At 64.2% G+C, this 112908-nt stretch carries 116 protein-coding genes, 1 tRNA gene, 1 other RNA gene and 1 pseudogene (2 of these 119 running past the window's edge); 39 read left to right on the top strand and 80 right to left on the bottom strand.

The window, feature by feature from the left end:
* The 3 genes in view from JY451_00895 to JY451_00885 are tightly spaced (each overlapping or abutting the next) and all read right to left on the bottom strand, a layout consistent with a single transcriptional unit that may run on beyond the window.
* A protein-coding gene (locus JY451_00895) for a hypothetical protein (protein ID QZH75222.1) crosses the window boundary here: on the bottom strand, nt 1–203 show its start. 439 nt of this gene lie to the left of the window's left edge; only the first 203 of its 642 coding nucleotides appear in the window; its start codon is at nt 201–203; its stop codon lies beyond the left edge, outside the window.
* Nucleotides 200–910, bottom strand: a complete 711-nt coding sequence (locus JY451_00890; GenBank protein QZH75221.1) for a HupE/UreJ family protein — start codon at nt 908–910, stop codon at nt 200–202. The genes JY451_00895 and JY451_00890 overlap by 4 nt, the downstream gene beginning before the upstream one ends.
* Nucleotides 891–1388 carry a cytochrome c gene (locus JY451_00885; protein QZH75220.1) on the bottom strand — a complete coding sequence of 166 codons (498 nt, stop codon included), beginning with the start codon at nt 1386–1388 and terminating at the stop codon, nt 891–893. Before JY451_00885 ends, JY451_00890 begins: the two co-directional genes overlap by 20 nt.
* 193 nt (nt 1389–1581) lie before the next feature.
* On the opposite strand from JY451_00885, the gene JY451_00880 reads away from it, so the two are divergent.
* Nucleotides 1582–1983 (top strand): c-type cytochrome, encoded by a 402-nt coding sequence (locus tag JY451_00880; protein QZH75219.1) that lies wholly within the window; start codon nt 1582–1584, stop codon nt 1981–1983.
* 53 nt (nt 1984–2036) lie between these two features.
* Here the strand turns inward: JY451_00880 and JY451_00875 are convergent, their stop codons facing one another.
* From JY451_00875 to JY451_00835, 9 genes are all read right to left on the bottom strand, one after another.
* Complete coding sequence (locus JY451_00875; protein QZH75218.1) at nt 2037–4889, bottom strand: PQQ-binding-like beta-propeller repeat protein; 2853 nt, start codon at nt 4887–4889, stop codon at nt 2037–2039.
* A gap of 77 nt (nt 4890–4966) precedes the next feature.
* The gene (locus tag JY451_00870) at nt 4967–5755 is read right to left on the bottom strand and encodes a kinase (GenBank protein QZH76482.1); all 789 of its coding nucleotides are present in this window, start codon (nt 5753–5755) and stop codon (nt 4967–4969) included.
* 56 nt (nt 5756–5811) lie between these two features.
* Nucleotides 5812–6777 (bottom strand): D-glycerate dehydrogenase, encoded by a 966-nt coding sequence (locus JY451_00865; protein ID QZH75217.1) that lies wholly within the window; start codon nt 6775–6777, stop codon nt 5812–5814.
* Nucleotides 6770–7603, bottom strand: a complete 834-nt coding sequence (locus JY451_00860) for a glutathione S-transferase family protein (GenBank protein QZH75216.1) — start codon at nt 7601–7603, stop codon at nt 6770–6772. The genes JY451_00865 and JY451_00860 overlap by 8 nt, the downstream gene beginning before the upstream one ends.
* A 69-nt stretch (nt 7604–7672) precedes the next feature.
* Nucleotides 7673–8590: a 2-dehydropantoate 2-reductase gene (locus JY451_00855; GenBank protein ID QZH75215.1), complete on the bottom strand. Its 918-nt coding sequence runs from the start codon at nt 8588–8590 to the stop codon at nt 7673–7675.
* Nucleotides 8587–9132, bottom strand: coding sequence for an NUDIX hydrolase (locus tag JY451_00850; GenBank protein ID QZH75214.1), 546 nt, complete (start codon nt 9130–9132; stop codon nt 8587–8589). The genes JY451_00855 and JY451_00850 overlap by 4 nt, the downstream gene beginning before the upstream one ends.
* A 20-nt stretch (nt 9133–9152) precedes the next feature.
* Nucleotides 9153–9827, bottom strand: a complete 675-nt coding sequence (locus JY451_00845) for a hypothetical protein (GenBank protein QZH75213.1) — start codon at nt 9825–9827, stop codon at nt 9153–9155.
* Nucleotides 9827–10687: a TPM domain-containing protein gene (locus JY451_00840; protein QZH75212.1), complete on the bottom strand. Its 861-nt coding sequence runs from the start codon at nt 10685–10687 to the stop codon at nt 9827–9829. The genes JY451_00845 and JY451_00840 overlap by 1 nt, the downstream gene beginning before the upstream one ends.
* 14 nt (nt 10688–10701) lie before the next feature.
* A complete protein-coding gene (locus JY451_00835) occupies nt 10702–11313 on the bottom strand; it encodes a LemA family protein (protein ID QZH75211.1) in 612 nt (203 codons plus the stop codon).
* Between the two features lie 206 nt (nt 11314–11519).
* On the opposite strand from JY451_00835, the gene mscL reads away from it, so the two are divergent.
* Nucleotides 11520–11957 carry a large conductance mechanosensitive channel protein MscL gene (mscL, locus tag JY451_00830; protein QZH76481.1) on the top strand — a complete coding sequence of 146 codons (438 nt, stop codon included), beginning with the start codon at nt 11520–11522 and terminating at the stop codon, nt 11955–11957.
* A gap of 21 nt (nt 11958–11978) precedes the next feature.
* Nucleotides 11979–12323: a transfer-messenger RNA gene (gene ssrA, locus JY451_00825) on the top strand.
* A 49-nt stretch (nt 12324–12372) separates the two neighbouring features.
* Here ssrA and JY451_00820 read toward each other — a convergent pair.
* From JY451_00820 to JY451_00805, 4 genes are all read right to left on the bottom strand, one after another.
* Nucleotides 12373–12615: a hypothetical protein gene (locus JY451_00820; protein ID QZH75210.1), complete on the bottom strand. Its 243-nt coding sequence runs from the start codon at nt 12613–12615 to the stop codon at nt 12373–12375.
* 116 nt (nt 12616–12731) lie between these two features.
* Entirely contained in the window at nt 12732–13985 is a 1254-nt protein-coding gene (locus JY451_00815; GenBank protein QZH75209.1) for an N-succinylarginine dihydrolase, read from the bottom strand.
* Entirely contained in the window at nt 13982–14995 is a 1014-nt protein-coding gene (locus tag JY451_00810; protein ID QZH75208.1) for an arginine N-succinyltransferase, read from the bottom strand. The genes JY451_00815 and JY451_00810 overlap by 4 nt, the downstream gene beginning before the upstream one ends.
* Nucleotides 14992–16203: a hydrolase gene (locus tag JY451_00805; GenBank protein ID QZH75207.1), complete on the bottom strand. Its 1212-nt coding sequence runs from the start codon at nt 16201–16203 to the stop codon at nt 14992–14994. Before JY451_00805 ends, JY451_00810 begins: the two co-directional genes overlap by 4 nt.
* 181 nt (nt 16204–16384) lie before the next feature.
* Here JY451_00805 and JY451_00800 point away from each other — a divergent pair, with 181 nt between their 5' ends.
* The gene (locus JY451_00800; protein QZH75206.1) at nt 16385–16819 is read left to right on the top strand and encodes a PilZ domain-containing protein; all 435 of its coding nucleotides are present in this window, start codon (nt 16385–16387) and stop codon (nt 16817–16819) included.
* Here the strand turns inward: JY451_00800 and rsmA are convergent.
* From rsmA to JY451_00780, 4 genes are all read right to left on the bottom strand, one after another.
* On the bottom strand, nt 16789–17634 hold the full coding sequence (gene rsmA / locus JY451_00795) for a 16S rRNA (adenine(1518)-N(6)/adenine(1519)-N(6))-dimethyltransferase RsmA (GenBank protein QZH75205.1): 846 nt from the start codon (nt 17632–17634) through the stop codon (nt 16789–16791). The two genes, JY451_00800 and rsmA, sit on opposite strands and share 31 nt — an antisense overlap.
* On the bottom strand, nt 17627–18628 hold the full coding sequence (pdxA, locus tag JY451_00790; protein ID QZH75204.1) for a 4-hydroxythreonine-4-phosphate dehydrogenase PdxA: 1002 nt from the start codon (nt 18626–18628) through the stop codon (nt 17627–17629). Before pdxA ends, rsmA begins: the two co-directional genes overlap by 8 nt.
* A gap of 4 nt (nt 18629–18632) precedes the next feature.
* Nucleotides 18633–19928: a peptidylprolyl isomerase gene (locus tag JY451_00785; protein ID QZH76480.1), complete on the bottom strand. Its 1296-nt coding sequence runs from the start codon at nt 19926–19928 to the stop codon at nt 18633–18635.
* A gap of 197 nt (nt 19929–20125) precedes the next feature.
* Nucleotides 20126–22435, bottom strand: a complete 2310-nt coding sequence (locus JY451_00780) for an LPS-assembly protein LptD (GenBank protein ID QZH75203.1) — start codon at nt 22433–22435, stop codon at nt 20126–20128.
* Between the two features lie 111 nt (nt 22436–22546).
* Here JY451_00780 and JY451_00775 point away from each other — a divergent pair, with 111 nt between their 5' ends.
* The 6 genes from JY451_00775 to JY451_00750 all read left to right on the top strand — a co-directional run bounded on the left by JY451_00775 (nt 22547) and on the right by JY451_00750 (nt 26283).
* Complete coding sequence (locus JY451_00775) at nt 22547–24010, top strand: leucyl aminopeptidase (GenBank protein ID QZH75202.1); 1464 nt, start codon at nt 22547–22549, stop codon at nt 24008–24010.
* A gap of 45 nt (nt 24011–24055) precedes the next feature.
* The gene (locus JY451_00770; protein ID QZH75201.1) at nt 24056–24211 is read left to right on the top strand and encodes a DUF2256 domain-containing protein; all 156 of its coding nucleotides are present in this window, start codon (nt 24056–24058) and stop codon (nt 24209–24211) included.
* Nucleotides 24208–24645, top strand: a complete 438-nt coding sequence (locus JY451_00765; GenBank protein QZH75200.1) for a DNA polymerase III subunit chi — start codon at nt 24208–24210, stop codon at nt 24643–24645. Before JY451_00770 ends, JY451_00765 begins: the two co-directional genes overlap by 4 nt.
* 63 nt (nt 24646–24708) lie before the next feature.
* Nucleotides 24709–25200 (top strand): hypothetical protein, encoded by a 492-nt coding sequence (locus JY451_00760; protein ID QZH75199.1) that lies wholly within the window; start codon nt 24709–24711, stop codon nt 25198–25200.
* Between the two features lie 86 nt (nt 25201–25286).
* Nucleotides 25287–25709, top strand: coding sequence for a nucleoside-diphosphate kinase (gene ndk / locus JY451_00755; protein QZH75198.1), 423 nt, complete (start codon nt 25287–25289; stop codon nt 25707–25709).
* A 157-nt stretch (nt 25710–25866) separates the two neighbouring features.
* The gene (locus JY451_00750; GenBank protein QZH75197.1) at nt 25867–26283 is read left to right on the top strand and encodes a nuclear transport factor 2 family protein; all 417 of its coding nucleotides are present in this window, start codon (nt 25867–25869) and stop codon (nt 26281–26283) included.
* Here the strand turns inward: JY451_00750 and JY451_00745 are convergent.
* The 3 genes from JY451_00745 to JY451_00735 all read right to left on the bottom strand — a co-directional run bounded on the left by JY451_00745 (nt 26202) and on the right by JY451_00735 (nt 29660).
* Nucleotides 26202–27455 carry a sulfotransferase gene (locus JY451_00745; GenBank protein ID QZH75196.1) on the bottom strand — a complete coding sequence of 418 codons (1254 nt, stop codon included), beginning with the start codon at nt 27453–27455 and terminating at the stop codon, nt 26202–26204. The two genes, JY451_00750 and JY451_00745, sit on opposite strands and share 82 nt — an antisense overlap.
* Before the next feature lie 3 nt (nt 27456–27458).
* Nucleotides 27459–28475 carry a phosphoribosylglycinamide formyltransferase gene (gene purN, locus JY451_00740; protein ID QZH75195.1) on the bottom strand — a complete coding sequence of 339 codons (1017 nt, stop codon included), beginning with the start codon at nt 28473–28475 and terminating at the stop codon, nt 27459–27461.
* Nucleotides 28476–28562: 87 nt separating this feature from the next.
* On the bottom strand, nt 28563–29660 hold the full coding sequence (locus tag JY451_00735) for a phosphoribosylformylglycinamidine cyclo-ligase (GenBank protein ID QZH75194.1): 1098 nt from the start codon (nt 29658–29660) through the stop codon (nt 28563–28565).
* Between the two features lie 69 nt (nt 29661–29729).
* Between JY451_00735 and JY451_00730 the strand changes: the two genes are divergently transcribed.
* Genes JY451_00730 through JY451_00715 form a run of 4 tightly spaced genes read left to right on the top strand, consistent with a single transcriptional unit; the run spans nt 29730 to nt 32786 of the window.
* Nucleotides 29730–31025 carry a heavy-metal-associated domain-containing protein gene (locus tag JY451_00730; GenBank protein QZH75193.1) on the top strand — a complete coding sequence of 432 codons (1296 nt, stop codon included), beginning with the start codon at nt 29730–29732 and terminating at the stop codon, nt 31023–31025.
* A 17-nt stretch (nt 31026–31042) separates the two neighbouring features.
* Nucleotides 31043–31663 carry an ATPase gene (locus JY451_00725; GenBank protein ID QZH75192.1) on the top strand — a complete coding sequence of 207 codons (621 nt, stop codon included), beginning with the start codon at nt 31043–31045 and terminating at the stop codon, nt 31661–31663.
* Between the two features lie 29 nt (nt 31664–31692).
* A complete protein-coding gene (locus tag JY451_00720; protein QZH75191.1) occupies nt 31693–32415 on the top strand; it encodes a serine acetyltransferase in 723 nt (240 codons plus the stop codon).
* Complete coding sequence (locus tag JY451_00715) at nt 32415–32786, top strand: DUF2794 domain-containing protein (GenBank protein QZH75190.1); 372 nt, start codon at nt 32415–32417, stop codon at nt 32784–32786. The genes JY451_00720 and JY451_00715 overlap by 1 nt, the downstream gene beginning before the upstream one ends.
* A gap of 12 nt (nt 32787–32798) precedes the next feature.
* Here the strand turns inward: JY451_00715 and JY451_00710 are convergent, their stop codons facing one another.
* Together JY451_00710 and JY451_00705 are read right to left on the bottom strand one after the other, a co-directional pair.
* Nucleotides 32799–33455: a DUF4328 domain-containing protein gene (locus JY451_00710; protein ID QZH75189.1), complete on the bottom strand. Its 657-nt coding sequence runs from the start codon at nt 33453–33455 to the stop codon at nt 32799–32801.
* 79 nt (nt 33456–33534) lie between these two features.
* Nucleotides 33535–34206: an HAD-IA family hydrolase gene (locus JY451_00705; GenBank protein QZH75188.1), complete on the bottom strand. Its 672-nt coding sequence runs from the start codon at nt 34204–34206 to the stop codon at nt 33535–33537.
* A gap of 50 nt (nt 34207–34256) precedes the next feature.
* Between JY451_00705 and glmU the strand changes: the two genes are divergently transcribed.
* The 6 genes and pseudogenes from glmU to JY451_00675 all read left to right on the top strand — a co-directional run bounded on the left by glmU (nt 34257) and on the right by JY451_00675 (nt 41075).
* Nucleotides 34257–35627, top strand: a complete 1371-nt coding sequence (gene glmU, locus JY451_00700; GenBank protein ID QZH75187.1) for a bifunctional UDP-N-acetylglucosamine diphosphorylase/glucosamine-1-phosphate N-acetyltransferase GlmU — start codon at nt 34257–34259, stop codon at nt 35625–35627.
* Nucleotides 35624–35936: pseudogene (locus JY451_00695) on the top strand (hypothetical protein). The gene glmU and the pseudogene JY451_00695 overlap by 4 nt, the downstream one beginning before the upstream one ends.
* A 120-nt stretch (nt 35937–36056) precedes the next feature.
* Nucleotides 36057–36434, top strand: a complete 378-nt coding sequence (locus tag JY451_00690; GenBank protein QZH75186.1) for a CopG family transcriptional regulator — start codon at nt 36057–36059, stop codon at nt 36432–36434.
* Nucleotides 36431–36811: a PIN domain-containing protein gene (locus JY451_00685; protein ID QZH75185.1), complete on the top strand. Its 381-nt coding sequence runs from the start codon at nt 36431–36433 to the stop codon at nt 36809–36811. Before JY451_00690 ends, JY451_00685 begins: the two co-directional genes overlap by 4 nt.
* A 16-nt stretch (nt 36812–36827) precedes the next feature.
* Entirely contained in the window at nt 36828–38666 is a 1839-nt protein-coding gene (gene glmS, locus JY451_00680; protein QZH75184.1) for a glutamine--fructose-6-phosphate transaminase (isomerizing), read from the top strand.
* A gap of 111 nt (nt 38667–38777) precedes the next feature.
* Entirely contained in the window at nt 38778–41075 is a 2298-nt protein-coding gene (locus JY451_00675) for an EAL domain-containing protein (GenBank protein QZH76479.1), read from the top strand.
* A 388-nt stretch (nt 41076–41463) separates the two neighbouring features.
* On the opposite strand, the gene purQ is transcribed toward JY451_00675, so the two are convergent.
* The 4 genes from purQ to JY451_00655 form a co-directional block, all read right to left on the bottom strand.
* The gene (gene purQ, locus JY451_00670; protein QZH75183.1) at nt 41464–42135 is read right to left on the bottom strand and encodes a phosphoribosylformylglycinamidine synthase subunit PurQ; all 672 of its coding nucleotides are present in this window, start codon (nt 42133–42135) and stop codon (nt 41464–41466) included.
* A complete protein-coding gene (gene purS, locus JY451_00665) occupies nt 42132–42368 on the bottom strand; it encodes a phosphoribosylformylglycinamidine synthase subunit PurS (protein QZH75182.1) in 237 nt (78 codons plus the stop codon). Before purS ends, purQ begins: the two co-directional genes overlap by 4 nt.
* A gap of 122 nt (nt 42369–42490) precedes the next feature.
* Nucleotides 42491–45343 carry an insulinase family protein gene (locus JY451_00660; protein ID QZH75181.1) on the bottom strand — a complete coding sequence of 951 codons (2853 nt, stop codon included), beginning with the start codon at nt 45341–45343 and terminating at the stop codon, nt 42491–42493.
* A 137-nt stretch (nt 45344–45480) separates the two neighbouring features.
* A complete protein-coding gene (locus JY451_00655) occupies nt 45481–46290 on the bottom strand; it encodes a phosphoribosylaminoimidazolesuccinocarboxamide synthase (GenBank protein QZH76478.1) in 810 nt (269 codons plus the stop codon).
* Between the two features lie 218 nt (nt 46291–46508).
* Here JY451_00655 and JY451_00650 point away from each other — a divergent pair, with 218 nt between their 5' ends.
* Nucleotides 46509–46928, top strand: coding sequence for a hypothetical protein (locus JY451_00650; GenBank protein ID QZH75180.1), 420 nt, complete (start codon nt 46509–46511; stop codon nt 46926–46928).
* Nucleotides 46929–47007: 79 nt separating this feature from the next.
* Here JY451_00650 and JY451_00645 read toward each other — a convergent pair whose 3' ends face one another.
* The 7 genes from JY451_00645 to infA form a co-directional block, all read right to left on the bottom strand.
* Complete coding sequence (locus JY451_00645) at nt 47008–47646, bottom strand: hypothetical protein (protein QZH75179.1); 639 nt, start codon at nt 47644–47646, stop codon at nt 47008–47010.
* 118 nt (nt 47647–47764) lie between these two features.
* A complete protein-coding gene (locus tag JY451_00640; GenBank protein QZH75178.1) occupies nt 47765–48286 on the bottom strand; it encodes a hypothetical protein in 522 nt (173 codons plus the stop codon).
* A 223-nt stretch (nt 48287–48509) separates the two neighbouring features.
* A tRNA-Phe gene (locus JY451_00635) sits at nt 48510–48584 on the bottom strand.
* A gap of 91 nt (nt 48585–48675) precedes the next feature.
* Complete coding sequence (yacG, locus tag JY451_00630) at nt 48676–48858, bottom strand: DNA gyrase inhibitor YacG (protein QZH75177.1); 183 nt, start codon at nt 48856–48858, stop codon at nt 48676–48678.
* Entirely contained in the window at nt 48855–49835 is a 981-nt protein-coding gene (locus JY451_00625; GenBank protein QZH75176.1) for a ribonuclease E/G, read from the bottom strand. Before JY451_00625 ends, yacG begins: the two co-directional genes overlap by 4 nt.
* Entirely contained in the window at nt 49828–50406 is a 579-nt protein-coding gene (gene maf, locus JY451_00620; GenBank protein ID QZH75175.1) for a septum formation protein Maf, read from the bottom strand. The genes JY451_00625 and maf overlap by 8 nt, the downstream gene beginning before the upstream one ends.
* Before the next feature lie 10 nt (nt 50407–50416).
* Complete coding sequence (infA, locus tag JY451_00615; GenBank protein QZH75174.1) at nt 50417–50668, bottom strand: translation initiation factor IF-1; 252 nt, start codon at nt 50666–50668, stop codon at nt 50417–50419.
* A gap of 228 nt (nt 50669–50896) precedes the next feature.
* Between infA and JY451_00610 the strand changes: the two genes are divergently transcribed.
* Nucleotides 50897–53779: a hypothetical protein gene (locus tag JY451_00610; protein QZH75173.1), complete on the top strand. Its 2883-nt coding sequence runs from the start codon at nt 50897–50899 to the stop codon at nt 53777–53779.
* Nucleotides 53780–53797: 18 nt separating this feature from the next.
* Here JY451_00610 and JY451_00605 read toward each other — a convergent pair whose 3' ends face one another.
* From JY451_00605 to JY451_00590, 4 genes are all read right to left on the bottom strand, one after another.
* Entirely contained in the window at nt 53798–54919 is a 1122-nt protein-coding gene (locus JY451_00605; protein ID QZH75172.1) for a GGDEF domain-containing protein, read from the bottom strand.
* Between the two features lie 69 nt (nt 54920–54988).
* Nucleotides 54989–56182 (bottom strand): NAD(P)/FAD-dependent oxidoreductase, encoded by a 1194-nt coding sequence (locus JY451_00600; protein QZH75171.1) that lies wholly within the window; start codon nt 56180–56182, stop codon nt 54989–54991.
* Between the two features lie 80 nt (nt 56183–56262).
* Nucleotides 56263–57660 carry a peroxidase gene (locus tag JY451_00595; GenBank protein ID QZH76477.1) on the bottom strand — a complete coding sequence of 466 codons (1398 nt, stop codon included), beginning with the start codon at nt 57658–57660 and terminating at the stop codon, nt 56263–56265.
* Between the two features lie 154 nt (nt 57661–57814).
* The gene (locus JY451_00590) at nt 57815–59116 is read right to left on the bottom strand and encodes an APC family permease (GenBank protein ID QZH75170.1); all 1302 of its coding nucleotides are present in this window, start codon (nt 59114–59116) and stop codon (nt 57815–57817) included.
* Between the two features lie 76 nt (nt 59117–59192).
* Between JY451_00590 and uvrC the strand changes: the two genes are divergently transcribed.
* Complete coding sequence (uvrC, locus tag JY451_00585; GenBank protein ID QZH75169.1) at nt 59193–61151, top strand: excinuclease ABC subunit UvrC; 1959 nt, start codon at nt 59193–59195, stop codon at nt 61149–61151.
* A gap of 61 nt (nt 61152–61212) precedes the next feature.
* Complete coding sequence (locus tag JY451_00580; GenBank protein QZH75168.1) at nt 61213–62022, top strand: universal stress protein; 810 nt, start codon at nt 61213–61215, stop codon at nt 62020–62022.
* 12 nt (nt 62023–62034) lie between these two features.
* On the opposite strand, the gene JY451_00575 is transcribed toward JY451_00580, so the two are convergent.
* From JY451_00575 to JY451_00535, 9 genes are all read right to left on the bottom strand, one after another.
* Nucleotides 62035–63624 carry a serine hydrolase gene (locus tag JY451_00575; protein QZH75167.1) on the bottom strand — a complete coding sequence of 530 codons (1590 nt, stop codon included), beginning with the start codon at nt 63622–63624 and terminating at the stop codon, nt 62035–62037.
* Nucleotides 63625–63631: 7 nt separating this feature from the next.
* Nucleotides 63632–64531 (bottom strand): acyl-CoA thioesterase II, encoded by a 900-nt coding sequence (locus JY451_00570; GenBank protein ID QZH76476.1) that lies wholly within the window; start codon nt 64529–64531, stop codon nt 63632–63634.
* A gap of 35 nt (nt 64532–64566) precedes the next feature.
* Nucleotides 64567–65415, bottom strand: a complete 849-nt coding sequence (locus JY451_00565) for a cupin-like domain-containing protein (protein ID QZH76475.1) — start codon at nt 65413–65415, stop codon at nt 64567–64569.
* 32 nt (nt 65416–65447) lie between these two features.
* Entirely contained in the window at nt 65448–66503 is a 1056-nt protein-coding gene (locus JY451_00560) for a GNAT family N-acetyltransferase (GenBank protein ID QZH76474.1), read from the bottom strand.
* A 303-nt stretch (nt 66504–66806) separates the two neighbouring features.
* Complete coding sequence (locus JY451_00555; GenBank protein QZH75166.1) at nt 66807–68924, bottom strand: sodium-translocating pyrophosphatase; 2118 nt, start codon at nt 68922–68924, stop codon at nt 66807–66809.
* A 132-nt stretch (nt 68925–69056) separates the two neighbouring features.
* Nucleotides 69057–69941, bottom strand: coding sequence for a thiamine-phosphate kinase (thiL, locus tag JY451_00550; GenBank protein QZH75165.1), 885 nt, complete (start codon nt 69939–69941; stop codon nt 69057–69059).
* 104 nt (nt 69942–70045) lie between these two features.
* On the bottom strand, nt 70046–70510 hold the full coding sequence (gene nusB, locus JY451_00545; protein QZH75164.1) for a transcription antitermination factor NusB: 465 nt from the start codon (nt 70508–70510) through the stop codon (nt 70046–70048).
* Entirely contained in the window at nt 70507–71802 is a 1296-nt protein-coding gene (gene hisD / locus JY451_00540; GenBank protein QZH75163.1) for a histidinol dehydrogenase, read from the bottom strand. Before hisD ends, nusB begins: the two co-directional genes overlap by 4 nt.
* On the bottom strand, nt 71802–72485 hold the full coding sequence (locus JY451_00535) for an ATP phosphoribosyltransferase (protein QZH75162.1): 684 nt from the start codon (nt 72483–72485) through the stop codon (nt 71802–71804). The genes hisD and JY451_00535 overlap by 1 nt, the downstream gene beginning before the upstream one ends.
* A 90-nt stretch (nt 72486–72575) precedes the next feature.
* Between JY451_00535 and JY451_00530 the strand changes: the two genes are divergently transcribed.
* Nucleotides 72576–73640, top strand: coding sequence for a DUF2332 domain-containing protein (locus JY451_00530; protein ID QZH76473.1), 1065 nt, complete (start codon nt 72576–72578; stop codon nt 73638–73640).
* Between the two features lie 70 nt (nt 73641–73710).
* Here JY451_00530 and JY451_00525 read toward each other — a convergent pair whose 3' ends face one another.
* The 5 genes from JY451_00525 to JY451_00505 form a co-directional block, all read right to left on the bottom strand.
* Nucleotides 73711–74613, bottom strand: coding sequence for an alpha/beta hydrolase (locus JY451_00525; GenBank protein ID QZH75161.1), 903 nt, complete (start codon nt 74611–74613; stop codon nt 73711–73713).
* A gap of 1 nt (nt 74614) precedes the next feature.
* The gene (locus JY451_00520; protein ID QZH75160.1) at nt 74615–75112 is read right to left on the bottom strand and encodes an FKBP-type peptidyl-prolyl cis-trans isomerase; all 498 of its coding nucleotides are present in this window, start codon (nt 75110–75112) and stop codon (nt 74615–74617) included.
* Between the two features lie 120 nt (nt 75113–75232).
* Complete coding sequence (locus JY451_00515; GenBank protein ID QZH75159.1) at nt 75233–76120, bottom strand: pirin family protein; 888 nt, start codon at nt 76118–76120, stop codon at nt 75233–75235.
* Complete coding sequence (locus JY451_00510) at nt 76117–76824, bottom strand: glutathione S-transferase (protein ID QZH76472.1); 708 nt, start codon at nt 76822–76824, stop codon at nt 76117–76119. The genes JY451_00515 and JY451_00510 overlap by 4 nt, the downstream gene beginning before the upstream one ends.
* Entirely contained in the window at nt 76821–77099 is a 279-nt protein-coding gene (locus JY451_00505) for a BolA family transcriptional regulator (GenBank protein QZH75158.1), read from the bottom strand. The genes JY451_00510 and JY451_00505 overlap by 4 nt, the downstream gene beginning before the upstream one ends.
* A 55-nt stretch (nt 77100–77154) precedes the next feature.
* On the opposite strand from JY451_00505, the gene JY451_00500 reads away from it, so the two are divergent.
* Nucleotides 77155–77745, top strand: coding sequence for a DnaJ domain-containing protein (locus tag JY451_00500; protein ID QZH75157.1), 591 nt, complete (start codon nt 77155–77157; stop codon nt 77743–77745).
* A 72-nt stretch (nt 77746–77817) separates the two neighbouring features.
* On the opposite strand, the gene JY451_00495 is transcribed toward JY451_00500, so the two are convergent.
* From JY451_00495 to JY451_00460, 8 genes are read right to left on the bottom strand one after another with little or no spacing between them, the layout of a single operon-like run.
* Nucleotides 77818–78681 (bottom strand): DUF2236 domain-containing protein, encoded by an 864-nt coding sequence (locus JY451_00495; GenBank protein QZH75156.1) that lies wholly within the window; start codon nt 78679–78681, stop codon nt 77818–77820.
* Between the two features lie 41 nt (nt 78682–78722).
* Complete coding sequence (locus JY451_00490; protein ID QZH75155.1) at nt 78723–79328, bottom strand: glutathione S-transferase N-terminal domain-containing protein; 606 nt, start codon at nt 79326–79328, stop codon at nt 78723–78725.
* Between the two features lie 22 nt (nt 79329–79350).
* Entirely contained in the window at nt 79351–80004 is a 654-nt protein-coding gene (locus JY451_00485; protein ID QZH75154.1) for a glutathione S-transferase family protein, read from the bottom strand.
* Nucleotides 80001–80678 carry a dihydrofolate reductase gene (locus JY451_00480; protein QZH75153.1) on the bottom strand — a complete coding sequence of 226 codons (678 nt, stop codon included), beginning with the start codon at nt 80676–80678 and terminating at the stop codon, nt 80001–80003. The genes JY451_00485 and JY451_00480 overlap by 4 nt, the downstream gene beginning before the upstream one ends.
* A gap of 3 nt (nt 80679–80681) precedes the next feature.
* Complete coding sequence (locus JY451_00475; GenBank protein QZH75152.1) at nt 80682–81164, bottom strand: VOC family protein; 483 nt, start codon at nt 81162–81164, stop codon at nt 80682–80684.
* Nucleotides 81165–81166: 2 nt separating this feature from the next.
* Nucleotides 81167–81982 carry a VOC family protein gene (locus JY451_00470; protein ID QZH75151.1) on the bottom strand — a complete coding sequence of 272 codons (816 nt, stop codon included), beginning with the start codon at nt 81980–81982 and terminating at the stop codon, nt 81167–81169.
* A 43-nt stretch (nt 81983–82025) separates the two neighbouring features.
* Nucleotides 82026–82379, bottom strand: coding sequence for a DUF1428 domain-containing protein (locus JY451_00465; GenBank protein QZH75150.1), 354 nt, complete (start codon nt 82377–82379; stop codon nt 82026–82028).
* Between the two features lie 2 nt (nt 82380–82381).
* The gene (locus JY451_00460) at nt 82382–83056 is read right to left on the bottom strand and encodes a glutathione S-transferase family protein (protein ID QZH75149.1); all 675 of its coding nucleotides are present in this window, start codon (nt 83054–83056) and stop codon (nt 82382–82384) included.
* A 198-nt stretch (nt 83057–83254) separates the two neighbouring features.
* Here JY451_00460 and JY451_00455 point away from each other — a divergent pair, with 198 nt between their 5' ends.
* Nucleotides 83255–83875: a helix-turn-helix transcriptional regulator gene (locus JY451_00455; GenBank protein ID QZH76471.1), complete on the top strand. Its 621-nt coding sequence runs from the start codon at nt 83255–83257 to the stop codon at nt 83873–83875.
* Here JY451_00455 and JY451_00450 read toward each other — a convergent pair.
* Nucleotides 83872–84531, bottom strand: a complete 660-nt coding sequence (locus tag JY451_00450) for a glutathione S-transferase family protein (GenBank protein QZH75148.1) — start codon at nt 84529–84531, stop codon at nt 83872–83874. The two genes, JY451_00455 and JY451_00450, sit on opposite strands and share 4 nt — an antisense overlap.
* An 80-nt stretch (nt 84532–84611) precedes the next feature.
* Between JY451_00450 and JY451_00445 the strand changes: the two genes are divergently transcribed.
* From JY451_00445 to JY451_00435, 3 genes are all read left to right on the top strand, one after another.
* On the top strand, nt 84612–85595 hold the full coding sequence (locus JY451_00445; GenBank protein QZH75147.1) for an AAA family ATPase: 984 nt from the start codon (nt 84612–84614) through the stop codon (nt 85593–85595).
* 108 nt (nt 85596–85703) lie between these two features.
* A complete protein-coding gene (locus tag JY451_00440; GenBank protein QZH75146.1) occupies nt 85704–87338 on the top strand; it encodes a M28 family peptidase in 1635 nt (544 codons plus the stop codon).
* 142 nt (nt 87339–87480) lie between these two features.
* On the top strand, nt 87481–88422 hold the full coding sequence (locus JY451_00435) for a hypothetical protein (protein QZH75145.1): 942 nt from the start codon (nt 87481–87483) through the stop codon (nt 88420–88422).
* A 59-nt stretch (nt 88423–88481) separates the two neighbouring features.
* On the opposite strand, the gene JY451_00430 is transcribed toward JY451_00435, so the two are convergent.
* Together JY451_00430 and JY451_00425 are read right to left on the bottom strand one after the other, a co-directional pair.
* Nucleotides 88482–90185, bottom strand: coding sequence for an SMP-30/gluconolactonase/LRE family protein (locus JY451_00430; protein QZH75144.1), 1704 nt, complete (start codon nt 90183–90185; stop codon nt 88482–88484).
* The gene (locus JY451_00425; GenBank protein QZH75143.1) at nt 90182–90562 is read right to left on the bottom strand and encodes a hypothetical protein; all 381 of its coding nucleotides are present in this window, start codon (nt 90560–90562) and stop codon (nt 90182–90184) included. The genes JY451_00430 and JY451_00425 overlap by 4 nt, the downstream gene beginning before the upstream one ends.
* A 187-nt stretch (nt 90563–90749) precedes the next feature.
* Between JY451_00425 and JY451_00420 the strand changes: the two genes are divergently transcribed.
* Nucleotides 90750–92942 (top strand): transglycosylase domain-containing protein, encoded by a 2193-nt coding sequence (locus tag JY451_00420; GenBank protein QZH76470.1) that lies wholly within the window; start codon nt 90750–90752, stop codon nt 92940–92942.
* A gap of 128 nt (nt 92943–93070) precedes the next feature.
* Here JY451_00420 and JY451_00415 read toward each other — a convergent pair whose 3' ends face one another.
* The 3 genes from JY451_00415 to JY451_00405 form a co-directional block, all read right to left on the bottom strand.
* Nucleotides 93071–94180: a zinc-binding dehydrogenase gene (locus tag JY451_00415; GenBank protein ID QZH75142.1), complete on the bottom strand. Its 1110-nt coding sequence runs from the start codon at nt 94178–94180 to the stop codon at nt 93071–93073.
* A 120-nt stretch (nt 94181–94300) separates the two neighbouring features.
* Complete coding sequence (truA, locus tag JY451_00410; GenBank protein QZH75141.1) at nt 94301–95050, bottom strand: tRNA pseudouridine(38-40) synthase TruA; 750 nt, start codon at nt 95048–95050, stop codon at nt 94301–94303.
* Between the two features lie 121 nt (nt 95051–95171).
* Nucleotides 95172–96077 carry a methionyl-tRNA formyltransferase gene (locus tag JY451_00405; protein QZH75140.1) on the bottom strand — a complete coding sequence of 302 codons (906 nt, stop codon included), beginning with the start codon at nt 96075–96077 and terminating at the stop codon, nt 95172–95174.
* 44 nt (nt 96078–96121) lie between these two features.
* Here JY451_00405 and recR point away from each other — a divergent pair, with 44 nt between their 5' ends.
* Nucleotides 96122–96718 carry a recombination protein RecR gene (gene recR / locus JY451_00400; GenBank protein QZH75139.1) on the top strand — a complete coding sequence of 199 codons (597 nt, stop codon included), beginning with the start codon at nt 96122–96124 and terminating at the stop codon, nt 96716–96718.
* Nucleotides 96719–96772: 54 nt separating this feature from the next.
* Nucleotides 96773–97339, top strand: coding sequence for a peptide deformylase (locus tag JY451_00395; GenBank protein QZH75138.1), 567 nt, complete (start codon nt 96773–96775; stop codon nt 97337–97339).
* A 9-nt stretch (nt 97340–97348) separates the two neighbouring features.
* Here the strand turns inward: JY451_00395 and JY451_00390 are convergent, their stop codons facing one another.
* Nucleotides 97349–97753 (bottom strand): four-helix bundle copper-binding protein, encoded by a 405-nt coding sequence (locus JY451_00390; protein ID QZH75137.1) that lies wholly within the window; start codon nt 97751–97753, stop codon nt 97349–97351.
* Between the two features lie 105 nt (nt 97754–97858).
* On the opposite strand from JY451_00390, the gene JY451_00385 reads away from it, so the two are divergent.
* The gene (locus tag JY451_00385; GenBank protein QZH76469.1) at nt 97859–98224 is read left to right on the top strand and encodes a DUF1622 domain-containing protein; all 366 of its coding nucleotides are present in this window, start codon (nt 97859–97861) and stop codon (nt 98222–98224) included.
* 94 nt (nt 98225–98318) lie between these two features.
* Here the strand turns inward: JY451_00385 and JY451_00380 are convergent, their stop codons facing one another.
* Nucleotides 98319–99980, bottom strand: a complete 1662-nt coding sequence (locus JY451_00380) for a formate--tetrahydrofolate ligase (protein ID QZH75136.1) — start codon at nt 99978–99980, stop codon at nt 98319–98321.
* Between the two features lie 216 nt (nt 99981–100196).
* Between JY451_00380 and rmuC the strand changes: the two genes are divergently transcribed.
* Together rmuC and JY451_00370 are read left to right on the top strand one after the other, a co-directional pair.
* Nucleotides 100197–101639: a DNA recombination protein RmuC gene (gene rmuC / locus JY451_00375; protein ID QZH75135.1), complete on the top strand. Its 1443-nt coding sequence runs from the start codon at nt 100197–100199 to the stop codon at nt 101637–101639.
* Nucleotides 101636–102370 carry a hypothetical protein gene (locus JY451_00370; protein ID QZH75134.1) on the top strand — a complete coding sequence of 245 codons (735 nt, stop codon included), beginning with the start codon at nt 101636–101638 and terminating at the stop codon, nt 102368–102370. Before rmuC ends, JY451_00370 begins: the two co-directional genes overlap by 4 nt.
* Here the strand turns inward: JY451_00370 and JY451_00365 are convergent.
* From JY451_00365 to JY451_00330, 8 genes are all read right to left on the bottom strand, one after another.
* Nucleotides 102367–102777, bottom strand: coding sequence for an META domain-containing protein (locus JY451_00365; protein ID QZH75133.1), 411 nt, complete (start codon nt 102775–102777; stop codon nt 102367–102369). The two genes, JY451_00370 and JY451_00365, sit on opposite strands and share 4 nt — an antisense overlap.
* A 42-nt stretch (nt 102778–102819) precedes the next feature.
* Nucleotides 102820–103632 (bottom strand): RNA methyltransferase, encoded by an 813-nt coding sequence (locus tag JY451_00360; GenBank protein QZH75132.1) that lies wholly within the window; start codon nt 103630–103632, stop codon nt 102820–102822.
* 36 nt (nt 103633–103668) lie between these two features.
* Entirely contained in the window at nt 103669–103944 is a 276-nt protein-coding gene (locus tag JY451_00355) for an HPr family phosphocarrier protein (protein QZH75131.1), read from the bottom strand.
* 16 nt (nt 103945–103960) lie between these two features.
* Entirely contained in the window at nt 103961–104365 is a 405-nt protein-coding gene (locus JY451_00350; protein ID QZH75130.1) for a PTS sugar transporter subunit IIA, read from the bottom strand.
* Nucleotides 104366–104423: 58 nt separating this feature from the next.
* Nucleotides 104424–105332 (bottom strand): RNase adapter RapZ, encoded by a 909-nt coding sequence (rapZ, locus tag JY451_00345; protein ID QZH75129.1) that lies wholly within the window; start codon nt 105330–105332, stop codon nt 104424–104426.
* Nucleotides 105333–105377: 45 nt separating this feature from the next.
* Nucleotides 105378–105773 carry an HPr kinase/phosphatase C-terminal domain-containing protein gene (locus JY451_00340; GenBank protein ID QZH76468.1) on the bottom strand — a complete coding sequence of 132 codons (396 nt, stop codon included), beginning with the start codon at nt 105771–105773 and terminating at the stop codon, nt 105378–105380.
* Nucleotides 105774–105835: 62 nt separating this feature from the next.
* Nucleotides 105836–107392 carry a sensor N-terminal transmembrane domain-containing protein gene (locus JY451_00335; protein QZH75128.1) on the bottom strand — a complete coding sequence of 519 codons (1557 nt, stop codon included), beginning with the start codon at nt 107390–107392 and terminating at the stop codon, nt 105836–105838.
* Nucleotides 107385–108176: a response regulator transcription factor gene (locus tag JY451_00330; GenBank protein ID QZH75127.1), complete on the bottom strand. Its 792-nt coding sequence runs from the start codon at nt 108174–108176 to the stop codon at nt 107385–107387. The genes JY451_00335 and JY451_00330 overlap by 8 nt, the downstream gene beginning before the upstream one ends.
* A 227-nt stretch (nt 108177–108403) precedes the next feature.
* Between JY451_00330 and JY451_00325 the strand changes: the two genes are divergently transcribed.
* The 3 genes from JY451_00325 (at nt 108404) to JY451_00315 (ending at nt 111002) form a co-directional block, all read left to right on the top strand.
* Nucleotides 108404–110026: a phosphoenolpyruvate carboxykinase gene (locus JY451_00325; protein ID QZH75126.1), complete on the top strand. Its 1623-nt coding sequence runs from the start codon at nt 108404–108406 to the stop codon at nt 110024–110026.
* A 128-nt stretch (nt 110027–110154) separates the two neighbouring features.
* Nucleotides 110155–110475: a hypothetical protein gene (locus JY451_00320; protein ID QZH75125.1), complete on the top strand. Its 321-nt coding sequence runs from the start codon at nt 110155–110157 to the stop codon at nt 110473–110475.
* 2 nt (nt 110476–110477) lie between these two features.
* Nucleotides 110478–111002 carry a DUF937 domain-containing protein gene (locus JY451_00315; GenBank protein ID QZH75124.1) on the top strand — a complete coding sequence of 175 codons (525 nt, stop codon included), beginning with the start codon at nt 110478–110480 and terminating at the stop codon, nt 111000–111002.
* Here the strand turns inward: JY451_00315 and JY451_00310 are convergent.
* Both JY451_00310 and JY451_00305 read right to left on the bottom strand, forming a co-directional pair.
* Nucleotides 110999–111160, bottom strand: a complete 162-nt coding sequence (locus JY451_00310; protein ID QZH75123.1) for a hypothetical protein — start codon at nt 111158–111160, stop codon at nt 110999–111001. The two genes, JY451_00315 and JY451_00310, sit on opposite strands and share 4 nt — an antisense overlap.
* 234 nt (nt 111161–111394) lie before the next feature.
* Nucleotides 111395–112908, bottom strand: the 3' portion of a protein-coding gene (locus JY451_00305; GenBank protein QZH75122.1) for a DUF885 domain-containing protein. It continues 343 nt past the right edge of the window; 1514 of the gene's 1857 nt are visible here — the last part of the coding sequence; its start codon lies beyond the right edge, outside the window; its stop codon occupies nt 111395–111397.

Genomic DNA, 112908 nt, shown 5'->3' with positions numbered 1-112908 from the left:
CTGGAAAGCACCAGCACATCTTGCTGCGCCATTCGCGCCATTCCGCGCTCGAGCTCCTCGCCCACCGGGTCAGCGATTTCGGTCAGGCCAAGCTGTTCGCCCACGCCGGTGGGATCGTAGCCCATCTCGGCGGGCAGGACGACGAAGACGGCCAGCGCTCCGGCAAGGACGACTCCGGCGGCGATAAGAGCGGTTTTGTTCATGACGAGAGATATCCTGCAATTTGATAGGCGGTCAGCGCAAGCCCGACCATGATGAGAGCCACATTGGCGGCGAATGCGTAGCGCTTGAAACTGGCCGAATGCCGCCACGCGCCGAGCAGGAGCACTACCAGCGTCAGCACGATCACTTGCCCCAGTTCGACCCCGACATTGAAGGCGATCAGGTTGGTGAGCAGCCCGTTGGGCGACATCTCCAGGTCCATCACCTTGGTCGCCAGTCCCAGCCCGTGGAACAGCCCGAAGATCAGCACCGCCACGCGGGTATCGAAGCGCCAGCCGATCCGGGCGAAGCCGCCCACGTTTTCGACCCCTTTGTACACCACCGACAGGCCGATGATCGCATCAATGATGAAGGCATTCGCGCCCACGCCGAGCAGGACTCCCCCGAGCAGAGTGAGCGAATGGCCGAGCGTAAACATCGAGACGTAGAGCACCACGTCCTTCAGCCGGGTGAGGAAGAACACCACCCCGACAAGGAAGGCAATGTGATCGTACCCGGTCACCATGTGCTTGGCGCCGAGATAGAGGAACGGGATCACCGCGGGGCCGTCGGTGGACTGGACGAAGGCCTTGTCCCCTTCGGCCACATCGTGCGCAAAGGCAGGGGCGGCGATCAGCAGGACGCAGAGCGCCAGCGCGCAGGCGAGCGGGCGCAGGTTGGGCGCGGGATCAGCTTTCTGCGAGATCATCTACCGTCATGCCTTCGGGCAGGACTTCGGGCGGATACATCTGGTGGCAGGCGCGGCAGACGTTGTAGACCGTCCCGCCCTCGGCAAACACCGCCTCCGGGTCCTTCGCCACGGCAGCGGCTTCGGCGCGGGCAGCGGCATCGACCAGCCCCTGCGCATAGGCGTGCCAGTCGGCTCCTCGCCCATAGGTATAGGCGGGACTCCCCAGCACTTCACCCAGTTCGCCCAGCCGCTCCGCCGAAGCGCGCACAGCTTCCCATTCGGCATCGGTCTGCGGGCGAATATCGCGTTCCTCAACCGTGCCGTCGGGCATCAGCTCGCTTTCGTACTTCACTGATCCCCAGTATATATCGGCAGCGGGCTGGACATGATTGGCCATCAACTGCTGCGGGGTGCCGAGCGGCGTTTCCGGCGCTTCTTCGGCGCAGGCGGCGAGTGCGAGCAGGGCGCAGGCGAGGATGATTGTGTCCGGCTTCATGGCGGTTATCCTTGGGGAAAGGCGGCTTGTCAGGCTGGCCTGCGGCTGATAATGGGCGCGCTTGTTGACAATGTCCAGTTTTTTACATGCCGTGACACCTGCGTAAATGCGCGGTAAACCTTGTCCTTGATAGAATGCAAATTGACTGATGCCAATTTCTGCGGAATTGGCCCTACCGGATCGAAAGGCTTTGATGATGGCGAATGTGGCGAACAACTGGGGCAAGGGTGCGCTGATGGCGCTGGGCGCAGCGGCACTGGCCGTGCCGCTCTACGGTGCGATTGCGCAGGAGCACGATCATTCCGCCCATGCGCATGACGGTGCAGGCGATGTCGAGCCACTGACGGCCGAGCAGATCGCCGCCAGCCGCCAGGTTTTCGCCACCTATAGCTGCGGCGCCTGCCACGTAATGGCCGATGCGGGCGGGAATGGCCATATCGGTCCGGCGCTGGACGGCAACGATGGGCTGAGCGTCGAATATGTCACCCAGATCATCAGCAACGGGCAGGGCGCGATGCCCAGCTTCGGCGGGATGGTGACAGAGGAAGAGATCGATACGCTGGCCCGCTATATCGTAGAAGCCAAGGCCGAATGATCGCCCGAGACATTTAGAAAGCGGAAGGGGGCTTTGCGGCCCCCTTTTTCGTTTCAGTTCTCGCCGCGCGCCGTCCTTGAGTTCGGCCCCACCTGCGCGAAGTAATTGGTCACGCCATCCGGATCGTTGAGCCAGACAGTTGTCAGGTCGAACCCGGTCAGCCGGTTGAGCGGAGTTTCCACCGCCACCCCGCGATAGTCCCCGCGGGCCGCCGCCAGCGCGGCGTCGTTCACCACATACTGAATCCCCGAGCTACCGGTGTCCCCCGGCAGACCGGGGCCGACTTCGTGCAGCCAGAGCGTCGTTTCGGCATGGCGGAAGGGATGGCGGGTCACGCCCAGATGCGTCGCCTCACTCGCCGCGCCTTCGTCCAGCCCGACAAAATCGCGATAGAATACGCGGCTGGTGGCGAGGTCTGAGACGGCGATGCCTACGCCAACGCCATCGTCCGAATGGTCTGACGCGCCGGGCAAGATCGCAATCTCGATGGTCAGTCCGGCAGGATCGGTGAGCGTCGCTACTTGCGAACCATCCGCCAAGGTAACGAACTGCGGGGCGGGAAGCCCGGCCGCGACAAACCGCTCTGCCACCACGCCCGCATCGGGAAAGGTGAAACGCAGGTAGCGGATGCCGGTGCCGCCGGTCACGCCGCCGGAGAGATCGTAACTGCGATCCCCCTGCTGCCCAGCCGAGAGCTTCACCTGCCCGCTGCCCACTCCGGTCAGGATCATCTGCTGGGTGCTGGTCAACTGGATCGGATTGAGCGAACGCAGCGCCAGTGCCTCGGTGTAGAACCGCACCATGTCCGCTGTCACCTCGCGCGGGAAGCGGCGGAACACGTTCATCGAATCCTGCGTGTACAGCGCGCGGTTGCTTTCCTGCAATTGCGCCTCGCTCAGTTCCCCCGGCGCATAGGCAAGATCGCCCGACGTATCGAGCAGCGCGCCTTCCGGCGTGCGGACCTGCGCGCTTTCTTCCGATAAGGCCCAGACGATCAGGCTCTCATTGTTGCGCGGCCCCTGCGGCCCCATCAGCGGCGGGCCGAAGCCCGATCCGGCGGCGACCACGGCCAGATACTGCCGCCCGTCGCTGCCGAGATAGCTCATCGGAATGGTGTTCGCGGCGTATTCGAGCTCCTCCTGCCACACCAGCTCACCACTGGCGGAATCGAAGGCGCGGAACATCCGGTCGTCGGTCGCGCCGATGAACACCAGCCCGCCCGCCGTCACCATCGGTCCGCCGAAGGTATTGTTCGATCCGGTATTGGCCCGCTCCGGACCCAGCTGCGGCGTGGTGCCGAGATTGCTCGCCCAAGCGATTTCCCCGCTGTTCGCGTCCACCGCCAGCAACCGGCCCCATGGCGGGCGGATGCAGGGGAGGGTGACGCGGGTGCCATCCTCGGCGGTGAAGCTGGCGGAAAAGGAGGAGTACGCCCCCGGTCCGCTCAGCGATCCGCGATCGTAGGGCTGGGTCGATCCCTCGGCCCCGCGCCCGTAGTTCCCGTCCGGATCACGCGCCTCGATCCAGCCGATCGAGCCGCTTTCGGTCGTGTTGATGAAGACATAGCCCGTTCGCGGATCGACCGCGCTGCCGCCCCAGTTGGAGCCGCCGTTGTGCGGCAGGTTGATGCTTGCGCGCGGAGGATCGCCCTCTTCGTGCAGGAAGAACGGGGTGAACGGTCCGGCGTTGAAGAAGGTGCCGCCGTAGCTGTCGAGCAAGGCGCGGCAGGCGGCGGCATGTTCGGCAGTGGTGTCGCCCACCGTCACCACATCGGTGGGATTCCACCACATCCGGCTGAGCGGGGCGGGCGCGGTGGGGATCGGCTGGGTGGGGGAATACCATTCGCCGGGAACATCGGCGGCGGCGACCAAGTGTTCCTCCACGCCGTGAACCGGCTCCCCGGTGCGGCGGTCGAGGATGTACATCAGCCCCGGCTTGCCCGTTTGAGAGAGGGCAGGGATCGTCTCGCCGTTTACCGTCACATCCACCAGCACCGGCGGGGCGGGCAGGTCCCAGTCCCACAGGTCGTGGTGGATGGTCTGGAAGTGCCAGCGGTACTCGCCGGATTGCAGATCGACGGCTAGCACCGAGTTGCCGAACAGGTTGTCCCCCGGTCGGTCCCCGCCGTAGTAATTGGGCGCGGGGCTGCCGAGCGTCATGAACAGCAGGCCGGTTTCCTCGTCGAAGGTGGAATACCAGACCCACATGTTGTTGCCGGGGCGGTTCCGCCAGCCGTCGTCGAGCCATGTTTCGTGCCCGACCTCGCCCGGCTGGGGCACGGTGTTGAAGCTCCACAGCATCTCGCCGGTGACAGCGCTGAAGGCGCGGGTGTTGCCCAGTGGCCCGGTCGAGACTTCCGGGGTGGAAGCGCCGATCACCAGCACATCGCGGAAGATCGAGGGCGAGTAGGAATAGCGCACGTCGAATGGCGTGCGACCGTTGTCGCCGAAGCTCGCGACCAGTTCGCCCGTTTCCGCACTGATGGCGACGATCTCGTTGCCGCCGTTGTAGAACAGCCGTGCACCGTGTTCGCCATCGCCCGGCCAGTAAGCGACATGGCGGCGCACCGTGGTGCCCGTCACTTGGTGCCGCCAAAGCTCGCGCCCGGTGTGCGCTTCCAGCGCCACCACCGCATCGCCGAGGGGCAGGTACATCACGCCATCGACCACCACCGGCACCGTGCCCGCCAGCACCAGCCCGCCGCCGTCAGGGCGAAGACGGAATTCCCACGCGCGTTCGAGCTGATCGACATTCGCGCGGTCGATCTGTTCGAGCGGAACATACCGCTGCCCGCCCGCATCGCGCGCATAGAGCGGCCAGTCGCCAGCGGGAACCTCCTGCGCACCGACAGAGGTGGTGAGCAGCAGGGCGAGCACGGCCAAGGACCGTCTGGAGCGGATAATCACTGGCTTTCCTCCTCCGCTGCGCAGCGGGCAGCACGGGAGTGATAGGCAGGGAGAGCCCGCGAGTCTATCGGGCAAAGTCAATCTCTGGGGCGCTGATCCGCTCCGATTTCGATCAACACATCAGCCCGCGCGGGCATTTCGGCCAGCATGTGCCGCGTCAGCCGCTCGTAGTGCGAGATGAAGCGGACCAGCTCTTCCTCGTCGAGCAGGCCGGTGCCCACCGGATTGAGATCGGCCAGCTTCTGTTCCTGCAACCGCCGGTTGGCGAGCACGGCATCGAAGCTGTCCACCTTCAGCATCACCAGCATGTCGAGCAGGCGGAACAGCCTGGCATAGTCCTCGCCCAGCCAGTGGTTGACGAGGGTGCGCCACACTCCGTCGCGGTCTTCCTCTGCCTCCAGCACATTGATCGGGCGCTTGAGCTTTTCCGGCGGCTGCGGCGCGGCGCCGACGCACCAGCCTTCGAACAGCAGCACGTCCACTGGGCCGGTGACGCGAGTGACATCGTTCGCGCGATCGTCAAAGGCCTTTTCGAAGCGCGGAATTTCGAACGCGCGGCCTGCCAGCACGTCCTCGATGATGCTGAAGGCGAGGGCGACGGCGTGGGTTCCCGGCACCCCGCGTGTCGCGAAAAGCGGGTGGACTTCGGCGGCCAGTTGCAGCCGCTCGGCATGGGTGAGGTAGAGATCGTCGAGCGAGAGGGTGACGGCGCGTAAGGATCGTTGCCGGAGTAGCACTTCGAGGAACCGGCAGACGGTTGTCTTGCCGCTCCCCTGCGCGCCATTGATCCCGACAATCAGCGGACTCCGGCTGGTCGCATTGCGGGCGATCTGGGTGGCGAGTGGTTGCCAGTGCTGTTCCACCACCTTGCGGTAATCGGCGGGGAGGCGTTCGGCGGCGATCAGCTCGGCAATAGGGTCACTCATGCGACGCGATCTGGCAAATCCTCGCCGTTCGCGAAAGCCTCCACATTCGCCAGCGCGCGCATTCCCATCGCCTCGCGGGTTTCCGCCGTGGCGCTGCCAAGGTGCGGCAGCAGGACCACGTTTTCGAGCGCGAGCAGGGAAGGGGGAACCTGCGGTTCGTGCGGGTAAACGTCCAGCCCTGCGCCTGCCAGCTGGCCCGATTGCAGCGCCGCCGCCAGCGCATCGTGATCCACCACCCCGCCGCGCGCGGTGTTGATGAGGTAGCTGCCGCGCTTCATTGCCGAGAGGGCTGATGCGTCGATCAGGTTCGCAGTTGCTGCCCCGCCGGGGACGTGCAGCGAAACCACATCCGAGAGGGCTAGGAGGGCGTTGAGATCAGGGCAAAACTGCGCCTCCAGCGCGGCCCCTTCCGCACTTTCCTGCCGCGCATAATAAGCAATTCGCATCCCGAACCCGTGCCTGGCCCGCGCGGCTACCGCCTGCCCGATCCGCCCGAAGCCGACCACGCCCAGAACTTTGTCGCGCAGGCTCGCCCCGACCAGATGTGTCGGTCGCCAGCCGGACCACTTTCCGGCACGCAATTCGCGCTCGCCTTCTCCCGCGCGGCGGGTGGCCATCAGCATCAACGTGAGCGTCAGATCGGCCGTCGCATCGGTCAGCACGCCGGGTGTGTTGGAGACAGCAATCCCCTTTCCCTTCGCCGCCGCCAGGTCGATATGATCGTAGCCCACACCATAGTTCGCGATCAGCCTGCACCGGCTTCCGCCCGCGATCACCCCCGCATCTATCCGGTCCGAGACCGTCGGGCAGAGCACATCGAATGCGCCCATCGCACTAGCCAGCTCCTGCTGGCTCAACGGCTTGTCGAACGGATTGAACACCGCGTCGAAATGCGCGGCAAGCGTCCGCTCGACCTTTTCGGGCCAGCGCCGGGTGACGAGGACACGCAGGCGATCAGCCATTGCGCGCAATCATCGCCGTTTCCGCCTGCGTCGAAGCGGGGCCGGTGTTGCGCTTGTAAATCCCGCCCTTGCCGGGGTCGCGATTGAACAAAGGCGGATCGCCGGGGCGCTCCTCCAGTCCGTAAAGGTTGAACAGGCCCGGATGCTGGCCAAGCCCGCCAAAGAGCGCGCATACCCGCTCGATCCAGCCGCGCAGGGGATCGTCCGCCGCCAGCGCCGGAACCTGCGCCAGTGAGGCGAGCCAGAGGAAGCTGCCGATGATCCGGTAATCGGCGTAGTTGGGCGAAGCGCCGCCGAGGAAATCCGCTTCGCGCAGCGCCACCCGCAGCGGCTCCAGCGCGGCGGAAATCGCGGGCAGGCGATCCGCGCGCCCGGCCTGCAAGTCCTCCAGCCTGCCGCCCAGCATCACTTCGCGCGAACTGGTAACGTAGTCCCTGTCATGCTCGAAGCAGACGTTGCGGTAATCGGCACAGTAACTGCGCATCCACGGGCCTACCGCAGCGGGCCAGAACCACGCATCCAGCGCCCGCGTCATCACCGCCACGCTTTCGTGGGGGATCAGCGCTGGGCGATCGGGATATGTCGCGTCGAGATATTCGACGATACCCCAGCTATCGAGCACCCATTGGCCGTCATCGACAATCGCAGGCAGCCGCTCGGTCTTCCCGCCGGTACGCTCGAGGATTCCGGTGAAGCCGCCACCGACAATGTCCAGATCGAAGCCCTTGTGCGCCACCGCGAACTTGGTCGCCCAGACGAACGGGCTGATCGTCGCCCCGGTTGACACCTGCAAATCGTACAGGGTGATGGTGTTGTTAGCGGCCATTTTGCGGCTCTCCCTTCTCCTGCGCGCTTGCTAGCGGCGGCGCGGACAAAGTCAAAGTCCAAGTCAGGATCAGGCCAACTTGGCTTCTTCCAGCTTGACCAGATGCCACAGCGTTTCGAGGACCGGCGCGACCACGCCCACTTCGCGCCCCGCCTGAACGATGGCCCCGTTGATCGCATCGACTTCGGTGCGGCGGCGGGCGTGGAGGTCTTGCAGCATCGAAGGTTCGTGGTCGGCATGATCGGTCATGCTGACTTCGGTCAGGTCATGGATCGGCTGCGGATCGACCATGATCCCGCAGGCGCGCGCTACCGCCACGCCTTCGTTCACCGCAGCAGTGATGGTGGCGCGCGATTCGGGGTTGGCACCGAGGAAGCCCGGCGTGCGGCGGGTGAGTGCGCAGAGCGGGTTCATCGTGGCGTTGAAAATCGCCTTCGACCAGATCCCGGCGTGAATGTGTGGATCGAGCACGGTTTCAAGCCCGCCCTTAGTGAGCAGGGCGGCAACTTGCCCCGCAAAGGCGGGATCGCCGCTGAACGCCGGGTAAAGCTTGGAATAGCCTTCCCCATGACTGCGGATGCGGCCCGGCCCGACGAGGTCGCTTGGCAACATGCTCGCGCCAACCAGCACGCGCTCGTCAGGAACGAACTCCGCCAGTCGCCGGTCATTGCCGAGCCCGTTCTGGAGGCTGAGCAAGTGCGTGTGCCCGCCGATGGCGGCGGCAATGCCTTCGAGCGCGGCCTGGGTGTGAAAGGTCTTGGTGAACACCATCACCAGATCGACCGGCTCGCTGATATCCGGCGGAATCGCGGCACGGATCGGCAGGCGTTCGACGCCGCTGCGCAGATCGACTTCCAGCCCCTGCACATTGATCGCGCCGACATGCTCGGCGTTCACATCCACGAGCGTCACATCGCAGCCGGCGCGGTGGAAGGCCGCGCCGAACAGGCACCCCATCGCGCCCGATCCCAGCACCAGCACTTTCATGCAACATCACCCAGCAGGTGCGGGCCGAGCGCGAGCAACATCCGCGTATCGATGCCCACCCCGCGCGCGCGGAAGGCCGAAATGACCTGCGGAAAATCCGCCAGGCCCACCCGGTGGACTGTAATATCTTCCTCCTCAACTCCGCCGCCGGGCCCTACCTTGGTCAAGCCGGTCGCCTTGAGCAGGGTGAAGCCTTCGTCGGTCATCCCGGGGGAGGAGTTGAAATCGCCCACAACTTCCCACTGCGCAGCGGCATAGCCGGTTTCTTCCTCCAGTTCGCGCTTGGCAGCGCGCAGCGGATCGTCGTCAGCGCCGCCGGCGTCGTCGCCGACTAGTCCGGCGGGGAGTTCAAGGCTCATGCATCCCAGCGCCACCCGATATTGTTCTACGAGAATGATATGCCCGTCTTCCACCGCGACGATCACTGCCGCGCGGATGTTGCCCTTGCGGCTGACATATTCCCACCGGCCGCGCTTCTTGGCGGTGATCCAGTCTCCTTGCCAGGCAATCTGTTCGGGGGCGTCGGCGTCAGGTGTGCTCATTTCTCCGCGCTATAGAACCGTCACACCTCGATCAAGCGGTCCGGCAATTCGTTCGTATCGTCCACCCGGCGGGGGAAATGCTCTGCCAGCACCTTGCCCACGTCACGCACGCCTGCGGCGATCCCTTCCGCCACGCAACCCTTGCGAATTTCGGCGAGCATGTCCGCCATCGCCTCGCCCCAGACTTCGGCGGGCACGAGCAGGGCGATGGAATCGTCGGCAACGATTTCCGCCCGGTGCTCGCGCATCGAGAGGTAGAGCATCACCCCGGTCCCGCCGTGCGTGCGCCCTTCCGCGCCGACCTTGAACAGCCGCACGGCCTTGTCATGCACGCGCTGGCGCTTCACCGGGGCGGGGACGAACAGGAAAGTCAGCCTGTCCCAGCTCAGCAGCAGCCACACAGCGACGAATTTCAGGAGGCCAAGCGCCAGCACCCAGGCGATCACTTCGCCATAGGTATGCTCGATGCTCCAGCCACCGAGCAGCCAGTCGATCTTGCCGAGCAGGAAATCGGGGAAAAGCGCAAACACGCTCATCGCGGTGAACGATGCCGCCACTGCCCAGACCAGCACCACGTCTGAATATCCGTCCGAACGGTCGGCGATCACAGGAACGATCTCGCCACTGGTGGCCAGTTCGGCCTCGCGCACAGCTGCGGAGACAATCGCGTGCTGTTCTGCATTCAGCCAGGCCATCACCATCCCCCCGAAGCGCCGCCGCCGCCGGACATTCCGCCGCCGAACCCGCCAAAACCGCCGCCTCCGCCGCCGCCAAAGCCGCCTCCGCCGCCCCAGCCACCGCCGCCGCCCCAATCGTCATTATCGGTAACGCCGCGTACGATCGCCTTGCCCGCTTCCCACAGGATGATGTCGCCGACAACACCGCCGACGCCACCGCGGAAGCGCCGCTTGCGCCCCCGGTCCGAAAGCGCGGGGAGGACGAAGAAGAACAGCAGGAAACCGGCCCAGATCAGCGTGCCGATAGGAAATCCTCCTTCGCTGCGTTCCTGTTCGGCAGCGGCCTGCGCGGCTTCCTCAATGGCGACGGCGTCCTCCGGGCTGGTAGCAAGGTGGGCGAGAATGGCATCAACGCCGGCGATCACCCCGCCGTCATAATCCTCGGTCTTGAAGCGTGGGGTGATGACATCCCGGATGACCCGCCCGGCCATAATCCCGCCGAACCACGGATGCAGGCCATAGCCGACCTCGATCCGCATTTGCCGCTCGTTGGGAGCGATCAGCAGCAGCAGGCCCGTATCGCGCTGCGCCCCGCCGATGCCCCATTCGGCAAACAGCGCGGTGGCGTAAGGTTCGATTTCCGAGCCACCGAGACTCGGCACGGTCGCTACGATAATCGCCTGCCCGGTAAGACGGTTATGCTCGCGCAACTGCGCGTCAAGTCGCGCTTCGGTCGCGTCGGACAGGATGTTCGCATTGTCCAGCACCGGGCCTTGCGGAGCTGGGGGGAAATCGTAGGTCTGGGCATGAGCCGGACCTGCCAGCGCGGCGAACAATGTCGCCAGCGCCAGCAGGAATACGCGAAGGGAATGGTTCACCGTGCCCGCCGCCCTCAGGCGCCAGCGCCGGTGATGTTATCGAACTCGACTTCCGGGTTCTCTTCCGCACCCTCGGCTGCTTCGAAGTATTCCAGCGGTTCCGCGCCGTGGATGATGTTCGCGCCGATGGTGGAAGGGAAGGTGCGGATTTCGGTGTTATAATCGCGAGCGGTCTCGTTGTAGCGGCCGATTTCGGTGTTGATCATGTTGTTCGACTGCTCGATCTCCACCATCAGGTCGGCAAAGCGCGCGTTGCTCTGGAGGTCGGGATAGGCTTCCACGATGGTGCGCAACTGCCCGAGCGCCTGGGTCAGTTCGTTTTGCGCCTCGTTGAAGCGCTGGAATTCTTCCGGGTTTGAGAGATCATCGGTGGTGATGTTGATCGACGTAGCGCGCGAACGGGCCTCGATCACCCCGGTGAGGATGTTTTCTTCCGAAACTGCGGCAGCTTCCACCACCGAGACCAGATTGGGGATCACGTCCGAACGGCGCTGCAATGCGGCTTCGACATTGGCCCACTGCGCCTTGGCAGTCTCTTCCTTGGCAGGCACCGAATTGATGCCGCAACCGGCCAGCGCGAAGGTGCCGACGGCGAGAGTAGCCAGCTTGGCCAGACGGGTGAACATATGCGTGGTCCTCCAGATCCCAAAAGGTGTATTGTGCATATAGCACGGCGCGGTGCCGATACAAGAAATGCCGGGCGGATAATTGCAACTCAGGATCGGAAATGAATGTAAAATTTGTGGCGACAGGCAAGCTGCGCCTTCCCAATCCCGCGCTTCTGCGGCAGGCAACGCGCCGATTGGGGTCGCATTACGATTGGGAGGCATCCGTGCTCAACGAATTCAAGGAATTTATTGCCAAGGGCAATGTGCTGGAACTGGCCGTGGCGGTCATCATCGCCGGGGCATTCGGCACCATCGTGACTTCGCTGACGGCGGATATCATCATGCCGATCGTCGGTGCAGTGTTTGGCGGAGCGGATTTCTCCAACTATTTCATCCTGCTGAGCACGCCCGAGGGCTACACGGGTTCGATGACCGACTATGCCGCGCTGAAGGAAGCGGGGGCAGCGATGATCGGTTATGGCGCGCTGGTCACCGCGATCATCAATTTCCTGATCCTGGCGTTCATTATCTTCCTGCTGGTGCGCTATGCCAACAGGGTGAAGGAACGCCTCGACCGCGACAAGAAGTCCGAACCCGAAGTGCCCACCGGCCCGACCGAGATCGAACTCCTGACCGAGATCAGGGATGCGTTGAAGAAGTAGCCGCGCGAAATCCGCCACCATACACTTCACATTAAGCGGGCAGGGCCTATATGGGTCCTGCCCGTTTCGGCGGGCTATGGTGATAAATTGTGCCGTGTAATAGGTACAGCGGACCCGGGGGCAGTACCCGGCGGCTCCACCACAATCTGCGGCTTGCTGCGGGTTCTGACGGGGCCGAACTAGGATCGACGTGTGCTGAAAGACGGTATTTTTGCCCGGGCTGAGTAACCCGTAAAACTGTTCACAACACACAAGTGCCAACGATAACGAAGCACTCGCCATCGCTGCGTAATGTGACGTCCTAACGGACTGAATTTACAAGGCTAAAGCGCGGTTGGACCCACCGGGCAACAGAAGCGGATTCCGGGGCTCCGGGGGTAGCTAGCAACAGAAACCCCCACCTTCTTCCGATCGCTCAGAGATCAATACGCAACGCATCCCGCCGCTCTGCTTCAAACTTCAGACAGTCGAGGATCTTCGCGCCCCCCAGGAACACCGCGCCGCTGCACGCCGCGAACAGCAGCCAGCCGCCCCAGCCGGGGTATGTCGCCAGGTAGTGGCTGCCCCGATCCATCGCCCCAAGCGCCAGGGCATAGATGATCAGATAGGCTTCCCAGCGAGTCTTGATGACAAACAGCCGTGCGAGCTTGCGAAACATCCGGACCCTTTCTTAACGTCTTACACAGCAAATGCCGTGCCAAGGGCGTAGTTCCGCCGTTTGCGATGGTTAAGTCAGGGGGGCGTGTAAAGCAATCCGACAAGCTGAGCACGGACTCAGAGCAGTTCGGAAAGTTCCAGAATTTCAAGCAATTTTATTCGCGCGGTGCGGATTCGGGTGGCGAGGCGCTCGTCACCGATCTGTGCAGGGTCGATCCTTTCCGGCCAGTAGTCTGTGATGACGCTTTCAATCAGGCTCGCCTTGGCATCGTCGAGCATAAAGCGCGGATCGACGGTCGCCGGGTCCGCAACCACGCGCAGCCGCAGGCAGGCGGGGCCGCCGCCATTTGCCATGGACTGGCGGACATCCACCACCTGCACGTGGCGGATCGGGCCATTGCCTGCCAGCATCGACTGAAGCCAGCCCCACACCGGCGCAGAATCGCGGCACTCTTCCGGCACCACCAGCGTCATTTCGCCAGAAGGCGGGGTGACGAGCTGGGCGTTGAACAGGTAGGAAGAGACGGCCTCAGCCAGGCTTACCGCGCTGGCTGCCACTCCCACCACCTGCGCACCGGGGCAGCGCTCGGCAATCGCAGCATAGGTGCCCGCAGGATCGGCGAAAGCCTGTTCGTGGGTGAACAGCACCTGCTCGTTCGCCACGGCCACCACGTCGTTGTGGAAGGCACCTGCTGCAATCGCGTCCGGGTTCTGCTCGACAAACAGCACCCGCTCTGGATCGAGCCCGTGACGGCGTGCGACGATCCGGCTCGCCTGTTCGTGCTGGCGTGCGGGGAAAGCGCCGCCTGTGCGACCATAGACGAACACTTCCAGCCCAGCTTCGCCGTGCGCGGAAGTGAGCCGCATATGGTTCGCTGCGCCTTCATCGCCGAAGCAAGGTGGCACCGGATCGTGGACGGCGAAATGCGCGGTATCTGCAAAGGCCAACCGAAGTTGCGCCAGCGTATCGGGCCATTCGTGGCTGCGGTGCGGCATGGTAACAAGATTGGCGACGGTAAGGTGGCAGCGCCCGTCTGCCGTATCGCTGGCTGGGGAGACGGTGGCGGCATTGGCGGTCCACATCGAACTGGCCGACCACGCGCCTGCCACCAGCGCGGCATCGGTGCTGGGGTCCGCTGCCAATGCTTCCAGCCAACCGTTGTTCGGGCGGGGAAGAGGGAGGAAAAAGCCCTGCGCCAGCCCCTTCGTCATGTTGTGCCGCATCTTGGCGACGCCCTGTAGCGCGGCGGCACGGGGATAGGATGTCGCGCCTGCATTCTTCGTGGCGGCAAGGTTGCCGAGGCTTAGACCCGCGTAATTGTGGCTGGGTCCGACGATCCCGTCGAAGTTGATTTCTGTCACCCGGCTCATCGCGGAATGCTCCACACTTCGTCACGTTCGCCCACCCGGAGCAGTTCCGCCGATTGCGCGTCGATCGAAACGCCATCCTCCCGCAATTCGCGCGCACCGCAGCAGCAGCGGAAATTCGCCATCTTTCCGGCTGCGATCAGCGCCTTTTCGCCCTTGTCCAGCGTGGCGGAAACAACCTTGCCCGAACGCGCCTGCGCAATCGAGTTTACCGAGTCGGTTGCCGCCAGCATCGTCGGCCCGCCGTCGAAAATGTCGACATAGCCCTGATAGGAGAAACCCTCGTTCTCCAGCATCCGCATCGCCGCGCGGCCGGTGGGATGGGGCAGGCCAATCACCCGCCGCGCCTCTTCTTCCAGCATGGCGATATAGACCGGGTGCTTGGGCATCAGGTCGGCGATGAACTGGTTGCCGTGGACGGCGTTGAACTCGTCGGCCTCCTGGAAGCTCATGCCGAAGAACTTGCCGCCGATGGCATCCCAGAACGGCGAACCGCCGCGCTCGTCGATGATCCCGCGCAGCTCCGCCAGAATCCGGTCGCCGAAGCGCGCCCGGTGGCTGGCGATGAACAGGTAGCGGCTGCGCGCCAGCAATAGGCCCAGCCCTCCGGCGCGCTCCCCCGGATGCAGGAACAGTCCGCCCACTTCGCTGCAACCGCCCAGATCGTTGACCAGGCTGAGCAGCTCGGCGCTAACCGTCCGCTCCAGCTCGCGCGAATGTTGGGTGAGGGTGGTGATGCGGTAGGAATAGAACGGCCAGGCCTGCCCGACCGCGGTGAACAGCTGGCAGGTGCCACGCACTTGCCCGGTTTCGGCGTTCTCCAGCACCAGCACGAAGGTTTCGCCTTCGATTGAATCAGTCGTGCGGTCGAATGCGGCCTGCGAACCCGCAAGTTTGGCGGCCAGCGAATTGCGATCGGGCGGCAGGTTGGTGAACCCGCCGCCGGTCAGTTTCGCCATTTCGTACATGGGTTGCAGATCGTCTGCGGTGGCGGCGCGTATGACGAAGCTCATAGGGCTTCTCCGGTGGCAAGGCGGTGGAGGACCACGGCAGACAGTTGCGCCCGCTCGGTAAGTGACGGAACTATCATGTATTCTCGCGGAGAATGGATCGCGCCCCCGCGCACGCCCATCGTATCGACCACCGGCACATGGCAGGCGGCGATATTGTTGCCGTCGCAGACCCCGCCGGAGGGCTGCCAGCCAATTGTCTGGCCCAGCGCCGCGCCGCTGTCGCGCACCAGATCGAACAGCTGTTGCGCCCGCGCATCGACCGGTTTGGGTGGGCGCGAGATCCCGCCGTGGAGGTGGATGGCGACTTCGTGCGCGTGCTCAAGTTCGGCAATCATGGCGTTGAGATCGTGCAGGAACTGCGCCGCTGCGTCGCTCGATTTTGGGCGGATGTTGAAGCGCAGCACGGCATGATCGGGCACCACATTGTTGGCCGCGCCGCCATCGATCTTGGCTGGATTGATCGGCAGTTCGCCATGCTGCATGGCCTTTAGTCGCAACACGCAATCGGCAGCGGCGACAATTGCATTGCGCCCCTCATGCGGATTGCGCCCGGCGTGCGCAGACTTTCCAGTGAAGGTAACAGCAAAATTGCCGCTGCCCCCACGCGCATGGGCCAGCGTGCCATCGGGCAGGGCAGAGGGTTCGTAGGTCAGCGCGGCAATCTTGCCCTGCGCCAGCTCGGCGATCAGTGTGGCGGAGGAGAGCGAGCCGGTTTCCTCGTCCGAATTTATCATCACGTCGTAACCGACTGATTTTGCGGCATCGCTGGTCTCGAAAGCAGTCAGCGCTTCGAGAATGATCGCCAGCCCGGCCTTCATGTCGGCAGTGCCCGGACCGTTCAGCGTCTCGCCGTCCAGCCAGGTCAGGTGCTGGAACGGATGCTCTGCCGGAAACACCGTGTCCATATGCCCAGTCAGCAGGAAGCGCCGCGCTGCATCGGGGCGTACCGAGCATACCAGATGCTGCCCGTGCGCCTTCTCAACCGCGCGTCCCTCGGCATCGATCACGCTCACCGCGGCGGGATCGCGCAGCGTGACCTCGCCAGGCAGCGCCGAAAACGCATTGGCCAAATGCCCCGCGACTGCTGCCAGCCCGGCCAGATTGCCTGTGCCCGAATTGATCGCCGCCCAGTCCATTGTGCGATCCAGCATCCGCTGCTGGCTCACACCCTCGATCAGTGCCTGTTCCTGTTGCGAAAGTTGTTTCATGTGCAACTGTCCTGAAGCTGGCCTGCTCTCCTGTCAAATCGCGCGACCAGCGGGATTAGTCAGCCCCCTGAAAATGCGGCATTTCGCTTTTGCTTACAAGATGGAGGGGAAGGCCTTAACCCGACGCTTACGAATGGGGGGCTAACTCAATGGCAATCATGCATTTTAAAGATTCCCACTGATGCTTGCCAGAGCCGAGCGGTCGCGGGTCGACAGCCGGGTAACGGCTATGCTGCGCGCCAAGATGCGCGACGGCAAGGGCACGCGTGAGGTTCGGGTGGGCGACATATCCCCCACGGGCCTTCTGGTCGCCTGCGACCGGCCCCCAGCCCGAGGGGAGATCGTCGATATCGATGTAGTGGGCCACCACATAATCGGCGAAGTTCGCTGGGTCAGTGGGCGCCGTTGCGGACTGCGTACCCGCGAACGCATCAATGTCAGTGCAATCCTGACCGGCAAACCCGCGCGGAAACGAAGCAAGGGAAGCTCTATCGATATCGAAGCGCAACAGGACATCAGCAAGTGGCCGCTGCGCAATCTGCTGATCGCCTACGGCGTCTTGGGCGTTACTGCTTTCTCCACTGCCTATTTGATCGTGAATTTCCTGATCCTCTGATCGAGTGCGCGGGCTAGCGCAACGAAGTCTTCCACCGCCAGCGTTTCAGCCCGGCGCGTGGCGTCGATGCCGAGCGTTTCGAGAGCTCCGAGCGCTCCCTCTACACCCTTCAGGCTCTGCCGGAGCATCTTGCGGCGTTGGCCGAAGGCGGCCTCGGTCACCCGTTCGAGCGTGCCGATCCGAACTCCTTGGGGCGCGGCAGCGGGAGTAACATGGACGATAGCGCTCATCACCTTGGGCGGCGGGGTAAAGGCGCTGCGATGCACTTTCATCGCCAGTTTCGCCGTGCTGCGCCACTGCGCCAGCACCGCCAGCCTGCCGTAGGCGCCCGATCCGGGCGCGGATATAATCCGCTGGGCGACTTCCTGCTGGAACATCAGCGTCAGGCTGGTCCAGCGCGGCGGCCATTCGGGTTGTGCCAGCCAGCCGGTGAACAGGGCGGTGCCGATGTTGTAGGGCAGGTTGGCGACCACGGCGAAAGGTTCGCCCATCAGCGCGGCGTGATCGACCGCCAGCGCGTCCTCTTCCACCACGCGTAACTGGCCGGGGAAGGCCGCCTGCAATTCGGCGAGTGCGGGGATGCACCTGCTGTCTCGCTCGATGGCGGTCACGCGCGCGCCCGCGCGGAGCAGCGCGCGGGTGAGCCCGCCAGGGCCGGGGCCAATTTCGAGCACCGCCTTGCCATCCAGATTACCGGGCACCGCGGCGATGCGGTCGAGCAGTTGTTCGTCGAACAGGAAATTCTGCCCGAGCGCCTTCGAGGCAGAGAGCCCGTGCGTCTTGATGACTTCGCGCAAAGGGGGAAGGTCAGCCATGCGCGCGCCGCGCGGCGATTGCGCCCGCCATGCGGATCGCGGCGATCATTGCGTTGGGGCGCGCGATACCCTTGCCGGCAATATCGAAGGCGGTGCCGTGATCGGGCGAAGTGCGCACAATCGGCAGGCCGAGGGTTACGTTTACTCCCTCGTCGAAATCGAGCGCCTTCAGCGGCACCAGTGCCTGGTCGTGATACATGGCAATGGCGACATCGTAGCTGCCGCGCTTGTGCGGGGCGAACAGCGTATCGGCGGGGTGGGGGCCGGTGGCGTCGATGCCTTCGGCGCGGAGTTGGGCGATGGCGGGGGCGATGATGTCGATCTCCTCGCGCCCCATCCGCCCGTCTTCCCCCGCGTGCGGATTGAGCCCGGCGATGGCGATGCGCGGTGCGGCGATGCCGTAGTCGGACTGCAACGCGCGGGCGACGACCCGGCTGCGGGTAACGATCAGGTCCTGCGAGAGCCTGCCGGGGACTTCGGCCAGCGCACAATGCACGGTCATCGGGACAGTGCGGAGCGAAGGTCCGGCGAGCATCATCACCGCCTTGTCCCGCGCAACACCGCATTTGTCTGCAAAGAACTCGGTTTGGCCGATAAAGCCCGGTGAAATCGGAGAGAGGCGCGATTTCGAGACCGGAGCGGTTACAATGCCGTTTGCGACGCCGTTACTGAGAGTGCTGTAGGCTTCAATCAGCGATTTATGGGCAAGACTGGCGCCCATTTCGTTTGGCGAGCCGGGAGTATTATCGCAATCTTCAAGACCGTTGACGGGCAGACCCTCAGGAAAAGCGAGATAGGCCTCAGCGGGATGATGAATCGGAATAACCGGGACATCAAGCCCCATCATTTCCGCCGCGGCACGTAGTATACCCGCCCCCTTCTGGACGAAGAAAGGGGGCAATTGCTCCCGATCACGCGCAGCCCAACTAGCAACAATAACCTCCGGACCGACACCTGCGGGGTCGCCAAGAGTTACAGCAAGCGGGACTTGCATCCGATCAGTTATAGTCGATCACCGCGTCGCGGCGAAGATCGCGGATGTAGCGCTGGGCGCGGCGGTTGATGCGTTCTTCTTCCAACTGCGACATCAGCACGTCCACAGACGGGCCGAGCACTTCATCGGGATCGTCCCGACCGCACAGCATCAGCACGCGGATGCCTTCGGACAGGTCACCGAACGGCGGCGAGACCTGCCCGACGTTGAGTTGCAACAGCACGCTTTGCAGGGCTTCGGGCAAGGCCCGCGCGGGGATTTCATCGTTGTCCACCGTGGTTGCGCCGATGGCCGCTGCCTGCGCATCGGCGTCGCCGCAGCCGTTCATCGCCTGCACCGCATCGATGAATTCGGTGCCGCGCCGCTCGGCTTCGGCTTCGGAAGTTCCGGGCGGGAAGGCGATGGAAATCTGCTTCAGGCTGAGCACCGCATCGCGCGGGTCCGCCATGCCGATCTGGCGCTGGTCGATCATCAGCAGGATCGAAAAGCCGCCAGGAATTTCCAGCGGCCCGACCAGCTGGCCGGGCGTCATCTGCGCCGCTGCCGCTTCAAGCTGCGGCTGCTGCAGCTGGGCGAGGCGGATCCAGCCAAGGTCACCGCCGACCACCGCGCTCGAGGCTTCGGAAAACTGCCGCGCATAAGCGACAAAGCTGCCGCCTTCGCGCAACTGGGCAATGATCTGGTTGGCGTTGGCGAGAACCTGCGCGCGGTTGGTGGCGTTGGCGGAGAGGAAAATCTCGCCCAGCCGGTATTCCGTCGTGCCGCGCGATTCCTGCAACCGGGTCCACAGATCAGTCACTTCGCCTTCGGACACGTTGACGAACGGCGCGACGTTTCGACGCAGCAGCCGGTCCCACGCCAATTCGCCCTGGATCTGCCGCTTGATCGAACGCGGGGACGAGCCGATCGAGGCGAGGTAGGCATCCATTTCCGTCACGCTCATCCCCTGCGACTCCACTGCGAAGCGCTCATAGGACTGGTTTACCTCTTCGTCGGTCACGGCCATATCCTGGGCGGCGGCCTCCTGCACCTGAAGCGTCTCGTCGATCAGGTTGCGCAGCACCTGCAACCGCAGGCGAGCCACTTCTTCGGGCGGCAATTCGACTTCCTGGGCCGAGAGGATCAACGCCACCCGGTGATCGACATCGGTGCCGGTGATGATCGCCCCGTTCACCCGCGCGGTGGCGCGGCGTTCGTTCGGATCGTTCGGCTGCACGATGAAGGAAATATCTTCCGGGAAGTTGAAGGCATCGCTTCCCGTCGCTTCCACCTGTGCCTGCGCCGAAGTAGCCATCGCCATCGCGCTGGCACTGGCGAGAGTGAGCCGGAAGATTTTGTTCGCAAAGGAAATCACGTTGGCTATAATCCTGTAAACGGCGTGGCAGGTTGCACGCCCCATAATACGCCTGCCCCTGTCATGCAGCGGCTGAACGGTTGCTGAGCCACGCTCACTAGCCAAATGCTACGCCGCTGCCAACGCCGCAGCTAAGGCTAACCTCAGAAACCGAGATTGCGCAGCGCGAAATGCAGGCGGAAGCTGCTTCCGCTCTGCGCATCCGCCAGCCGGATGTAATCGCGCCGCCAGGTGAGCCCGAATTCCAGGCAATCGTCCGCGTAGGCAATCCCGAGCCGGGTGCGCAAAGGTTCGAAACCGTCGGCAGTAAAGGACGGGTCTTCCTCGCGGTCGGTCAGATTGACCACCGCGCTGCCGAACACCGACCAGTATCGGGCGAAGGCGAAACGCCCGGCGGCGCGCAATTCCTCGCGATCCTGCAAATCCTCGAAGGTCAGGTCGATATCCCGGTCGAGCCGCAGATAGCCGACCTCGAGGTAGGTCCGGTCCGATCCAACCGTCGCATCCACCTCGTTGCGGCGGACGGCGAAATTGTCCTTGTCGAGCCGGAAACGGTGCGTCAGCTTGATGAAATCGTTATAGCGCACCTCGGTGCGGCCGACGAAATCGGAGAACTGCTCGTTCAGCCCGGTGCCATCGGGGAACAGGTTCGGCTCGTCAGTGAGGCGGTAGGACTGGCCGATGGTGGTGCTGATCCGCCAGCCGGGGAAATTGGCCTGCCAGTCGACGCCATAGGTCAGCCGCACACCATCCTCCACCCGGTCGTAGCCGGGGAAGCGGTTCAATGCGAAGAGGTTCGAATCCTCCAGGTCGATGGCGCGCGAATCCTCGTTGGGAATGTCGAGGTTGTTGATCGACGGCGCGGCCACCAGTTGCAGGCGCGGGGTGAGGATCTGCGTGCCCCCGGCAAAGCTGCCGATGAAGGGCCAGGCCACGTCCACCGCCGCAATCGCGATGCCGCGCGCCTGCCAGCCGCCTTCGCCGCGATAGCTGGGGGTAGGCGTGAGCAGGTTGTTGTCCGAATGATAGACATCGCCGCGCACCAGCCCGGTCACGGTGACTTCCTGCCCCCACGGCGTGATCCGCCGCAGGTCCCATTGCGCGCGGGCAAAGGCGCGCTGGCTGTCCTGCCCTTCGGCGCGGGTGATGGCGAGGGTGTTCGCCTGCAATTCCACTTGCCCGCCGAGCAGCGGGTCTTCCAGCCGATAGCGCGCGTCGATCAGCGGCAGGGCCAGCGGCACTTGCCCCTGATCGGTGCTGACCAGCAGCGCCTGCGTCGCCCAGCCGGCTATCGAAACGTAGGAATTGCGGTCGATCCGTTCGAGCTCGATGACCGAGCGGATGCGATCCTCCCGGCTGATATCGTAACGCCGCAGGAATGTGCGGTCGCTGGCAAGGCGGAGCGAGCCGGTGGCGGTCCAGTTCTCGTCCAGCTGGAAGCGCCCGTTGGCGGCGAAATAGCCGCGGAAGTCGTCCTGCGATCCGGGGGTTTCAGCAGTGAGCGGAATGCGTGATCCGTAGGTGGCATAGCCGGTCACCTGAAACGCGCCCCGGTCGGTCAACTGGCGGTAATTGGCGGAGACCATCGGCGCGGCTTCGGTGAACACGTAGCCGGTCAGCGTCAGGTCGCGGTTCTCGGCCAGCCGCAGGTAATAGCTGCCTGAAAGTTCGATCCCGTTCGATGCAGTAATGCCGATATCCGGCACGAAGAAACCGCTGCTCGGGCCGCCATCGGCGCGGATCGAAAATCCCGACAGGGGCAGGATACGGGCGCCGAAAATTTCCAGATAGGCACCGGAGAAGCGGATGCGCGCGGTTTCGTTGTCGTAATAGACCCGGTCTGCGGTAATGCGCCAGCTCGGGCTGCGCGGGCAGCCTTCGCTATCGACCACCGGGCAACCGGAATAGGCGGCGCGGGTCAGTTCGATATCGCCCCCCGCATTGCGGGTGCCCTGTTCCGCAGCCAGCCGCCCGCCCTGCCGGAAGGCGAGCAAAAGGTTGCTCATTGCTCCTGCTTCCAGCTCGTCGGTGAGCGTCAACCGATCCGAGAATAGCTGGTTGCCGTCCTCGTCCACCAGCCGGACCATGCCGGTGGCGACGATTTCCCCGGTGCTGCGGTTCCACGTAACTGCATCGGAGCGGACCGACTGATCCCCCGAACGCAACACCACGTTGCCCGAAGCGGTGATCGTGTCGGTATCCTGGTTGTATTCCAGATTGTCGGCTTCGAAGCCGATCTGCCTTTGGCCAGCCTGATTGAATTCCGGAGTAACCGGCCCGTCGGGCTGCGGCGGAACATCTTGCGCGGCAGGCTCGGCATCGCGCAGGTCGAGATCCTGCGCCAGCGCCGATACGGAGGTGCAGGCAAGCAACAGCGCTGCGGCAGCGATGGCCAGCGGACGTGCAGCGTTGGTCGGCACGGGAAGGGAGCCGGGGGGGCGACCGGGGAGCATGGCTTGCCTATCGCACCGCGCGCCCCTAACTGCAACGCCAGCTTTGCACGGCCTGGATCGGGTCCAACGCCGTGCCGCAATTGCGCCACACAACAGCCTCCGGGAGCTTCCATGAAGATCGAATTCCGCCAGAATCCTGCCGCCGAGACCCCGAGAATCCATGCCCGCGTGGTGGATCAGGACAAGCTCCCCGCCGACCTGCCGCGCGCCATGGCAGAGGGCGCGGCGGCATCGCGGTTCACCGGCAAGCCCGGGCAACTGTTTGATGGCTTCCACGAAGAGAGCGGCAAGGTCGTCCGCCTCGTGTTGGCGGGTGCGGGCAAAAAGGACGATGCCGGGCGGCAGGCAGCGCTTGAAAAGGCTGGCGCCGCACTGACCGCGAAGTATCTCACCAGCGGCGAAACTTCGCTGGCGCTGGATGCCGGTGCCAGCGGGCTCGATGCCGCCGCGACAGCTGCGGTGCTCACCGGAGCGCGGCTGCGGGCGTGGCGCTGGGACACCTACCGCACGAAGTTGCGCGACGAGCAAAAGCGCACCTTGCAGACGGTCGTGGTCATCGGCGCTCCCGAAGGCAGCGAAGCGGCGTGGGAGGACGCACAGGCGGTCGCCACCGGGGTTGAATTCACCCGCGAACTGGTCGCCGAACCGGCGAACATCATCTATCCCGAAAGCTTCGTCGAACGCTGCCGCAAGCGGTTCGAAGGCACCGGAGTAGAACTGGTCGTGCTGGGCGATGAAGAAATGGCAGCGCTCGGCATGGGCGCGCTGCTCGGCGTGGGGCTTGGATCGGAACGGCCCTCGCGCCTGCTGGCGATGAAGTGGATGGGCGGCACTGCGGGCGAAGCGCCGATTGCTCTGGTGGGCAAGGGCGTTACTTTCGACACCGGCGGTATCTCGATCAAGCCGGGACCTGGCATGGAAGACATGAAGTGGGACATGGGCGGCGCGGGTGCAGTGGCGGGCGCGATGCTGGCGCTGGCGCTGCGGAAGGCCAAGGCCAATGTGGTCGGCGTCTGCGGGTTGGTCGAGAATATGCCCGACGGCAAGGCGATGCGGCCCGGCGACGTGGTGAGGACCATGTCCGGCCAGACGGTGGAGGTGCTCAACACCGATGCCGAAGGGCGGTTGGTGCTGTGCGACGCGCTGACCTGGGTGCAGAAGGAATTCAAACCCGCACGCATCGTCGATCTCGCCACGTTGACGGGTGCGATGATGATTGCGCTGGGCAGCGAACACGCGGGCATATTCTCGAACAATGACTCGCTGGCAGACGATCTGCTCAGTGCCGGCAAGCAGGTGGGGGACAAGCTGTGGCGTTTTCCGCTCGCGCCCGAATACGACAAGCTGCTCGACAGCCCGATTGCGGACATGAAAAATATCGGCCCGCGCTTTGCCGGATCGATCACCGCTGCGCAGTTCCTCCAGCGCTTCATCGAGAACGATACGCCGTGGGCGCATTGCGATATCGCGGGGATGGTCTGGGCCGACAAGCCGGGCGCGACCTGGGACAAGGGCGCGACCGGATACGGGGTGCGCCTGCTCGACCGGTTCGTGCGCAACACCGCTGAAAGTTGAGGGGGTAGCCTTGGCCTCAAGTAGCGAAGCAATAGGCCAAGAATAATGGCGAGGATGCGCAAGAAGGCGGACTTGCCGTCCAAGATCTGCGAGTCCTGCCGTCTGCCGTTTACCTGGCGCAAGAAGTGGGAGCGGGACTGGGAGCAGGTCCGCTATTGCTCCGAGCGGTGTCGGCGCTCGAAGGGGGTGTCTGCGGAATGAGAGTCGACTTTTATCTGCTGTCCACCGATCCTGCACCCGCCGCCGTTGCCCTGCTCGCGGGAAAGGTGCGCGAGGCGGGCGAGCGACTGTTGGTGGTGGCCGAGGATCTCGAACTGGTGGAAGCAATCTCGCAGGCGCTGTGGACCGCGTCGCCCGAAGCCTTCCTCGCCCACGGGATTGCCGGGGACGCGTACGATGCGCGCCAGCCGATCCTGCTGTCCGACGATGTCGAGCCGGTGAACGGTGCGAAATTCCTGCTGATCGCGGACGGGCAATGGCGTGAGCCCGGGGAGAGCTTCGCGCGGGTGCTGTTCCTGTTCGACGATACCACGCGGGCAGGCGCGCGGGTGACGTGGAAGGCGCTGGAGGACCGCGAGGGGCTGGAGCGCAAGTTCTGGAAGCAGCAAGGTGGTCGCTGGGTCGAAGGGCCGTGAAGAGGGGTTGACCGCACGCGATTAGCTGCGATTTTCTCTGGGCACATTCTTGGGGAGGCACATATGCGTACAATCGGCACAGGCTTGGCAGCGGCACTTCTGCTCGCAGGCTGCGGCGGTAGCGATAGCGGCACCATCGAAACCGAAGATGGCACCGTGGAATACGACGCCGATCAAAGCGGTGACGAAGCGCAGATCCGTTTTACAGACAAAGATGGCAACGAGACCGTCATTAACTCCGGGACTGATGTTGCCGCCAGTCTGCCCGATGGCTTCACCGTCTATCCAGGTGCGCAGGTCGCTTCGAGCTCTGTGATGAGCGGTGCCGACGGGCAGGGCAGCATGACGGTAATGACCAGCAGCGATTCTCCGGAAGAGATGGTCGCGCATTACCGGCAACAGGCCGAAGCGGCGGGTTTTGTCATCGAAATGGAAATGACCACCAACGATACCATGATGATCGGCGGCGAAGGGCCGGACGGACAGGCGTTCAGCTTCAATGCCAGCCGGTCGGGCGAGGAATCGAGCGGTATGCTGATGGTCGGGCGCAACTAGACGCGCACCAGCAGGCTTGCCGTGTACCGACTGTGCCGCTAGGGGCGCGCGCAATCTCCACGTCCCAAATTCCAAAGGAAATTCCCATGGCGGTTACCCGCACCTTTTCGATCATCAAGCCCGATGCCACCCGCCGCAACCTGACCGGTGCGGTTACCAACATGCTGGAAAAGGCCGGCCTGCGCGTGGTCGCTTCCAAGCGCATCCACATGAGCAAGGACCAGGCCGAGGGCTTCTACGCCGTACACAAGGAACGCCCGTTCTTCGGCGAGCTGGTCGATTTCATGATCTCCGGCCCGGTAGTCGTGCAAGTTCTCGAAGGCGAAGACGCCGTGGTGCGCAACCGCAAGATCATGGGCGCGACCAACCCCGCCGATGCCGAGGAAGGCACGATCCGCAAGGCTTTTGCCGAGAGCATCGAGGCGAACACCGTGCACGGTTCGGACAGCGACGAGAACGCGGCGATCGAAATCGCCTTCTTCTTCGATGACAGCGAAATCGTCGGCTAAGCAATTTCACGCGGCGGATCTGTTGGTTAACGGCATTTCCGCCGCCTGAAGTCTGTGGTATAAACCCCCGTAATCGTTGCGCGTTTCGCCACGGGATCGGCGAAACTGCGCGAGTCGCGCAGATGCAAGCGCGTTCAGGCAAGCGGGGGAAGCGATCGTGCCATGGCAGCGCAAATCGCCGGTGAAGGTCGCGCTCGCGTTCGTCGAGGCGTGCAACACCCGCAATGCCGAGGCGCTTGCTGCCATTCTCTCTCCCGATGTGGTATTTCAGGACAGTCGCGGGGGGCGGATAGAGGGACGCGAAGCGATGCTGGAAGCACTGGCGCGTGTCGACTCGGTAGCGCCCGACCTTCGCGTAGAGATAGACCGCTCCAGCACGCGCGGCGATTCCGCGCTGCTTACGGGACGGTCAATCACCAGCAATCCGGTGCTCGCTTGTGATACGCAGTGGAGAGCCGTGGTGATCGATGGCAAGCTGGTCGAATGGCAGGCCTACGGGCGGCCGTCGGCGAATTCGCTGGTGTTCATGTTGCGCGCGGTCGAGCCTGACGACGGATCGCCGAAATCGTCATAGCTCTGACGATGGTGTTCGTGGCCGTCGGCCTCCATCCGCCCACGTTCGGCCCGCATCGCCTCGCGCGCCTCCGGTGAAAGCGGCTGGCCGAGATCGGCGTAGAGCTGCGCCATCGCCACTTCCCAATCGCTATCCAGCGCGGCGAAATCGACCTTTGCCAGCGGTCCGGTAAATCCCGCCACGGCAACGTCCATCCGTTGCTGTCGCAGCGCAATCTTGCGCGCCACTTCGGCCTGGAGCCACGCCATGTCCACCGCGTCAGACTGGATTGTCATCTGGTTCGCCACCAGCGATGCGGAGCTGCGGGCAATGTCGGCATCGTCACGGCTCGTCAGCACCACGCGGGCATCGGGGAACTGCGCCAACAGCGCGGGCAGGTCTTCGGCGAATTGCGGCACCTTTAGCACGCGCGGGCGATCGGCATTGCCGTGGAAATGCGCGTCGGTGCGCAGGATGCGGGCGAATTCGCGATAGACCGGCGCCGGGTCGCGGTCTTCGCTGAAGGCAGTGAAGGCGGGAATGCGCCACTGCGCTTCGTAGGCGCAATGATCGAGCGCGCAGGCGAGCCAGCCCAGTTCCTCGTCGGCGCGGGTGGTGCCGAACGGGTGGATGCTGTCGAGCCACGGATCGAGCGTGCGTGCGGCGAGCAGCGTCAGCGCCGACCATGCCGGGCGGGTATCGGGACGGCGCGGGACGGGCAGCCAGCTGTCGCAGAAGCGGGTGGCGGCGTGGGCGGGATCGGCGGCGAGCAGGCGATGCACGCGAGTAGTGCCGCTGCGCATTTGCCCGACGACGATGATCGGCGGGGCGAGCTTATGCTCGACCACTTCGGGTTGCGCGCGCCACAGTTCGCCCAGTTCCAGCCGCTGGCGGATCACCCGCACCAGTTGCCCATGCGCCATCGTCAGCCCGAGCGAATTGAGCCGCGCCTCCGCCTCCAGCGATTCAACCAGCACTTCCAGCCGCAGCCGGAAATCGGCCATGTCCTCGTCGCTGCGCGGTCCGCGCTCACCCTCGGCGGGAATGTCGCGCAGGGCCTTGCCCCACAGCACATCGGGATCGAGCGAAGGGCGATTGGCGATCCCCTTGTCCCATGCGCTCTCCAGCCAGCCGCAGACGCGCTGAACGTGCGGCGAACGGCTGAGCGGATGGGGGCGGGGCGGGGGGGCCACGCTTCAGAACAGGTCCGCTACGTCGTGCAGCCGCGTCAGCCGCTTGGGCGCGACCATGCGCCAGCTGCGCTGGAGCCAGTCGGCGACATTGTCCCAGTCGACGCCGGGGCGATTGAGGATGATCCCGACCCAGCCGCTCGCACCATAGTAGGCGGGCTTGAAATAGGTGTCCGGCGCGGTTTCGGCCAGGCCGTTTACCTCGTCCGGGCCGCCGGTCTTGACCAGCACCGCGATATGTTCGGTGCCGTGGTGCTGGTCGGCGAAATAGGCGAAGAACTTGCCGCTCTTGCCGCCGCAGTGCCAACCTGGGGAACCGTGGCTTTCGCGCTCCTCCGCTTCGGGCAGCGCCATCGCCAGTTCGTGCACCCGTGCCTGCAACCAGTCGGCGCGATAGGCGCGGCCGACATAGTCGGCGACCATGCGGGGGTAGAGCTGGTATTCGGCAAGGATCACCCGGCGCGCGAGGCTGTCCGCCGTATCGTCGGGCAGGATCGCCACCGGCATTTGTCCCAGCAGCGGCCCGCCATCCAACTCGGGCGTCACGACGTGCACGGAGCAGCCGCCGAAGGCTTCGCCCGCGTCGATGGCGCGCTGGTGGGTGTCGAGCCCCTTGAACTTGGGCAGCAGCGAGGGATGGGTGTTGACCATGCGGCCTTCCCATCCGGCGACGAAATCGGCCGTCAGGATGCGCATATAGCCGCACAGCGCGAGATACTCTGCTCCGGAGGCGCGCAGGGCTGCGTCCATCACTTCCTCGTGCGCGCGGCGATCCATGCCGTGGTGATCGTGGGCGAAAGTGGCGATCCCCTCCGCAGCGGCGATCTTGAGGCCGGGCGCATCGGGGCTGTTGCTGGCGACCAGCACGATTTCGTAGGGGCAATCCGGCAGCCGCGACTGGAACAGCAGTGCCGACATGGTGGTGCCATTGCCCGACAGGAGGCAGGCGATCTTGACTTTTTGTATCAAAACTCCCCTCCCGCTTGCGGGAGGGGCTGGGGGTGGGCCTGTCGAGGCTGGCATCGCAGGCCCACCCCGCTGCGACTAAGCCTCACCTGCGATTCGGCAAGTCTCGCTGCCCCTCCCGCTTGCGGGAGGGAAGATGCCAAATCAAGCATCATGCGCAGCGTTCCAGTCGGCCTTGCCGCTCCAGGTGCCCGCCGAACCGCGCACTTCGCAGCCGCGCTGGCCCGCCACGATCTCGCCAATGCGGAACACTGTCTCGCCTGCTTCGGTAAGCGTAGTGGTGACCATCTCGATAGAGTCCGGCAGCACCGCCAGCACCATGCCGATCCCGCAGTTGAATGTGCGCGCCATTTCGCCCGGCTCGATATTGCCTTGCGCTTGCAGGAAGGCCATCAGCCCCGGCTGCTCCCAGGCATCGGCATCGACCACCGCCCGCGCGCCCACGGGCAGCACCCGCGGAATGTTCTCCAGCAGGCCGCCGCCAGTGATATGCGCCAGTGCATCGATCTGGCCCGCGCGCACCACCGGTAGCAAGTTTTTCACATAGATGCGGGTGGGTTCGATCAGATAGTCGATCAGCAGCCGATCCTGGTCGAACAGCGCGGGGCGGTCCAGCTTCCAGCCCTTGTCCGCCGCCAACCGCCGCACCAGCGAATAGCCGTTCGAATGCACGCCCGAACTGGCAAGGCCGAGCAGCACGTGCCCCGGAGCGACCCGTTCCCCGGTCAATTGCTCGCCGCGTTCCACCGCGCCGACGCAGAAGCCCGCGAGGTCATAATCGCCCGGCGCATACATGCCCGGCATTTCCGCCGTCTCGCCACCGATCAGCGCGCAACCGGCGATCTTGCAGCCTTCCGCGATCCCCGCGATCACCCGCTCGGCCACGCCATTGTCGAGCTTGCCGGTGGCGAAATAGTCGAGGAAGAACAGCGGCTCCGCGCCCTGTACGATCAGATCGTTGACGCACATGGCGACCAGGTCGATCCCGATAGCATCGTGCCGGTCATGATCGATGGCGAGCTTGACCTTGGTCCCCACGCCATCGTTGCCTGCGACGAGCAGCGGGTCCTTGTATCCCGCCGCGCGTGGATCGAAGAAACCGCCAAAGCCACCTATTTCGCCGTCCGCCCCGGGGCGCATGGTGGCTTTGACCAAGGGGCCGATCGCCTTCACGAGGCGGTTGCCCGCATCGATCGAGACCCCGGCCTGTTCGTAGGTATAGGAGGGTGGTTTGGAACTCATGCGCAGTGCCATAGTCTTTCGGGCTTGGATTTCCACTCGCCTTTGGGCAAAAGGCCCGCGATTTCCCCGATGAGCACACTTTCCCTCCCCCAGCGCCCGGCCGCATTCCAATTCGCGACCCGCTACGCGACCCATATCGCGGCGCTGGCCTGTGCCTTGCTCGCGGTACTGGCGGCAGCGGCGCTGGTGGCGCAGGTCTCGGGCGAGCGCGGCATTGCCCCCGTGGCCAGTAGCAGCGACATCAGCGTGGGCGGGATCGAAGTGAACGTCACCGGCGACAATGCCGAGGACGCGCGGCAAAACGGTTGGCGCGAAGCGCAGCGGTTGGCCTGGGCGGAACTTGATGGGCCGGAATTGCCCGATTCACGGCTCGATTCGCTGGTCGCTGCCATTGTGGTGGAATCCGAACAGATCGGCCCGCGCCGCTATATCGCGCGACTCGGGGTGATTTTCGACCGGCAGCGCGCGGGCTCGTTGCTCGGTGCCGAGGGTGCGCGCGCAAGGTCTGCGCCGATGCTCACATTGCCGGTGCTGGTATCGGGCGGCACACAGACAATGTTCGAGGTGCGCAACCCTTGGCAACGGGCCTGGGCGGAATATCAGTTCGGATCGAGCACGATCGATTATGTCCGTCCTTCCGGTTCGGGTGGGGAATCGCTGCTGTTGACCTATGGCCAGACGGGTCGCCGAAGCCGCGCCTGGTGGAACACGATTCTCGACCAGTTCGGCGCGGCCGACGTGCTGGTGCCGATCGCCAATCTCACCTGGGAATGGCCCGGCGGCCCGGTACAGGGGCGCTTCACTGCCCGCTACGGCCCGGACAACCGCTATCTCGACGAATTTACCCTGCGCGCTGAAAGTGCCGAGCAACTGCCTGCCATGCTCATCCGCGCGGTAGAGCGATTCGACCGTATTTTCGCCGCGGCGCTGGCTTCGGGACGCCTGCGGCCCGATCCTACGCTGACGCTCGACAATGTCGAACTCAGCCCGGCACTGCGGGCGCTCCTCGAAGAGGCGCGACGTGGCGAAGCGGCGGAGCGCGAGGCGGCGGCGAGCGAGGGTGCGGATGATAGCGACGAAGCTGTCCCCACCGATATCCCCACGGCGGAACCCACGCAGGCGGCTGCTACGGCGACCTTCGCGGTGCAGGTCGCGACGCCCGATGCGGCCTCGTTCGACAGTGCCCTCTCGCTATTGCGCGGTACGCCGGGAGTCGGCAGCGTTGCCGTCACCTCCACTGCCATCGGCGGCAATTCGGTGCTGCGTGTCACCTACAGCGGCGAACTCTCCGCGCTCGCAGCTACCCTGCGTTCGCGCGGCTGGGCGGTGAACGAAGGGCAGAACGCGCTCGGCATTTCGCGCTAGGCGCGGCGGGCTTTGCGGTGAGCGAGCAGATTGCCCTTCCCCTGCGGACCGGAAAGGGCCCGGCACGGATCGTGCTGGGCACGGGCAATCGCCATGTCGCGGAGGCGCTCACCACGCCGGAAAACTGGCCGTTTCGCACTGCAGTAATCACCGGCCCGCCGCGTTCGGGCAAATCGCTGTTCGCGCGCTGGTTTGCTGAAAGCGGGCCGGGGCATGTGCAACGCGAAATGGTGGATGATGCGCATAGGCTGCCGGAGGACGCCCTGTTCCATCGCTGGAACCGGGCGCAGGAGAACGGCGTCGCCTTGCTGATCATCGGCGGCGAACCGCCGTGGAAAATCACTTTGCCCGATCTTGCCTCGCGGCTGGGTGGGTCGCTCCAGCTCGCTATCGGTCCACCGGACGACGAGTCCGCGCGCGACCTGCTGCTCTCGCTGGCGGAAGAACGCGGCCTGCCGCTGCGCGACGATGCCGCCGATTACCTGATCCCGCGCGCCACCCGCTCCTATGCCGAGATCGAAGCGCTGGTGGCGACGATCGACCGCTTGTCTCTGGAGCGAAAGGCCCCACCTAACCTTGGTATATGGCGCGCCGCGCTCGACGCGGTGCATGGGCCGGAAGAGCCGCGCTTGCTTTGAGCCGGTTTTGATGGGAAACTGATGCTACGATGTTCGAACGCCTGAACAGCTATCTGGACTCGATCCGCGCCCGCGATCCGGCGCCGCGTTCGCGTTGGGAAATCCTGCTTTATCCTGGTGTGCTGGCGCTCGGCCTGCACCGGGCGGCGCACTGGCTGTTCGAGGCGGAGATGTTTTTTCTCGCGCGCTTCGTTAACCATTTCAGCCGCTTCCTGACCGCGATTGACATTCACCCGGGTGCGAAGATCGGCAAGAATTTCTTCATCGATCACGGCTTTACCGTAATCGGCGAAACCGCCGAGATCGGTGACAATGTGACCATCTACCAATGCGTCACGCTGGGCGGCACCAATCCCACCAATGGCAAGGGCGGAAAGCGCCACCCGACGCTGTGCGACAATGTCATCATCGGTTCGGGTGCGCAGGTGATCGGGCCGATTACGATAGGTGAACGCGCACGAGTGGGAGCCAATGCGGTTGTCACCGACGATGTGCCCGAAGGGGCGACGATGATCGGCCTCAAGGCCCGTTCCACGCTGGTTCCGGCGGAGGAATGGATCAAGGAATTCATTCCTTACGGCACCCCCTGTGACGATCCGTGCGAGAGCGCCAACGGGGTCGGTCGTGACTGTGTGGAGAAGCTGGAAAGCGAGATCAGGACGCTGAAGGACCAGGTGGAGGCACTCCAGAGGGCGCTGCCTGCAACCGCATCTGAACCCGCCTCCCTGCGTAAGAGCGGGACCAAGCGCTGATGGTGCCGCCCGCCGGCTCGGCTCCCGGCGCTCCCAATATTCTGGCATTTCCTGGCCAGCGCCCAGCTTCACAGGTGGGATTTGATCGGCACGAATTGACCCGCATTCTCGATCTGTACGGGCGCATGGTCGCCGCCGGGGAATGGCGCGATTACGCGATGGATTTCACCCGCGATTGCGCCGTGTTCGCCGCCTTCCGCCGCGCTGCCGACGTGCCGCAAATGCGGCTGGAAAAGCGCCCCTCGCTGCGCGGGAAGCAGGGGATGTGGGCGCTGTTCGGCGAACACGGGCAGGTGCTCAAGCGCGGGCACGAACTGGCGGGCGTTCTCGCTCCGGTGGAACGGCGGCTGGTGAAGGCTATCGACACCTAGGCGAAGCGCCGCTCAGGCGAACACGTCCGACTGGCTGAGGTGCGCGCCCGATTGCTGCGCATCGGTAATCTTGCGCACAAACTGCATCACGAACCATGCCGATCCTGCGAGGAAGATGTAGAGCAACACGCTCATTCCCAGCCAGCCCCAGGTCGGCAGCAGGACATAGAGGTTGGGGATCGAATCGAGCGCAACATAGCCCAGTAGCGCGCAGAACACGACGAAAGCACCCCAATTGCACGCCGCCCAACTGGTCACGTCCCCTGCACTGGCTGCCGCGTGCCAGTCGCTTTCTCCGTGACTGCGGTTCCACAGTTCTCGAGTGGAGGCGAAGGGGACATAGAGATTGACGAAAGGGATGAAGAACGAAGCGGTCGCCCAACTGGCGCTGTAGTTCAGTCCGCCGAGGCCAGACTCGTGGAGATTGCCATGCGCGCGGTGCAGCCACAGTGCGATCACGACAATCGAAGCCAGGAACGCCAGCAGCTGGATGCCGCCCGCCGCCATCGTGGCAACGCCGAACACTTCAGGATTACTGAAGATCGCCTCGCTCGCGAAAATCGCCGATAGCTGCAAAAGGATGGTGAGCACACAACCGGCGATAAATAGCCAAAGCACGATCCGCACGACGGTGCCGAGCGAGCCAAGCGCCCGAATTCCACTTTGCATTGAACAGCCCCCTGCCGCTTTGTCGAGGTTGTGCCGCGTTATCCTTCCCTTGCCAAGTAGGAAGCTACGCAGTTGCCGGTCAGAAACCTTTCAGCACACCCCCCAGTTCGTCGAAGTGATCGATCATCGCATCCCCGCCAAGCTCGGCTATCGGAACGTCGTGGTAGCCGAAGCGGCAAGTTACCACCGGCAGTCCCGCAGCCTTTCCAGCGCGCACATCGTAGGTCGAATCGCCCACCATCGCTGCCTGCCCGCCGCCGCAATCGCTAATTGCGGCTTGGAGCATGTTAGGCAGTGGCTTGGCCCGTTCGCGGCCCAGAGTGTCACCCCCGTAGATCGTGGTGAAGCGCTCGGTCATTCCCAGCGCTTCGAGGAGTTGCCGCGCGGGAGCTTCGGCCTTGTTGGTCACCACTGCCAGCTTGCACCCGTAACCTGCGAGCAGGTCCAGCGCGCCGAGACAGCCGGGGTAGGGCACTGTGTTGTCGGCGATATGGCCCCAGTAGTGATCGAGCAGCACTTGGGTCAGCCGGTCGAACTCGGCCTGATCGACCATTCCGCCGGTGGCTTCGAGCGCCTTGCCCAGCATCATCTCGGTGCCGCCGCCTATGAAGGTGCGGGTCATGCTTTCGGAGACAGTTGGCCGCCCGGCCTCGGTAAGCGCATGGTTCACCGCCGGGGCGAGGTCCCGCGCGGAATCGACAAGGGTGCCATCAAGGTCGAACAGGACGATATCGAAGGGAAATTTGTTCATGTCGGCTGCGCAGATAGACAGGCTTCTGGAAACCGCAATGATTTGCTGGCATGGCCCGCTGCATGGAATCCAGCAGACCGATCGCCGCCATTATTCTTGCTGCGGGCAAGGGCACCCGGATGAAGAGCAGCCGCCACAAGGTGCTGCACGAGGTTGGCGGCAGGCCGATGATCGAACACCTGCTGGCGAGCGTGGAGGCGCTGGGGCCGCAAAAGCTGGTTACCATTGTCGGTGAAGCGCGCGAGCAGTTGCACGAGCGGCTGGGCACCCGCAGCGATTTCGCGGTGCAGGATCCACAGCTCGGCACCGGACACGCGGTACAACAGGCAGAAGCCGCGCTGGGGGACTTCGCTGGCGACGTCCTCGTGCTCTATGGCGATGTGCCCTTTGTCTCCACCGCAACCATGCAGGCGATGATCGCGCGGCTGCACGCCGCCGATGCTCCCGCTGCCGTGGTGCTCGGCTTCGAACCGGCGGACCCGCTGCGCTACGGACGGGTGATCGCGCAGCAGGGCCGGATCGTCAAAATGGTCGAATGGAAAGACGCCAGCGAGTCGGAGCGTGCGGAGACGCTGTGCAACTCCGGTCTGCTGGCAGCCCGCGCCGGGGACCTGTTCGCGCTGCTTTCCCGCGTCTCCAACGCCAACGCGCAGAGCGAATATTACCTGCCCGACGTGGTCAACATCGCGATTGCCGACGGGCGCCCTTGCGCCGTGGTGAGCACGCAGCGGCCCGACGAAGTCACCGGCATCAACAGCCGCGCGGAGCTGGCTGCGGCGGAAGCACAGTGGCAGGCCTTGAAGCGCGAGGAAGCGATGGCGGCGGGCGTCACCCTGCGCGCGCCCGAAACGGTGTTCTTCAGTTGGGATACCGACCTGGCGGCGGACGTGGTGGTGGAGCAGAACGTGGTGTTCGGCCCCGGCGTCTCCGTGGCGAGCGGCGCGACGATCCGTGCTTTCAGTCACCTCGAAGGTGCGCGGGTTGGCGCAAACGTCGAAGTCGGCCCCTACGCCCGCCTGCGTCCCGGCGCGGTGCTCGAAGCGGGCAGCAAAGTGGGCAATTTCGTCGAAGTGAAGAACGCCACGCTGGGCGAGGGGGCGAAGGCCAACCACCTCAGCTACATCGGCGACGCCACAGTGGGCGAGGGCGCGAATATCGGCGCGGGCACCATCACCTGCAATTATGACGGCTATTTCAAGCACAAGACCGTGATCGGCCCGCGCGCGTTCATCGGCTCGAACTCCGCGCTGATCGCCCCGGTGAAGATCGGTGCCGATGCCATCGTTGCGGCGGGAAGCGCGGTCAGCCGTGACGTGGCGGATGGCGAATTGCGGATGGTGCGTGCGGAGCAATTGGTGAAGCCGGGCTGGGCGGATCGCTTCCACGACGCGATGAAGCGCAAAAAGGCGGAGAAAAAGTGAGCGACCGCTACGAGGGCAAGCCCTTTCTACGGCTGCTCGATTCCTACGTCCTCTCGGCCATCGGCGTGCTCGATCAGGCCAACGAGGACTGGCTGACGCAGGCCGAGCCGTTTTTTTCGCGCAACCTTTGGCGAGGAAGGCACCTGGCGCGAGATCGTCGCCAGCCGGATGCAGTTTCCCGTCGGGATGGAAGCGGCGATTGTCGATGTCTGGGAGAAGGGCCGGATCAGGTTCCGGCATGAAAGCGGGGAAGAGCCCGATCCGGTGCAGTTTACGCAGATGTTCGTGGACCAGAATTTTCCGCATTGACGAAATCGCTGCCTGGCACGGCGAGTTGGGAGAACCCGTTTGAAGAAAACTGGGGCTGGGAGGCGGAATCAGCGGCGGGTGAGGCTTGACATGATATCATGATATGATATCAGTATATCAATGACCCGCATCCTCGCCGACTTGCCCGATGACGATATCAAGTGGCTGGATAAGCTCGCTGCCGAGCAGGGCAAGTCGCGCGCAGCGGTCCTGCGGGAAGCGGTTGCCGGTTACCGGGCTGAAAAGAAACCTGCGGATGACAAGGAATGGCTCGAAATCGGCTTCGGGGCGTGGAAGGATCGCGTCGATATCGGTGATTCGGTGGAGTGGCAGCGTCGCGAGCGGGCCGGGTCGACCCGCCCGTGGGACGATGACTACGAAGAGGTGAAAGCCGAGCTTCCCGATCTCTTCGATGCGGAAGATGATCGCCAACGGCAAATCTACCTCGACATGATCGCTGGTAAATATCCTGAACCCAAGTTCCCGTCGCGCAAGTGAGCGGCTTCAGCTTCGACTCGAATATCGTGATCGACGCGCTGGCCGGTCTTGCACCTGCGCGCGCGGAAATGGACCGGGCTACCAGTTTTGGAGCCACCGCGTGGATCAGCCGGGCGGTGTGGATCGAAGTGATGTCCAAGGGCCAAGGCGAGGGCCTGATTCGGGCGGAAAAATTGATGTCGGGATTCGGCATCGACGAACTTGATGCCGAGATAGCCCGGCGCGCCGCCGCCTTGCGCCGCGAGAGGGCGCTTCTGAAGGCGACGGACGCGATCATCCTCGCCACTGCTCTCACCCGTGGTCGCGTCTTGATTACACGAAATACCAAGGATTTCCCCGCAGAGATGCCGGGCATCCGCGTCCCCTATATTCTTTAGAGAAAGCCCAGCCTCCATGTGCGGAATTATCGGAATTGTCGGCAACCAGCCCGTCGCGCAGCGCCTTGTCGATGGACTCAAGCGGATGGAATATCGCGGTTATGATAGCGCGGGTGTCTGCACCATCAGCGGCGGCGAACTGGTGCGTCGTCGGGCGGAGGGCAAGCTCGCCAACCTGGTACAGGAACTGGAGCGCAATCCGGCAGCGGGTAATGTCGGCATTGCGCACACCCGCTGGGCCACCCACGGCGCGCCGACGCAGGCCAATGCCCACCCCCACGCTACCCCGCAGGTGGCACTGGTGCACAACGGCATTATCGAGAATTTCAAGGAACTGCGCGATGAACTGATCGCCAGCGGGCGCGTTTTCGAAAGCCAGACCGATACCGAAGTGGTGGTCCATCTCGTCAGCCGTGAGATCGAAGGCGGTGCCTCGCCGGAGGAGGCAGTGCAGACCGTGCTGCCCCGCCTGCGCGGTGCCTTCGCGCTCGCCATCGCCTTTCGCGACTATCCCGATCTGCTGATCGGCGCACGGCTCGGCTCGCCACTGGTGGTCGGGCAGGGGCCAAATGATGAAAATGGCGGCGAGATGTATCTCGGATCGGATGCGCTCGCGCTGGCTCCGCTCACCCAGCAGATCGCTTACCTGGAAGAAGGCGATTGGGTGACTATCACCCGTGAAGGCGCGGCAATCCGTGACTCGTCGGGAAGCGCGGTTACGCGGGCATTCCAGACTTCCGGGGCCTCCGCCGCAGCCATCGAAAAGGGCAATTACCGCCACTTCATGTTGAAGGAAATCTTCGAACAGCCGACCGTGGTGGCGCAAACCCTACGCTCCTACCTGCGCCCGGTCGAGCAGCAGGTGGCACTGCCGCAGATCGATTTCGACATTTCCGCGATCAATCGGGTCACGCTGGTCGCCTGCGGCACCTCCTACTACGCCGGGATGGTGGCGAAATACTGGTTCGAACAGTTCGCCCGCGTGCCGGTGGACATCGACTACGCAAGCGAGTTCCGCTACCGGGACCCGGTGCTGGAACACGGCGGGTTGGCGCTGTTCATCAGCCAGAGCGGGGAGACCGCGGACACGCTGGCGGCGCTGCGGCATTGCAAGGCGCAAGGGCAAGTCATTGCCGCCGTGGTCAACGTGCCGACCAGTTCGATGGCGCGCGAAGCGGACTTGCTGCTGCCCACTCATGCCGGGCCGGAAATCGGCGTCGCCAGCACCAAGGCCTTCACCTGCCAGCTCGCTGTCCTCGCCGCGCTGGCGGCGCATTTCGCGGTAAAGAAGGGGCGGTTGACCCGCGAACAGGAAGCCGAAATCGTGACCCATCTGCTGGAAGCGCCCGCGTGCCTCAACGAGGCCCTCGCCCATGACGACGAAATCGCGGCGATGGCGCATCTCATCGCCCCGGCGCGCGATGTGCTTTATCTGGGCCGGGGAGCTGATTTCCCCTTGGCGCTCGAAGGTGCGCTCAAGCTGAAGGAAATCAGCTATATCCACGCCGAAGGCTATGCCAGCGGCGAGATGAAGCACGGCCCCATCGCGCTGATCGACGAAGCGGTGCCGGTGATCGTGCTCGCCCCCTCCGGTCCGCTGTTCGAAAAGACCGTCTCCAATATGCAGGAAGTGCAGGCGCGCGGCGGCAAGGTGGTGCTCATTTCGGACGCGGAAGGCATCGCGCAGGCGGGCGAGGGCTGCATGGCCACCATCGAAATGCCCAAGGTCCACCCGCTGATCGCGCCGTTGGTTTACGCTGTGCCGGTGCAATTGCTCGCTTACCACGTGGCAGTGGCCAAGGGCACCGATGTCGACCAACCGCGCAATCTGGCGAAGTCGGTGACCGTCGAGTAGCCGCCACAAACTGTCGCAGGGCTTTACCCGGCCCTAACCATTGCTGCGTATGGCCGGTGGGTGAGCAAGAATCCCACTGGCCTGCCGAAACTGCCGCTGCGACTCACCGCGCTGCAAGTGATCGGACTGCGTGATCCCGGCGATGGGGACTGGGCCCGGCTGCGGGCGCTGCAATACTCCGAACTTCACAAGGCATCGCGGCTGAGGCTGGCTGCACACGGCATCGCCGGGCTTTTGGCGGTTTCGATGTACGTTGGCACTCTTCCCGCCTGGCTTTTGGGCCTATGGCTGGTCGCAGTGTTCCTGACCGTCGGCAATGTCGGGCGGCTCGACAAGCACTTTACCGATATTTCCCGCCGTTCGATGTCGCCGCTGGAATTCCGTCGGCAAGCTGGCGCTGTCGGGCTCTGCGCGGTGCCCTGGATAGCCGCATTGCTTTTTGTCGCGCCGATCGGCGATTCTGCACAGCACCTGGGCCTATGGGCGTTGGTTGCAATGCTGATTGCGGGCAGCGCCGCGACTTCCAGCGCTGCACCCGTGGCCACCATCGTTTTCGATACTGTGGTGGGTTTTGCGGGGGCGGCATCCTTTGTCATTTCGGGCGATTTCCTGTTCGCGCTTGCAAGCTTGGTGTTCGTATTCACCATTGTCATTGGCGCACTCAATTCCGCCCGCACTTATCTTTCCGCCCGGATCGCTGAAGCAGGCGTATTGGAGAAGGACGAGGTCGTCTCCTTGCTACTGCGCGAATTCGAGGAGAAGGAATCCGACTGGCTGTGGCAGGTCGATAACAACCGCCGCCTGCAATCGGTCAGCCCGCGCTTCGCTTTCGCTCTGGGCAAGGAGCCGTCCGAGATCGAGGGCGAACGCTTCATCCGGCTGATCGCGGGAGAGACCTTCGAAACCGGCGACGTTCCGCGCAGTCTTCACGATCTCGCCGAGCGCCTGAAGCGGCGCGAGAGCTTCTCCAATCTGCTCGTGCAGGTACAGATCGGCGAGCAGCGCCGGTGGTGGGAACTTTCGGGCACGCCAATGCGCGATGGCTCTGGAAACTACATCGGCTTTCGCGGCGTCGGTTCGGATGTCACCGAGCAGCGGGATCGCGATGAGAAAATCGCCTATCTTGCCCGCTACGATACGCTCACCGGCTTACCCAACCGCCTCATGCTGACCGAGGCGCTCGGCGAAGCGATGCGATTTTCCGAACAATGGCGCACCCGTTGCGCATTCCTGATGATCGATCTCGACCGCTTCAAATCCGTCAATGACTCGCTCGGTCACCTGGTTGGCGACAGGCTGCTGGCCAAGGTTTCCGAACGGTTGGACTATGTTTGCTCCGAGAACGAGCAATGCGGACGATTGGGGGGCGATGAATTTGCCGTGGTGATCCGCGATGCCACCGATCACACACGGGTGGATTCGATTGCCGCGACCATCATCGAGCATCTTTCGCAGCCCTATATCGTCGATAACCATACGCTGTTCATCGGTGCCAGTGTCGGCTCCGCCATCGGCCCGCGCGACGGGCAGAGCGTCGAGACGCTGATGCGCAACGCCGATCTGGCGCTGTATCGGGCGAAGGACGAAGGGGGCGGAGTGCATTGCACCTATGTCCCCTCGCTCCACGCCGATGCCGAGGAACGCCGCACACTCGAACTTTCGCTGCGCCACGCCATCCACAAGAACGAGTTGGAACTGAACTACCAGCCGGTGGTGAACGCCAAGACCGAAGGGGTGGTCAGCTTCGAGGCACTGCTGCGCTGGAACAGCAAGGAGCATGGCTCGGTCAGTCCGGCCAAGTTCATCCCGCTGGCCGAAGATACCCGCCTGATTATCCCGATTGGCCGCTGGGTGTTGCATGAGGCCTGCAAGCAGGCCACGCGCTGGCCCGAAGACATCAAGGTGGCGGTGAACGTCTCAGGCGAGCAATTGCTCGAACCCGAATTTATCCAGTCGATCGTGCAGGCGCTTTCCGAAACGGGCTTGCGACCGCACCGGCTGGAAGTCGAAGTGACCGAAAGTGTATTCCTGCGCGACGGGAAGACCGCCAACCACACGCTGGAGCAAATCCTCGCGCTCGGCTGTTCGGTGGCGTTGGACGATTTCGGCACCGGCTATTCGTCGCTCGGCTACCTGCGCGATCTGCGCTTCTCGACGATCAAGGTGGACCGCAGTTTCGTGCAAGGCGCGGCAGAGCACCGCCCGGAGAGCCTCGCGATCATCCGCGCGGTAGTGGCGATGGCTCAGAGTCTCGAAATGTCGACCACGGCAGAGGGCGTCGAGACCATCGAGCAGGCGGAAATGATCCGGGAAATGGGCTGCACCAAGATTCAGGGCTACTATTTCGGCCGTCCGATGACCGCCACCGAAGCGCATTCCCTGGTAGTGAAACGACGGGTCGCGGCGTAATTTGTTTTTCGCTCACGCGTCAGCGTGAGCGTCCTCGCTAGACGGGCAGCAAGCTGCCCCCGCTGCGGCCGGCCGTTGGGCCTTGCGGTCGCAAGACCGACCGAGGCCGCGTTAATCCTCCTCGGAACGGAGAGGGTTCCGAGGTATCCAGGTTGTTCTTTCCTACACGAGGATTGCGCGGCTATCCTCGGCTCGCCCACTCCTTTGTAGGGAGCGGCAGGCTCCTTCCCAGCGTCGATCTTCCGGCAGAACCGGTCTCTGCCGAAGCGCGATTTTTGGTGTCATCTTTGTGTCAACTTTGACCAGGCGAAGGCACCCGCCGTCTAGGGCATTCGCTTCACAGGTGCCAACCACTTCGAGCTTGCCGAAGGGCGGGCCGGACTGAAGATCACGCCGTCTGCAGAACGCCCAGAATGCTCTCGAACAACCGCCGCCCGTCGCTTCCACCGTGCGCCTGCTCAATTGCGCGCTCAGGATGCGGCATCATGCCCAGCACATTGCCCGCTGCGTTCAGCACGCCGGCTATCCGCCGCTGCGAGCCGTTCACTTCATCGAGATAGCGCAAGGCCACGCGGCCTTCGCCTTCCAGCCGGTCAAGCGTGTCCTCGTCCGCGAAGTAATTGCCATCGTGATGCGCCACCGGCAGACTGATTTCCTCACCGGTCGAGTAGCCGGCGGTAAACAGCGACTGGCTGTTTTCCACCCGCAGCGGGGCATTGCGGCAGACGAAAGTGAGCTGGGCATTGCGCATCAGCGCGCCGGGCAGCAGCCGTGCCTCGGTCAGCACCTGGAAGCCGTTGCACACGCCGAGCACGGGCACACCACGCTCCGCCGCCGCGGCGACCGAGCGCATGATCGGGCTGTTTGCGGCCATCGATCCGCAGCGCAGGTAATCGCCGTAGGAAAAGCCGCCGGGGAGGGCGATGAAATCAAGCCCCTCGGGCAGGTCGGCATCGCCGTGCCAGACCTTGACCGGCTCGCGCCCCGAAATCTCGCGCAGCGCCACCTGCATGTCGCGGTCGCAGTTGGAGCCGGGGAAAGTGACGACCGCCGACTTCATGCCGCGACTTTCTCGATCCGGTAGTTTTCGATCACGATGTTGGCGAGCAGCTTCTCGCACATCTCGGCGAGCGTCGCGTCACTGGTGTTATCGGCCACATCGAGTTCGACCAGCCGCCCGATCCGCACATCTTCAACGCCCGCAAATCCAAGGCCTTCAAGCGCATGATGGACCGCGCGGCCCTGTGGGTCGAGAACACCCGGACGGAGCGAAACATGGATGCGGATTTTCATGGGATGGGCCTTTCGCACGCGAGTCCGTTATGGGCGGCAGCCTATGGCGGCTGGCTGCGCCAACGGCAAGAGGCGGCAGGGGCCGTTCCCACGCCGCCCTTGCAAAAAAGTGCCGCTTGAACCTATTGTGTACCCTCGGCAACCAGCACGCGGGCATCGGCGCGGCGTTCGGGGGTCAGATAGGTCTGTGCGAGCGCCTGCAAATCGGCGGGAGTGAAGCTCTGCAACACTTCCACTTGCGTACGGACCCGATCAAGGCGCTCGGCTTCGCTCTGTGCGCTGGACGTTACACCGAGCCAGAAGCCATTGTTTTCCCGCGCCAGTCGGATGCTTTCCAGCACCGGCTGCCGCGCCCGCAGGAGCATGTCCTCGCTCACCGGTTCGTCGCGCAATTCGGCGGCCAGCCGGGTGATGATGGCGCGCACCTCATCCGCCTGCGCGGGATCGACGACGGCGGACAAGCTGAGGGTGCCGAAATCGGTGAAATCGGAGCTCGTATTATTGCCAACCGAAGGGCTGTAGGTTGCGGCCAGTTCTTCGCGAAGCGTCTCCAGTCCCTTCAACTGCACCAGTTCGGACAACAGGCGCAGCCCCATGTCTTCCCGGAAGTCGCTGTCATCCCGGGTCCGCCACACGCTCGCCACCAAAGCCTGATCGGCTTGCCCGGTGTGGGTGTAGTCATTGATCTCCTCGCCCGACAGGTCGCGGAAGGGGAGCGCGCGTTGCTCGGTGAATTCCGAAAACTCGGCATTTCGGGCTGGCAGCGCGCCGAAGGTCTGCGCAACCGTCGCGATCGCCACATCGGGATCGATATCGCCGACAATGGCGATTTCGATCGCGCCATTGGCCCCCGCTGCCAGAACGGCCTCACGAAGAGCCTCTCGGTTCACTGCGCCCAATTCCTCGCGGGAGGGGAAATCGGTGTAAGGGCTGTCCGCAATCATCTCCCCGATCCGCAGCCCGAAGACTTGCCCGGGCTGCGATTCCAGCTGTCCCCAGACCTGATCGATGACGGCACCAAACCGCGCATCTGCTTCAGGACGCAGCCCGAGGTCGGTGAGATAGGCGGCGCTGACCTGCATCTGAGTCAAGAGGTCATCAGGAGTCGTGATGCCGCCCGAATTGAACACATCGTTCCCCGCGCCAATCCCGGTCGAGACCTGCTTGCCTGCCAGCAGTTCGGTGATCTCGTCGAACGAGTGCTGCCCAAGCCCACCGACTTGGGAAGCGATTTGCAGGTAGATGCTCGCTGCAGTGGAATTCATCCCTTCGAGTGCGAATGTCCCGCCGTCCACGTTGACGTTGAAACGCACCCGACCGGGTTCGAAATCGGTCTGCTTGATGTTGAGGCGGACATTGTTGTCGAAGATTACGGTCCGGATGCCGAGATCCTCGATCGTCGTGTCCGCCCTAACAGTGCCGGGGGTGCCCCAGTCAGCATAGGCGAAGGCTGTCGCCGCCACGTCTTCTGGCGGCGCAACGGCCAGTGCCGTGCTGCCCTGATAGGCCGCCGCCACGGCTTCGACGCCGCCCTCCAGCTCCTTGGACGTGACCCGCACCAGCGGCGCACCTTCGCTCCAGACATCGCGGAACAGCGCGTTGACGGCATCTACCGTCAGTTGCGGGCGCATCGCCTGGAACAGCTCATAGCGATATTGCGGATCAGTGATGAAGTCGTTCTCGGTCGCCGCATTGACCAGCGCCATCGCGAGCTGGGCATTGTTGCGCGCATCCGCCTGCGCAGCGGCGCGCCGCAGCGAGCTCTCGACCTGCGTCAGCGCATATTGCAGCTCGGCTTCGGTAAAACCGTATTCCAGTGCGCGGCGCAGTTCCTGTTCGGCGATCGCCAGCCCTTCGGCCCAGGCACCATCGCGGGTGCTGATGGTGACTGCGGAGTAGTCCGCCACCCCTTCATCCGCTGCTACGCCAAAGCCGCCGCCCAGGATCGGGCTACCTTCCCGGTTGGCGATGCGGGTGATGCGCCGGTCGAACATGATCTCGGCAAGGTTTTGCAATTGCGAACGGGTGCGCTCCGCCACAGTGTCTGCCGGATCGGTATAGGGCCGCAACTGGTAGATTGCAGCGCTCGAACTGAAGGTAGGATCGACGAATGTGTCGAACGCCGCCTCGCGGTCGAAATCGGCGGTGCCGGGGGAGGGCATCTCGCCCGCCTCTCCGCGCGGCTGCCAGTTGGCAAAGCGTTCGCGAATTGCCGCTTCCATCTCTGCCACATCGAAATCGCCGACGGCGATCAGGGTGGCGTTTTCGGGGCGGTAAAAGCGATAGTAGAGGTTGCGCAGCCGATCCGCGGGAGCTTCGCGAAGCACCGAGTCGAGCCCGATCGGGAAGCGGGTTTCATAGAGCGTATCGGGCACGCGGAAATCGAACAGGTCACGGAAATTGCGCAGTCCTGCGGAATCGCGCACCCGGCGTTCGCTGACAAGGATTTCCCGCTCCCGATCGACTGCTTCGGGGGTAAAGGTCAGTTCGCTGGCGGTCTCGCGCAGCAGGAACAGCGCTGTTTCGAGCCCTTCCTCGTTGGCATTGGGGACATCGAGCATGTACACCGTTTCATCGAAGCTGGTGTAGGCATTGGTGTCCGGCCCGAAGGCAAGGCCAAGCCGCTCAAGCAGGGGGATCATTTCCCCTTCGGGTACATTCGTCGAACCGTTGAAAGCCATATGTTCGATGAAGTGGGCGAGACCCTGTTCGTCGTCCGCTTCACCCATCGATCCGAAATCGAAGTGCATCCGGAAGGATGCCGCGCCATCGGGGGTATCGTTCTGGCGAATGGCGTATTTCATGCCGTTTTCCAGCGTGCCGTATATAATCGAGGGATCGGGCACGACATCGGTTGCTTCCAGCCCCCATCCTTCGACCGGCCCCTGCTGCGCCAGCGCGGGCGCGGCGAGCGCGAGCGACAGGGCGAGAGTGGCGGCGGAAATGCCGGTGGCGATGGTGCGGCGGATGGTCATGAAACGTGTCCCCTCTGGAATGATCTACGGGAGAAAAGGCGCACGGAAAGGCGCGGTCCTGCGAGCATGACCGACGTTATGGCAAGCGGGAACCTCAGGCGCAACCGGGCTTTGGCCCATATACGCCCGAAATAGCGCTACTTTTTGGGTTTCGGCGTGCTTTGCCGCAAGCGCGAGCGGTGCGCACTCATGTCGAGCACGTCACCGGGACCGCTGTCGTCGTCCTTTTGCAGCAGGCCGAGGCGGCGGGCGACTTCCTGGTAGGCTTCCTGCTCGCCACCAAGATCACGGCGGAAGCGATCCTTGTCCAGCTTTTCACCCGTGTGAAAGTCCCACAGACGGCAGTTGTCCGGGCTGATCTCGTCGGCCAGGATCACGCGGCTGTAATCGCCATCGTAAATGCGCCCGAATTCCAGCTTGAAATCGACCAGCCGGATATCGATCGCGGCGAACATACCGCACATGAAATCGTTGATGCGGATCGCCATCGCGGCGATATCCTGCATTTCCTCGTGGCTGGCCCAGTTGAAGGCGGCGATATGCTCTTCGGCCACCATCGGGTCGCCCAATTCATCGGACTTCAGGTAGTACTCGATCAGCGTGTGGGGCAGCATTTCGCCTTCCTCGATGCCGAGGCGCTTGCTGATCGACCCGGCGGCGACATTGCGCACCACCACTTCGAGCGGGATGATCTCAACCTGCCGCACGAGCTGCTCGCGCATGTTCAGGCGGCGGATGAAGTGGGTGGGAATGCCGATGTGCGCCAGCCGCGTGAAAACATGCTCGCTGATGCGGTTGTTGATCACGCCCTTGCCGTTGATCGTGCCCTTCTTCTGGGCATTGAAGGCGGTGGCATCGTCCTTGAAATACTGGATGATCGTGCCGGGTTCGGGGCCTTCGTAGAGGATCTTGGCCTTGCCTTCGTAGATCTGGCGGCGGCGGGACATCGGCGAACCTTTCATGCGGATGCTGGCGCATCTGGAAACCAAATTTGAAAACACGGCGCCCCGGCGCGTGCGAAGCTGGGCGCGTCGCATGGGCCGGGGCGTTCAGCGGGCCTATACACGAGGGTGCAGCGAAGGGCAATCGCACTGCCGATTTCGCTTGCCCGCTTTCCGGGCCCTGATACTCCCGCAGCGGGTCGCGTTTTGGGGAAGGACCACCAATGAAAAAATCGCTGATAATCGCTGCTGTTGCCAGCCTTGCGCTTGCTGCGTGCAATTCCGAGGAAGCAACAGAGGCTCCGGCCGAAACAGAAGCAGCGGCTGCCGTTCCCGCCGCCGCTGAAGTCCAGCTCGCTGCGGACGGACAACCGGCAGAGGGTACCTATGAAGTCACGCTGGCCGATGGCACCGTGCTGACCGAAGTCGTCAATGCGGACGGCACCTACACCTGGACTTCGTCTGACGGAACGACCGGCGCGGGAACCTGGCGCACCGATGGCCCGAACGTGTGGTGCACCACCGAAGAAGGCGAAGAGGAAAGCTGCAACGACGAAACGATCAATGCCGACGGCGTGTGGACGACCATTGATCGCGAGACACCGGACGAGGTTGCCACGGTTGTTCGGGTTGTTGCCGAGTAGTTGTTCAATGCAGGGTCAAAAAACCCGGCCGGGCGTATAGGCAGGCCGATACGTCCGGCATTTTGACCGGCTCCCGGAATCAGTCGAGTGCAGCTTCGATGACGTTGTACCAGGTCTCCCCGTCCCATTGTTTCTTGTGGATGGCAGTGATTTCCTTGCTAAAGCCATCAAGCTGGTCGGCAAGCTTGTAACCTGCTTTGCTGCCGCTGATTTCGGAGAAGAGCATAGCGTAGCCCCTGGCCGAAGTGGAGGCTAGCTCGACCGCTCCGGGCACCACGCTTGTAACGCTACGAAGGATCGCGGCGCTGCCAAGCAACAGGGCACGGCTGTATTTTTCGCTGTCGGCGATGTTGGAATTCATCACCTTCTGGATGCGGTCCATTTCCTTGGCGACTTCGATCAGAGCGCCTGCAGCTGCGAGTTTGCTGGAATGCTTGTCGATCGATTTGGTGAACTGGAAAATCGTCCGCATCCGCTTGTTGACCACCATTCCGCGCAAATTGCCCGAACCGTTCTTGATGGGCTCGAATGCCAGCCAGTCGAAACGGCGGAACGCCTGCCCCGCGGCGAGCATTCCGCCCGCCTTGGTACCCTGCGCCACCTTGTCGATCATTTCATGCCCCTTGCCCGCATATTCCGCGCCCTGATCGATCATATCGATGACCATGAGTTGCTCACCCTTCGGAGCAGGCGGCTGCGCGACGCAAATATTGGCCATATTGGTTATTCTCCCCAGCTTCTCCGAGAATAGAGCCGATCGGCGGGTGGCAGGCAAGAAAAACGGGGCCTATCAGTATCCCGATAAGCCCCGTGTCTCAGTTCTATAAGGGCAATCCTCAGTCGGCTGCAGGAACCGCCGCTACGTCAGCGTAGAGACCTTGTTCGACAATGCCTTCACGCACGTCTTCGGCTACGGTGGCATTGTATTCAGCTACTGTGGAGATGACTTCGCCATCCTTGTCGAGCAAGACCGCGTCACCGCCCGAGCCAGCGCGGGCCAAGCGGATGTAGGCAGGATCGGGATAGAGATTGTTGGCAGCGCCATTGCTGGCATCTACCACGCCGCCGATGATGCCACCGGCAATCGCATTGCCAGCGACGCCCGCGCCGGTGCGGCTCTGGATATACATGGTCGAGGATTCGTAGCCGGGTAGGCTGAAAGTCACCATCGTATCATTTCCACGGCGCATTTCGAATGCGCAAGGCGTTGTGCAGGTGCGGCCATCGAGCAGTTCGATCGTGGCCCCTGCCGGATCGGATTCAAATTCGACTGGCTGGTTCACGCCATTGAGGACAGTCGCGCAACCCGAAAGGCCGACCGATGCCATGAGCATCGCAGCCGCAATTTTCATCTTCATATTATTCTTGACCCCTCCAAGAGTTTGGGCCTGCTATTTGCGCCGCGATTCCAGTTCGATCAATCCCCTAAATTGCACGGATCGCCGAATTTACGATTGGGGGTTAGGCGCCGGAATCGAACGGCAGGCTGCAGGTGGCACCGAAGCACTTAGACAGCTCAAAACAGTCGCTGGATCGCTAGCGGAGCAGCCTAGGCGACCAACTGGAACTGGACTGGAGAAATGGTGCCCGGGGGCGGATTCGAACCACCGACACGACGATTTTCAGTCGTCTGCTCTACCCCTGAGCTACCCAGGCATCGCATCTGCGGCGAACCACCAATTGTGGCCCGGCGAGCGAGCGAAGCGCGCCTATGGCGAACCGCAGGCAGCTTGGCAAGTGCCGATATTCAATCTTCTCTGGTGAAATCTTCGGGCCCGATGTCTTCGGGATAGGCGGGCGGACCGGGCAGCGCGTAACCATCGCCGAACCATTGCGCCAGATCGCGGTCGCGGCAGCGGCTCGAACAGAAGGGCGTGAATTCCTGGCTGCGCGGCTTGCGGCAGATCGGGCAGGGACGGTTGGTGCTCATCGCGGCACGAATTGGGCGTGCGGTGCCTCGATGGCAAGGCCGGGATCGGCCCTTGTCACCACTTCACGCCCCGTCCGGCGCGCGAGTTCTGTCAGCCAGTCTTCGGTCAGCCGGTCGATCACGGCAGGATGGGCGGAGAGTTCGATGCGCCCCGTTCCTTCGAGGCCCTCGGCGCGGCGCAACAACAGGCGCGCGGCGGCTGTGCTGCGATGGCGAGCCACGCGGTGCAGGAGAGATGGGCGGGTGAGCCGCGCAACGATCTGCACAAAGCCAAACCCGTTCATGGCCGTGCGTTCGTGCGGCCAGCCTTGGAGGCATTCGGCCAGCTTGTTGTCGAGCGCCTGCCGGTCCGACTTGTCCTTCACCGTCGGGAAATCCACGCCGATGTTGCCACCTAGATCGAACCGGCGCAGCGCTCGGGCGAGGACTGGCACAGCATTGTGATAGATCGCTTCGGGCGGGCCGCCGTCAACATCCACCAGCGTCATCGCCGGGGTCAGGGCGAACAGCAGGGAGCCACCGTGAAAATCGATTTGCTGCCGCGCAGCGTCTGCCCACAGGTTGTCCCAGTCAGCGAAATCGGGAAAGCGGCGGACGATCTCGACCTGCTTGCCTTCTGAGATCAGGGCTTCCGCCAAAGTTGGCGCGCCACGCAGCGCCTTGTCGGTGCGGCGGGCCTGCGCCAGTTTGAGCCGCCCGCGTTCGGCCATCGCCTCGCGCGTCACTTCCACCCGTACGGTCGCACCAATGCTGACATTGCGCGGAATGAGGTTGCCGAAAGCCATTTCGCCGTTGGGGAATTCGACCCGGCCCGCGCTGCCTTCGCCGATCCGTTCACGCAGTCGCGCCTCGGCGATTTCACCGGCCTGCAATTGGCTTCCGGGCCAGTAAACCCGCGCTTCCTCGATCCCCTGATAGGTCAGCCGGATCGCGCGATGCTCGCCGATGCCTTCCTCGACAAGCCAGCGATCAGACATCAAACCCCGCCGCCACCAGCAGCGCCCGCGTCTCAAAAAGCGGCAGGCCGACGACACCCGAATGGCTGCCCTGGATCCACGGAATCAACGCCTCGGCCTTGCCCTGGATCGCGTAACCGCCCGCCTTGCCGCGCCATTCGCCGCTGGCGACGTAGGCGTCCAGTTCGGCATCGGAGAGGCGTTTGAACTTCAGCTGGGTCTCGCTCAGCCGTTCGCGCAGCGTCCCGTCGGGATGGCGCAGGGCAATGGCGGACAGCACCCGGTGACGCCGCCCGCTCAGCAGTTCGAGGCATTGGCGGGCGGTCGTCTCGTCCTCCGCCTTGGGCAGGATGCGTCGTCCGCAGGCGACTACCGTATCGCCTGCCAGCACGAAGTGCGCGCCGCCCTCTACCGCCAGAGCCTTCTCTCGCGCCATGCGCTGCGCATAGGCGCGCGGCAGTTCGGCCTTGTGCGGGGCTTCGTCGATATCGGCTGCCACCACGCCAGCAGGCTCCACCCCCAGCCGCGCGAGCAATTCGCGCCGCCGCGGGCTGGCAGATGCAAGCAATAGAGTAGGAGCGGGCAAGCTCATGCCCGCACGATCAGCCGGTAAAGCCCGGAGGGCCGCTGCGGCCCGGCATGAAGCGATAGGTGATGCGCGCCTTGGTCAGATCGTAAGGCGTCAGTTCGCACAGCACTTCATCGCCCACCAGCACGCGAATTCGGTTCTTGCGCATCCGCCCGGCAGTGTGGCCCAGAACTTCATGGCCGTTTTCAAGCTCTACCCGGAACATCGCGTTGGGCAGCAGCTCCACCACCTTGCCGCGCATTTCGAGGAGTTCTTCTTTTGCCATCCAGTAACTGATCCTTGATCGGGGTGAAAATCGTGTTGCGGGCGCATAGCCGCGTCCCCCGCAAAAGGGAAGAGCGCCCTTGCGGCGTGCTGAACAGTGCCGAACCGCCACGTCAGCCGCGATACAGATGCGACAATTTAATACTTTGGGCCGGGTTGCGGCTTTGTGCGTTGCAGCACATAGGCCCGACTGAGGTGGGGACCGAACCGGTTGTTTCAAGGATTTACTGTGCGCGCATCCACTTCGACAAGCCTCGCCGCGATTGCGGCCATGCTGGCCTTCATGCCGGTTTTCGGTGTTGCCCACGCGCAGGATGCTCCGCCGATCGGGCAGGATGCGAACCCCGCTCCCCCCATCGGGCCGGACCCGGCGCAGTCGGAAGACGATATCAATACGATCGTCGTCTATGGTGCGCGGCTCATAGGGCGTGTCGATGCGCCGCAGCCGCCGCTGGTGACGCTCGATGAAGCCGATATTGCGGCCTATGGCGCAGGCTCGATCGCCGAACTGATCGAAGCACTGGGGCCAACGGTTTCGAGCGGACGCGGGCGCGGCGGTGGCGGCGGGCCGGTGATCCTCGTCAACGGCGTGCGCATTTCCTCCTTCCGGGAACTTCGCAGCTACCCGCCCGAAGCCATTGAACGCACCGAAGTTTACAGCGAGGAAGTGGCGCAGCGCTTCGGCTATTCGCCCGATCAGCGGGTGGTCAACATCGTCCTCAAGGACAATTATTCCAGCCGCGAGATCGAACTGGAATACGGCCAGCCGTTCGATGGCGGCTTCTCGCAGCAGGAAGTGCAGGGCACCTACCTGCGGATCGACGGGCCGAGCCGGTTGAACGTCAATGTCGAAGGCAACCGCTCCACCCTGTTGACCGAAGGTGAGCGCGGCGTGATCCAGTCACCGGGCAGCATTCCCACGCTTCCCACCGATCCTGATCCCGCCGATTTCCGCAGCCTTGTAGGTGAAAGCTCCGGACTTGAAGCGACGGTCAATTGGAACACCGCCCTGGGCGACAGTGGCAATTCGCTCAGCCTCAACGGCACCTATGAACGCGATGAGAGCCTGCGCCTGCAAGGCCTCGACACGGTCATCTTGACCGATCCCGACGGCGATACAGCGCTGCGCGCCTTCAACGCCGGTGATCCGCTTGCAGTGGACCGCAGCAGCAACAGCTATTCTGCTGCCGCAACGTTGAATGCCGGGCTGGGCGACTGGCAGATCACCGGCACGGTCGATGGAACGCTGTCCGATTCGGTCAGCCAGACCCAGCTTCGCCTTGATACGGCCGCGCTGGTCGCCGCAGCGGCAGCGGGCACGCTCGCGCTCGATGCCGATCTCGGCGAGTTTGCCGACGCTGGGTTCGATCTGGCGGAAAGCCAGACCTATACGATCAACGGCTTGCTCACTGCGCGCGGCAATCCAGTCTACCTGCCCGGCGGTGATCTGTCGGCAACGGCAGTGGCGGGATACCGTGCCAATGGCATCGAAAGCACCGACACCCGCAATCCGGGCCTCGTTACAGAGCTTGATCGCAGCCGCTGGCAGGCCGGGCTGAACCTCGGCATCCCGATCACCAGCCGTGACGAGGACTTCCTCGGTGCGGTGGGGGACATCTCGCTCAATCTCAACGGTACGGTCTACGAACAGAGCGATTTCGGGACCCTGTGGGATTGGTCGGCAGGCGTGACCTGGGGCATGTTCGAAGGACTGACGCTGAGCGCCACCTATGTCGATCGCGACAGTTCGCCATCGCTCAGCGAACTCGGCAATCCGCAAATCGCCACGCCTAACGTGCCGGTGTTCGACATTGCCAACAACGAAACCGTGCTCGCCACTGTCATCACCGGGGGCAATCCGCTGCTGCCCGCGCAGGCGCAGAAGGACTGGAAATTCGGCCTGAACTGGGAACTGCCGTTCATGGAGAACGCCACGTTCCAGGTCGAATACTTTGATAATCATGCGGAGAATATCTCCGCCGGCTTCCCGGTGCTGACCCCGCAGATCGAGGCTGCCTTTCCCGGCCGGGTGACGCGCGATGCGACCGGGCGGCTGACTGCGCTGGACGAACGGTTCGTCACCTTTGCCGAGCAGGATGTCGAGCGGCTGGTGTTCGGGCTGAACCTGTCGGGCCAGTTCGGGCAAAGCGAGAGCGGCGGGCAGGGCGGCGGTGGACGGGGTGGACCTCCCGCGGGCGCTGGTGGTCCTCCGCAAGGCGGACCCGGTGGTGGAGGATTTGGTGGTGCTGCCAATCCCGAACGCTTTGCCGCCATGCGTGCGCAATTCTGCGAGGCCGAGCCGGGCGAACTCATCGAACGCTTCAACGCGGCGCTGCAAGCTGCCGCCAATGGCGAGGAACCCCCGGTCGGCCCCGATGGCCAGCCGCTGGCAATTCCGCCGCAGATGCTCGAACGGCTGGCGGGCAATGACGGGCGGATTGATCCCGAACGCTTCAACGCGATGCGCGAGCGGTTCTGCAACGCCGATCCGGCGCAGATGGCCGGCGGTCCGGGTGCGGGGCAGGGTTCCGGCGGTCCGCGCGCGGGCGGTCCCGGCGGCGGCGGTCAGCGTGGCGGTGGCGGCAGGGGCGGCTTCGGTCGCTTCGGCGGCGGACCGGGCGGCGGTGACGGCGGGCGCTGGTTCGCCAATATCCAGTACACGCTGGAATTGGAAAACACCGTGCTGATCGCTCCGGGCATTCCTGTGCTGGACCTTCTCGAAGGCGATGCGCTTTCCGGTGGCGGACAACCGCGCCACTCGCTAAACTGGCGCAGTGGGGTGTTCTACAACGGTTATGGCCTGCTGCTGTTCGCCAACTACACCGGCGCATCGCGGATTGCCGGATCGGGCCTGCCGGGGAGCACCGATCTGGTGTTCGACGATTTTGCCACGGTCAACCTGCGAACCTTTGTCGATCTCGGCCAGCGGGAGTCGCTTGTCGAAGCCGTGCCGTTCTTCCGCAATGCGCGCATCGGCTTCGATATCGACAACATTTTCGATGCCCGCCAGCGGGTTACGGATAGCAGCGGCGCGACCCCGCTGCGCTATCAGCCGCTCCTGATCGATCCGCGCGGGCGGAGCTTTGAGATCGAATTCAGAAAGTTGTTCTGAGGTGAGACGTGGGGAAGCCTAACTCGCTTCCCCCGCTACCCTGATCTGGTTCCGCCCGCCTTCCTTGGCACTGTAAAGCGCTTCATCCGCTGCTGCGAGAGCTTCACGCGGGGTGGCAAAGGCGAACACATCGGCGAGCCCGCCCGAGAATGTCACCTGCCCGAACGGTTCCTGCGTGCGGCGGTTCACCAGCTTGCGCGCGGCCAATTGGCTGCGCGCGGCATCAAGATCGGCGAAGGCATCGCGGGCACTCTTGCCGTGAAACAGCAGTACGAATTCTTCGCCGCCGTGGCGCGCTACATGGCATTTTTCGCCCGAGACCCGGGCCAGCGTTTCCGCCACCACGCAGATCACCCGGTCCCCGGCATCGTGGCCGTGCGCGTCGTTCACCGCCTTGAAGCGGTCGATATCGCAGAAAGCGACGCATAGCGGATCGTTTGCAGCGCGAGCTTCGGCAATCGCCGCTTCGAGCCGCTTTTCGAACGCGCGCCGGTTGGGCAGGCCGGTGAGGAAATCGACTTCCGCATCGCGCCGCGCGCGTTCGAGGTTGTGCTGCAACAGCGCCGCTTCCTGTTCGGAAATCTTCAGCTCGGCTTCCGCGCGACGCGATCGTTCGAGCATCTGCCGGGCATAGCTCGCCAGTTCGGTAATTAGCTCTCCCGCATCGGGTACCTCTTCCAGCCGCCCGACATGGCCTTCGAGCGCGTCGCCATATTGGCGGGTGGCGCTGCGGGCGTTGCGGGTGCTGCGCGAGAAATCGGCGAGTCCGTCATCAAGCCGCTGGGCGAGTTCCTCGATGGCGCCGTCCTCCTCCGGCTGGATTTCAGCGATTTGTCGGTTAAGCCACGGCTGATCGAGCCGGCTTCCCGATTCCAGCCGCGTCCGCACTCGCCGTTGCAGACCAGGATTCAGTCCGGCAAAAATGCTGTGCGCCGTCACCAGATTTTCCGCCGTTACCTCAAGCGCATTGTCGAGCAAGAAAGCGGAAATCCGCTCAAGGACGGATTCGCGCGAGCGGACGATGGCGGGGACTGATCGCTGATGGACTGGTTCTGCAAGCCGTTCTTGCTTGCTGAAGCCAAGCCAGCCGAGCAGGCCGGAGTGGCGATCCTCGCCGTTGGGATGTGCGTGCGGTTCCATGACTGGCAGGACGGCACAATTGTCCACCGCTAAAGCTAGCGAGGACTACCTAGCCTGCGTGCAGCACTCTCACAGCGCTTGTGCAGCGGCGTGCGCGCTGGCCCAGGCCCACTGGAAATTGTACCCGCCCAACCATCCGGTCACGTCTACCCCTTCGCCGATCGCGAAGAGTCCGGGGACTTTTTTGGCTTCCATGGTCTTGGACGAGAGTTCGGCGGTGGAAATGCCGCCTGCTGTGACCTCGGCCTTGGCAAAGCCCTCGCTGCCGTTGGGATGGAAGCGCCAGTTCGCCAGTTGCCGTTCGACAGCGCCAAGCGCCCTATCGGTGTTGTCGTTCATGCAACCACCAATTCCCTGATCCTTTGAGACTTGTTCCGCCAATTTGTGCGCCAGGCTCGTAGGCAAATGGTCGGCGAGCACCGACCGGAGAAATTCCCTAGGCTGGATTCGCTTTTCCCTGAGCAGCCAGCCGAACGGCTTGTCCGGAAAGAAATTGATCGAAACCGGGTCTCCTCGCCGCCAGTAACTCGACACTTGCAGGATTGCAGGGCCGGACAGCCCGCGGTGGGTGAACAACGCTGCTTCACGGAAGGTAGCGTTGCCTGCGGTGGCTTCGACCGGCGCCGCCACGCCGGAAAGCTCGCGGAACAGCACCTCGTCGCCGCCCAATGTCAGCGGAACCAGAGCGGGGCGAGGCTCCACCACCTTGAGGCCGAACTGGCGGGCGAGGGCATAGGCGAAATCGCTGGCCCCCATCTTGGGGATTGACGGCCCGCCGGTGGCGATGACCAGTGCCGGGGCGGTGAAAGTGCCCGTTCGGGTGGTGACGCGAAACGCTGCGCCATCATGCGAAACCTCGCTCACCTCCTCGTCGCAACGGATCGTGACCTTGCCGGACCCTGCCGCGCACTCGTCGAGCAGCATGTCCACGATTTGCCGTGCGGAGCCGTCGCAGAACAATTGCCCGAGCGTCTTCTCGTGCCAGGCAATATGGTGCTTCTCGACCAGCGCGACAAAGTCCTGCGGGGTGTAGCGGCTGAGCGCAGACTTGGCGAAATGCGGATTGGCGGAAAGGTAATTGGCCGGACCTGCGCCCAGATTGGTGAAATTGCACCGCCCGCCACCCGAAATCAGGATCTTCTTGCCGACCTTCTCGGCGCGTTCGAGCACCAGCACATGGCGCCCGCGCTGTCCCGCCTGTGCAGCGCAGAACAGCCCTGCTGCCCCGCCGCCGAGCACTATCGCATCGAAATTGGTGTCCATTGCCTTGCGCTAGACGCAAAAGCGGCCGGGACCAAGCGGATGGTCCCGACCGCCGTTGCCCCTCACCCAGGGGACGAAACTTAGGGCTGAGCGACGGTGATCAGCTTGCCAAGCGTGTTCCATTCCGTCCGCGGGGACCAGTTGCGGTTGGCTCCCAGATAGGCGTGATCGTCCAGTTCGAGGAGGCCGATGATCGTTTCCGCCACGATCGTCGCGCCGACGGGGCCAAGTCCTTCGCCTTCCTTGGTGCTGCCATTTTCCTCCGCGCGACCGATCACTTCGGCTTCGGCAAGGATGTACAGCCACAGCGGGATGCCATGCACCGGGAGATCGCCGTTGAGCTGGACAATTTTCTTCAGCACCTTGTCGATGGTGGTCTGGTCGCAGCCGATAGCCTCGGCCACCTTCTCGCCGCCCGGGAGCAGGAAGGTATTGCCGCGCAGCAGGTTTCGGCTCGCGAGCGAATTCTCGTTGGGCGGAGCGATGAACGGCAGAGCCAGCAGATCGCCTGCAAGCTTCGTATCCAGCTTCTGCGAACGCTCCACATTGCGGTTTTCCGGCGTGAACAGCAGTTCGTGCCAGTCCACCACGCCCTTGGGATCGGTCAGTGCATCGAACCCGTTGCCGAGGATCGTGCCGAACAGCTCAAGCGCGGGTTTGCCCTGCTGCACCTGGATTTTCATCGGGATCATCGAATGGCCGAAGCGATAGCCGGCAACCGAGAACTCGACGGGAATATAGGGCACATTGCCGCAATAGTGCTCGCGCCCGCAGCCGAGGATTTTCTGCACGACCGGCTTGCCGCAGATGGCGGTGAGGAAATCGTTCACCACCGCCCACTGGTAGTGCCAGGTGGTCTGCTGGCGGGCGTGTTCGTAAAGTGCGGCACCTTCCAGCCCGTCCTCAGCGTTCAGCGTATCGCAGACGTGATTATGGAAGCGGATCATGGCGAGCTGGATCTGGCTGATGATGCGGTTTTCATCATTTCGCGGATCGCCGATAACCGCGCGACCGTTCGGACTGCGCAGCAGGTCGCTGTCGTGCAGCCCTGCCTGGCCGGGATTATCCGCCCCGGTCAGCAGCTTGGCACCGCCGAATGCGCCGCCCTGTACGAACAGGTATGGCTGTGCTTCCGGCCCGGTGCCGTATACGCAATCGAGATCGAGCGTTGGCGTGCGAACGTTGGAAATCTCGCCGGGATTATCGATCACGCTGTCGAAGGTGGTCGATGCGTCCAGTGTAAGATCGTGGTCGACGAACTGGCCGAAGAAGATCATCCCGACCGGAACGCTGTCTGTACGATCATTGGAGGACTTGCCGTCCATCGGCCCGTTGGGGGCCCCGATGGCCTTGATGATTGCCGGATCGGCATAGCCCGGCGCAAGGTGCGGAAACATGCGACCGAAGCGGTCATCCCGCTGGGCTTCGCCATAGTGGCTGCGGCTGCAATAGGGCGTCAGCCCTTCGAGCGGCTTCATTCCGTGATGTTCATGAGCAGACATGCGGTTCCTCCCGTGAGTGATGGAAACGCGGCCCGGGCTTTTCTGGTTGGCGCGAGAATACGATGCGATTGTTACGCCTGCTTGGTCAAAGGCGACACTTTGGCGGGCGTTAACTGTAACTCGGCGCGAATTAGCTTCGTTCTGGCGAACCTGACGCAAGTTCAGCCGAAAACGGGGTCTGCCGAGCGGCGATGAAATAGAGCAGCGTTCCGCCCAGCAGCAACCCGCCCAGAACGATCACCGCCTGCTGGCTTACCTGCAAGGCCACGAACAAGCTCACTCCGATGGCCAGTAATGCACACAGAGCGTGGAGCCAGTTCAGCTTGCCCTCGCGGTATTCCAGCGTCGGCAATGCGGCAGCGCAGATGCCGTAAGTCACCAACCGGATCAGCGTGCCCGCCACTGCCAGCACGGCAAAGCCTTCCCACATCCCGAGCGCGATAGAAGCCGCGCCGGTAAACAGGATTGCATTGGCAGGGGTGCCGTATCGCTGCGAAATGCCCATGAACCAGCGCGGCAGCATTCCCCGCTCGCCCATTCCATAAAGAATGCGGGGCTGGGTGGTCGCGCCGTTGAAATTGTTCGCCGCGATGCTGAAGGCGGCGGCGACCACAATGGCTACCGCGCCGACCTGTCCCATGCTTTCCAGCGCGGCACCCGCCAGCGCATTCTCCGCATTTTCCACTTCCGGGGCGATGGCGAGATAGGCCCAGATAATCGCCATGTAGAGCGCGGTGACGGCGGCGACCATGGTGACGATGGCGCGCGGGATGTCGCGGGTGGGTTCCCGCATTTCGCCGGCCGGTTCCACCACCGCCTCGAACCCCATGAAGGCGTAGAAGGTTAGCAGCACCACGGTTTCCACTGCGCTGAATTCGGGCAGGGCGAAGCCGATGGCGGGATTGCCCGCGAACAGCGCCGAAAGCACCAGTGCGACCAGCGGCAGCACCTTGATCGCGGTCATCACTCCCAGCGCGCCCACCGCGCGCTTCATGCCGACCAGGTTGACCAAGGTGATAATGCCGAGGATCGTCGCAATCGCGCCCATTTCCACCACCGGATTGGCCAGCGCGGGCCAGAGCGCCGCCATATAGGCCACCATCACGCTGGTGTTCGCGGCCGCCGTTACGATAGCGCTGGCATAGCGCGCCCATCCGGCCTGGAAACCGACGAACCGCCCGAACGCCGCTTCGCCGTAGAGCACCGGCCCGCCGCTATGCTCGAACCGCGCCGCCAGCCAAGCGTAGCACAGCGCCAGCGGCATGAAGGCGATCCCGCCTGCCAGCATCAGCCACGGCGAGAAATTGCCCACCGCAGCGGCGAGCACGGCGGGCAGGGCGAATATCCCCGCGCCGATCATCCCGTTTACCGGAAACAGTGTGGTGCCCCAGAAGCCGACGGTACGCGGCGGCGCGCTATAGCTGTGATTCATGGCGCGAGGGGTGCCTGCAATTGCCAGCACGTGCAAGCGATTGAGAAACGCCGCGCCTCCGCCTATCTCGTCCCCCATGGCGGACAGCAAGGCAGGGTCTCCCCACGATCCGAGGGGCAAGGAGCGGTTCAACGAGGACCGTGCGACCTATACGGTCAAGGGCAGCGGCGACAAAGGGGCCCAGCCCGATCTCGAACTCGGCTGCGCGGCGATCCGTGAAGTGGTGGCAACGCTCAAGCCCAAGCCCGGCGTCTACCGGATGCTCGATGCGCGCGGGGATGTGCTCTATGTGGGCAAGGCACGCAGCCTGAAGGCGCGGGTGGCAAACTATCTGCAGATCAAGGCGCTCACTAACCGGCTCCAGCGAATGGTCAGCCAGACGCGGGCGATGGAAATCGTCACCACCAATTCGGAGGCCGATGCGCTGTTGCTCGAAGCGCAGTTCATCAAGCGGTTCCGCCCGCCGTACAACGTGCTGCTGCGCGACGACAAAAGCTTCCCCTTCATCCTGCTTCGCGAGGGGCACGACTACCCGCGCATAATGAAGCATCGCGGGGCAAGGAAGGCCAAGGGGGCCTATTACGGACCTTTCGCCAGCGCCGGTTCGGTCAACACCACGATCAACGCCTTGCAGAAGCTGTTCCTGCTGCGGAGTTGCACCGACAGCTTCTTCTCACGGCGGGACCGGCCCTGTCTGCTCTACCAGATCAAGCGGTGCAGCGCGCCCTGCGTCGGGCGGATCGACAAGGAGGGGTACGACGGGCTGATCCGCGAGGCGAAGGATTTTCTCGGCGGCAAGTCGGGGGCGGTGCAGGCGAAAATCCAGCAGCAGATGGCCGAGGCCGCTGAAGCGCTGGACTTCGAAAGCGCCGCCATGCTGCGCGACCGGTTGCGCGCGGCGACCTTCATCCAAGGCTCGCAGGCGGTCAATGCCGAGGGCGTGGGCGATGCCGATGTCTTCGCGCTGCACAGCAAGGGCGGGCAGGTCGGCATCCAGGGCTTCTTTGTGCGCGGCGGGCAGAACTGGGGCCACCGGGCGTTCTTCCCGAAGAATACCGGTGATGTCGAGGAAGCCGAAGTGCTCGCCGACGTGCTGCTGCAATTCTACGAGGAAGTGCCGCCCCCACCGCATATCCTTGTCGATCGCGAACTGCCTGAGCAGGCCTTGCTGGAGGAAGCCTTTGCCGCGCTGGTCGGGCGCCGGGTGGCAATCTCGATCCCCCAGCGCGGCGAGCGGCGGCGGCTGCTGCAACAGGCGAGCCGCAATGCCGTGGAGGCGCTCGACCGGCGGCTGGCCGAAAGCGGCACGCAGGCGAAGATCATGCGCGAAATGGCCGAATTCCTTGAGCTGGCGGAAGTCCCGGCGCGGATCGAGATCTACGACAACAGCCACATCCAGGGCAGCAAGGCCGTCGGCGCGATGGTGGTGGCAGGGCCGGAGGGGTTCCTGAAAAACCAGTATCGTAAGTTCAACATCAAGACCGCGCAGACCAACGACGATTTCGGGATGATGCGCGAAGTGATGGCGCGGCGGTTCGGGCGGGCGATGCAGGAAGACCCGGATCGCGAGCAGGCGGGGGTCTGGCCCGATCTGGTGCTGATCGACGGCGGCAAGGGGCAGATGTCGAGCGTGCGCGACGTCCTGGAAGAACTCGGCATCGAGGAAGTGCCGCTGATCGCCATCGCCAAGGGCCCGCACCACGGCCGCGAGGGGCGCGAGGTGTTCCATTTCCCCGACGGGCGGGAAAAGACCCTGCCGACCAATTCGCCGGTGCTGTTCTATCTCCAGCGACTGCGCGACGAAGTCCACCGCTTCGCCATCGGCGCGCACCGGGCCAAGCGCAGCCGCGCGATCACCGCTTCACCGCTCGACGAAATTCCCGGCATCGGCCCGGCGCGCAAGCGTGCGCTGTTGCTGCACTTCGGTACCGCCAGCAAGGTCCGCGCCGCCGGACTGGAAGACCTGCAACGCGCTCCGGGGGTGAGTGAAAGCGTGGCGCAGAAGGTGTATGACTTCTATCATGCCGGCGGTTGATTGACGCGGATCAATGATTCCATCCTCCTGTGCTTTAGACAGGACGTAGGAGGACAGTTCCATGCGTAGCCTATTGCTCCACGTCCACGAAGAACCCCGCTTCGATGCCCGACTGCAAGTCGCACTCGATCTGGCGCGGGCTTTCGACGGCCATATATCGCTTTACCAGCCGATCCCGCTGGCGATGCTGTGGCCGGGCGATCCCTTCGCCGTAACCGCTACCGATCTTGCTCCCATGGCAAAGGACAGGGCGGAGGAATATCGTCGCAAGATCGAAATCCGGCTGGCGGCCGAAGATGTGCCGTGGAACTGGGTCAGCGAATTCGGAGTGGCCGAGGCCGGGCTGGTGGAACAATCCGGGCTGGCCGACCTCGCCATCGTCGGTGCGGGCAACACCGATGGGCGCAAGGGTGCATCGCGGCTTGCGGGAACCCTTGCCATCCAGTCCCTCGCACCGATTTTGGTGGTTCCCGATACTGCGGAGGGGTTCGCTGCCGATGGTGCGGCAGTGGTCGCCTGGGATGGCTCGCTAGAAGCCTCGCGCGCCCTGCGATCGGCCGTGCCTTTGCTGCAGAAGGCGAGTGCGGTGACCCTTGTTGAGGTGGAAGAGACCAAGCAACGCGAAGTCGAGTTACCGATGCTGGATGGCGCGCGCTATCTTGATCGTCACGGTATCGCTTGCGAGATCGTGCAGATCGGACGCGGGGACGCGAGCATCACTCATGTCTTGCGCGAAGCCGCGCGGGCGCGGGAAGCAGGCTTGCTGGTGATGGGCGCTTATGGCGTGCCGCGCGTTGTCGAGACGCTATTCGGAGGGGTTACGCGCGACATGCTGACGAACCCGGATATTCCAGTGTTCCTGAGCCACTAGGTCGATTGAACGCTACTCTGCCACCCGCTCCAGCCGCAGATCGTGGAAGTCGTAGGAAAAGTCGGTCAGCTCCGAAATCGCCACCATGGTGACGCGGACGACTGTGCCGTCCTGCACTGCGAAATCGACGAAGGCATCGGCCTTTAACGAGGCGTCGGGCCAGAAGGCGGCAAAGCGATCGCCTGCATGGTGGGTGAGCGGGCCATCGAGAATTTCCGAACGGCCCATGTCGATCACCAGTGCGCCCTCGGCATTCTGGGTGATCCGAACTTCGCCATACCACGGATCGCGATAGGTGCCGACATAGGCGGAGAGCGGCAAGCTGGGCGGCGCGGGATTTTCCGGCCGCCCGGCATCGCCGGAAATCAGCGCGGCACCCTCGGCCTCCGCGGCGGCGAAGCTGGTGCCCATCAGGCCGATCACATCGCGCGGTTGATCCGCGACCAGCGCCTCGGCAACGTGATAGGTAAAGGCGGAAGCGGCAGAGCGGTAATCGTTGGAACTCGCGAACACCGCGATCTCGTGCTCGGGCAGCAGTACCAGACTGCTCACGACCCCCGGCGCGCCGCCCGAATGGCGGACCATCAGGGTGCCCTCATAATCCTGCACGAACCAGCCGAGCCCGTAGAGCGCCAGATGGCTCGATCCGGCATTGCGATGCAGGCCGGGCACATCGACCGGAGTGACGCCGGTCAATATTTCTTCAACCTGTGCTTCGCTCAGCACGCGGGTGCCGTCCTCCGTCACTCCGCGATCGAACCAGAACTGCGCCCAGTCCAGCATGTCCCCGGCCGTGCAGTACAGCCCACCCGCAGCCGACCAGGTTTCGGAAAACTCCAGACGCTCGTCCACGGGTACGCCTGCACCGGCCCCGGCAGCACGCTCGTGCCCGGTCACTACCGGCGTTCCCGGCGCAATCCGGTCCTGCTGCGCCGCGCAGCCATCGAGGCCGATGGGCTGGAGGATCTCGCTGGTGACGAAAGTCGCCCAGTCCTGACCCGAGACCCGCTCGACAATTTCGCCCGCCACCACATAGAGGAGATTGTCATAGGCATAGCCGTCACGAAAACCGGTCGTCGGGCGCAGATGGGGCAGCGCGGCGATCACATCTTCGGGGCTGGCATCGCCATCGGGCCAGATCAGCAAGTCGCCCGCGCCCAAGGGCAGGCCGGAGCGATGCGTCAGGGCATCGCGCACGGTGAAGCGCTCACTCACCCACGGGTCGTACATGCCGAACTCGGGGATATAGGTGCGGATCGGGGCGTCCCAGTCCACCTGTCCGCGATCCACCAGAATGCCGAGCGCGGTGGCGGTGAAGGCCTTGGAAATGCTGGCAATGGGAAAGCGCATATCGGTGGTGACGGGGCGGTCGGTGCCTTCCTCCGCCAGTCCGTAAGCGCCAAGGTGGACCACCTCGCCATTGACCATCACCGAGACGACCATGCCGGTAGTGTCGTAGGCGGCCATCGTCCGCAGCGCTTCGGCGTCGTAGTCGATGGCGGGAGCAGGCTCTGGTGCGGCTATCTGTAATGGAACAGGGGAATGGGCGCAGGCTGAAAGGCTTGCCGCAAGACCAAGTGCCGGTAGGAACTTCCGCATCATCGCCCCCTCAAAGATGCCGCAACATCCCTTCCTGCGTCACACTCGCCACCAGCCGACCATCCCGCGTGAAGATCTGTCCGCGCCCGAACCCGCGCGCGTTACCGCTCCACGGGCTGTCGGTGGCGTAGAGCAGCCAGTCGTCCACCGCGAAATCATCGTGGAACCACATCGCGTGGTCGAGGCTGGCGGCCTTGACCCTGTTTACCGCCGAGCCGACCGGTTGCAGCGCGGTACCGAGGAGCTGGAAGTCCGAAATCCATGCGAGGACGGTGCGGTGCAGCGCCCGGTCTGCCGGGAGACTGGCGACGGTGCGGAACCACACGTTGGCGATCGGCGGGCGCACTTCCTGATGCAGCCAGTCGCGCGGTTCGACCGAGCGGAAATCGACCGGCTGCGGGCGCATGATCATGGTCTTGAACGCCCCATCGGGCAAGTGGCGGGCCAGCTTGCGCGCAGAAACCACATCCGGCTCCAGCGCTTCGGGCGGCGGCACGTCGGGCATCGAGGGGTGCTGGTGGCCGGGACCTTCGGCGGGCAGTTGGAAACTGGCGACAAAATTGAGGATCGGCTTGCCGTCCTGACTCGCCACCACCCGACGATTGGAAAAGCTGCGCCCGTCCAGATCGCGCTTCACCCGGAAATCGATCGGCAAATCGTCGCTGCCGGGGCGCAGGAAATAAGCGTGCAGGGAATGCACTTGGCGCTCGGGATCGACCGTGCGGCTTGCAGCGCCCAGTGCTTGCGCAATCGCCTGGCCGCCAAACACCCGCCCGGTGCCGTCGGGGTGGCGACGGCCGACGAACTGGTCCGCCCCGCGCGCCTCCAGTTCCAGCAGGAAGATGAGATCGGCAACGATCTTTTCGGGAGTGGGGTTATCGTCCGCAGGAGTGGCCATCGCTTCGCCCATGCAAGCGAGCGCTGGCTTCGTCAAGGAAGGCCCGCTTACGTAAGGCCCGGAATGCGCCGGGCGATGCGCATCAGCACCGCCTTGGTGCGGTTGGTGGCGGGCCACCGGCCGGGTGGCTTGGGATTGAGGCCATAACCACGCAGCAGCTTGTTGAACGCCCTCGCGTCCGCCTCGGCAAAGCTCCATTCGCTGCGCCAGGTGATGGAAAGCGAAATCGACACCTCGCCCCCGTTCTGGACGTAGTGCGGGGCCATGACGGGCACGTAAATCGCCTCTCCGCGCTGCAATTTGAACGTGTAGCCGTCCTTGGCGAAGCTTTCGTCCCACTTCAGCTCGCGCGCGCCGCCGGTGTGGTAGGTTTCGTGCAGGGTGTCGGGGGCGAAGCGCGGATTGCCGGCCGGGAACACTGTCATCGCCTTCTTGCCCTTCAACTGGAGCAGGATGTTATGCTCCGGATCGAAGTGGTATGGGGTTACGGCGTTGGGACTGGAGACGAAGATGAACCCCTGCGTTTTCATCATCTTGCCGGTGCGCTTTTCGATGATCGGGCGTAGTTCGTCGAGCAGTTCCTCCAGCAGCGCGGCATAGGGGCGCTTCTGCTCGATATTCTTGAGCACGGCCCAGCTGTTCGCCGTGCCGATGCCGCGAATTGTCTCGCCGATGGTCAGCCCGTTGCCTTCGGGCTTGCCATCGACGCCGATGGGCAGATCGCCACGATTGTACTCGACGCTTTCGGGCGGCAGCGCTTCACCCAGCATTGCAAGGCCATCGAGATCGAGCAGCGGGTTGCCGACCAGATCGTGCTCCAGCTTGTGCACGCCTTCGGGATAGGAGGCGCTGAAATTGCTCCGCGCCCGCGCCGGGAAGGCGCGCTTGCCGCCCATCGAGCGACCGTGGAGCGAGCGGACCATGCGTGTCATCGAATACCCTTTGCTGGATGGCCTGTTTCCCGCCGGGCGAGCGCGGCGAACATTTTTCGGCGGAGCGGGCCGCCCATGCCGATGGAGTGGCGGGCGATCGTGCGCCGTTCGCGCCAGAAGTGGTCGATCATCGGGTGACCCTGCGCGGCGCAGCTGTCAGTCCAGGCGATATCGGCGCGGGTGAGCACTTCGAGGTTTTCCCGCTGGAGCAGCACGCCGGGAGAAAAGCGGGCGTAGTCCTCATCGAAGGCGGTCTTGAACGAGAACGCTCCCGGCGGGGTGAGGAAGCTGGCGAGCATGGCGATAGGCTGGCTGTCGAGCGTAAGCGTCAGCCGCTGCAGCCGCCCGCGTTCCGCCGCGCCGCGCAAGGCGTCGGTGAACAGCGATGCGGTGCGTGGGTCGCTTGCCAGTGAAGAGCCCGCCTTGCCCTTCCAGCCGCGCATTTCTAGCGCGAGGAACTGCGCCGTCCACGCGGCCAGCCCTTCGCTGCACTCCAGCCGCTCGACAGACAGGTTGCCCTCTTCTTCGAGGCGGCGGTGCTGGCGGCGCAGTTCCTTTCGCTTCTTGGCTGACAGTGCGGCTTCGTAATAGGTTTCCGGCGTCGCGGTGCTGGAAAGAAGCGCGCGTTCTTCGCGCAGAACGGTAGCTGCGTCGCGATCCTGCGACGTCAGGACATCCGCCAGAGCGAGGTGCAGCGAGCCGCTGGCGGGCATGTGCGCAAGGTGGAGGAACAGCGACAGGCCAGCGTGGCTGTCGGCCCATGCCAGCAAATGGCTCCAGTACGCGTGCTCGAACCCGCGCGCCACCAGCGGCGCGCCGAGGAAACAGTTGGCGTGGGTCCAACTGCGCAGGTGCGGAAGGGGGTATCCGTAGTAGAACACTTCGCGGCGGATCGGGAGCAGGCCGACAAGCTGGCCATCCGCTTCGAGCATCACCAGCTTCACCGCCCCGTCCGAATCAAAAGCGCGCAGGGCCGGAAGCAGATACCAGCTTTCAAAGAAGGGATTGGGCTCGGCGGCGGACTTAGCCAGTCCATCCCATGCCGCGATCATGTCTGCGCTGTCGATTTCGCGCCAGTCGCGTCCGGTCAGGACAAGGCGCGGGACCCCTGCCGGAGGTGCGGCGATGCGCTCCCGCTGGCGACGAGAGCCAGGTGTGTCGATGGGGAGGTTCTGGCCCACAGCGATTCGTTAATCCCACATTGCGGACGGCACCCGCCCGCCTGAGTGGTTCTAGAGAAGCTGGGGACAAGGAATGGCTAAGGCAAAGGGTAAAGAAAACCCTGCCGGGATCGCTCCCGGCAGGGTTTTTGTCCTTAGGGAGAAGCCAATGGGCCGCCCCGGTCGAGAGACGGATCAGGCCGCCGCGAGCGCCGCGAGCAGCAGCAGCGCCACGATGTTGGTGATCTTGATCATCGGGTTGACGGCGGGGCCGGCGGTGTCTTTGTACGGATCGCCCACCGTGTCGCCGGTCACCGCAGCCTTGTGCGCTTCGGAGCCCTTGCCGCCGTGATTGCCGTCCTCGATGTACTTCTTGGCATTGTCCCATGCGCCGCCACCGGCGGTCATGGACAGCGCCACGAACAGCCCGCCGACGATCACGCCGAGCAGCAGTGCACCCAGCGCCGCAAAGCCGTTTTCCTGGCCCGCAATGGCAGTGATCACGAAATAGACCACAATCGGTGCGAGTACCGGCAGCAGCGAGGGGATGATCATCTCTCGGATGGCGGCCTTGGTCACCAGATCGACCGTGCGGGCATAGTCCGGCTTGACCTCGTAGGTCATGATGCCGGGGTTCTTGGCGAACTGGTCGCGCACGTCTTTCACCACTTCGCCCGCCGCGCGGCCCACTGCCGTCATGCCCATCGCCCCGAACAGGTAGGGCAACAGCGCGCCGAGCAGCAGCCCGACGATGACGTAGGGGTTTTCGAGGCTGAAATCGACGGTTATCTCGGGGAAGAAGATCCCCAGATCGGTGGTGTAGGCGGCAAACAGCACCAGCGCCGCGAGGCCCGCCGAACCGATGGCGTAGCCCTTGGTCACCGCCTTGGTGGTGTTGCCCACGGCGTCGAGCAGGTCGGTCTTTTCGCGGACGCTGTCGTCCAGGCCGGCCATTTCGGCGATGCCGCCAGCATTGTCGGTGACCGGACCGTAGGCGTCGAGCGCCACGACCATGCCCGCCAGCGCCAGCATCGCTGTCGCTGCGAAAGCCAGGCCGATCAGGCCGGCGATCTGGTAAGCACCGATGATCGCCGCGATGATTGCCAGCGTGGGCAGGGCTGTGGATTCGAGGCTGATTGCGAGGCCCTGGATCACATTGGTGCCGTGGCCGGTTTCCGAAGCCTTGGCGATCGAACGGACCGGGCGGAAGCCGGTGCCGGTGTAGTATTCGGTGATCCAGATGATCACGCCGGTCAGCAGCAGGCCGATCAGCGCACACCAGAACAGGTCCATCCCGGTGAAGGGCACCATGTCCGCCATTCCGGCATTGAGCACGTCGTTCATGCCGACCCCGACCGAGCCGAGCGCATACTGCGTGACGAGGTAGATCAGCGGGATCGCCAGCACGGCAGAGACAAGGAAGCCCTTGTACATCGCGCCCATTACATTTGTCCCGCCGCCCAGACGGACGAAATAGGTGCCGATGATGCTGGTAACGATGCAGGCACCGCCAATCAGCAGCGGCAGCGCCATCAGCGGCAGCAGCAGTTCGCCCGCAGCGGTCAACAGCAGCGCGGTGAGCACCATCGTTGCGCCCACGGTGACGACATAGGTTTCGAACAGGTCGGCCGCCATGCCAGCGCAATCGCCGACGTTGTCGCCAACGTTGTCGGCGATAACGGCGGGGTTGCGGGGGTCATCCTCCGGGATTCCGGCTTCGACCTTGCCGACGAGATCGGCGCCGACGTCTGCCGCCTTGGTGAAGATGCCGCCGCCCAGACGGGCGAAGATCGAAATCAGCGAGGCACCGAAAGCGAGCGCCACCAGCGCGTCGATCACTTCGCGGCTGTTGGGTTCGAGCGCCATCGGGCCGATCAGCACGTAGAAGAACACCGCGATGGCCAGCAGGGCAAGGCCCGCCACCAGCATCCCGGTGATCGCGCCCGCGCGGAAAGCCATCGTCAGGCCTTCCTGTAGACCGGTCGAAGCCGCATGCGCAGTGCGCACATTGGCCTTCACCGAGATGTTCATCCCGATGAACCCGGCGACGCCTGAAAGCACCGCCCCGATCACGAAGCCGATCGCCGAAAGATAGCCGAGGAAAACCCCGACGAGGACCGCGACGACCACGCCGACAATGCCGATGGTGGTGTACTGGCGGTTCAGATAGGCTTGCGCGCCTTCCTGGATGGCGGCGGCGATTTCCTGCATTTTGGCATTGCCCGCCGGTGCGCCGAGCACCTGGCGGCTGGTGACGAAGCCATAGACGATGGCCAGCGCACCAAGCGCGATTGCGATGAGAACCAGTTGCATAACCCGGCTTTTCCCCTCTTAGAAATGAAAACGGCCCGGGCTTCCGGGTCCGTGTGGGGCCGTGGCTAGGCAATGTAACGCGCTTCGACAAGCGCAAAGCGCGGGTTTTTCACCCGTGCCGGCGATATCGCCTTACTTGCCGCCCTGATTGTGAAGATAGCCGAGGCCTTCGGCATTGGTCGCCGGCTCGCCATCGACGAACAGCGGCGCAAAGCCGCGCGGTTCGACTGTGCCGATGCGGGTGGCGGGGACCGGGGGGAAGGTCTTGGCGGGGAGGGTGAACAGCAACTCGTAATCATCGCCCCAGGTCAGGCACTCGTGGCGCCGGGCGGGATCGGCGACAGGAACGGCGCTGCTGTCGATCGCTATCGAGACCTCGCTTGCCTCGGCCATGCGGAAGGCGTCGAGCAGCAATCCGTCGGAAACGTCCATCATCGCTGTGGCGAGCGGGGCAAGATCGCAGCCTTCGGCGAGCCGCGCCATCGGGCGGGTGTAGGGTGTGATGTCGGCAGTGGTGGTGCCATCGCGCAAGGCCTCGAACCCGAGCATCGCTGCGCCGAGCGTCCCGGTGACGAACAGATCGTCCCCGATCTGCGCCCCGCTGCGGGAAGGGACGGGGGTGTGGACGGCGCGACCGATGGCGGTAAGCCCGAAAGCCCGAGGAGGCCCGCCGGAAACAGTATCGCCGCCAAGCAGCGGCACGCCGTAATGGGTGAGAACTTCCTCCAGCCCGGAAAGGAAATCGGCATCGCCGTGGCCGAGCATATGGCCGAGCAGCACGCCGACCGGCTCCGCGCCCTTGGCGGCCAGATCGGAAAGATTGGTGGAAACGAGCTTCCACGCGACATCGGCCATGTCCTGCCCGGAGAGGAAATGGCGGCCTTCAACCATCATATCATGGGTGAAGACGAACACTTCGTTGCCCAGCGGCAAGACGGCAGCATCGTCTGCCAGGCCCCGCGCACCCTTATGGAGCGGGAGGTGGCGCAGAGCGGCGATAAATTCGGCTTCGTTCATATCCCCAGTTCGTCACCCCGGACTTGATCCGGGGTCCCGCTTAACTGGACAGCGAGGGAATTGAAAGGAAGCGGGATCCCGGCTCGGGGGCCGGGATGACGTGGTCAGCGGCGCACATCCTTCGCCACCGCATCCAGCACGCCGTTGACGAACTTCGCCTCGCGCTCATCGAAGAAGGCGTGCGCAACATCGACATATTCGCTGATCGCGGTGCCAACCGGCACATCGGCGCGGGCGAGCAGTTCGTAGGTGCCGCAGCGCAGGATCTGCAGCATGGTCTTGTCGAGCCGGGCGAGGGTCCAGCCGTCGGCCAGCTTCTCGCTCAGCTTCGCATCGATCTCCTCCGCGCGGGCGATCACGCCGGCCACAACGTCGTCGAAGAAATCGACTTCGGCCTCGGCATATTGGTCGTCCTCGATCTCCGCGCCCAACCGGTGCTGGTGGAATTCGTTGAGCAGCCGGCTCAGCGCGGTCTTTTCCATGTGCCACTGGTAGATCGCCTGCACGGCGGCGAGCCGCGCGGCGGAGCGTTGGCGGGAGCGTTGTGAGCCTTTGGCGGGCTTGTTCATTTCAGACGGACTTTCACAGAGGTGGCATGGGCGGGCAGGCCTTCGATCTCGGCCAGCGCCACCGCCGCCGGGCCGATCGCGGCGAGCGAGGCAGCATCGGCCTGGAGGAAGCTGGTCCGCTTCATGAAATCGAGCACCGACAGCCCGCTGGCAAAGCGCGCGCGGCGGCCGGTGGGAAGCACGTGGTTTGGCCCGGCGACATAGTCACCCACGGCTTCTGGCGTATGGCGACCGAGGAACACGCTGCCTGCATGGCGGATCTGCGCGAACATAGCATCGGGATCGTCCACCATCAGTTCGACGTGTTCGGCGGCAAGGCGATTGGCGAGCGGCGGGGCCTGCGCGGCGAGATTGTCCACCAGGATCACCACGCCGTGCTTGTCCCAGCTCTCGCTCGCCACCGTGCGGGTAGCGAGCTGCGCCAGCGTGACATCGACCGCGTCTTCGACCACATCGGCAAACGCGGCATCGTCGGTAATCAGGATCGACTGGGCTGCGGGATCGTGTTCGGCCTGGCTCAGCAGGTCGGCGGCGACCCAGTCGGGATCGCTCTTGTTGTCGGAAATGACGAGGATTTCGCTCGGCCCCGCGACCATGTCGATGCCGACCACGCCGTAAAGCTGGCGCTTGGCTTCCGCCACCCAGGCGTTGCCGGGGCCGGTCACCACGTCGACCGGCTGGATGTGTTCGGTGCCATAGGCGAGCGCCGCAATCGCCTGCGCGCCGCCGATCCGCCACAGTTCCTCGATGCCGCAGACGTGCGCGGCGGCAAGCACCAGCGGGTTGACTTCGCCCTTGGGCGTGGGGGTGCAAACCACGAGCCGTTCCACCCCCGCCACCCGCGCCGGGATCGCGTTCATCAGCAGGCTGCTTGGATAGGCCGCGCGCCCGCCGGGAACATAGAGCCCCGCCGCGTCCACCGGCAGCCACTTCGCGCCGAGCCGCACGCCCGCCGCGTCAACATAGTCGCGATCCTGCGGCAATTGGCCTTCGTGATAAGCACGGATACGCTCCGCCGCGAGATCGAGCGCGGTCTTCGCTTCGGTAGCCAGCGCCTCGTATGCCGCCGCGCATTCGTCCGCGCCGATCCGCCAGGTGGCGGAATCCTCGGTCAGCGTATATTTGTCGAACCGCAGGGTGAGATTGCGCAATTCCTCGTCCCCGCCGCTGCGCACGCGGGCAAGGATCTCACTGACATCGCGCGCCACCCCGGCATCGCTCTCGCGCCGGTCGTTGACGATCCGCGCGAACTGCGCCTCGAAATCGGCGTCGCTAATATGCAGGCGTCGCATCAGGCGGCCTTCGCTTCAGAAACAGCAGCGCGGAAGCCTTCGACCAGCGCGGCCACGCGCGGATCGGTCTTCAGCGCCGCGCGGTTGACGATCAGGCGGCTGGTCACCTGCATGATCACGTCGCGCTCGACCAGTCCGTTCGACTTGAGCGTCTGCCCGGTGGAGACCAGATCCACGATCCGCCCGGCCAGCCCGCTCGAGGGGGCAAGCTCCATCGCCCCGTTCAGCTTGATGCATTCCGCCTGGATGCCCTGGCGTTCGAAATGGCGGCCGGTGATGTTGGGATACTTGGTGGCGACGCGCAGATGGCTGGCATTACCAAAGGCGTAGCCCGCGGGCTGCAGCGGCTCGGCCACCGACAGGCGGCAGGCGCCAATGCCCAGATCGACGGGGGCGTAGAGTTCGGAATAGTCGAATTCCTCGATCACGTCCGATCCCACGATCCCCGCCTGCGCCGCGCCGAAAGCGACGAAGGTGGCGACATCGAAAGCGCGTACGCGGAAGATGCGCATCGTGCCGCTGGTGTCGGCGAAGCTGAGCGAGCGGTCGGCCTTGTCGTGAAAGGCGCTTTCCGGCACCACGCCCGCACGCTCCATCACCGGAACCGCTTCGTCGAGAATGCGGCCCTTGGGCACGGCGAAAATCAGCGGCGCTGGGGGGTGGGGGGCGGAACCTTGGGTCATGGCCGCGCGATGTAGTGGCCTCACTGGAAAAGGGCAATGCGGATGGCAGGCGGGCAAAAGGCGGTAGGTGCAGCAAGCGGGCGCAAGGTGATGGAGATCGCCAGCGTCGCAGAAGCGATTGCGTGGCAGGCTGATCACGCCGAGCGCGCGGGCGCACCCTGCAATGCGCGACTGATCCGGGGATTGTTGACGCTGCTGGATGGCGAGACCGTCACGGGACGGCGGATGGCGGCCTGGCAGGGTTTGACGCTGGAAGACGCGATGCCGCTGCGCGTGGCGGGCGGGTTTCACTGGCTGTTCCTGACCGGCGAAGCGCCACGGCTGGGCGACCTATACCAGGGCCGGATAGCGGACCAGGGGCAGGCCGATGCACTGGTGTCCGACACTGCGCACACATTCGATCACGTACTGCTGGCGTGGCTCGACAGCCCGCCGCAGACCAACGAGGCGGGGCGCTCTGCCAGCGTGATGGCGGCACTGTTGTGGCTGTTCGGGCGGCTGGGGCCGTGCTTCGAACTCAACGAGATTGGCGCAAGCGCGGGGATCAACACCATGATGGGGCGCTTTGGCTTCGATCTGGGCGGGGTGAGGACGGGGCTATCAGAGTCTCCGGTGCAAATCGTGCCTGAATGGCGCGGGCCGCCGCCACCTGACCATCCGGTCGAGATTGTTGGCGCAAAAGGCTGTGACGTAGCTCCGGTCGATCTGACTGACCCTACACAGGCACTGCGACTGAAGGCCTACATCTGGCCCGATGCGACCGAGCGGATGGCGCGGATGGATGCGGTGATCGCGATGGCGGAACAGGAGCCGCCCGATCTGGCAAAGCAGGATGCCGCGCACTTCGTCGCCGAACGGCTGGCGGCAGAGCGGCAGGCAGGCGTCACCCGCGTGCTGTTCCACACGGTGATGTGGCAGTACCTCCCCATTGCGACGCGCGAAGCGATCACGCAGGCGATGGAAGCGGCGGGGGCATTGGCGACGGTGGAAAAGCCGCTGGCGTGGATTGCGGTGGAGACCAACCGGGCGACTTTCCGCCACGAATGCGTTGTGCGCTATTGGCCGGGCGGGGCGGAGGAAGTGCTGCTCGGCGAGGCGCACCCGCATGGGGCTTGGGTGGAGTGGGGAGACGATAACTACGACCGCTCAGCCTGAGCCTGTCGAAGGCCACGCACCCAAGGTCAGCGAGCGTCCTTCGACAGGCTCAGGACGAGCGGATCTGGGGCTAGGGGGCCGTTTTCTGCAAAAACCGCTCCATCGCCGCGTTGACCGCTTCGGGCGCTTCCCACGGCACGAAATGCCCGGCATCGGCAATCCGCTCCACGGTCAGGTCGCTCACCCAGTCGGGCAGGCGCTCGACATTGGCGGGCAGCAGAGCTTCGTCCTCCATGCCCCAGATCACCAGCGTGGGAATTTCGATCTTGGGGAACGGCGGGGGAGCAAACCCGGCGGGCAAGCCGACAGGCTCCTCCAACGACGGGACATGCAGCTCGCTGGCGCGGTACCAGTTGAGCATGGCGAAGGCGCGATCGGGATCGCTCCATTGCTCCAGCAGCAGCGCCACTTCCGCCGGATCGTTGGCCGCGCGCCGGTTCCACTTGATCGCCTGCATCAGCAGCGCCGCCAGCCCGTGCTCGCGCACGAGCGCATCATTGGCAGGATCGCGGAACGCACGCATGTACTGGCTGGCCGCGCGCTGCTCGCGGTCCTCCAGCAGCAATTGCGCGAATACCGCCGGGTGCGGCGCATTGGCGATCACGGCGCGGGTCACCTGCCCGGTCGCTTGCCCGAACGCTGCCACCAGCCAGGCAATCGCGCCGCCCCAGTCATGGCCGATGATCGTATAGCCGGGGAGGCCAAGAGCCTGCGCCAGCAGGGCAATATCCTGCGCCAGCGCCATCGGTTCGTAATGCTCGACACCTTCAGGCCGCGACGAATTGCCGTAGCCGCGCTGATCGGGCGCAATGCAGCGAAAGCGATCGGCGAAATGCGCGATCTGGTGCCGCCAGGTGCGGTGATTTTCGGGGAAGCCGTGGAGGAAAAGCAAAGCGGGCGCATCGCGCGGGCCAGAATCCCGGACATCGAGTTCGATGCCGCTGGAGAGCTTTACCCGCGCCAGCTCGCTCACCTCACACGCCCCGGCTGGGAATGCCGAGAAGTTCGATGGTGAACAGCAAGGTCGCCCCGCCGGGGATCGGCCCGCGCCCCTGCAATCCGTAGGCACTCCCTGCCGGGATCACGATCTCCGCAGTATCGCCCACGCCCATGTAGGGGATGGCGACCTGCCAGCCGCGAATCAGGCCGGAGAGCGGGAAAGTCGCCGGTTCGCCGCGCGCTACCGAGCTGTCGAACACCGAACCATCGGTGAAACTGCCGGTATAGTGGATCGTGATTTCGTCCTGCACGGTGGGGGCAGGGCCGGTGCCGCTGCCTGAGGTGCGGCGAAACATGATCCCGTCCGCCAGCCGGTGCCAGCCGTCGGCGGCGCTCAGCGAATGCAGCGCGCTCTGCTGGGCGTTGTGCCACTCGATGGAGCCGGGAGCGCCGGGCGCGGGGGCAGGAGCCTCCTGCGCCAAGGCGGGGGTGGCGAGAAACAGGGCGACGATGGGGAGGATGATGGTTTTCATGTGGGGCGGGATAGCGCGCAAATTTACCCACGTCATCCCGGACTTGATCCGGGATCCGGCTACTTTTTCGTCCGCCAGAATTAGCGGGACCCCGGATCAAGTCCGGGGTGACGAAGGGGTCTACGGATAGCTCACAGTCTTGGGCGCACCCTCGGGCAGAGGGATAAACTCCGCCTCATCGCCGGGAACCTTCGCAAACCGCCCCTCACGCCAGTCGGCCTTGGCCTGTTCGATCCGCTCCCGATCCGAGCTGACGAAATTCCACCAGACGTGGCGCTTGGTGGCGAAAGCCTCTCCGCCGAGCAGCATCGCCCGCGCGCCGCTGCGGCTGGCAAGCGTCATCGCCTCACCCGGCTTGAGCACGACCAGATCGTACAAATTCAGCGCTTCGCCATCGAGGCTCGCCTCGCCGCCGACCAGCATCACCGCGCGTTCGTCCGCTTGCGGGTCGATGGGAATCGACCCGCCAGCCTCCAGCAGGATCTCGGCGTAGATCGTTTCGGCATGGCAGGTCGTTCGCGCCCGCGCGCCCCACAGCTCGCCCATGATGACGCAGGCCCGCGCGCCGCCCGCCTCGACCCACGGCAGGTCGCTCACCGCTTCGAAGGCCGGATCGATTTCCTCCTTGCCGTCGGGCAGGGCGAGCCAGGTCTGCATTCCGTAGAGCTTCGGCCCGCGCACACGTTCATCCTGCGGGCTGCGTTCCGAATGGACGATGCCGCGCCCCGCCGTCATCAGGTTCACCGTGCCGGGGCGTATGGTGGAGAAAGTGCCGAGGCTGTCACGATGATCGATCGCGCCCTCGAAGAGCCACGTCACCGTGGCCAGATTGATATGCGGATGCGGCCGCACATCCATGCCCGTGCTCAAGTCGAGTTGCGCCGGGCCGAACTGGTCGACAAACACGAACGGCCCGACCATTCGGCAATCCACACTCGGCACCGCGCGGCGCACGGTGAAGGCACCAAGATCGTGGCTGACGGGGGTGACGGTCTTGAGAATGCTCATAGGTCGTCCAACTCCTCGTAATGCCGGAATATCCCGTCCTCGTTGAAATCCAGCCGGTGCTCGCTCGCGAGATAGGCGGCGAGGCCGTCGATCTCCGGCACCGCGCCTTGCAGGCCTTCCAGCCACACCCAGGTGCCGCGCATTTCCTTCATGTAGTTCGAGAAAGCGTAATCGAGCCCCTCCATCACCTGGAACAGGCTGGTATCGACATGGGTGGCTTGCTGGCCGAGCACGAATGGCCCGCCGCTGGCCGCAATCGCATTGTCGAAATGGATCAGGTACTTGGGAATCCGTTGCGCGCGGAAATACCCGGCCTTTTCGAAGGCGGCATCCATCTGGTCGGCGTAGAACAGTTCATTCGCGATCGGGTGGTGGACGCTGTGGACCTCCTCCACGAAATCGCTGATGTCGAGCTGGAGCTGGATCAGTTGCAGGTCCACTTCCAGCTCGCCTGAACCCAGCCCGTGCTTGTCGGTCAGGTAGGCGAGGATGTGCGCGGTTTGCCCGATCACCACCTCGTCATCGACGATATAGGGCGGAGCGAAGGGGCGGATGCCGGTGAGGCCGTGCATATGCTCGACCAGCGCATCGGCACCCTGCTCGCGCGCCATATCGGTATAGTCGATCCCGAAGGCCTCGCAGAACAGGCGGATGAACTCGCCGCGCCCCGGAATGTCAGGCCAGTACCAGAGTTCCACGCTTATCTCCCCTCACCGGGCGCGTGGCACTTCAGGGCGAGGGCGTGGACGCGCTGGCCGGGAATATCGCCCAGCGCGGCGAGCACCATGCGCTGCCGGGCCAGGCGGTTCTTGCCCGCAAAAGCCGCGCTTTCCACCACCACGGTGAAATGCGATTCGCCGCTGCCGTCGTCGCCCATGTGGCCCGCGTGCTGGCCGCTATCATTGATAACCTGGAGGTGGGTGGGGGCAAGCGCCTGCGTCAGCAGGGCTTCGATCTCGGCTTGGACGGTTCCGCTCATGACGTGAAACTTGGGGGTTCCCTTCGGCGGGTGCAATCCCCATTCTTGGCCGCCCATGCGCAACCAGCGATTCCACGGACGTTACGAAAGCGAAGGCCGCACCTGCGAACATCCGACCTGCCGCGAGGCGGGCGAGTTCCGCGCGCCGGGCAGCCGCGGCAATTCGCGCGACGGGCCGGGCGACTGGCGCTGGTTCTGCCTTGAGCACGTGCGTGAATTCAACGCCGGGTACGACTGGTTCGAAGGCATGAGCGCCGACGAGATCTACCGCGCGCAGGCCCCCGGTGCGGGCTGGGCGACCGAAACTCCCGCTTTCCGGCCCAATGCCGGGATGGACGGAATGCCGCGCTGGGCCGACTTCGCCGATCCGCTCGATGCCATCGGCGCGCGCATGGCGAACATCCGGCGCGCAGCGGCGGGCGAGAACTTCAGCGATTCCAGCCGCTTCACCCCGCGCGAACGCGAAGCGCTGAGCGTGATGGGGCTGGGCCCGAAGACCGATCGGGCGGAATTGCGGCGGCAGTACTCGGTGCTGGTGCGGCGCTATCATCCGGATCGCAACGGCGGCGACCGTTCGCACGAGGGGCGGTTGCAGCGGGTGGTGGAAGCATACCAGTTGCTGCGGCGGGCGACGGCGTTCGCTTGAGCAAAAGAGTGGGTCCCCGCGTAGGCGGGGACCTCGTGCGCATGTAAAACAGATCCCCGCCTGCGCGGGGACTCAGCGTGGGGGCCGTTGCCCGAAGGCCCAGCGCATTGTCCCGCCCAGCGCGCCGGTCACGAACCGTGACGGCAAGGCCGCCAGCCCCGGCGACTCCAGCGCCAGCATCGGGCGCGCGAACGGCGGCAGCAGGCCTATGGCAGCGTTGGCGAGGAAGGGCTGGATTGCTCCGGCGGCACCGGGCGGGCGGCTTTCGACCACCAGCCGCGCAATTTCCCGCGCTTCGGGGGTAGCGCGCAGATCGCTGCGCATTTCGCGGAACAGCTCCTGCGCCTCGGCCTTGGTGTCCGGCACCGGGTCCGCGCCAAGTTTGCGGGCGATCAGCGCGAACTGGCGGAAATACTCGTCCTGCTCGGCCAGCGGCATGGCCGGGCGGACATAGACCAGCCAGGCTTCGAGGAACATCATCGCTTCGGTGACATGCACCCAGGCCAGCGTCCGCGGCGCGGTGGCGGCGTAGGGCGTTCCGTCCGCCAGCGTGCCCTTGACGCTCGCGTGGATGCGATTGACCCGTGCTATGGCCGCCTCGGCATCGTCCCGGTGCCCGTAAGTCGTCACCGCGATGAATCGCGCGGTGCGGCGCAGGCGACCGTGCATATCGGCGCGAAAGTCGGAGAAATCGAGCACCCCCTGCAAGGCATGGGGGTGGAGCATCTGCAACAGCAGCGCCGCCATCCCGCCCACCATCATGCTGACAATGTCAGCATGGACCATCCGGATCGGCGTGTCGGGCGCGAAGAAAGCCATATCCGACGGCGGGACTGGCACCTCGCCCTTGGCCGGATCATTGAATGCCTCGCGCACCCGCTGCGCCAGCTTTTGCCGGGCGAGTTCCACCGGATCGGGAAAGCTCCGTTGCACCATCGCCCGCTATGTGGGGCAGGGCAGGGGCGATTGCGAGAGGTTCAGCCGCCCAGCTGTCCGAGCGTTGCCTGATAGGCGTCGCGCGCTTGCAAACGAGCCTGATAGGCGCGGAAGCTGGGTCGGTCGGTCAGTGAGCCGAAACCCAGCCCCCAATCGACCTGGCTGCCGACATAGACATCGGCCATCGTAAACCTCGCACCGCAGACGAAATCGTGGCCCTGCAACCAGTTGTCGAGCGCATCGACCATGCGAGCGTAACTGCCGAACCCCACAGTGCCTTCCTGCCGCGCATCCTGCGGCTCCCATCCCAGCGCCTTGTTGGTGACCGCCGCTTCCATCGGCCCCGCAGCGAAGAACAGCCAGCGCCAGTAATCCGCCTTTTCTCCCTCACGCGGAAGCAGGTCGGGCGCTTCCATTTCGGCGAGATAGTGGCAGATCGCGGCGCATTCGGTAATCACCCGATCGCCGTCCGCTGCATGATGGATGACAGTCGGAATCTTGCCCATCGGATTTGCTTCGAGCAGCGCGGCAGGCTTGGCCTCCCACTCTACCATTGCGATTTCCGGCTGTACGTCGACTTCTGCAAAGGCCCATTGCGCGATCAGCGCGCGGCTCATCGGATTGAAGAACAGGGTGTAGCTGGACATCGACTTTCTCCGATAGCTGGTTTCAGTCCCGGTCAGGCGCGCCGAGCGGGAAGAGCTTGCGGTAAGGGCGCGCCGCATTCACGCAAAGGACCACCGGTTCAAGGGCCAGCAGTTCCGCGCGCAGAGCCTGCAACTGCGGGTACTCATCAGGGATCGGTTCCACCCAGTCAGCGTAGAACAGGGACGGAGCAGCAGCACAGGTGACGAGGCTGACATGCGGCGGCAGGCCAACGCGTCCGAGCCAGTCTTCCAGCCAGCGATAGGCCTTATGCAAGCCCGCGCGCCCGGCGAAGACTTCGTCCGGATCGGGGTCGGAAGCATTGGCAATATAGGCAGCAACTACCCGCTGCATATTTGCCATCACGTAGTTGTCGAACACTCTGTCGATCATCCGCGCCCGCAAGGCTTCGGCAGGATCGTCGGGGATCAGCGAAGCGTCCCCGGGGTGATGTACCGCCAGGTATTCGATGATGCTGGTCGCTTCTACCACCACCTTCTCGCCATCCTGCAACACCGGAAACTTGCCCCCGGGGTGCGCCATCGCGACGAAGCTCGAATTGTCCGGATGGCCAGGATCGACCATGCGAAAGCGGTGTTCGGTGCCATTGGCGTGGAGCGCGATCTGCGCCTTCCACGTGTAGCTGGAGAAGGGGTGACCATAAAGTTGCAGCATCACCAGGTGCCTTCGCGCATCCGCTGCTGGCGGGCAAGTTCTTCCGGCGTTGGGTCGGGCAACTGGAAGTCGGCGATCTTTACCTGGCCGTCGGGCTCGTAAGTGGACATCAGCGTGCCGCCGGGGGTCTGCCGCTGTTCGACCAGCTTCCATGCACCAGCGCCGGTGCTCCCGTCGGTATTGGCGCCGAACAGCCGCTTGCCGCTGCCGAGCACGACCGGCGCGACCATCAGCACCAGCCGGTCGATCAGTCCGCGCGCCAACAGCGGCGGGTAGAGCGTAGAACTGCCCTGGATCACCAGATCCGGCCCCCCGTTTTCCTTTAGCGCGGCCACGGCATCGATATCGGCGAGCGCATGGCTGCCCTGCCACGCCAGCGGCTCATCCGAGGAGGTCAGCACGTATTTGGAAATGCCCGCAAACAGCGTGCCGATTTCGCCATCGTCGGCCAGCGCGGGCCAGTGGGCGGCGAAAATATCGTAGGTTCGGCGGCCGAGCAGCAGGTCGAACGGCGGCTTGAAGACGGTATCGACCTGATGCCCGATCGCTTCCTCGAACAGCGCGGCGAACCAGCCGCCGTGTTCGAAGCCGCCGGTGGTGTCCTCGTCGGGTCCGCCGGGCGCCTGCATCACTCCGTCGAGAGAGAGGAACGCGGCCCCGGTGATCTTGCGCGGCATCGCCTATTCTCCCCTGATCGCCGCTTCGATAGCGGCATGATCGATCTTTTTCATCGCCATCATGGCTTCAAACGCGCGCTTGGCAGATCCAGGATCGCTGCTCGTGGTCGCCTCCATCAGCACGCGGGGAGTGATCTGCCACGAAATGCCCCAGCGGTCCTTGCACCAGCCGCACATGCTTTCCTGCCCGCCGTTGCCGACGATGGCGTTCCAGTAGCGGTCGGTTTCCTCCTGGCTGTCGGTCTGGACCATGATCGAGAAGGCTTCGCTGGCAGTGAAATGCGGTCCGCCGTTTAGGCCCAGGCAGGGCAAGCCGCAGACGGTGAATTCCACCGTCAGCACCGCGCCTTCGGACGAAGAGGGGTTGTCCGAGGGCGCGCGATGCACCGCGCCCACCGAACTGTCGGGGAAAGTCGCGGCGTAGAACCGCGCCGCATCTTCCGCGCCCGAGTGATACCAGATACAGTTGATTGCCTTGGGAGCCATGGTCACGCTCCCCGGCTGCCGACGAGCGCGAAATATGCACCTTGCGGGTCGATGGCATTGAGCGAAAAATCGCCGCCCGGGATTTCCATCGGCTCCTGCATGACGCTGCCGCCGTTGCCCTTTATGTAGGCGACCGCTGCGTCGATATCCGCAACGCGGAAGTAGAACGTCCAGGCCGATACCGGCATTTCCGGCGGCTTCGCCCAGACTGCGCCGAGCATTCCCTGCCCCATCGGCGATCCGTCGGGCGCGCGTCCTGCGTGGCGCAGGAATTCGTATTTGCCCAGCGGCCCCATGTCCATCTCGCCGTCTTTCACCCAGCCAAATCGCTGGCCGTAGAACTGGAGCGCCGCCGCCGGATCGCTGGTGGCAAGTTCGTTCCAGGCGCAGTGCCCGAGGCGCGGGCGATCATAAGAGAAGGCGTGGATTTCCATATCGGGCCTGTCCGCCGGGGGTTGCGGCTTCATGATGTAGAATGCCGCGCCCTGCGGATCGGTGACCATCGCCATGCGGCCGACGTTCTCCATGTCCCGCGCCGGCCACAAGGTGCGTCCGCCGCTTCCTTCGATGGACGCGACCATCTGATCGACGTCGTCCACCAGTACATAGCCGATCCACCCCGGACGGGCACCGCCCGCCATCATGTCGTCGCTCAGCGCCAGGATGCCGCCTATGCCGCCCTCGGTTGCCTCGATATGGCGATAGGCGGGGTCCCCGCTGATTGTCCAGTTCAGCAGAGGGGCGTAGAACTGCTCCGCTGCCGGGGCGTCGCTGGTCATCAGTTCGTACCAGATGAAGTCGCCGTGATGATTTGCCATCGCTTTTCTCCTGTTCGTTGCCGAGTGCCTGCGATCGAAGCGGTCAGCGCCCCATCGTGAAGATCGGCGCGAACCCGCCCCAGATCATCCGCATCCCGTCGAACGGCATTTCGCCCATCTGCGCGAAGTACTCGTCCTCCTGCATCTTGGCGTGGCTGGCATCGCAAGTGGCCTTGTCGGGCCAGATCATCCACGAAAAGACGATCTTCTCGCCGGGCTCGGCCTTGGTCGCCATGCGGAAATCGGTGACCTTGCCGTCGGTCACATCCTCTTCCCACGCCTCGACAATTTCGGTCACGCCATATTCGGCGAACTTGGCGGCGGCGCTTTCGGCCATGGCGCGATAGGCTTCCTTCTTGCCCTCGGGCACCGCGATCAAAAATCCCTGGATATACATGCTCAGGCTCCTTCCTCTTCTTTTGGGTTGTCCTCCACAAAATCGGCAAGTTGCGCCGCCATTGCCCGCTTATATGCCGGGCGGGCATGGCCGCGCGCGCAATAGGCGGCGAGGTGTGGCTGGGCTTCGATTAGCGCATCGTCGGCGTTGGCCAGCACCGTGACCATCGCGATATCGGCGATGGAGAAGGTACCCGCCAGCCAGTCCTTGTCACCCAGTGCATCGGCCAATCGTTGCAGGCGTTTTTCGGCAAAGGGGCGCAGGGCGGCAGCGGCTTCACCAGACCAAGACTTGTCTTGATGAAAGAGGATGACGGTGACGAGCTGCATCAGCCCCGGCTCGATCGAATTGAGCGCCGCGAACAGCCAGCTGATTGCCTGCCAGCGCGCCTGAGGCTTGGCAGGGAGCAGCGTCGGATGCGCCTCGGCGAGGCGCAGCAGGATCGCGCCGGTCTCGAACATCTGCACTTCGCCATCGCGCCAGGCGGGAACCTGATCGAACGGTTGCCACGCGACGTAATCCTCGCCGCGCGGCAGCATCGCATTGAGGAGCACGGTTTCGTAGGGCTGGCCGACTTCCTCCAGCGCCCAGCGCACACGCAGATCGCGGACGCGACCCTTGGCGAAATCGGGCACCCAGGCGAAGGCAGATAGGATGGGGATCGCAGAACCTGTCACGGAGTGACACCGGGGTTCATGAAGATCATCTGCCTCATAGTCTTTCTCCTTCTTCCCCTACTTTCACACTTGGCGACTCGGACTTGAGATTCGTGCCTGACTGAGTTACAGAAAGCAACTATGAAGTTACAAAAAGAAACTAAAGCGCCCGATACGCACGGCAAGTGGTACGCTGACGCCTGTGGGACCGCGTTCGGGCTGGAAGTGCTGGGGGAGCGGTGGGCGATGCTGATCGTGCGCGAATTGCTGCTCGGTCCGCGGCGTTTTTCCGATCTGCGCGAGACCCTGCCCGGGATCAGCGCCAAGGTACTGACCGAGCGGCTCGAAGGACTGGCGGGCTGGGGCGTTTTGGAAAAGAAGCAGTTGCCGCCGCCGGTGCCCGCGCAAGTCTATGAACTCACCGAATGGGGTTACACCGCCGGACCGGCGATCAACGAACTGGGGCGCTGGGCCGCGCGATCCTGCCGTCACAATCCCAACCTTCCGCTCTCTGCCGCTTCGCTGATGTCCTCGATGCAGACGATGCAATTGCCGCAGCTCGCGCAGGCACCGGATCAGGTGATCGGAATGCAGGTGGGGCGCGAGTACTTTCGCGTCGCTATCGAAGGCGGGAAACTGTCCACCACCCGCGCCGGAATGGCCGAAGGCGATGCGGTGCTGCGGGCGAAGTCAGCGCGGACGATTGCCGGAGCAATCTATGCCGATATTCCGCTGTCGGTGCTCGAAGCCGAAGCCGGACTGGCGATGGAGGGCGACCGGGCGCTGGTCGAACGTTTCGTCAGGCTGTTCGCCCTGCCGCCAAAGCTGGACGCGCGCTAGCCCTGCCGATGTTCACCGCTGGTGCGGGCCGACTCGACCAGAGCAGCCTCCGACACGGCAACGGCGACCCACGCCGGACGCGAATGCACCCGCGCCAGCCAGTCTTCCGTGCGCGGGCGGGTGGTGACGTCCATCCCGTAGGCCATTGTCCGCAGGCAGGCCGCCACTGCTATGTCGGCCAGCGAGAAAGCCTCTCCCGCCAGCCAGCCCTCCTCAGGAACCTGCATCTCCAGCCAATCGAGCAGCGGCTGCACCTTCGCCTCGGCAGCATCGGCAGCCTCAAGATCGCCCGCAATGCCCAGCAGATCCGGCCCGATCCAGCGGTTGAACCCGATGGCACGCGCAGTGTCCGCCAGCAGGGTATCGGCGAATTCGTCGAACATCACCGCCCGCCCGCGGGCCTGCGGATCGCGGGGAAGCAGCGGCGGGGCGGGGTGCTTCGCGTCGAAGTAGTGCGCAATCGCGCTCGAGTCCGCCAGCGTAAAGCCGTCATCATCGATTGCGGGCATCATCCCGAACGGGCTGGCGGCGAGGAACGGCGGGGAGGGCCTGTGCGGGGTCGCGGGAATGAGCCAGTAGGAGAGGCCCTTCTCCTGCGCCACCAGCAGAACCTTGCGGACATAGGGGCTCGTCGGAAACCCGTAGATCGTCAGCATCGCCGCCCCGCCTTTCGTAACCCTTGCGCCCGACATCCCTGTTGCAGCACTGCAGCCTCCCGTCTAGGCACCCGCGCGAGATGAACGACATGACCAGCAAGCCCGACTCCGCCTCCACCGTCCTCGCCGCGCCCGACATCGAAGTCGATGTGCGCGAGACCTTCGGCATCGATATCGACATGAAGGTACCCGCCTTCAGCAAGGCGGACGAGCGCGTGCCCGATCTGGATGGCAGCTACGTGTTCGATCCGGACACCACGCTGGCGATCCTTGCCGGGTTCGCCTTCAACCGCCGGGTGATGGTGCAGGGCTATCACGGCACCGGCAAGTCGACGCATATCGAACAGGTCGCCGCGCGGCTGAACTGGCCGACCATCCGTATCAATCTCGACGCGCATATCAGCCGGATCGACCTGATCGGCCGCGATGCCATCGTGCTGCGCGACGGCTTGCAGGTGACTGAATTCCGCGAAGGTCTGCTGCCCTGGGCGCTCCAGCACCCGGTGGCGCTGGTGTTCGACGAATACGACGCGGGCCGCCCGGACGTGATGTTCGTGATCCAGCGCGTGCTCGAACAGGCGGGCAAGCTGACCCTTCTCGACCAGAACCGGGTGATCCGCCCCGATCCGCATTTCCGCCTGTTCGCCACGGCCAACACCGTGGGGCTGGGCGATACCAGCGGGCTTTATCACGGCACCCAGGCGATCAACCAGGGGCAGATGGACCGCTGGAACATCGTCGTCGGGCTGAACTATCTGCCTGCGGAGACCGAGCGCAGGATCGTCGGCGCCAAGACCACGCTCGATGCCAAGCTGGTGGCGGACATGATCCGCGTGGCGGACCTCTCGCGGCAGGGCTTCATGAACGGCGATATCTCCACCGTCATGAGCCCGCGCACGGTCATCACCTGGGCGCAGAACACCGAGATATTCGGCGATCCGGGCTTCTCCTTCCGCCTCAGCTTCCTCAACAAGTGCGACGAGGCGGAACGCGCGCTGGTGGCCGAATATTACCAGCGCGTGTTTGGCACGGAACTACCCGAAAGCGTCGTCACCAAGGCATGATCTTCGCTCGTCGGGGAGGGACGTACGGCTCCCTCTTGCGCCGCGCGCAATCGCGTGTAGCACTCGTGCACACTAACAGCTTTTGCGCGAGAAGGGCCAGCCGCTCCGATGAAAACCATGACCGCTTTGGCCGCACTTGCGCTGGCGCTTGCCGCCACTCCGGCAGCAGCAGAGGAGCCTCTGGCGAACCGTGCAACGCTGGAGAACGATGTTCGCGTGCTTGCCGACGATGCGATGCAGGGGCGCGAGGCGGGAACTCCCGGCTATCAGATGGCGGCGGACTATGTCGCCGGAAGGTTCGAATCGCTGGGATTGCGGCCAGGGGGCGACGAAGGCACATATTTCCAGAACTTTTCGCTCGTACGCCATTCGCAGGCGGCGGACAGCCGCCTCGCGCTCGTCGATGCAGCGGGCAATTCGATCAAAGTCGGGTTCGGTGATGATTTCGTCGGCGGCGGCATGTCCAGTGCGGGCGGGGAAGACGGTCGCGGGTTGGTCGACGCGCCGCTGGTGTTCGTCGGCTATGGACTCGACATGCCCGAACTGGGGCACACCAGCTTCGAGGGGGTGGACCTGACCGGAAAGGTCGCGGTGTGGGTGTTCGACCTGCCCGAGGATATCGATCCGCTGCTGGCGATGCATATGCAGCAATCGATGGCGAGTCGCTTTGCAGCTACCGGCGCGGTCGGATCGATAATGCTCTGGACTCCGGAGATGAACCTGATGGTGCCCTGGTATCAGGGGCGCAATTTTTTCACCCAACTGGGCGGCACCACCTGGATCGGCCCGGATGGAGTGGCGCATGATCAAGGCGGCAGTCTGGAATTCCAGTTTGTCGCGTCGCCGGAAATGTCGCGGCGGCTCATGGAAGGCCAGCCGGTCGATTACGATGCCATTTCCGTGGCGCAGGCTGGGGGAATGACGCCGCTGCCCAGTTTCGACACGGGCATGCGCGCTCGCGCCAGCTATGCCAACAGGCTCGAACCGCTGCTCGACACAGCAAATGTCATTGCAGTGCAGCCGGGCACGGATCCGCTGGTCGCAGACCAGTATGTGGTGATTACCGCGCATCTCGATCACGTCGGGATCGAACCCGGTCACGGTGCGAATAACGATCGTTTGTTCAACGGCGCGATGGATAACGCCAGCGGGGTTGCCACCCTGCTGGAAATGGCGCGGCTGCTGGCGGCAGAACCGCCGCGCCGCCCGGTGCTCTATGTGGCGCTGGGTGCCGAGGAGATGGGTCTGCTCGGTTCGTCCTATCATGCCGCACATCCGGGGATTCCGGGCGGCGAACTGGCGGTGAACGTCAATGTCGACATGCCGATCCTCACCTGGCCGTTCAGCGATGTGGTCGCCTTTGGTGCAGACCGTTCCAACATCCTGGCGCCGGTGGGTGCTGCGGTGAGCGAATACCGGCTCAAACTGGTGCCCGACCCCAATCCCTCCGAAGGCTTTTTCTTCCGTTCGGACCAATACTCCTACGTCCAGCGTGGCATTCCCGCTGTCTATCTGGATATCGGCTTCGGCAACGGAGGGGATGTGGCGCAGACCCAGTTCCTCGACACGCACTACCACCAGCCTTCGGATGAAGCCGAACTGCTCGATTACGAACAGCTTGGCCGGTTCGCCGATCTGGCGACAGTGGTGGCGCGCAACGTGGCTGACATGCAGGCGCGCCCAGCATGGCTGCCGGGCGATTTCTTCGGCTCGACTTTCGGCGGGCCGGTAGCAGGCGAGTAAATCGCGCCGGAGTGTTGCTCCAACGCGCCAGCCTCCAAGTAAAATATCCTTAACGCGCTTGCGCGTGAAAAAAGCGGGCGTAGCATCATGCCCAGCAGCGCGCCCGCACTGTGATGCTTCAAGGTAATCGGGGATATATAGAATGTTCAGGGATTTCCGTTCCGGTTTGCAGGATTTCGCCACGCTCGGTTTCGAGCCTCAGGGTCGCGCGCTGGGGCGCGGCGGGGTTTTGCCCATGCCGGGCACGGTCGAACTGGTTGACCTGACGCGGCAGATCGATGTCGATCATTTCATGTACGCCAAGCCGACCAACCCTGGCGGCGGCGGCGGTGGCGGCGGCGGCGGTGGCGGCGGCGGCGGTGGCGATGGTGGTGGAACCACTTTCAGCCCCTATACTTCGGGACCGAGCGATGCCGCTTCCGGCTTCAACATCACGATCGTCTTTGAAGGAACATGGAGCCAGGCGATTTACGATATCTTCGTGGCGGCGGCAGATTTCTACACCGCACTGATCGTGGGTGATTTGCAGGACGTGACCATTACCAGCGGTCGCGGCAAGCGCGCGACCACGACCGAGATCGACGATATTACCATCACTGCGTCGCTCATCACCATCGATGGCGCGGGCGGGGTGCTCGGCCGTGCCGGGCCGACGGCGCTGCGCACCGCCAATTCGTTGCCCGCCACGGCGATCATGGAATTCGACATCGCCGATGCCGATGATTTCAATGCGCTCGGCCTGTTCGACGATATCGTGGTGCACGAAATGGGCCACACGCTGGGCTTTGGCACGATCTGGGATCGGCTCGGCCTGATCAATTCCGACAACACCTTCGCCGGGCTGCTGGCGCAGGCCGCTTCGCTGGTGGAATTCGGCACCAGCGAAATCGCGGTGGAAACCGATGGCGGGCCGGGCACTGCCTTCGGCCACTGGGACGAGGATACCTACACCAACGAACTAATGAGCGGCTACATCGACAACAGCAATTATTTCAGCGACATGAGCGGAGCGAGCTTCGGCGATCTTGGCTATACGCTGGCGGCCAACTGGGAACTGGTTGTCGATAACTACAACGTCGCCTGAAACTTAGGCAGAAACTACAACAGGACGGGGCGGGTGCTGCGGCATCCGCCCCGTTTTGCCTACGGGGCGTCCATTCCGGCAGAGAGCATAGGCAAGTTGTACACCGTCATCGCCACGTTGCGCACGCCTTCTGGCGTAGCCCAGTCCTCTCCTTCAGGGGTGCGCGCACCCATCGCCCCGACATAAAGCGTGCGACGGCTTGACCCCGCGAAAGCCAGGGTGATCGCGCGGCGCGGGACGGGGATTATGCCCAATTGCGCGCCGTCCGGAGCGAAGACGTAGATGCCCGCGTGACCAGTCACATAGAGCCGCCCCTCGGCATCCACCTCCATTCCGTCCCCGCCGAATCCTTCGGTGTCGGCGCTCAGTGTGGCGAAGGTCCGCTGGTTGGAAGCTGCGCCTGCTGCGTCGAGATCGAAGGCGACTATTGTGGTGCGGTCGGTGACATAGAGCGTCCGCCCATCCGGGCTGGTGGTCACTCCGTTGGTGAAGGCAGTGGGGGTATAGACCAGCGTCGTCGCTCCGTCGGCAGCCACGTGATAGAGCGCGCCCTGCGTGATCCACGCCCCGCCACGCCCGTCGGCGTGCAGATCGTTGAGGCGTCCGAGCGAAGAGCCGTCGCTGAAGCTGTTGGCGATCACTCGCCTTTCGGGTGAAAGTTGTACGACAGCAGAGGGACGATCACAGCCAAGCTGGCTCAGCCCCGGATCTGTGCAGGCGCGCTCGACAGCGTATACGCGGCCCTCGTTATCCACCGAAACCGCCCCCGCGCCCAGCACATAGGGCACTTCGACAAAGGCCGCGCCCGCTGGCGTGAGCCGCCAGACCGCATTGCTCTGCTCCTGTGCGAACAGCAGGTGGCCCTGCGGCGAAGCACTCATCCCGTCCGCCGTCATCGGACCGGACCAGGCGATCTCCCACTGTGCGCCCTCGGCGAGCACACCCTCGATGGCGGGCAGGGCGAGGTCGGTCTCGTCATCGCCCGGCATTTCGATGGTGTTGAGATCGCCGTCGAACCCCGTGCGATCGTTGTCCCAATCGAACTGCACCATCCGGTCAAAGCCCTCGTCGCGCACGAAGGCGACTTGCACCTGCCACGGCTCGGTCAGAGTTGCGGGATCGGTGATCGTCATGTCGGAGACCAGCCGGTCGCCCTCCATCCGGATCCGCTCGACATAGCGCGCGTCCTCGGAAAAGGGCGGTGCGCCGTGGAAGAAATCGCTCGGCGTGGTGACCATGATGGTTTCCACCACCAGCGTGTCGCCTTCCCAATGGCCCACCGATGTGCCGTAGGTGGTGGGCCACAGATCGAGCGGATCGGGCATGGCCCGCCCGTCGGTGTAGATGTGCCGCACCTCGTCGTACGAATTGACGATCACCACTTCTTCCGGGGTGATGGTGACTTGCAGCGGCGTCGCCGCGTTCATCATCATCGGGAAGCCCCAGCCGCTCGCCTTGCGCCCGCGTGCCGCGGCGCGGACATCTATGCGGCGTTGCTGGCCCTCGGCGGTCCACGGCGCGCTGGCCCCGTTGAGCCGCATGGTATCGGGCAGCGCCTCGCCATTCGCACGCGCTTCGGCAATTGCCGGATTGTGCCCACCGATGGAGGTGCCGACCTGCAATTCGCTGACCCAGTAGCCGGGCCAGTGCGGCAGTTGTGCGAAGACTTCGGCGCGCGATTCTTCAGCCTCCTGCGATCGCGCCGGAGTGGTGAATGCGACAAGGGCAACACCCGCCGCCAACGCGGCAAATGCGCGCTTCATCGCCGGTTGCTCCCGATCGGATTGCCCTCGGCATCGGTCACATCGAGCACCGCGCCGCCGGGCCTGCCGCTGCGCAAGGGATTGAGCCGAACCCGCACTTCGGTGCCCGCGCGCAAGGTGCGTGGACGCCAGCCGCGTGCGTAGAGATAGACGGGCGAGCCCATTTCCAGGCTCCATTCCACCGCTTCGCCCGCGCTGTTTTCGGCATCGAGCTGGATATAGGCGTGCGGGTTGGTCCACTGGAACTGCCGCACCGTGCCGCTCAGCACCACTTCGCGATCCTGATCGAACATCGCCATCGAATGATGCGCGGCGGAATCCCCCGCCACCAGCATCACGCCGCAGCAAGCCGCCGCAGCGGCGAACATCAAACGCATATCAGCTCTCCCAAGCCATTCTTATTGTGCAAGGCATCCTGCCACTTGTAGCGGGGCAGGTCATCACCTGATATTCAGACAGAATGGCGCAAATGATGCGACAAACAGGAAACCTTGCAAGTCGCCCCATGGCCGATTCCCGCTCGCCACTGCTGTATTATCCTGCTAACACAGCAGCGTGAACCAGATGTGGCCATTCGATTCCAACCGCCGCAATCCGCCGGACCCGCGCTGGGACGAGCGCGATCTGGCGCTCGAATCAGCGCCGTGGACACCGCTGCACGGACTGGATGAGGCGGGCGAGTTCCCGCCCGGAGATTATCGCCGCGACGACTATCCCGGCACCTACCTGCCCCCCGCCATCCCGCAGAAGGGCTGGCGGCGGTTCATCCCCCGCCGTGCGCAGAACCGTTCATGGGGCTGGTGGATCGGCCGATGGATCGCTGCCTTCCTGATGCTGTTCATTGTGCTGGTCGGCTGGCTGGCGATCACCGCGCCGCTCAACAAGTCGCTCCAGCCGATAGCCCCGCCGCAGATCACCCTTCTCGCGGCCGATGGAACCCCGATCGCCCGCAACGGCGCGGTGGTGGGCGAGCCGGTGCTGGTCACCGAATTGCCCGAGCACGTGATCCAGCCGTTCCTCGCCATCGAGGACCGCCGGTTCTACCAGCACTGGGGCGTCGATCCGCGCGGGGTGGCGCGGGCGCTGTTCACCGGCGTGGGCGGCGGCTCGACGATCACCCAGCAGCTCGCCAAGTTCACTTTCCTCACGCCCGAACAGACGTTGACCCGCAAGGCGCGCGAGGCGCTGATCGCGTTCTGGCTGGAAGCCTGGCTGACCAAGGACGAGATCCTCGAACGCTACCTTTCCAACGCCTATTTCGGCGACAACATGTACGGTATCCGCGCCGCGAGCCTGCATTACTTCTACCGCCAGCCGGAAAACCTGCGCCCCGAACAGGCGGCGATGCTGGCCGGGCTGTTGCAGGCGCCGAGCCGCCTTGCCCCCACGCGCAATCCCGATCTCGCCGCCGCGCGCTATGCCCTGGTGAAGAATGCGATGGTGGCGGCGGGCTACATTACGCAGGAGCAGGCGGACGCAATGGCAGTGCCGACGCTGGACGTGCGCACCCGCAACGATCTGCCCACCGGGACCTATTTCGCCGACTGGGCGCTGCCCGAAGCGCGGCTGCTGTCGGACAACAGCTACGCCAGCCAGACGCTGACCACCACGCTCGACTCGCGGCTGCAGGAGATTGCGCGCCGCGCAATCGACCGCGCGCCGCTCGGCAGTGCGCAGGTGGCGCTGGTGGCGATGCGGCCCAATGGCGAAGTGGTGGCGATGATCGGCGGGCGCGATTACTCGGCCAGCCCGTTCAACCGCGCCACCCAGGCGCGCCGCCAGCCGGGTTCCACGTTCAAGCTGTTCGTCTATCTCGCCGCACTGCGCAACGGCTGGAGCCCGGACGACACGATCCCCAACACGCCTTTCACCGAGGGCACCTATCGCCCCGGCAATTACAACGAGAACTACTCGGACACGATCACCCTGCGAGATGCCTTTGCCCAATCCTCGAACGTGGCGGCGGTGCGGCTGTTCAATTCGGTGGGCAGCGAAGCGGTGATCGAGACCGCGCGCGAACTGGGCATTGCCTCGCCGATGGCAAGCGGTGATCCGAGCCTGGCGCTGGGCACCTCCACGATGAGCCTGCTCGAACTCACCGCCGCCTATGCCGGCGTGGCCGCCAATTCCTTCCCGGTTGAGCCGCGCGCCTTCCCGCAAGCGGAGGAAGGCTGGATCGAGTGGCTGACCAACGGGCGCGGCAGTCTCAATTCCTCCGACCATTCCGACATGGCGGACATGTTGCGCGCGGCGATCAACAGCGGCACCGGTCGCGCGGCGACGCTCTCGATCCCGAACTTCGGCAAGACCGGCACCACGCAGGACAACCGCGATGCGCTGTTCGTCGGCTTTGCGGGCGAGGGCGAGGATGCGCTGGTGGTCGGCGTGTGGATAGGCAACGATGACAATACCCCGCTCGACGGCGTGTCCGGCGGCGGCCTGCCCGCGCGGATATGGCGCGATTTCATGCAGAACGCGCTGGGGGCAAGGGCCGCGCCGCCGCGCCCGACGCCCTCGCCCGATCCCAGCGGTCCGGTGGAGCCGTTGGACGTGCCCAACCTCGACGACATCCCGCTCGGCGAAGGCCGCCGACTGATCATCCGCGATGGCGAAGCGGTGATCGTCACCGATATCGACGGAGTGCCGGTGGAAGTGGGTGTGGACGGGAACGGCGCGCGGTTCGATGTCGACGAGGACGCGCTCGAGCGGCGGGTCGAGGAAGAACTGCGCCGCGTGGGCGAGCCTGCGCCGCCGTAGCGGCTCGCAAAACGCAAAAATCTCGTCACTCCGGACTTGATCCGGGGTCCCGCTTATCCCGCGCCGAGACAAGCGGGACCCCGGCTCGGGGGCTGGGGTGACGTTCAATTGTTCTACGGGCAGAACCGTTACCCGTGCGGCGTCACCAGATACTTCTCGCCCGTCGCCATCTGCGCGTAGTCCATGATCGCTTCCTTGCTCAGCATTTCCTCCAGCCCGACGCGGGCCTTGTAGCTGCTGGCGAAGGTGGTGGTGAGCCCGGCGACGACGCGCTGGCGCAGGCCCATCAGCGTCGGCAGGTCGCAACTGGCGAGAAACGGCATCAGCAGCCAGCCCGATACGGTCCAGCCGAACCCGTAGCTGGGCGTGAGGATCGTCGGCCCGAGATCGAGCCGCCCGTAGATATGCATCGTCTTCGGCTTGTCCGAGCCATAGCGGTTGAATTCGGTCATCGCCGCTGCCGCCACCCGCTCCATCGCTCGCAGGCAGGTGTCGGTGGTGGTGCCGCCGCCGATCGGATCGAAGCCGATGAAGGCCTGCGTCTCGCCGATCGCCTTGGCGAGCTGCTTTTCGAAGAGGTCGGCAGAGGAATTGACCACGTGGGTCGCGCCCTGATCGCGCAGCAGCGTGGCCTGCGAATCCTTGCGGACGATGTTGACCAGTCCCAGCCCGTCCTCCTGGCAAATGCGGTTGAGCATCTGGCCAAGGTTGCTGGCGGCGGCGGCGTGGACCATCGCCGGCTGGCCCGCGCGCTTCGTGGTCTCGGCGAAGCCAAGCGCGGTCATCGGGTTGACGAAGCTCGCGGCGCCCTGTTCGCTGATGTGCTCGCCCAGCGGAATGCACATCATCGCTTCGGCCAGCGCATATTCGCTGAAGGCATTGCCCGGCACGCAGGCGACCCGCTGGCCGAGCAGGCCCTGCGCCATCGCTCCCTCGCCCGCCGCAATCACCGTACCCGCGCCTTCGTTGCCCACCGTCTGCGGCAGGCCATGCCGCGCGCTCTGCCCGGCGGCGACCTGCGGATGCACCCGCGCCACGATCCTGCCGGGGGAGTATTCCGCATTGGCGAGGTCCGCGCCGGTGGTCATCAGGAACAGGTCCGAAGGATTGATCGGCGCGGCTTCCATCCGCACCAGCACCTGGTTGGGTCCGGGGGCGGGAAAGGTGCGTTCCTGCAATTCCAGCGTCAGCGTGCCATCGGCGGTGAGGGTCGAGACAAGTTGGCGGCCTGTTGTCATCTATATATCCCTCTTCGTCATTGCGAGCGTAGCGAAGCAATCCAGTCCCGAGGCCGGATCGAATGCGCAACGGCAGGACTGGATTGCCGCGTCGCTGCGCTCCTCGCAATGACGAAATGGCTAGGTTTCGTCTGGATACAAGGCGGCGACGAAATACAAACCCTCCGGCGGGGCATTCAGACCGAGCGCTGCGCGATCCTTCGCCGCCAGCGCCTCGGCCACCTGCTCGACGCGCCATTGCCCCAGTCCGACCATCGCCAGCGTGCCGACCATCGAGCGGACCTGGTGATGGAGGAAACTGCGCGCCGCCGCGCGGACAATCACCGCATCGCCTTCACGGCTGACATCGAGCCGGTCGAGCGTCTTGAGCGGACTGGCTGACTGGCAATGGGCCGAGCGGAAGGTGGTGAAATCGTGCAGCCCGACAAGCGATTGCGCGGCCTCATGCATGGCGGCGGCGTGTAGCGGGCGGGCAACGTGCCAGGCGCGGCCTTTCTCCAGCGTCAGCGGCGCGCGGCGGTTGCGGATGCGGTATTCATAGCTGCGCCCGATGCAGGAAAAGCGCGCGTGCCAGTCGTCGGGTTTCACTTCGCAGTGGGTGATCGCGATGGGGGCAGGGCGCAGGTGCGCGTTCAGCGCCTCGTGCAGCCGGACCGGATCGAACGGCTTTTCGACCTCCACATGGCTGCGCATCGCCAGCGCGTGGACCCCGCTATCGGTGCGCCCGGCGCTGTGGAGCGTGACCTGCTCGCCGGTGACGCGCTGCGCTGCTTCCTCGATGGCCTGCTGCACCGATGGGCCGCTGGTCTGTCGTTGCAGGCCGACAAAGGGGCCGCCATCGAATTCTATGGTGAGGGCGAAGCGGGTCATTCCCCAAGCTCGTCATTGCGAGCGAAGCGAAGCAATCCAGTCCCGCCGCTGTGATATGCCGCCAAGGTCGGGACTGGATTGCCGCGTCGCCTGCGGCTCCTCGCAATGACGAAGGGGGTGGTCATTGGATTTGACTCCCAATCTCGACAGGCCGACCGCGCAGGAAATCCTCCAGGGCCATTGTCGGCTTTCCCGCACGTTGCAGTGTCACCGGGCGCAGCGCAGCTTCACCGCAAGCAATCGTGAACTGAGAATCCACCACCATTCCGGGTTCGCCGCCAGCCTGCACCAGTTCCGCCCGCAGTAGTTTGATGCGCTCGCCGTCGAGTTCCAGCCAGCTTCCGGGGAAGGGCGAAAAGGCGCGCACCTCGCGCTCCAGAATCGTCGCATCTTTGCCGAAATCCAGCCGCGCCTCCGCCTTGTCGATCTTCGGCGCATAGGTGGCAAGGGCCGGGTCCTGCGGCACGGGGGGCAGTTGCAGCAGTTGCGCGAGCGCCTGGACCATCAATTCCGCGCCTATCAGCGCCAGTTCGTCATGCAGTTCGCCGGTGGTCTTGCGGTCAATCGGTGTTGCCCGCTTCAGCAACATCGGCCCGGTATCGAGCCCCGCTTCCATCCGCATGATGGTGATCCCGGTTTCGTCATCGCCCGCCTGCACCGCGCGGTGGATCGGAGCCGCCCCGCGCCAGCGCGGCAGCAGCGAGCCGTGGACGTTGAGGCAGCCGTGCTTCGGCGCGTCGAGTATGGCTTGCGGCAGCAGCAGCCCGTAGGCGGCGACCACCGCGACATCGGCGTCGAGCGCTGCAAATTCAGCCTGTTGCTCGGCACTCTTCAGGCTGACCGGGTGCCGCACCGGAATTCCCAGCGCCTCCGCCCGTGCCTGTACCGGCGAAGGCCGCTCGTGCTTTCCGCGCCCCGAACGGCTCGGCGGCTGGCTGTAGACCGCCACCACCTCGTGCCCCGCCATGACCAGCGCATCGAGCGTCGGCACGGCAAAGTCCGGGGTACCCATGAACACGATGCGCAAAGTCTGCCTTCCTATAAGCCGCCCACGGCCCTATCTGCGGGGGGATGGCATCGCAAGAGATCGAACACCTCGCCGCTGCGCTCGCGCGCCTTCCCGGCCTCGGCCCGAGGTCTGCGCGAAGGGCTGTGCTGTGGCTTGTCAAGCACCGGGAAACCGCGTTGAAACAGGTGCTCGATGCGCTGGTGGCGGTGCAGGACAAGCTGGTCGAATGCACCACCTGCGGCAATGTCGATACGCAGAACCCGTGCGCGATCTGCGCCGATCCGCGCCGCGATGCCAAGGGACTGTGCGTGGTGGAGGACGTGGCCGACCTCTGGGCGCTAGACCGCGCGCGGCTGTTCACCGGGCGCTACCACGTACTCGGCGGTCGGCTCTCGGCGCTCGACGGCGTGCGTCCCGAAGACCTCGCCATCGATTCGCTGATCGGCCGGGTGGAAGCGGGCGGGGTGGACGAAGTGGTGCTGGCGATGAACGCCACTCTGGAGGGCCAGACCACAGCACACTACATCGCCGAACGGCTCGAAGGCCTGCCGGTGCGGGTGACGCAACTGGCGCACGGCCTGCCGGTGGGAGGGGAGCTGGATTACCTCGATGAGGGGACGCTGGCGCAGGCGCTCAGGGCGCGGCGGCCCGTACAGTAATTCTGAAAAGGGGACTCACTTGAGATTCGGCAGTGTGGGCACTAGATGACCCGCATGGCTATTCGCGAAATCCTGGAAGCGCCCGACCCGCGCCTGAAAATCGTCTCGTCTCCCGTCGAAACCTTCGACGCGGGGCTGAAAGCGCTCGTCGATGACATGTTCGAAACGATGTACGCCGCGCGCGGCATCGGCCTCGCTGCCATCCAGGTGGGCGAACCGCTGCGGTTGCTGGTAATCGACCTGCAGGAAGACGATCCCGATGCCGAGCCGGTCCCCTGCGACCATGACGGTCACCAGCACACCCACCAGCCGGTCAAGAACGACCCGCGGGTGTTCGTGAACCCCGAAATCCTCGATCCTTCGGCGGACAAGGGCACCTATCAGGAAGGCTGCCTCTCGGTCCCCGACATCTACGCCGATGTCGAACGCCCGGCGCGCTGCCGGGTGCGCTGGCAGGATCTCGACGGCAAGCCGCACGAGGAAGAGATGACCGGAATGATGGCAGTGTGCATCCAGCACGAGATGGACCACCTCAACGGCATCCTGTTCATCGATCACCTCAGCCGCTTGAAGCGGTCGATGGCGCTGAAGAAGCTGGCCAAGGCGCGGCTAGTCGCCTGATCCACTTTATTAGCTAACGGCCTCTTCAACCATCCCGTCGAGCGCCTTCACGCAGTCTTCCATGCATTCGCGGCACATCTGCTCGCAGCGACGGCAGTGCGCATTGTCATGCTTCGCGCATTCCTCGGCGCAGACCTTGCAGGCGATGATGCAGGCTTTCAAAAGCGCCTTGATAACGACCGTATTGCCGCCGGTGCGTCGCGCCGCAACGGTGCTAACGGCCTGACAGACATCCGCACAGTCCATGCATTTCCGGATGCAGTCGGACATGTCGCCATCTTCGGCATTGCAGGCGTCGGCACACGAATTGCAGATCGCCGCGCAATACATCGCGTGCTTCACCGCCTGCCCCAGTTCTTCGTTGAAATCGTTACCCACCTGCGGGTGCTCGCGGATCATTTCCTTGATCGACATGGGATAAGTCCTCCTTTTCAAAGGTAGCGACTGATGGCGGGCTTTCGTTCCCCGGAACATCCCGCGCCCGACGCGGGTTGTCGCTATATGTTGTCCGAAGCGCTCATGCTGAACCTCGCCGGGACCATTGCCCAGCTTTTCGAACTAGCCGGGATCGCGGTCATCGTGGCAGGCACGCTGTTCGCGTTCGGGCAGCTGGCAATGCACCTGCACGGCCTGCCTCGTCAGGACCGTACCCGCAGCGATGTGGTCAGCGCGTTTCGCAAAGCGCTGGGCCGTGCCATTCTGGTCGGGCTAGAGCTTCTTGTCGCTGGAGACATCATCCGGACAGTCGCGGTGGAGCCGACGATGAGCAGCGTACTCGTTCTAGGCCTGATCGTGATTATCCGGACATTCCTGTCCTTCAGTCTCGAAGTGGAGATCAACGGGCGATGGCCGTGGCAGCAGGCTGCGGAGAAGCGATCGGAGTAGTTCGAGGCGCTTTTCGCACCTGTGCCCCCGCGCAGGCGGGGGCCTAAGGCGATCCAGCAAGAGGTCCCCGCCTTCGCGGGGACTCAGGAAGTGATCAGAACAGCCCCTCGATCTGGCCGTTATCATCCAGATAGATATTCTCCGCGCTCGGCACCTTGGGCAGGCCGGGCATGGTCATGATCCCGCCGCACACTGCCACCACAAAGCCCGCGCCTGCGCTCAAGCGCACTTCGGCCACCTCGACGGTGTGATCGACCGGCGCGCCCATCTGCGTGGGATCGGTGCTGAACGAATATTGCGTTTTCGCCATGCACACCGGGAAGTTGCCATATCCCATCTGCTCCCACTGCTTGAGCTGCGAGCGGATCGCGGGGGAAATGCTCACTTCGCCCGCACGGTAGATTTCGGTGGCGACGGTGGTGATCTTGTCCGCCAGCGGCATGGCATCGGGATAGAGCTGATTAAAGTCCGGAGCTCCCGCATCAGCCTTGGCCGAAACGATCCGCGCCAGTTCTTCCGCGCCCGCACCGCCATCGGCCCAGTGTTTGCAGACCACCGCTTCGGCGCCGAATTCCGCGGCCATTTCCTGGATCACGGCGAGCTCTTCCTCGGTATCGAGATAGAAGTGGTTGATCGCCACCGTGGGAGTGACGCCGAACTTCTTGAGGTTCTCGATATGCCGGCGCAGGTTCACCGAGCCCGCGCGGACCGCATCGGGATTGGCGCCCGCCAGTTCGGCCTTGGACACGCCGCCGTTCATCTTGAGTGCGCGCACGGTGGCGACGATCACGATGGCATCGGGCTTCATGCCCGCGAGGCGGCACTTGATGTCCATGAACTTTTCTGCGCCGAGATCGGCACCGAAGCCCGCCTCGGTCACAACGTAGTCGGCCATTTTCAGCGCGGTCTTGGTGGCGATCACCGAGTTGCAGCCGTGGGCGATGTTGGCGAAGGGGCCGCCGTGAAGGAAGGCGGGGCGGTTCTCCAGCGTCTGCACCAGGTTGGGCAGGATCGCATCCTTGAGCAGCACCGTCATCGCGCTGTCGGCCTTGATGTCGCGGCAGTAGACGGGGCTCTTGTCGCGCTTGTAGCCGATGATGATATCGCCCATCCGCTTCTGCAAATCCTTGAGATCGCTGGCAAGGCACAAGATCGCCATGATTTCCGAAGCAACGGTGATGTCGAAACCGGACTCGCGCGGGAAGCCGTTGGCGACCCCACCGAGCGGGCCGACGATCTGCCGCAGCGCGCGATCATTCATGTCGATCACCCGCTTCCAGGTGACGCGGCGCAGATCGATATCGTGCGGATTTCCCCAGTAGATCGAATTGTCGATCATTGCGGAAAGCAGGTTGTGCGCAGAGGTGATGGCGTGGAAATCGCCGGTGAAGTGGAGGTTGATCTCGTCCATCGGCATGACCTGCGACTTGCCGCCGCCCGCGCCGCCGCCCTTCATGCCGAAGCAAGGGCCGAGCGAAGGCTCGCGCAGGCACAGCATCGCCTTCTTGCCGATCCGGTGCAGCGCATCGCTGAGGCCGACCGAGGTGGTGGTCTTGCCTTCGCCCGCCGGAGTGGGATTGATCGCGGTGACGAGGATCAGCTTGCCGTCGGGATTGTTCGGCAGCAGCGAGGTATCGACCTTGGCCTTGAACTTGCCGTAAGGAATCAGCGCATCGTCGGGGATGCCCGCGTTCTTCGCGACTTCGGTGATCGGGATCAGGGTGGCCTGACGGGCAATCTCGATATCGGTGGGCATGGGCGGTCCTCTCTTGTGTGGCGCGAATCCGGGCCGTTAGACGGCCCTGTTGTCAGCCTTATTTCACAAACCCGAAAAATTCGCAATTCTGAATTGTATGTGGTGCATACGATTTGTGGTTGGGTTGGGGATGAGCGGGGCAAGTGGGTTGCGCTGGTCTGCGAGGGGCGATAGGTTCACTTTTCGTTCTTCCATTCCCCGATTGAGAGCTGCTGCATGGACCCCGTTTACATCGTCATTCTTGTCGGCGTGGCGCTCGTCGCAGGCGGGGTGGGCTACTGGCTCGGCGGCAAGCCGGTAGGCGAGTGGAAGGAACGCTTCGCCACCCGCGATGCCGAGGCGCGCGAAACAGATGAAAGATTCCGGCGGGCGATTGTTGAATTAGAAGGGGCCACTGTTCGCGCGGCCAATGCCGATGTTCTTGCGGGCCAACTGGAGACGGTACGGGCGGAGCGGGAGGCATTGTCCGCCCGCCTTGCCACGCTGGAAGCCGATGCCGCCAACCACGACCGCCAGATTGCGCTGATGAAGGAAGCGCGCGAGGAATTGCTCACCCAGTTCCGCGCGGCGGGCAGCGAGGTGTTGGCCAAGGCGCAGGAGAAATTCACTGCCGATGCCGCCGAACGGCTGGGCCATGCCGAAAAGGCGAGCAAGGAAGCGGTGGCGGGCCTGCTCAAGCCGGTGACCGACCGCTTGCAGCAGTACGAATTGCAGGTCGGCCAGCTCGAACGCCAGCGCAGCGATGCCTTCGCCGCGCTGCACCAGCAGATCGAAACGATGCGGCTGGGGCAGGAGGAAGTGCGCCGCGAGGCGCAGCGGCTGGGCAATTCGCTCACCAACGCGCCCAAGGCGCGCGGCCGCTGGGGGGAGCGGGCCTTGCAGAACCTGCTCGAACAGTGCGGCCTGGCACAGCACACCGATTTCCATCTCGAACAGTCGATGGATACCGACGACGGACGGCTGCGCCCCGATGCCATCGTCAATGTGCCGGGGCAGAAGAAGCTGGTGATCGATTCCAAGGTCTCGCTCAACGCCTACCAGGCCGCGTTCGAGGCCGATGACGAGGAGGAGCGCGCGCGGCACATGAAGCTGCACGCCAAGTCGATGCGCAACCACGTGCAGGTGCTCGGCGCGAAAAGCTACCAGAGCCAGTTCGAGGAAGCGCCCGATTACGTGGTGATGTTCGTGCCGGGCGAGCATTTCGTCGCCGCCGCGCTGGAGGCCGACCCGACGCTGTGGGATTTCGCTTTCGACAATCGGGTGCTGCTGGCCACGCCGACGAACCTTGTCGCCATCGCCCGCACCGTGGCGCAGGTCTGGCGGCAGGACGCGCTGGCGACCGAGGCGAAGGAAATCGGGCGGATGGGGGCGGAACTGTACGACCGGCTGCGTGCGGCCTCGGAGCATTTGAAGCGCATGGGCGGCGGGCTGGAATCGGCGGTCAACAATTATAACAAGTTCGTCGGCAGCTTCGAGCGCAACGTGCTTTCCTCCGCGCGCCGGATGCAAGAAAAGGGCATCGAGATCGGCAAGCGCGCGATCGAGGACGTTCCGCTTATCGAAGGCGCGCCGCGTTATACTGCTGCCGACTTGACGGATGAACCACAATCCATTCTTCTCTCGCCCGAAGAGGGAAGAGAGGAACCCGCCGAGACATGAAGATTGCCCGCCTTGTCTTCGCTGGGCTGACGCTTGCCGGTCTTGTCGCCTGCGATCGTTCCGAAGCGCCGGCCCAGAAGATCGAGCGGGTGGCCGAACAGGCAATCTCCGGGTCGGAGAGCGAAAGCCTGCCGCAGCAGGCGCGCGGACCATTCGCGCCGCGCGACGAATGTGGGGAATTGCCCGGTGGGCAGGTCTTTCTCGGCGAATTGCGCACCGCCATTGCCCGCCGCGATGCCGAAGCGCTGGTGGCGCTGACGGCGGACGACGTGAAGCTCGATTTCGGTGGCGGGGCAGGGCACGCGTTGCTGCGCGAGCGCTTGACTGACGAAGAATACCGCCTGTGGGACGAATTGGCCGAGGTAGTCCCGCTCGGTTGCGCGCCCGGCGGTCAGGCGCGGATGACCATGCCGTGGTATTTCGAACAGGACACTGGCATTGACGCGACCGAGGCGCTGATTGTCACTGCCGAGGAAGTGCCGCTGCTCGCCGCGCCTCAAGCCGATGGCGAGGTCCTTGCCAGGCTGTCGTGGGATGCTGTTGCATTCGATTACGGTCGCGAACCAGCGCCCAACGGTTTCACCGCAGTGGACTGGAATGACCCCCAAGCCGACGATCCGGTGGAAGGCTTTGTTGAGACAAACAAGCTGCGCTCGTTGCTCGATTACCGCGTCGTCGCGCTCCGCAGGAACGATCGCTGGCGGATCGTCAGCATTATCGCCGGGGATTAGCGACCTACTGCGGGGCGCATAGCTTCAAGACTGTGGCTTGTGCCCCTCAGAGTCAGCATCTCGCCCAGGAAGGACATTTCGGCTCCGCCTTCCAGCAACGCAGACAAGGCGCGCTCCTGCTCCATCCGCCCTTCGCAATACATTCGTGTCGCTACCAGCGGTCCGGAGATCACGCGATCGCCTTCGATCCGATAGTCGCCCGCAAGCCGGTTGCACCCGGCGGTCGCGGAGACGCGGCCATCGGCGAAAGACAGCTGCGCACCGTCGGCGGCAGCGATGCCGTCGATGCTGCGGATCGACCATTGACCGGGGGTCATGGCCAGCCGGTCGACGGCAGGTCCTCCGCCGGTGGTGGTGCAAGCGGCGGCTGCCAAAGCCAAGGCGAGAAGGGGAGCGGTGCGGATCATGCTCCGAATATATCAGCCCGCAAGCCACTGCGCCAAGCCGATTCAGCGTGCTGGCGAGCCTTCGAGCGCTGACAGCACCTCGTACCCCAGCACCGCCGCCGCCACCGCCGCGTTGAGGCTGTCTGCGCGGCCCTTCATCGGCATCGTAACGCGCAGGTCGCAGGCAGCCTCATATTCTTCCGGCAAGCCGCGCGACTCATTTCCGACAAGCACGAAGCAGGGCGCGGAATAAGGCGCGTCGCGATAAGGCACGGCATCGCGCAAACTCGCCGCCACCAACTGTCCCGCTCCGCCCCTAAGCCACAGCAGGAACTCGCTCCACGGCGCGCGGGCAATCTTCTGCGTGAACACCGCGCCCATGCTCGCGCGCACCGCTTCGACCGAGAAGGGATCGGCGCAATCGTCGATCAGGATCAGCCCGCCCGCGCCAATCGCGTCGCCGGTGCGCAGCATCGTGCCGAGGTTGCCCGGATCGCGCAAGGCCTGCGCCACCAGCCAGATCGGCGCAGCACTGCGATCCAGCCCCGGCAACGAGGTGTCGAATTCATCGAACACCCCCACGACGCCCTGCGGATTGTCCTTTCCGGTGATCTTGGAAAGGATGTCGGGCGAAGTCTCGATCACTTCGCCGCCCGCGCCATCCACCGCCGCTTCCAGTGTCGCCAGCAGCGGATGTGGATCGCGCATGTCGGCCATCACCAGTATTTTCGGCACCCGGCCGCTTTCCAGCGCATCGGTGAGCAGCCGCAACCCTTCTGCAAGGAACATTCGCTCGGCGCGGCGGTGCTTCTTGTCGCGCAAGGAGCGCAGGAGCTTCACTGTCGGGTTGGAAAAGCCGGTGATCGTGCGGCGCATGTTCAATTCCCGCTCATCCTGGGCTTGCCGAAGGGCCTAATCTTCGCCGAAACCGGATTCGACCAGCGCCACCAGTTCCGCGAGCCGCGCTTCGGCTTGCTCACCTTCGGCGTGCACCGTGACGGTGTCGCCCTTGGCTGCGCCCAGCATCATCAGCCCGAGGATCGACGTGCCTCCTGCCTCATGCCCGTCTTTTGCGACAACGATCTTCGTACCCGCCATTTCCGCCGCCGCGCCCACGAACTTGGCGCTTGCGCGCGCGTGAAGGCCGCGCTTGTTGACAATCAGGACTTCCCGGCTGTGCCCGCTCATTCTTCCAACACCTGCTTCAGGCAGTCTGACCGAGGAATTCGGAAGCGATAGTGATGTAATTGCGTCCGGCCTTGCGCGCAGCTTCGGCTGCATTTCCAAGGGACATCTCCTTGCGCGCGCCTGCCAGCCGGATCAACATCGGCAGGTTGATCCCGGCTATTACTTCGGTCTCGCCCGGCTTGAGCAGTGAAATGGCAAGATTGGACGGGGTGCCGCCGAACAGATCGGTCAGCATGATCGCACCCGCACCGCTGTCCACCCGCGCAATCGCTTCGGCAATGTCGCTGCGACGCTGCTCCATATCATCGTTCGGGCCGATGCAGATGGTGGCGACATCATCCTGCTTGCCCACGACATGTTCCATCGCGGCAACGAATTCCTCGGCCAGACGACCGTGGGTGACGAGAATGATACCGATCATCGGAAAAGCGGGCGCTCCGGGCGGGAAAGCGAGTGGTTTATAGGGGAAGAACAGGCGATCACTGCTGTTTCGAGCCTTCTACAAGTTCCGCTGCGCGCGATCCCAGATTGCGGTGCAAGACCGTGGGCGAAAACCCGCCGTCGCGCAAGACCTGGGCCATCTTCTCTGCGGTATAGACGCTGCGGTGTCTCCCCCCGGTACACCCGAAAGCGATGTTGACGTAGGCCTTGCCCTGCTCGGCATAGCGCGGAAGCAGCTCGAGAAGGAGCGATCGGATCTTGTCGAAGGTGGAGGCGAAAACTGCGTTCGCTTCGATGAATTCGCCAACTGGCGCATCGAGCCCGGTTTGTTCGCGAAGGTCTGCATGCCAATGGGGATTATCGAGGAAACGCATGTCGAACACCAGGTCGGCAGTCGGCGGGGTGCCGCGCGAGAAACCGAAGCTGGATACGGTGACGGTCATTTCTCGCGGTGCCGTCTGCGCAAACTGCTCGCGTATGGATTGCTTGAGACTGTTGGTTGTGAAGTCGGTCGTATCTACCAGAACGTCCGCCCAGCGGCGAAGGGGAGCGAGCAATTCCCGCTCCGCTGCGATGCCCGAAGAAACCGGCTGATCCTGCGCAAGGAAATGGCGCCGCCTCGTCTCGTTAAACCGACGCTCCAGCTCATGCCCTGCACAATCGAGGAACAGCGTGGTGATGTGTATCTGGTCTTCTTCCACCCAGCACTTCACCTGCTCGATTATGTCCGAAGGCACGAAACCGCGGGTGCGGCAATCGAAGCCGATGGCAAGCGAGAACGGTTCGTCATCCTGCCCCACCAGCCGGTCGAGCAGGCGGACGGGGAAATTGTCGATGGCTTCCCAGCCAAGATCCTCCAGCTCGCGCAGGGCGGTGGTCTTGCCCGCGCCGAGCATGCCGGTAACCAGCAGGATGCGCTGGCGTGAAGGCTTAGGTTTCTCTCCCATCGCCCTGCGATGTGCGCCTTCATACCTCAAATGTGAAGGACTCTCTTAGGCCGGATCGAAATTCAGCCCGTGCATCTCCAGGGCTGCTTCGGCGCGCAGCGGCAGGGCGGGCGTATCGGGCCAGAGATCGACCTGGGGCACAGAAAGTCCCAGCAGCAGCACTTCCGCGTGTCCGAGCGGGAGTCTCTCGGCTTGGGAGCTAAGGTTGATGACGATGGCGACCGGTGCGCTCGTCACCGGCACTTCGAGCAGCCCGACATTACGGATCTCGATCAGCCCTTCGATGTTCGGCGGCGGCGAAGCGATTACGCGGTTCCCTTCCAGCTCGAGCACGACACCATCGTCTCCCACCAGTTCCCCGCCACGATCGAGCAGTGCCAGCGCCAGGCTGGATTTGCCGCTGCCCACATCTCCGGTGATCAGTATAGCCCGACCGCGCATCGCCACGCAGCTGACATTGGCCAGAATCTCGCTCACTCGCTTACCCCCCCCGGTATCGCACCCTATGCCGCTGGCAATTCAAGCACCAGGCATGCCCCGCCCAATGCCGATGGCGTGTTGCTCACCCGCAAAGTTCCACCATGCGCTTCTGCAATTGCGCGGCCGATGGCAAGGCCTAGCCCGCTGTGATTGCCGAAACTCTCTCCTTCGGGACGGTGCGAATGGAAGCGACGGAACACTTTTTCGCGCGAATCTTCGGGAATGCCCGGTCCCTCGTCGCACACAGTGGCGAGGACATTTCCCCCCACGCGGCCTACGGTAACCAGTACTCGACCAGCTGCGGGTGAAAAGGACACGGCATTGTCGAGCAGGTTGTCCGCCACTCGTTCCAGCCGGATCGGCACACCCATCACGGGAGCCGGATCACCCTGGCAATCCACTTCGACCACACAATCCCGGGTCTCCCCGCGCTCTCGCTTTCGTGCAACGACGTTGGCAAACAAGGCGCAGAGGTCCATCGGCTCGAAGATTGCCCGGCTGAGCTCGGCGTCAATGCGACTGGCTTCGGATATCTCGCTTACGAGCCGGTCGATCCGGCGCACGTCATGCGCGGCGACATCCACCAGTTGCGCGCGCAGTTCCGCATCTTGCACACGCTGCAGCGAATCGGTGGCGCTGCGCAGAGAGGCGAGCGGGTTCTTGATTTCGTGCGCCACATCTGCGGCGAAGGTTTCCACTGCGTCGATCCGGTGGCGCAAAGTGGCGGTCATGTCCGATACGGCGCGCGCCAGTTGCCCGATCTCATCCCCGCGCGCCTGCATCCGCGGCACTTCGATATCCCGTTCCCGCCCCAGCCGGACGCGCTGGGTGGCCGTAACAAGCCGCCGCAGCGGTTCGATGATGGTGGAGGCGAGATAGAGCGAGAGCACGATCGAAACGAACAGCGCGAGCAGGATGATCGTCATCAGGCTGGTGCGCGCATTGCGGACCGATTGAGTGATATCCACCGCGTTGCGGGTGGTGAGCAGGCTCGCACCGTTGATCCCGACCGGCGCGGCGGCGTTGATGACCGGCGTGCCATCGGGCGCACGGCGCAGTTCGATCTGGCTCAGGCCCTGCTGGCGCACGCGGGCGAGTTCAGGCCAGCTGTCGGCAATCGTGTCCACCGGTTCGACATAGGCCGGGGCCGAGGGCGCACCGACCACGAAGTTGACCGCATCGTCGGTCCAGCGGGCAAGGTCTTCGCTGAACGGCTCGGCCACCGGATCGTCGAAAACGAAGCTGGGCTTGTCGAGGACGAAGCTGTCGGCGATCAGCGCGCCATCGGCATCGTACATCCGCAGCCGCATCGACTGTTCGCGACCGATCTGGCTGAGCAGCGCTTCCTGCCGCTCTACCGTCGCCCCTGCCAGGGCCTCCGCAGTAATCTGCGCTTCGATCCGCGCCAGCTTGAAGCGTTCGTCCAGCAATTGGCGGCGGTACGAATCCAGGAAGAACAGGCTCCCGGCCAACACCAGCAGCGGCACCAGATTCACCGCCAGTATTCGTTTGGTGAGCGATTTGCCGAGGGGGAAGGGCAACCTCTCCAGCCGGCTCGGCGCGGCTGGTTCGTCAGCCATCGGTGAAGCTATAGCCCGCGCCGTAGAGCGTTTCGATGGCGCCGAAATCGGCATCGATGGCGCGGAACTTGCGTCGCAGGCGCTTGATATGCGAATCGACGGTGCGATCGTCCACGAACACGTCGTCGGGGTAGGCGGCGTCCATCAGCTGGTTGCGGCTCTTGATCACGCCGGGGCGCTGGGCGAGGGCTTCCAGCAGCAGGAACTCGGTCACCGTCAGGCTTACCAGTACTCCGCCCCAGGTCACCTGATGCCGCGCCGGGTCCATCGAGAGGCGCCCACGAACTATGAGGCCATTAGCTGACGGGTCAGTCTCGGCGGTCGACTCATGTCCTTCTTCTACTGGCGCAGCGCGGCGCAGGATCGCGCGGATACGCGCCAGTAGCAGGCGCTGGCTGAACGGCTTGGCGATGTAATCGTCCGCGCCCATGGCAAGGCCCGCCTCCTCGTCCTCTTCCTGATCCTTGCTTGTCAGGAAGATCACCGGCAGGCTGGAGGTTTCGCGCAACCGCTGGAGCAGTTCCATCCCGTCCATGCGCGGCATCTTGATGTCGAACACGGCGAGATCGGGGGGATTGGTCTGGAGTGCAGCCAGTGCCGCTTCACCGTCCGAATAGACGCGGGTAGCATAGCCTTCGGCCTGCAAGGCAATCGAAAGGGTGGTGAGGATGTTGCGATCGTCGTCAACCAGCGCGATCACCCGCTGGCTTTCGCCTGCCGGAGCATCGCCTTGCGCAGCATCATGCAGCGGGGCAGGGGGCGGGAAAGAGTCGGCTTCGTTCATCGCGCTTCGGGACTAACTTTTTCCATGAGTTTGCACAACTTTGCTGCGCATGGCGATTGGGAAAAATGGTGCGCTGCCAATGTGAACGTTAACTCGCTGTGGAGGCAACACAAGTTGTGCCTCCAAAAATTGACGCCGCAATTCTGCGACACTATGCGCAACCGCGAATCCTCGACGCATACGAATGCGTAAAACGCACAACCAGCATCTCCCGAAGGAGCAATGTCTTGTCCGCACCCCTCTCCGTTCCGCTTTCCGCGCAGGGTCTTGCCACTGGTGCCACGATCCACGCCAATCTCGGCACCGCCGCATTGGTGGAGCAGGCGCTGGTGAAGGGCGAAGGCAAGCTGACCAAGGATGGCGCGCTGCTGGTCGATACCGGCAAGTTCACCGGGCGCAGCGTGAAGGACAAGTTCATCGTCCGCGATGCCAGCACCGAAAGCACGATCAACTGGGGCGCGATCAACCAGCCGATGAGTCCGGAACACTTCGCCGCGCTCAAGGCCGACTTCCTCGCCCACCTTCAGAACCGTGATGAGCTGTACGTCGCCGACCTGTTCGGCGGCTCGCAGCCGGAATATCGCGTCAATGTGCGCGTCATCACGCAGATGGCCTGGCACAGCCTCTTCGTCCGCACCCTGCTGGTGCGTCCCTCGGCAGCGGAAGTGGCAGCGTTCGATCCGGAATACACCATCATCAACCTGCCCAGCTTCAAGGCCGACCCGGAGCGCCACGGCTGCCGCAGCGACACGGTGATCGCGGTCAATTTCGCCGAAAAGCTGATCCTGATCGGCAACACCGAATATTCCGGCGAGATGAAAAAGGGCGTGTTCGGCCTGCTCAATTACCTGCTGCCTGCACAGGGCGTGATGCCGATGCATTGCAGCGCCAATATCGGCGCCGATGGCAAGAGCGCAATCTTCTTCGGTCTGTCGGGCACCGGCAAGACCACGCTCAGCGCCGATGCCAGCCGCACCCTGATCGGCGACGACGAACACGGCTGGTCGGACCAGGCAGTGTTCAATTTCGAAGGCGGTTGCTACGCAAAGATGATCAACCTCTCGGCTGAAGGCGAGCCGGAGATATACGCGACCACCAAGATGTTCGGGACGATCCTTGAAAACGTGACAATGGACGAGGACACGCGCGAACTCGACTTCACCGACGCCAGCAAGACCGAGAACACCCGCGGCGCCTATCCGATCGAGTTCATCCCCAACACCAGCGAGAAGAACCTCGGCCCTGCTCCGTCCAATGTCATCATGCTCACCGCCGATGCCTTCGGCGTGCTCCCGCCGGTCGCGCGGCTGACTCCCGATCAGGCGATGTATTACTTCCTGTCGGGCTACACCGCGAAGGTGGCGGGCACCGAGATCGGCGTGACCGAGCCCGAAGCGACTTTCAGCACCTGTTTCGGCGCCGCCTTCATGCCTCGCCATCCCAGTGTTTACGGCAACCTGCTGAAGGAGCGCATCGCTGGCGGCGGGGCGCAGTGCTGGCTGTTCAACACCGGCTGGACCGGCGGCAAGTATGGCGTTGGCCAGCGGATGCCGATCAAGGCCACTCGCAGCTTGCTCAACGCCGTGCTCGACGGCAAGATGGATGAAGTGGAATTCCGCAAGGATCCGAATTTCGGATTCGACGTGCCGGTGCATGTGCCCGCGCTGGCCGAAGCCGGGATCGATCAGGCGGTGCTCGATCCGCGCAGAACATGGGCCGACAAGGACGCCTACGACGACACTGCGCACAAGCTGGTCGACCTGTTCGTGGAGAACTTCCGGCAGTTCGCCGACTATGTTGATGAAGGTGTGCGGCAGGCGGCACCAAGCGCTGAAGTCCAGGCAGCCTGACGCGTCGGGTTTACAAGGTTTTACGGTTGGAGAGGAGGGCCCCGCACGGTTATGCCGGAGCGGGGCCTTTAACGTGTCACCCGAAGGGCGTAGCATCAGCCTTCACGATTCACAGGGAGACTCGACCGATGAGCATTTTCGACCAGATCCTCGGCATGGCGCACGACCATCCGACAGTGAAGAACATGGCGGACAAGATCGGCATCGATCCGGCCACGGCAGAGCGTGCGATTGCCGCGCTGACCGAAGGCCACCAGGCATCGGGCGATACGCTGGATGTCGCGGCGCAAACCAGCGGGCTCGACAAGGGCGTGCTGTCGCAGGTGATGGAACATGTCGGCGGTGAAGGGTCGCTCACCTCGTTCATGCAGATTCTCGACAAGGATCATGACGGCAATCCGCTGAATGATATCGGCGGGGTGCTTGGCGGGCTGTTCGGGAAAAACTGAGCGTGAGCCTCGCGCAGATGCTGCAGCAGACCGGCGTCATCGAAAGCATGGCGCGGGAACTTAACATCGATGAGGCGACGGCGCGCACCGGGGCGGGGGCCTTGCTCCCCGCCATCGTTGCGGGAGTAGGCCGTGCTTCGACGACCGGTGGCGCGGGCGGTGGTAGCTCCGATCCGCTGGGCGGTCTGGGCGGGCTGGCGGGAGCGATCCTCGGCGGCGGGGGCGGCGGCCTGCTCGACGCGGTGCTCGGCCCGAAGCCCACGCCGGTGGAGCAGGGCAACGACATTCTCGGCAATATCTTCGGCACCAAGGATGTCAGCCGCTCGGTTGCAGGCGAAGTCGCCGCAGTGACCGGGCTGGATGAGAACCTGCTCAAGCGGATGCTGCCGATCCTCGCGATGGCGGTGATGGGCTATCTCGCGCGGCAGGGCCAGCAGCAGGGCGGCGGCGCGGCTGAATCCGCTTCGGGAGGCGGCGCTCTCGGCGGAATTCTCGGCGCTATCGTGGGCGGCCTCGCTCGCCGCTAGGGAGCAAGCACTGCGTGGACGCTTCCGAACAGCCCCAGACCGATCAGCATGGCAGCGCCGCCGCGTGAGGCGAGGCGCTGCCACGCGATCTGGGTATCGGGGATCAGGAACAGCAACATCACGCCCATGGCGGCGATCACAATGAATGTCGTCAACATAGGCAAACCCTTCTTCAACGGGTTGGCCTGAGATTCAGCCCCGGATGGTTAAGTTCGGGTTATCGGTTATGGATAGCGTCGGGTTAACGACCTAAGCCACGCAATTGCGGGCAAACTATTTTCCGCTCCGTTTCTTCGTCACCCCGGACTTGTTCCGGGGTCCCGCTTATAACGGCGCAGGAAAGCGGGACCCCGGCTCGGTGGCCGGGGTGACGATGGGGCTTAAGGGTATCGCTAAACCACACTCCCGCCAGCGATGTAGCGTCCGATATTGCCCCCCAGCACGTCGAGCGGGGCATTGCCGCCATCCACCACCGCCTGGTTGAAATCGCGCAGGTCGTAGGCGCTGCCCAGTTCGGCCATCGCCCGCTCGCGCTGGCGCAGGATCTCCAGCTTGCCGACCATGTAGCCGGTCGCCTGTCCCGGCCAGCTGCAATAGCGATCGACTTCATTTTCGACCTGCTCGCGCTTGTTGCCGTTCCGCTCCATGAAGAAGCGGATCGACTGGTCGCGGCTCCAGCGCTTGTGATGCAGTCCGGTATCGACGACGAGGCGGCAGGCGCGGAAGGCGGCGTCCTGAAGGTAGCCGAGCCGCCAGGCCGGATTCTCGTCATAGGCACCCAGTTCGTCCGCCAGTTGCTCGGCATAGAGCGCCCAGCCTTCGGAGAAGGAATTGAAGGCGAGGATCGAGCGGATCAGCGGCAACTGGTTCGAATACTCACCCTCCCAGACATGGCCGGGAATCGCCTCGTGATGGGTGAGCGTCGGCAGGTCATACCGCCGGTGCAAATCGGTGGAGCGCAGGTTGATCCACATCTTGCCCGGCACCGTGCCGTCCACACTGCCCGCGCCGCCATAGGCGGTGGGCGCGCCGGGTTCCTCTGCCGGGGGCAGGCGGCGCACTTCCAGATTGCCCGCCGCCAGCCGCCGGAACGCGCGCGGCATCTGTCCGCGAATCCATTCCACCCGCTCCTGGATGAAGGCCATGATCTCGGCGCGGCCCGGATCGCCTTCGGCAAACATGAAGCGCGGGTCTTCGGAAAGCGAGGTCATCCGGTCCCCCACGCTCCCTTCGGTGTAGCCGATGTCGCGCAGGATCGGGTCCATCTGCGCGTGGATTTGCTCCAGCGTGGCGAGGCCCAGTTCGTGGATCTCGTCCGGCCCCATCGTGGTGGTCGTGCTCGATTTGAGCGACCAGGCATACCATTCGTCCCCGCGCGGCTGCGCCCAGATGCCCGGATCGCTACCCGCCACCGCCCGTTGCGCCTGCAATTCGGCAAGCTGCGCTTCCAGCGCGGGAGCAACCTGCCCGGTGACGATAGCCTGCGCGCGCGCCTGCCAGTCTCCCGCAATTCCCTCCTCCGCCGTGCGCCGCGTCAGCGATTCGACCAGCGCCCCGCCGCCCATGGCATCGGTCAGGGTGCTGCGCATCTGGTCGATCGCCTTGTCGAGCAGGAAATCGGGCGGCACCACGCCCATGGCGCGGGCGGCCTGGATCCGTTCGAGTTCGCCCATGAGCACACCGGGAATTTCCTCCAGCCGCGCGATATAGGCTTCGGCATCGAGCGCGTTGGCAATCGGGTGGTCCGAGTCCATGAAGCGCGGCAGATCGATATAGGCGCCGACGTTCTGGATCACCGCATAGGGCGCGGTGCGCCAGCTGCCGACCGGGATGTCGCCGTAGGGCAGGGCAAAGCCTTCCACCGCGGTGGCATAGGCGCTTTCCACCACTTCGAAGCTGGTGCGGG

This window comes from Erythrobacter sp. (assembly GCA_019739335.1).
GTDB lineage: Bacteria > Pseudomonadota > Alphaproteobacteria > Sphingomonadales > Sphingomonadaceae > Alteraurantiacibacter.
Note: the sequence above shows the minus strand (reverse complement) of the source record. Positions and strands in the feature narration are given on the sequence as shown.

Coding starts and splice junctions, on each gene's coding strand:
- JY451_00355 (QZH75131.1), bottom strand. CDS start 103,944: ATGAGCGGGCACAGCCGGGAAGTCCTGATTGTCAACAAGCGCGGCCTT.
- JY451_00505 (QZH75158.1), bottom strand. CDS start 77,099: ATGAGCGGAACCGTCCAAGCCGAGATCGAAGCCCTGCTGACGCAGGCG.
- JY451_00705 (QZH75188.1), bottom strand. CDS start 34,206: ATGAACAAATTTCCCTTCGATATCGTCCTGTTCGACCTTGATGGCACC.
- JY451_00640 (QZH75178.1), bottom strand. CDS start 48,286: ATGAAGATGAAAATTGCGGCTGCGATGCTCATGGCATCGGTCGGCCTT.
- JY451_00450 (QZH75148.1), bottom strand. CDS start 84,531: ATGCTGACGATCTACGGGTTTCCGACGAGCCCCTATGTCCGCAAGGTT.
- JY451_00650 (QZH75180.1), top strand. CDS start 46,509: ATGAAAAAATCGCTGATAATCGCTGCTGTTGCCAGCCTTGCGCTTGCT.
- infA (QZH75174.1), bottom strand. CDS start 50,668: ATGGCAAAAGAAGAACTCCTCGAAATGCGCGGCAAGGTGGTGGAGCTG.
- JY451_00780 (QZH75203.1), bottom strand. CDS start 22,435: ATGCTCCCCGGTCGCCCCCCCGGCTCCCTTCCCGTGCCGACCAACGCT.
- JY451_00835 (QZH75211.1), bottom strand. CDS start 11,313: ATGTTCACCCGTCTGGCCAAGCTGGCTACTCTCGCCGTCGGCACCTTC.
- JY451_00715 (QZH75190.1), top strand. CDS start 32,415: ATGGTGCCGCCCGCCGGCTCGGCTCCCGGCGCTCCCAATATTCTGGCA.
- JY451_00330 (QZH75127.1), bottom strand. CDS start 108,176: ATGAACGAAGCCGACTCTTTCCCGCCCCCTGCCCCGCTGCATGATGCT.
- JY451_00420 (QZH76470.1), top strand. CDS start 90,750: ATGTGGCCATTCGATTCCAACCGCCGCAATCCGCCGGACCCGCGCTGG.
- yacG (QZH75177.1), bottom strand. CDS start 48,858: ATGAGCACCAACCGTCCCTGCCCGATCTGCCGCAAGCCGCGCAGCCAG.
- JY451_00890 (QZH75221.1), bottom strand. CDS start 910: ATGATCTCGCAGAAAGCTGATCCCGCGCCCAACCTGCGCCCGCTCGCC.
- JY451_00645 (QZH75179.1), bottom strand. CDS start 47,646: ATGGCCAATATTTGCGTCGCGCAGCCGCCTGCTCCGAAGGGTGAGCAA.
- JY451_00710 (QZH75189.1), bottom strand. CDS start 33,455: ATGCAAAGTGGAATTCGGGCGCTTGGCTCGCTCGGCACCGTCGTGCGG.
- JY451_00660 (QZH75181.1), bottom strand. CDS start 45,343: ATGACCATCCGCCGCACCATCGCCACCGGCATTTCCGCCGCCACTCTC.
- JY451_00735 (QZH75194.1), bottom strand. CDS start 29,660: ATGAGTTCCAAACCACCCTCCTATACCTACGAACAGGCCGGGGTCTCG.
- JY451_00765 (QZH75200.1), top strand. CDS start 24,208: ATGAGAGTCGACTTTTATCTGCTGTCCACCGATCCTGCACCCGCCGCC.
- JY451_00605 (QZH75172.1), bottom strand. CDS start 54,919: ATGGAACCGCACGCACATCCCAACGGCGAGGATCGCCACTCCGGCCTG.
- JY451_00390 (QZH75137.1), bottom strand. CDS start 97,753: ATGTCGATCAAGGAAATGATCCGCGAGCACCCGCAGGTGGGTAACGAT.
- JY451_00580 (QZH75168.1), top strand. CDS start 61,213: ATGCGTAGCCTATTGCTCCACGTCCACGAAGAACCCCGCTTCGATGCC.
- JY451_00810 (QZH75208.1), bottom strand. CDS start 14,995: ATGAGCTTCGTCATACGCGCCGCCACCGCAGACGATCTGCAACCCATG.
- truA (QZH75141.1), bottom strand. CDS start 95,050: ATGACCCGCTTCGCCCTCACCATAGAATTCGATGGCGGCCCCTTTGTC.
- JY451_00445 (QZH75147.1), top strand. CDS start 84,612: ATGAACGACATGACCAGCAAGCCCGACTCCGCCTCCACCGTCCTCGCC.
- purN (QZH75195.1), bottom strand. CDS start 28,475: ATGCCAGCCTCGACAGGCCCACCCCCAGCCCCTCCCGCAAGCGGGAGG.
- maf (QZH75175.1), bottom strand. CDS start 50,406: ATGAGCTTGCCCGCTCCTACTCTATTGCTTGCATCTGCCAGCCCGCGG.
- thiL (QZH75165.1), bottom strand. CDS start 69,941: ATGAACGAAGCCGAATTTATCGCCGCTCTGCGCCACCTCCCGCTCCAT.
- JY451_00535 (QZH75162.1), bottom strand. CDS start 72,485: ATGACCCAAGGTTCCGCCCCCCACCCCCCAGCGCCGCTGATTTTCGCC.
- JY451_00530 (QZH76473.1), top strand. CDS start 72,576: ATGGAGATCGCCAGCGTCGCAGAAGCGATTGCGTGGCAGGCTGATCAC.
- JY451_00770 (QZH75201.1), top strand. CDS start 24,056: ATGGCGAGGATGCGCAAGAAGGCGGACTTGCCGTCCAAGATCTGCGAG.
- JY451_00475 (QZH75152.1), bottom strand. CDS start 81,164: ATGGCTCCCAAGGCAATCAACTGTATCTGGTATCACTCGGGCGCGGAA.
- JY451_00845 (QZH75213.1), bottom strand. CDS start 9,827: ATGGCCTGGCTGAATGCAGAACAGCACGCGATTGTCTCCGCAGCTGTG.
- JY451_00440 (QZH75146.1), top strand. CDS start 85,704: ATGAAAACCATGACCGCTTTGGCCGCACTTGCGCTGGCGCTTGCCGCC.
- JY451_00465 (QZH75150.1), bottom strand. CDS start 82,379: ATGTATATCCAGGGATTTTTGATCGCGGTGCCCGAGGGCAAGAAGGAA.
- JY451_00625 (QZH75176.1), bottom strand. CDS start 49,835: ATGTCTGATCGCTGGCTTGTCGAGGAAGGCATCGGCGAGCATCGCGCG.
- JY451_00820 (QZH75210.1), bottom strand. CDS start 12,615: ATGTTTCGCAAGCTCGCACGGCTGTTTGTCATCAAGACTCGCTGGGAA.
- JY451_00320 (QZH75125.1), top strand. CDS start 110,155: ATGAGCATTTTCGACCAGATCCTCGGCATGGCGCACGACCATCCGACA.
- glmS (QZH75184.1), top strand. CDS start 36,828: ATGTGCGGAATTATCGGAATTGTCGGCAACCAGCCCGTCGCGCAGCGC.
- glmU (QZH75187.1), top strand. CDS start 34,257: ATGGCCCGCTGCATGGAATCCAGCAGACCGATCGCCGCCATTATTCTT.
- JY451_00775 (QZH75202.1), top strand. CDS start 22,547: ATGAAGATCGAATTCCGCCAGAATCCTGCCGCCGAGACCCCGAGAATC.
- JY451_00570 (QZH76476.1), bottom strand. CDS start 64,531: ATGGGCGAAGCGATGGCCACTCCTGCGGACGATAACCCCACTCCCGAA.
- JY451_00865 (QZH75217.1), bottom strand. CDS start 6,777: ATGGCTGATCGCCTGCGTGTCCTCGTCACCCGGCGCTGGCCCGAAAAG.
- JY451_00350 (QZH75130.1), bottom strand. CDS start 104,365: ATGATCGGTATCATTCTCGTCACCCACGGTCGTCTGGCCGAGGAATTC.
- JY451_00885 (QZH75220.1), bottom strand. CDS start 1,388: ATGAAGCCGGACACAATCATCCTCGCCTGCGCCCTGCTCGCACTCGCC.
- purS (QZH75182.1), bottom strand. CDS start 42,368: ATGAAAATCCGCATCCATGTTTCGCTCCGTCCGGGTGTTCTCGACCCA.
- JY451_00785 (QZH76480.1), bottom strand. CDS start 19,928: ATGGCGATGGCTACTTCGGCGCAGGCACAGGTGGAAGCGACGGGAAGC.
- pdxA (QZH75204.1), bottom strand. CDS start 18,628: ATGCAAGTCCCGCTTGCTGTAACTCTTGGCGACCCCGCAGGTGTCGGT.
- JY451_00340 (QZH76468.1), bottom strand. CDS start 105,773: ATGCGCGGTCGGGCTATACTGATCACCGGAGATGTGGGCAGCGGCAAA.
- JY451_00310 (QZH75123.1), bottom strand. CDS start 111,160: ATGTTGACGACATTCATTGTGATCGCCGCCATGGGCGTGATGTTGCTG.
- JY451_00800 (QZH75206.1), top strand. CDS start 16,385: ATGCTTGCCAGAGCCGAGCGGTCGCGGGTCGACAGCCGGGTAACGGCT.
- JY451_00595 (QZH76477.1), bottom strand. CDS start 57,660: ATGAAGCCGCTCGAAGGGCTGACGCCCTATTGCAGCCGCAGCCACTAT.
- JY451_00430 (QZH75144.1), bottom strand. CDS start 90,185: ATGAAGCGCGCATTTGCCGCGTTGGCGGCGGGTGTTGCCCTTGTCGCA.
- JY451_00520 (QZH75160.1), bottom strand. CDS start 75,112: ATGAAAACCATCATCCTCCCCATCGTCGCCCTGTTTCTCGCCACCCCC.
- JY451_00515 (QZH75159.1), bottom strand. CDS start 76,120: ATGAGCATTCTCAAGACCGTCACCCCCGTCAGCCACGATCTTGGTGCC.
- JY451_00490 (QZH75155.1), bottom strand. CDS start 79,328: ATGTCCAGCTACACCCTGTTCTTCAATCCGATGAGCCGCGCGCTGATC.
- hisD (QZH75163.1), bottom strand. CDS start 71,802: ATGCGACGCCTGCATATTAGCGACGCCGATTTCGAGGCGCAGTTCGCG.
- uvrC (QZH75169.1), top strand. CDS start 59,193: ATGGCGGACAGCAAGGCAGGGTCTCCCCACGATCCGAGGGGCAAGGAG.
- JY451_00480 (QZH75153.1), bottom strand. CDS start 80,678: ATGCCGCGCAAGATCACCGGGGCCGCGTTCCTCTCTCTCGACGGAGTG.
- JY451_00805 (QZH75207.1), bottom strand. CDS start 16,203: ATGAAACAACTTTCGCAACAGGAACAGGCACTGATCGAGGGTGTGAGC.
- rsmA (QZH75205.1), bottom strand. CDS start 17,634: ATGGCTGACCTTCCCCCTTTGCGCGAAGTCATCAAGACGCACGGGCTC.
- JY451_00760 (QZH75199.1), top strand. CDS start 24,709: ATGCGTACAATCGGCACAGGCTTGGCAGCGGCACTTCTGCTCGCAGGC.
- JY451_00395 (QZH75138.1), top strand. CDS start 96,773: ATGGCTATTCGCGAAATCCTGGAAGCGCCCGACCCGCGCCTGAAAATC.
- JY451_00370 (QZH75134.1), top strand. CDS start 101,636: ATGAAGATTGCCCGCCTTGTCTTCGCTGGGCTGACGCTTGCCGGTCTT.
- JY451_00730 (QZH75193.1), top strand. CDS start 29,730: ATGAGCACACTTTCCCTCCCCCAGCGCCCGGCCGCATTCCAATTCGCG.
- JY451_00565 (QZH76475.1), bottom strand. CDS start 65,415: ATGGGCGGCAAGCGCGCCTTCCCGGCGCGGGCGCGGAGCAATTTCAGC.
- JY451_00600 (QZH75171.1), bottom strand. CDS start 56,182: ATGGACACCAATTTCGATGCGATAGTGCTCGGCGGCGGGGCAGCAGGG.
- JY451_00335 (QZH75128.1), bottom strand. CDS start 107,392: ATGGCTGACGAACCAGCCGCGCCGAGCCGGCTGGAGAGGTTGCCCTTC.
- JY451_00720 (QZH75191.1), top strand. CDS start 31,693: ATGTTCGAACGCCTGAACAGCTATCTGGACTCGATCCGCGCCCGCGAT.
- JY451_00850 (QZH75214.1), bottom strand. CDS start 9,132: ATGAGCACACCTGACGCCGACGCCCCCGAACAGATTGCCTGGCAAGGA.
- JY451_00435 (QZH75145.1), top strand. CDS start 87,481: ATGTTCAGGGATTTCCGTTCCGGTTTGCAGGATTTCGCCACGCTCGGT.
- rapZ (QZH75129.1), bottom strand. CDS start 105,332: ATGGGAGAGAAACCTAAGCCTTCACGCCAGCGCATCCTGCTGGTTACC.
- JY451_00815 (QZH75209.1), bottom strand. CDS start 13,985: ATGAGCCGGGTGACAGAAATCAACTTCGACGGGATCGTCGGACCCAGC.
- JY451_00385 (QZH76469.1), top strand. CDS start 97,859: ATGCTGAACCTCGCCGGGACCATTGCCCAGCTTTTCGAACTAGCCGGG.
- ndk (QZH75198.1), top strand. CDS start 25,287: ATGGCGGTTACCCGCACCTTTTCGATCATCAAGCCCGATGCCACCCGC.
- JY451_00470 (QZH75151.1), bottom strand. CDS start 81,982: ATGGCAAATCATCACGGCGACTTCATCTGGTACGAACTGATGACCAGC.
- JY451_00555 (QZH75166.1), bottom strand. CDS start 68,924: ATGCAACTGGTTCTCATCGCAATCGCGCTTGGTGCGCTGGCCATCGTC.
- JY451_00365 (QZH75133.1), bottom strand. CDS start 102,777: ATGATCCGCACCGCTCCCCTTCTCGCCTTGGCTTTGGCAGCCGCCGCT.
- JY451_00575 (QZH75167.1), bottom strand. CDS start 63,624: ATGATGCGGAAGTTCCTACCGGCACTTGGTCTTGCGGCAAGCCTTTCA.
- JY451_00495 (QZH75156.1), bottom strand. CDS start 78,681: ATGGTGCAACGGAGCTTTCCCGATCCGGTGGAACTCGCCCGGCAAAAG.
- JY451_00860 (QZH75216.1), bottom strand. CDS start 7,603: ATGGCCGCTAACAACACCATCACCCTGTACGATTTGCAGGTGTCAACC.
- JY451_00590 (QZH75170.1), bottom strand. CDS start 59,116: ATGAATCACAGCTATAGCGCGCCGCCGCGTACCGTCGGCTTCTGGGGC.
- JY451_00500 (QZH75157.1), top strand. CDS start 77,155: ATGCGCAACCAGCGATTCCACGGACGTTACGAAAGCGAAGGCCGCACC.
- nusB (QZH75164.1), bottom strand. CDS start 70,510: ATGAACAAGCCCGCCAAAGGCTCACAACGCTCCCGCCAACGCTCCGCC.
- JY451_00415 (QZH75142.1), bottom strand. CDS start 94,180: ATGACAACAGGCCGCCAACTTGTCTCGACCCTCACCGCCGATGGCACG.
- rmuC (QZH75135.1), top strand. CDS start 100,197: ATGGACCCCGTTTACATCGTCATTCTTGTCGGCGTGGCGCTCGTCGCA.
- JY451_00655 (QZH76478.1), bottom strand. CDS start 46,290: ATGTCCCGCCGCCGCCAGATCTACGAAGGCAAGGCCAAGATCCTCTAC.
- JY451_00880 (QZH75219.1), top strand. CDS start 1,582: ATGATGGCGAATGTGGCGAACAACTGGGGCAAGGGTGCGCTGATGGCG.
- JY451_00560 (QZH76474.1), bottom strand. CDS start 66,503: ATGATCGCGGCATGGGATGGACTGGCTAAGTCCGCCGCCGAGCCCAAT.
- recR (QZH75139.1), top strand. CDS start 96,122: ATGGCATCGCAAGAGATCGAACACCTCGCCGCTGCGCTCGCGCGCCTT.
- JY451_00855 (QZH75215.1), bottom strand. CDS start 8,590: ATGAAAGTGCTGGTGCTGGGATCGGGCGCGATGGGGTGCCTGTTCGGC.
- JY451_00425 (QZH75143.1), bottom strand. CDS start 90,562: ATGCGTTTGATGTTCGCCGCTGCGGCGGCTTGCTGCGGCGTGATGCTG.
- JY451_00690 (QZH75186.1), top strand. CDS start 36,057: ATGACCCGCATCCTCGCCGACTTGCCCGATGACGATATCAAGTGGCTG.
- JY451_00380 (QZH75136.1), bottom strand. CDS start 99,980: ATGCCCACCGATATCGAGATTGCCCGTCAGGCCACCCTGATCCCGATC.
- purQ (QZH75183.1), bottom strand. CDS start 42,135: ATGAAGTCGGCGGTCGTCACTTTCCCCGGCTCCAACTGCGACCGCGAC.
- JY451_00360 (QZH75132.1), bottom strand. CDS start 103,632: ATGCGCCGCACGATCACCGGCTTTTCCAACCCGACAGTGAAGCTCCTG.